The organism is Novosphingobium resinovorum (assembly GCF_036352595.1).
GTDB classification, from domain to species: domain Bacteria; phylum Pseudomonadota; class Alphaproteobacteria; order Sphingomonadales; family Sphingomonadaceae; genus Novosphingobium; species Novosphingobium resinovorum_B.
The window spans coordinates 1-90,044 of record NZ_JAZFAX010000022.1; the positions used below are offsets into that span (position 1 = coordinate 1).

Annotated in this window: 86 protein-coding genes; 34 read left to right on the forward strand and 52 right to left on the reverse strand. The window is 66.5% G+C overall.

Going from position 1 to position 90,044, the window contains the following annotated elements:
* Window positions 1-371 precede the first annotated feature (371 nt).
* Window positions 372-1,724: an aldehyde dehydrogenase family protein gene (locus V2S85_RS18485; RefSeq protein WP_330704376.1), complete on the forward strand. Its 1,353-nt coding sequence runs from the start codon at window positions 372-374 to the stop codon at window positions 1,722-1,724.
* An 8-nt stretch (window positions 1,725-1,732) separates the two neighbouring features.
* Window positions 1,733-1,858, forward strand: coding sequence for a hypothetical protein (locus tag V2S85_RS18490; RefSeq protein WP_330704316.1), 126 nt, complete (start codon window positions 1,733-1,735; stop codon window positions 1,856-1,858).
* 253 nt (window positions 1,859-2,111) lie between these two features.
* Here the strand turns inward: V2S85_RS18490 and V2S85_RS18495 are convergent, their stop codons facing one another.
* The 13 genes from V2S85_RS18495 to V2S85_RS18555 form a co-directional block, all read right to left on the reverse strand.
* Window positions 2,112-2,450 (reverse strand): UrcA family protein, encoded by a 339-nt coding sequence (locus V2S85_RS18495; RefSeq protein WP_330704317.1) that lies wholly within the window; start codon window positions 2,448-2,450, stop codon window positions 2,112-2,114.
* Between the two features lie 114 nt (window positions 2,451-2,564).
* Window positions 2,565-2,993: a hypothetical protein gene (locus V2S85_RS18500; RefSeq protein ID WP_330704318.1), complete on the reverse strand. Its 429-nt coding sequence runs from the start codon at window positions 2,991-2,993 to the stop codon at window positions 2,565-2,567.
* Window positions 2,994-3,253: 260 nt separating this feature from the next.
* Window positions 3,254-4,192 carry a LysR family transcriptional regulator gene (locus V2S85_RS18505; protein WP_330704319.1) on the reverse strand — a complete coding sequence of 313 codons (939 nt, stop codon included), beginning with the start codon at window positions 4,190-4,192 and terminating at the stop codon, window positions 3,254-3,256.
* A gap of 118 nt (window positions 4,193-4,310) precedes the next feature.
* Window positions 4,311-5,264 (reverse strand): YncE family protein, encoded by a 954-nt coding sequence (locus tag V2S85_RS18510; protein WP_330704320.1) that lies wholly within the window; start codon window positions 5,262-5,264, stop codon window positions 4,311-4,313.
* 195 nt (window positions 5,265-5,459) lie between these two features.
* Entirely contained in the window at window positions 5,460-7,220 is a 1,761-nt protein-coding gene (gene atzF / locus V2S85_RS18515; protein WP_330704321.1) for an allophanate hydrolase, read from the reverse strand.
* Window positions 7,217-10,825 (reverse strand): urea carboxylase, encoded by a 3,609-nt coding sequence (uca, locus tag V2S85_RS18520; RefSeq protein WP_330704322.1) that lies wholly within the window; start codon window positions 10,823-10,825, stop codon window positions 7,217-7,219. The genes atzF and uca overlap by 4 nt, the downstream gene beginning before the upstream one ends.
* Window positions 10,822-11,457: an urea amidolyase associated protein UAAP2 gene (locus V2S85_RS18525; RefSeq protein WP_211151585.1), complete on the reverse strand. Its 636-nt coding sequence runs from the start codon at window positions 11,455-11,457 to the stop codon at window positions 10,822-10,824. Before V2S85_RS18525 ends, uca begins: the two co-directional genes overlap by 4 nt.
* A 17-nt stretch (window positions 11,458-11,474) precedes the next feature.
* A complete protein-coding gene (locus tag V2S85_RS18530; RefSeq protein ID WP_330704323.1) occupies window positions 11,475-12,299 on the reverse strand; it encodes an urea amidolyase associated protein UAAP1 in 825 nt (274 codons plus the stop codon).
* Complete coding sequence (locus tag V2S85_RS18535; RefSeq protein WP_197524482.1) at window positions 12,296-12,775, reverse strand: CopG family ribbon-helix-helix protein; 480 nt, start codon at window positions 12,773-12,775, stop codon at window positions 12,296-12,298. Before V2S85_RS18535 ends, V2S85_RS18530 begins: the two co-directional genes overlap by 4 nt.
* A gap of 177 nt (window positions 12,776-12,952) precedes the next feature.
* Complete coding sequence (locus V2S85_RS18540) at window positions 12,953-13,717, reverse strand: ATP-binding cassette domain-containing protein (protein ID WP_330704324.1); 765 nt, start codon at window positions 13,715-13,717, stop codon at window positions 12,953-12,955.
* Entirely contained in the window at window positions 13,714-14,529 is an 816-nt protein-coding gene (locus tag V2S85_RS18545; protein ID WP_330704325.1) for an ABC transporter permease, read from the reverse strand. The genes V2S85_RS18540 and V2S85_RS18545 overlap by 4 nt, the downstream gene beginning before the upstream one ends.
* A gap of 75 nt (window positions 14,530-14,604) precedes the next feature.
* The gene (locus tag V2S85_RS18550; RefSeq protein WP_330704326.1) at window positions 14,605-15,693 is read right to left on the reverse strand and encodes a putative urea ABC transporter substrate-binding protein; all 1,089 of its coding nucleotides are present in this window, start codon (window positions 15,691-15,693) and stop codon (window positions 14,605-14,607) included.
* A gap of 126 nt (window positions 15,694-15,819) precedes the next feature.
* Entirely contained in the window at window positions 15,820-16,305 is a 486-nt protein-coding gene (locus V2S85_RS18555) for a CopG family ribbon-helix-helix protein (protein ID WP_419198217.1), read from the reverse strand.
* A gap of 225 nt (window positions 16,306-16,530) precedes the next feature.
* Here V2S85_RS18555 and V2S85_RS18560 point away from each other — a divergent pair, with 225 nt between their 5' ends.
* The 4 genes from V2S85_RS18560 to V2S85_RS18575 all read left to right on the forward strand — a co-directional run bounded on the left by V2S85_RS18560 (window position 16,531) and on the right by V2S85_RS18575 (window position 22,611).
* Entirely contained in the window at window positions 16,531-17,616 is a 1,086-nt protein-coding gene (locus V2S85_RS18560; protein ID WP_330704328.1) for an MBL fold metallo-hydrolase, read from the forward strand.
* Between the two features lie 17 nt (window positions 17,617-17,633).
* Window positions 17,634-18,647, forward strand: a complete 1,014-nt coding sequence (locus V2S85_RS18565; RefSeq protein ID WP_330704329.1) for an MBL fold metallo-hydrolase — start codon at window positions 17,634-17,636, stop codon at window positions 18,645-18,647.
* Between the two features lie 299 nt (window positions 18,648-18,946).
* Window positions 18,947-19,906, forward strand: a complete 960-nt coding sequence (locus tag V2S85_RS18570; protein WP_330704330.1) for a sterol desaturase family protein — start codon at window positions 18,947-18,949, stop codon at window positions 19,904-19,906.
* A gap of 221 nt (window positions 19,907-20,127) precedes the next feature.
* A complete protein-coding gene (locus V2S85_RS18575; RefSeq protein WP_330704331.1) occupies window positions 20,128-22,611 on the forward strand; it encodes a TonB-dependent receptor in 2,484 nt (827 codons plus the stop codon).
* A 60-nt stretch (window positions 22,612-22,671) separates the two neighbouring features.
* On the opposite strand, the gene V2S85_RS18580 is transcribed toward V2S85_RS18575, so the two are convergent.
* Complete coding sequence (locus V2S85_RS18580; RefSeq protein ID WP_330704332.1) at window positions 22,672-24,300, reverse strand: tetratricopeptide repeat-containing sulfotransferase family protein; 1,629 nt, start codon at window positions 24,298-24,300, stop codon at window positions 22,672-22,674.
* 178 nt (window positions 24,301-24,478) lie between these two features.
* On the opposite strand from V2S85_RS18580, the gene V2S85_RS18585 reads away from it, so the two are divergent.
* From V2S85_RS18585 to V2S85_RS18595, 3 genes are read left to right on the forward strand one after another with little or no spacing between them, the layout of a single operon-like run.
* On the forward strand, window positions 24,479-24,859 hold the full coding sequence (locus V2S85_RS18585) for a hypothetical protein (RefSeq protein WP_330704333.1): 381 nt from the start codon (window positions 24,479-24,481) through the stop codon (window positions 24,857-24,859).
* Window positions 24,856-27,678 carry a response regulator gene (locus V2S85_RS18590; protein WP_330704334.1) on the forward strand — a complete coding sequence of 941 codons (2,823 nt, stop codon included), beginning with the start codon at window positions 24,856-24,858 and terminating at the stop codon, window positions 27,676-27,678. The genes V2S85_RS18585 and V2S85_RS18590 overlap by 4 nt, the downstream gene beginning before the upstream one ends.
* Entirely contained in the window at window positions 27,675-28,616 is a 942-nt protein-coding gene (locus V2S85_RS18595; RefSeq protein WP_330704335.1) for a diguanylate cyclase, read from the forward strand. The genes V2S85_RS18590 and V2S85_RS18595 overlap by 4 nt, the downstream gene beginning before the upstream one ends.
* Before the next feature lie 11 nt (window positions 28,617-28,627).
* On the opposite strand, the gene V2S85_RS18600 is transcribed toward V2S85_RS18595, so the two are convergent.
* The 3 genes from V2S85_RS18600 to V2S85_RS18610 form a co-directional block, all read right to left on the reverse strand.
* A complete protein-coding gene (locus V2S85_RS18600) occupies window positions 28,628-31,522 on the reverse strand; it encodes a hypothetical protein (protein ID WP_330704336.1) in 2,895 nt (964 codons plus the stop codon).
* A gap of 338 nt (window positions 31,523-31,860) precedes the next feature.
* Window positions 31,861-34,290, reverse strand: a complete 2,430-nt coding sequence (locus V2S85_RS18605) for a PAS domain S-box protein (protein WP_330704337.1) — start codon at window positions 34,288-34,290, stop codon at window positions 31,861-31,863.
* A gap of 111 nt (window positions 34,291-34,401) precedes the next feature.
* A complete protein-coding gene (locus V2S85_RS18610) occupies window positions 34,402-35,304 on the reverse strand; it encodes a DMT family transporter (RefSeq protein WP_330704338.1) in 903 nt (300 codons plus the stop codon).
* A gap of 83 nt (window positions 35,305-35,387) precedes the next feature.
* On the opposite strand from V2S85_RS18610, the gene V2S85_RS18615 reads away from it, so the two are divergent.
* The gene (locus tag V2S85_RS18615) at window positions 35,388-35,870 is read left to right on the forward strand and encodes an Lrp/AsnC family transcriptional regulator (RefSeq protein WP_330704339.1); all 483 of its coding nucleotides are present in this window, start codon (window positions 35,388-35,390) and stop codon (window positions 35,868-35,870) included.
* Between the two features lie 631 nt (window positions 35,871-36,501).
* On the opposite strand, the gene V2S85_RS18620 is transcribed toward V2S85_RS18615, so the two are convergent.
* A complete protein-coding gene (locus V2S85_RS18620; protein ID WP_330704340.1) occupies window positions 36,502-37,842 on the reverse strand; it encodes an LLM class flavin-dependent oxidoreductase in 1,341 nt (446 codons plus the stop codon).
* Window positions 37,843-38,014: 172 nt separating this feature from the next.
* Here V2S85_RS18620 and V2S85_RS18625 point away from each other — a divergent pair, with 172 nt between their 5' ends.
* Together V2S85_RS18625 and V2S85_RS18630 are read left to right on the forward strand one after the other, a co-directional pair.
* Entirely contained in the window at window positions 38,015-38,869 is an 855-nt protein-coding gene (locus tag V2S85_RS18625; protein ID WP_330704341.1) for a phytanoyl-CoA dioxygenase family protein, read from the forward strand.
* A gap of 26 nt (window positions 38,870-38,895) precedes the next feature.
* Window positions 38,896-40,647, forward strand: a complete 1,752-nt coding sequence (locus tag V2S85_RS18630; protein ID WP_330704342.1) for a thiamine pyrophosphate-binding protein — start codon at window positions 38,896-38,898, stop codon at window positions 40,645-40,647.
* 68 nt (window positions 40,648-40,715) lie between these two features.
* On the opposite strand, the gene V2S85_RS18635 is transcribed toward V2S85_RS18630, so the two are convergent.
* Window positions 40,716-41,771 carry an alpha/beta hydrolase gene (locus V2S85_RS18635; protein ID WP_330704343.1) on the reverse strand — a complete coding sequence of 352 codons (1,056 nt, stop codon included), beginning with the start codon at window positions 41,769-41,771 and terminating at the stop codon, window positions 40,716-40,718.
* The gene (locus V2S85_RS18640; protein WP_330704344.1) at window positions 41,771-44,284 is read right to left on the reverse strand and encodes a TonB-dependent receptor; all 2,514 of its coding nucleotides are present in this window, start codon (window positions 44,282-44,284) and stop codon (window positions 41,771-41,773) included. The genes V2S85_RS18635 and V2S85_RS18640 overlap by 1 nt, the downstream gene beginning before the upstream one ends.
* A 240-nt stretch (window positions 44,285-44,524) precedes the next feature.
* On the opposite strand from V2S85_RS18640, the gene V2S85_RS18645 reads away from it, so the two are divergent.
* From V2S85_RS18645 to V2S85_RS18680, 8 genes are read left to right on the forward strand one after another with little or no spacing between them, the layout of a single operon-like run.
* Window positions 44,525-45,370 carry an alpha/beta hydrolase gene (locus tag V2S85_RS18645; protein WP_330704345.1) on the forward strand — a complete coding sequence of 282 codons (846 nt, stop codon included), beginning with the start codon at window positions 44,525-44,527 and terminating at the stop codon, window positions 45,368-45,370.
* Window positions 45,367-45,930, forward strand: coding sequence for a hypothetical protein (locus V2S85_RS18650; protein ID WP_330704346.1), 564 nt, complete (start codon window positions 45,367-45,369; stop codon window positions 45,928-45,930). The genes V2S85_RS18645 and V2S85_RS18650 overlap by 4 nt, the downstream gene beginning before the upstream one ends.
* A gap of 55 nt (window positions 45,931-45,985) precedes the next feature.
* On the forward strand, window positions 45,986-46,729 hold the full coding sequence (locus V2S85_RS18655; RefSeq protein WP_330704347.1) for an arylmalonate decarboxylase: 744 nt from the start codon (window positions 45,986-45,988) through the stop codon (window positions 46,727-46,729).
* Window position 46,730: 1 nt separating this feature from the next.
* A complete protein-coding gene (locus V2S85_RS18660) occupies window positions 46,731-47,924 on the forward strand; it encodes an NAD(P)/FAD-dependent oxidoreductase (RefSeq protein WP_330704348.1) in 1,194 nt (397 codons plus the stop codon).
* Window positions 47,921-48,769, forward strand: a complete 849-nt coding sequence (locus V2S85_RS18665) for a phytanoyl-CoA dioxygenase family protein (RefSeq protein ID WP_330704349.1) — start codon at window positions 47,921-47,923, stop codon at window positions 48,767-48,769. Before V2S85_RS18660 ends, V2S85_RS18665 begins: the two co-directional genes overlap by 4 nt.
* A 5-nt stretch (window positions 48,770-48,774) precedes the next feature.
* On the forward strand, window positions 48,775-49,443 hold the full coding sequence (locus V2S85_RS18670) for an LLM class flavin-dependent oxidoreductase (protein ID WP_330704350.1): 669 nt from the start codon (window positions 48,775-48,777) through the stop codon (window positions 49,441-49,443).
* Window positions 49,443-50,645 carry an LLM class flavin-dependent oxidoreductase gene (locus V2S85_RS18675; RefSeq protein WP_330704351.1) on the forward strand — a complete coding sequence of 401 codons (1,203 nt, stop codon included), beginning with the start codon at window positions 49,443-49,445 and terminating at the stop codon, window positions 50,643-50,645. The genes V2S85_RS18670 and V2S85_RS18675 overlap by 1 nt, the downstream gene beginning before the upstream one ends.
* A gap of 14 nt (window positions 50,646-50,659) precedes the next feature.
* Window positions 50,660-52,108: an aldehyde dehydrogenase family protein gene (locus V2S85_RS18680; protein WP_330704352.1), complete on the forward strand. Its 1,449-nt coding sequence runs from the start codon at window positions 50,660-50,662 to the stop codon at window positions 52,106-52,108.
* Window positions 52,109-52,280: 172 nt separating this feature from the next.
* Here the strand turns inward: V2S85_RS18680 and V2S85_RS18685 are convergent, their stop codons facing one another.
* The 3 genes from V2S85_RS18685 to V2S85_RS18695 form a co-directional block, all read right to left on the reverse strand.
* Window positions 52,281-53,111, reverse strand: coding sequence for an IclR family transcriptional regulator (locus V2S85_RS18685; protein ID WP_330704353.1), 831 nt, complete (start codon window positions 53,109-53,111; stop codon window positions 52,281-52,283).
* 250 nt (window positions 53,112-53,361) lie between these two features.
* Window positions 53,362-54,177: a CoA ester lyase gene (locus tag V2S85_RS18690; protein WP_330704354.1), complete on the reverse strand. Its 816-nt coding sequence runs from the start codon at window positions 54,175-54,177 to the stop codon at window positions 53,362-53,364.
* A complete protein-coding gene (locus tag V2S85_RS18695) occupies window positions 54,174-55,277 on the reverse strand; it encodes a CaiB/BaiF CoA-transferase family protein (protein WP_330704355.1) in 1,104 nt (367 codons plus the stop codon). The genes V2S85_RS18690 and V2S85_RS18695 overlap by 4 nt, the downstream gene beginning before the upstream one ends.
* Before the next feature lie 228 nt (window positions 55,278-55,505).
* Between V2S85_RS18695 and V2S85_RS18700 the strand changes: the two genes are divergently transcribed.
* Entirely contained in the window at window positions 55,506-56,174 is a 669-nt protein-coding gene (locus tag V2S85_RS18700; RefSeq protein ID WP_330704356.1) for a TetR/AcrR family transcriptional regulator, read from the forward strand.
* A gap of 45 nt (window positions 56,175-56,219) precedes the next feature.
* Here V2S85_RS18700 and V2S85_RS18705 read toward each other — a convergent pair whose 3' ends face one another.
* On the reverse strand, window positions 56,220-57,026 hold the full coding sequence (locus V2S85_RS18705) for an SDR family oxidoreductase (protein ID WP_330704357.1): 807 nt from the start codon (window positions 57,024-57,026) through the stop codon (window positions 56,220-56,222).
* Between the two features lie 242 nt (window positions 57,027-57,268).
* Here V2S85_RS18705 and V2S85_RS18710 point away from each other — a divergent pair, with 242 nt between their 5' ends.
* The 3 genes from V2S85_RS18710 to V2S85_RS18720 are packed head-to-tail and all read left to right on the forward strand — an operon-like array spanning window position 57,269 to window position 60,073.
* Complete coding sequence (locus V2S85_RS18710; protein ID WP_330704358.1) at window positions 57,269-57,796, forward strand: VOC family protein; 528 nt, start codon at window positions 57,269-57,271, stop codon at window positions 57,794-57,796.
* 16 nt (window positions 57,797-57,812) lie between these two features.
* Window positions 57,813-58,763 (forward strand): aldo/keto reductase, encoded by a 951-nt coding sequence (locus V2S85_RS18715; protein ID WP_330704359.1) that lies wholly within the window; start codon window positions 57,813-57,815, stop codon window positions 58,761-58,763.
* A complete protein-coding gene (locus tag V2S85_RS18720) occupies window positions 58,760-60,073 on the forward strand; it encodes an MFS transporter (RefSeq protein WP_330704360.1) in 1,314 nt (437 codons plus the stop codon). The genes V2S85_RS18715 and V2S85_RS18720 overlap by 4 nt, the downstream gene beginning before the upstream one ends.
* Here the strand turns inward: V2S85_RS18720 and V2S85_RS18725 are convergent.
* Both V2S85_RS18725 and V2S85_RS18730 read right to left on the reverse strand, forming a co-directional pair.
* Window positions 60,060-60,518 carry a VOC family protein gene (locus V2S85_RS18725; protein WP_330704361.1) on the reverse strand — a complete coding sequence of 153 codons (459 nt, stop codon included), beginning with the start codon at window positions 60,516-60,518 and terminating at the stop codon, window positions 60,060-60,062. The two genes, V2S85_RS18720 and V2S85_RS18725, sit on opposite strands and share 14 nt — an antisense overlap.
* A 114-nt stretch (window positions 60,519-60,632) precedes the next feature.
* Complete coding sequence (locus V2S85_RS18730) at window positions 60,633-63,086, reverse strand: TonB-dependent receptor (RefSeq protein ID WP_330704362.1); 2,454 nt, start codon at window positions 63,084-63,086, stop codon at window positions 60,633-60,635.
* A 489-nt stretch (window positions 63,087-63,575) separates the two neighbouring features.
* On the opposite strand from V2S85_RS18730, the gene V2S85_RS18735 reads away from it, so the two are divergent.
* From V2S85_RS18735 to V2S85_RS18760, 6 genes are all read left to right on the forward strand, one after another.
* The gene (locus tag V2S85_RS18735; protein ID WP_330704363.1) at window positions 63,576-64,964 is read left to right on the forward strand and encodes an FAD-dependent oxidoreductase; all 1,389 of its coding nucleotides are present in this window, start codon (window positions 63,576-63,578) and stop codon (window positions 64,962-64,964) included.
* An 11-nt stretch (window positions 64,965-64,975) separates the two neighbouring features.
* Entirely contained in the window at window positions 64,976-66,667 is a 1,692-nt protein-coding gene (locus tag V2S85_RS18740; RefSeq protein WP_330704364.1) for an FAD-dependent oxidoreductase, read from the forward strand.
* A complete protein-coding gene (locus V2S85_RS18745) occupies window positions 66,668-68,272 on the forward strand; it encodes a choline dehydrogenase (RefSeq protein ID WP_330704365.1) in 1,605 nt (534 codons plus the stop codon).
* A gap of 14 nt (window positions 68,273-68,286) precedes the next feature.
* The gene (locus V2S85_RS18750; protein ID WP_330704366.1) at window positions 68,287-68,841 is read left to right on the forward strand and encodes a nuclear transport factor 2 family protein; all 555 of its coding nucleotides are present in this window, start codon (window positions 68,287-68,289) and stop codon (window positions 68,839-68,841) included.
* 77 nt (window positions 68,842-68,918) lie between these two features.
* A complete protein-coding gene (gloB, locus tag V2S85_RS18755) occupies window positions 68,919-69,680 on the forward strand; it encodes a hydroxyacylglutathione hydrolase (protein ID WP_330704367.1) in 762 nt (253 codons plus the stop codon).
* Window positions 69,680-70,228: a nucleoside 2-deoxyribosyltransferase domain-containing protein gene (locus tag V2S85_RS18760; RefSeq protein ID WP_330704368.1), complete on the forward strand. Its 549-nt coding sequence runs from the start codon at window positions 69,680-69,682 to the stop codon at window positions 70,226-70,228. The genes gloB and V2S85_RS18760 overlap by 1 nt, the downstream gene beginning before the upstream one ends.
* Window positions 70,229-70,258: 30 nt before the next feature.
* Here V2S85_RS18760 and V2S85_RS18765 read toward each other — a convergent pair whose 3' ends face one another.
* The gene (locus V2S85_RS18765) at window positions 70,259-70,447 is read right to left on the reverse strand and encodes a hypothetical protein (protein WP_330704369.1); all 189 of its coding nucleotides are present in this window, start codon (window positions 70,445-70,447) and stop codon (window positions 70,259-70,261) included.
* Window positions 70,448-70,589: 142 nt separating this feature from the next.
* On the opposite strand from V2S85_RS18765, the gene V2S85_RS18770 reads away from it, so the two are divergent.
* Window positions 70,590-71,276, forward strand: a complete 687-nt coding sequence (locus V2S85_RS18770; protein ID WP_330704377.1) for a DUF2490 domain-containing protein — start codon at window positions 70,590-70,592, stop codon at window positions 71,274-71,276.
* A 51-nt stretch (window positions 71,277-71,327) separates the two neighbouring features.
* Here the strand turns inward: V2S85_RS18770 and V2S85_RS18775 are convergent, their stop codons facing one another.
* The 21 genes from V2S85_RS18775 to rpsJ all read right to left on the reverse strand — a co-directional run bounded on the left by V2S85_RS18775 (window position 71,328) and on the right by rpsJ (window position 82,280).
* Window positions 71,328-72,527 carry an ankyrin repeat domain-containing protein gene (locus tag V2S85_RS18775; RefSeq protein WP_330704370.1) on the reverse strand — a complete coding sequence of 400 codons (1,200 nt, stop codon included), beginning with the start codon at window positions 72,525-72,527 and terminating at the stop codon, window positions 71,328-71,330.
* Window positions 72,528-72,820: 293 nt separating this feature from the next.
* Window positions 72,821-72,997 carry a 50S ribosomal protein L30 gene (rpmD, locus tag V2S85_RS18780; RefSeq protein ID WP_008828220.1) on the reverse strand — a complete coding sequence of 59 codons (177 nt, stop codon included), beginning with the start codon at window positions 72,995-72,997 and terminating at the stop codon, window positions 72,821-72,823.
* 5 nt (window positions 72,998-73,002) lie between these two features.
* Window positions 73,003-73,737 (reverse strand): 30S ribosomal protein S5, encoded by a 735-nt coding sequence (rpsE, locus tag V2S85_RS18785; RefSeq protein WP_008828221.1) that lies wholly within the window; start codon window positions 73,735-73,737, stop codon window positions 73,003-73,005.
* Window positions 73,738-73,739: 2 nt separating this feature from the next.
* Complete coding sequence (gene rplR / locus V2S85_RS18790) at window positions 73,740-74,078, reverse strand: 50S ribosomal protein L18 (RefSeq protein ID WP_008828222.1); 339 nt, start codon at window positions 74,076-74,078, stop codon at window positions 73,740-73,742.
* The gene (gene rplF / locus V2S85_RS18795; protein WP_008828223.1) at window positions 74,078-74,611 is read right to left on the reverse strand and encodes a 50S ribosomal protein L6; all 534 of its coding nucleotides are present in this window, start codon (window positions 74,609-74,611) and stop codon (window positions 74,078-74,080) included. The genes rplR and rplF overlap by 1 nt, the downstream gene beginning before the upstream one ends.
* Window positions 74,611-75,006 carry a 30S ribosomal protein S8 gene (gene rpsH / locus V2S85_RS18800; RefSeq protein WP_008828224.1) on the reverse strand — a complete coding sequence of 132 codons (396 nt, stop codon included), beginning with the start codon at window positions 75,004-75,006 and terminating at the stop codon, window positions 74,611-74,613. The genes rplF and rpsH overlap by 1 nt, the downstream gene beginning before the upstream one ends.
* 12 nt (window positions 75,007-75,018) lie before the next feature.
* Window positions 75,019-75,324, reverse strand: a complete 306-nt coding sequence (gene rpsN / locus V2S85_RS18805) for a 30S ribosomal protein S14 (RefSeq protein ID WP_008828225.1) — start codon at window positions 75,322-75,324, stop codon at window positions 75,019-75,021.
* Between the two features lie 26 nt (window positions 75,325-75,350).
* Entirely contained in the window at window positions 75,351-75,932 is a 582-nt protein-coding gene (gene rplE / locus V2S85_RS18810) for a 50S ribosomal protein L5 (RefSeq protein WP_008828226.1), read from the reverse strand.
* Window positions 75,925-76,242 carry a 50S ribosomal protein L24 gene (rplX, locus tag V2S85_RS18815; protein WP_271184624.1) on the reverse strand — a complete coding sequence of 106 codons (318 nt, stop codon included), beginning with the start codon at window positions 76,240-76,242 and terminating at the stop codon, window positions 75,925-75,927. The genes rplE and rplX overlap by 8 nt, the downstream gene beginning before the upstream one ends.
* A complete protein-coding gene (gene rplN / locus V2S85_RS18820) occupies window positions 76,242-76,610 on the reverse strand; it encodes a 50S ribosomal protein L14 (protein ID WP_008828228.1) in 369 nt (122 codons plus the stop codon). The genes rplX and rplN overlap by 1 nt, the downstream gene beginning before the upstream one ends.
* A gap of 195 nt (window positions 76,611-76,805) precedes the next feature.
* Complete coding sequence (gene rpsQ, locus V2S85_RS18825; RefSeq protein ID WP_008828229.1) at window positions 76,806-77,075, reverse strand: 30S ribosomal protein S17; 270 nt, start codon at window positions 77,073-77,075, stop codon at window positions 76,806-76,808.
* An 11-nt stretch (window positions 77,076-77,086) separates the two neighbouring features.
* Window positions 77,087-77,290, reverse strand: coding sequence for a 50S ribosomal protein L29 (gene rpmC, locus V2S85_RS18830; RefSeq protein WP_008828230.1), 204 nt, complete (start codon window positions 77,288-77,290; stop codon window positions 77,087-77,089).
* On the reverse strand, window positions 77,290-77,724 hold the full coding sequence (gene rplP / locus V2S85_RS18835; RefSeq protein ID WP_008828231.1) for a 50S ribosomal protein L16: 435 nt from the start codon (window positions 77,722-77,724) through the stop codon (window positions 77,290-77,292). Before rplP ends, rpmC begins: the two co-directional genes overlap by 1 nt.
* A 21-nt stretch (window positions 77,725-77,745) precedes the next feature.
* The gene (gene rpsC / locus V2S85_RS18840; protein ID WP_008828232.1) at window positions 77,746-78,441 is read right to left on the reverse strand and encodes a 30S ribosomal protein S3; all 696 of its coding nucleotides are present in this window, start codon (window positions 78,439-78,441) and stop codon (window positions 77,746-77,748) included.
* A 3-nt stretch (window positions 78,442-78,444) separates the two neighbouring features.
* Window positions 78,445-78,822: a 50S ribosomal protein L22 gene (gene rplV / locus V2S85_RS18845; RefSeq protein ID WP_008828233.1), complete on the reverse strand. Its 378-nt coding sequence runs from the start codon at window positions 78,820-78,822 to the stop codon at window positions 78,445-78,447.
* On the reverse strand, window positions 78,819-79,100 hold the full coding sequence (gene rpsS, locus V2S85_RS18850; RefSeq protein WP_008828234.1) for a 30S ribosomal protein S19: 282 nt from the start codon (window positions 79,098-79,100) through the stop codon (window positions 78,819-78,821). The genes rplV and rpsS overlap by 4 nt, the downstream gene beginning before the upstream one ends.
* Window positions 79,101-79,106: 6 nt before the next feature.
* A complete protein-coding gene (gene rplB / locus V2S85_RS18855; RefSeq protein ID WP_008828235.1) occupies window positions 79,107-79,943 on the reverse strand; it encodes a 50S ribosomal protein L2 in 837 nt (278 codons plus the stop codon).
* A gap of 6 nt (window positions 79,944-79,949) precedes the next feature.
* Window positions 79,950-80,258 carry a 50S ribosomal protein L23 gene (locus V2S85_RS18860; protein WP_008828236.1) on the reverse strand — a complete coding sequence of 103 codons (309 nt, stop codon included), beginning with the start codon at window positions 80,256-80,258 and terminating at the stop codon, window positions 79,950-79,952.
* The gene (rplD, locus tag V2S85_RS18865) at window positions 80,251-80,877 is read right to left on the reverse strand and encodes a 50S ribosomal protein L4 (RefSeq protein WP_008828237.1); all 627 of its coding nucleotides are present in this window, start codon (window positions 80,875-80,877) and stop codon (window positions 80,251-80,253) included. Before rplD ends, V2S85_RS18860 begins: the two co-directional genes overlap by 8 nt.
* Window positions 80,878-80,879: 2 nt before the next feature.
* Window positions 80,880-81,635 carry a 50S ribosomal protein L3 gene (gene rplC / locus V2S85_RS18870; RefSeq protein ID WP_330704371.1) on the reverse strand — a complete coding sequence of 252 codons (756 nt, stop codon included), beginning with the start codon at window positions 81,633-81,635 and terminating at the stop codon, window positions 80,880-80,882.
* A 333-nt stretch (window positions 81,636-81,968) separates the two neighbouring features.
* The gene (gene rpsJ / locus V2S85_RS18875) at window positions 81,969-82,280 is read right to left on the reverse strand and encodes a 30S ribosomal protein S10 (protein ID WP_007011873.1); all 312 of its coding nucleotides are present in this window, start codon (window positions 82,278-82,280) and stop codon (window positions 81,969-81,971) included.
* Between the two features lie 213 nt (window positions 82,281-82,493).
* Here rpsJ and V2S85_RS18880 point away from each other — a divergent pair, with 213 nt between their 5' ends.
* Window positions 82,494-82,994: a hypothetical protein gene (locus V2S85_RS18880; RefSeq protein ID WP_330704372.1), complete on the forward strand. Its 501-nt coding sequence runs from the start codon at window positions 82,494-82,496 to the stop codon at window positions 82,992-82,994.
* A 195-nt stretch (window positions 82,995-83,189) separates the two neighbouring features.
* Here the strand turns inward: V2S85_RS18880 and tuf are convergent, their stop codons facing one another.
* From tuf to rpsL, 4 genes are all read right to left on the reverse strand, one after another.
* The gene (gene tuf, locus V2S85_RS18885) at window positions 83,190-84,380 is read right to left on the reverse strand and encodes an elongation factor Tu (RefSeq protein WP_008828240.1); all 1,191 of its coding nucleotides are present in this window, start codon (window positions 84,378-84,380) and stop codon (window positions 83,190-83,192) included.
* A 93-nt stretch (window positions 84,381-84,473) separates the two neighbouring features.
* A complete protein-coding gene (gene fusA, locus V2S85_RS18890) occupies window positions 84,474-86,558 on the reverse strand; it encodes an elongation factor G (protein WP_330704373.1) in 2,085 nt (694 codons plus the stop codon).
* A gap of 117 nt (window positions 86,559-86,675) precedes the next feature.
* Window positions 86,676-87,146, reverse strand: coding sequence for a 30S ribosomal protein S7 (gene rpsG, locus V2S85_RS18895; protein WP_008828242.1), 471 nt, complete (start codon window positions 87,144-87,146; stop codon window positions 86,676-86,678).
* A gap of 90 nt (window positions 87,147-87,236) precedes the next feature.
* Window positions 87,237-87,608 carry a 30S ribosomal protein S12 gene (gene rpsL / locus V2S85_RS18900; RefSeq protein ID WP_007011879.1) on the reverse strand — a complete coding sequence of 124 codons (372 nt, stop codon included), beginning with the start codon at window positions 87,606-87,608 and terminating at the stop codon, window positions 87,237-87,239.
* A gap of 575 nt (window positions 87,609-88,183) precedes the next feature.
* Between rpsL and V2S85_RS18905 the strand changes: the two genes are divergently transcribed.
* Together V2S85_RS18905 and V2S85_RS18910 are read left to right on the forward strand one after the other, a co-directional pair.
* Window positions 88,184-88,690 carry a HipA family kinase gene (locus V2S85_RS18905; RefSeq protein WP_330704374.1) on the forward strand — a complete coding sequence of 169 codons (507 nt, stop codon included), beginning with the start codon at window positions 88,184-88,186 and terminating at the stop codon, window positions 88,688-88,690.
* Between the two features lie 58 nt (window positions 88,691-88,748).
* Window positions 88,749-89,600: a DUF3037 domain-containing protein gene (locus V2S85_RS18910; RefSeq protein WP_330704375.1), complete on the forward strand. Its 852-nt coding sequence runs from the start codon at window positions 88,749-88,751 to the stop codon at window positions 89,598-89,600.
* Window positions 89,601-90,044: the final 444 nt, after the last annotated feature.

The following is a 90,044-nucleotide window of genomic DNA, read 5'->3' on the forward strand; positions in this document are numbered from 1 at the left end:
AAGCGTCCCTCGCTCTTGCGACCGGGGGAACTAGCTGTCCGTCTGTGTTGGCGACCGTAGCAGAAGCGTGCTCCGCTGCGGTGAAGCGGCCTCTAAGGGGGGCTTCTGATTCGGTCAACACCGTTTTTGAAAAAATCTCAAATCACCGCCCAAAAGGCTAACCCCGCCATCCCCTGCGATGAAATGCGGACTGGAGGCGGCCCGCGCGACCTTCTACGGTCGGGCTTCGCCCACACGCATGGCACCTGCATCACGGATTTCCGCCGAATCGTATCAACCCTGCACGATCATTCGGCCCTGCTCGGAAAGGAACCCCTTCCTTGAACTACAAGCTTCTGATCGACGGGAGCCTCGTCGATGGCGCCGCACGCATGGACGTCGTCAATCCCGCGTCCGGCGTGACCTTCGCCACCGCCCCGCGTGCCGATGCAGGCCAAGCGGAACAAGCCATCGCATCCGCCCGGCGAGCATTCCCGGACTGGGCCGCGCTCGGCTTTCCCGCCCGGCGCCGGTACATAAGGGATTTCGCCGATGCCATGCGCAGCCGCAGCGACGATCTCGCGCGCCTCTTGACCATGGAGCAAGGCAAGCCCCTGCATGAAGCGAGGCAGGAAGTCGCTGGCGCCATTGCCGCTATCGACCATTACGCCGATCTGGAACTCGTGCCCCGCGTGCTGCGCGAGACCACCAACGAACGAATCATCGAACAGCGCTATCCGCTGGGTGTCGTCGCTGCGATCACCCCTTGGAATTATCCGCTGCTGCTGCTGATGGTGAAGCTGGCCCCCGCACTCGTGACCGGCAACGCGGTGATCGCCAAGCCCGCACCGACCACCCCGCTCACGACGCTGCTGCTCGGGGAGATCGCCGCCGACATCCTCCCCGCCGGCGTATTCCAGACGCTGACCGATCGGAACGATCTGGGCGAACTGCTGAGCCGCCATCCCGGAGTCGCGCATGTCAGCTTCACCGGCTCGACCCCCACCGGCAAGAAAGTGCTGGGCAGCGCCGCCGGAACTCTCAAGCGCTTCACGCTCGAACTGGGGGGCAACGATGCGGCGCTCATTCTCGACGATGCCGACATCGTCAGCGTCGCACCGCGCATCTTCGCCGGTGCAACCGCGAATGCGGGCCAGATCTGCCTCGCGATCAAGCGGGTCTATGCGCCTCGCTCGATGATCGACACACTCTGTGCCGAACTTGCCAGGCTGGCAGGCGAAGCCGTGGTCGGCGACGGGATGGATACCGCCACGACCATCGGTCCGATCCAGAATCGGGAGCAGTTCGCGAAAGTCCAGGCGTTCATCGAAGAGGCCCGCAAGCACGGCTCGATCGTGGCTGGAGGCGAGGCGCTGCCTGGGCCCGGCTACTTCATCGCCCCGACCATCGTGCGCGGGCTCTCCGACAATGCCCGCCTCGTCCGCGAGGAGCAATTCGGCCCAGTGCTGCCCGTGCTGGCCTATGACGACCTCGACGAGGCGATCGCGCGCATCAACGACAGCGAATACGGGCTCGGCGGCTCGGTCTGGAGCGCCGACGTGGAACGGGGAATTGCCGTGGCATCGAGGATCGAGAGCGGCACGGTCTGGGTCAACAAGCATCTCGAACTGCCATTCGACGTGCCGTTCGGAGGCGCCAAGCAATCGGGCATCGGCCGACAGCAGGGGATCGAGGGCATGGAGGATTTCACCCAGCCCCGGATCATCAATGTCGCACTCGCGTGATGCCGGCCATGGCACAAGCGAGCGAGCCTTGGCCCGAATGCCTCGGCCATACCAGCTACTTGACCGCGCTGGCCGCGACGCGCAGCTACGAGAATCTGATCGCGGGAATTTCCCGCTGCTTCTGGGCCTATTAGGAGGTGGGCTGTGTCATCGCCCCCCCCGAGGCGCCAATCCCAGCCGCCTAGTTGTTTAGTCCCGTCATTCGGCGAGGCAGCTGGCCGACTCCGCGCACTGGTCGATGCAGCCGCAGCTGATGCGACGGCATCGACACGCGCCGCCATGGCCCGCGCGTTCAGCAACGCCACGCGCTATGAGTGGACGTTCTGGAACTCCGCCTGGGCGATCTGAGCGCCAGGGAAGCCCGGCTCGCAAGGCCGGGCATTCCGATCAGCGAGCGAGCGCCAGTTGCGGCCGGGCCTTGTCCGAAGCCATCGCCATGCGGCCTTCGATGCGCGTGCGGATATCCGCCATCACTTCTGCCCGGCATTCGCGCCCACGCTGTTCAAGAGCGAGATGCACGCCGGCCAGACGTTCGCCGCAAACTGCGCGCGCCGCCTGATCCATGCGGATGGCCATGCGCTGCTGACCATCAACGCTGGCAAGGTCCAAACCATCGAGACGCACGATGGCGCGATCCTGCGCAAAAGGATTTTCGGCAGCCGTAGCGGAACCTGCAACGGTGACGGCGAGAATCGTCGCACTAAAGGCCATGAGACCGAGTTTCATCATCTTCTCCTGGGACACATGTCGAGGATCGCTCTGGCGGCGACCGCTTCGTGCATAGCGTTGTGCGGAGACATTGACAATCGAACGATCCCGGCGCCAAACTGGGACTTCGGGCTATCTCACGCCGATTTCCAGCGATGCGAGATCGGTCACGTGACCCAGCAGCCCGATCGGAAGGCGGACACGCCGTGTCGCCTGCACATCGGAGCGCGAATCCAGTACCGTCACTTCGATCGTGCGCGCGACCGGCATCGACCATGCGCGTACGATCCCGAGCGGGAGCCGCACGCGCCAAGTTCGGCCGCCTGCGACGTCCACGTCATGACCATTGATGCGGACTGCCGATGCGGGATCGGCGCGGCGGCCCGATACGAGAAGGCAACTGTCCTGCCCGCAAGAGACCAGCCGGGTCGATGTTTCGGGAGCGGCCTCGACAGCGCAGGACAGGCACATCGAAAACGCGAGAACCATCACCGACAAGACGCTGCGCACCGCAACCTGCCCCTGACAATTTGCCAAGGCCCATCCCGAACGCCGCGTCATGGCCGCTGCCGCCGGGTAGTTTCACCCAAGGATCGCACGTTGCCGATGGCACCGGCCCGCGCTTCCATTCCCGCGAGGAGAAACCTCAGACCAGTCGCACCAGCCGCGGCCGCAACCCTGGCGGAGGGCCGATGCATCAGGAACTGGAGGCGCGAGTTCAAATTCATCTGCGATTTTCGCCTTGCTCGATGTCATCGAGACTGGGCGAGGTGGGATCATCGGGGCAGGCGGAAATTCGCGATGCAGGGCATAGACTGCAATTATGCCCTGTGCTGCGCGCGGATGCGCCGAAAGACCTCATCGATGAACAGTTGCGTGGCGGTATCGCGTGCCGGCTCGGCCCGAGCCAGCAGGTAGATTTCGTAGGATGGCTCGAGATCGGCGTACAGCAGGGGCCAGAGAACGCCACGTGCCACCTCGTCCCGCACCGCAGGCGTGGGCAGGAAGCCTATGCCGACCCCGCTGACGATAAGCCGCCGCGCCTCGTTGACGTCGTCGGCCAGGCCGGTCATCCGCGATCCCAGACCGTAGCGCCGACGCCAGTGCGTGATGGTCTCGATCTCGTCGTCGCCAGCGAGCACGAAACCCTCGCCCTTGAGTTCCCTTGGCTGGCCGATACGATAGCCGAACAGCGGATGGCTGCGGGCGCAGTAGAGTTGCTGCCGTTCGACGAACAGCGGTTCGTAGACCAGCCCGGCCCGCACGGCGCTGTCGTAGCCGATCCCCACCTCGACCTCGCCGTCCTCCAGCGCATCGAGAACCTGTCGCCACGGCGAGACGCGGATCTCGATGTGGATCTCGGGGTTGCGGCGGTGGAAGCTCGCGATCGCCTCGTCGAATTCGGCGGAAACGATGGCCGAGACGATCTGGATACGCACGGCGCCCTCGACCCGCTTCGCCGCCTGCGCAACCTGGTGCGGCATCAGCCGCGCCGATTCCAGCATGTCTTCGCATAGGGCCATCATCGCCTTGCCGGCAGCCGTCATCTCCACGCCGGTCGCCGAACGGTGCAACAGAACGGCACCGACATGCTCCTCAAGCCGCTTGAGCGCCGCACTGATGCTCGGCTGCTGCTTGTTGAGCTGCCTGGCGGCCGCGCCGATGCCCCCGGCCCGGACGATATCGACGAACGTGCGCAACAGGTTCCAATCGACGCGCCTGGCGAACTTCTTGTCGATCAACGGCTGTTGTTCGCTCATGCCTCGCATTCCTTCGGCGATCTCGGTCGGGCTCTGGTTTCACCCCATAGTTCTGATTGATGGAATATTACCGGAAGTGGAGATTTCCTATTATGACTTCGGCAGCTTGGCAACGCAGCTAATCGCCCGGCTGGCTGCGCAGCGTCGCCTTCGGCCACCATGTCAGCGTGTGCTCGTCATGCGCGGAGGTCCACAATCCCTTGCGGGTCCAGCGCAGCGCGCCGCTGCCGGCCGCCTTGCCCTTGCGCGCGGCGACCGTCATCGTTTTCGGGTCGATCACCGCGAAGACCTGGTCGTCGGTGGTGCGCAGCCAGACTTTGCCCGCGCCGGTATCGATGTCGCCCCACTTGAGGTTGTCGCCGACCTTGATGCGGCCTGCCAGCGCGTTGGTCGCGGGGTCGATCCGTGCGAGGGTTCCCTCGCCCTGCTCCTGCACCCAGACGCCGCCCTCGCCCGCCGCGAGGAAGCCGGGCTCCTTGCCGAGCGGGATCTTCGCGGTGACGGTGTTGGTGGCGGTGTCGATGCGCTGGAGCGACTGCTTCGTAGCGCTCACCGCCCAGACCGCGCCGAAGCCATAGGTCAGATACCACGTACCCGGATCGACCGGGACCGACGCGATGACGGCATTGGTCGCCGGATCGATGCGGGCGACGAGGCCCTTTTCATTGTCGCTGGCGACCCAGACCGAGCCGTCGCCCGCGACCACGTTGAGTTCGCCGCTCGAGGCGATGCCGGTGGGGATGGTGGCGACGATCTTCGCGGTCTTCACGTCGATGCGCTTGACCGCCTTCTCCTCACAGTCCGCCACCCACAGCGAGCCAGCCGTGATCGCCATCGCGCCGCAGGGGTGCGCCATCGCGACTTCGGCGAGCTTGCCGCCCTTACCGCCGGCGCGGGACCACTGCTCGACCCGGCCCTTGTTGGTGGCCCAGACGGTCTTGCCGTCCACGGCGAGGAAATCCGCGAAGCCGGGGACGTGGATGACCTCGGGCTCCCCTGAAGCCGCCTTCGCCTGCGCGAGGGCGGGAAACGCCGCCGTGGCAGCCAGAAGCATCAGACCGAACTTGCGCATGGATTTGCCCTCTCACTATGGAAATGTCGCATTGGCCTTGGACGACACCGCTATGGCCACGGCGGAAACATCAACCTCATCTCGTCATTGCGAGCGCAGCGAAGCAATCCAGGGCAGTTTCAAGCCGCCCTGGATTGCTTCGCTGCGCTCGCAATGACGATGTATGGGAGGCGTCACTTTGGCCTGCCCTCTCGCTCAGCCCTTGCTCGCGATGAATGCGCGCCAGCCGCCCAGATGCGTGATGTCCTCAGCGCCGGTCAGCGCGCGCGGTTCGGAGACGAAGCCCTTGACCGTGGTGCCGTCCGCCAGCGTCACATTGCCGATGGCGAGCGGCGCGGGGACATCGACGGTGAAGCTGCCGAACTCGGCGACGCCCAGTTCGTAGACCTCGACCTTGATCGCGGCGCCCGCTTCGTCATGCACCAGCGCGGGCTTGGGCGGCACGCTGTCGGCGATGGCGTAGAGCTTGTAGGTGGGCGCGGTCTCGAAGGCGCCGACGAACTCGGCATCGCGGCTGGTCAGCTGCCAGTGCAGCGGCATGTCTTTGAGATGGGCGCCGACAACGGCGAGCTTCACGGTTTGCATCTTTCCCTCCAGATCGAGTGGCGGCGGCGCGGGCAAGTCCGCGACGGCAAGGTAGGCGTCGGCCGCGTCCAGCAGGGCGCGGTCGGTGTCGGCCGGGCCGATCAGGGTGATCCCGAAGCCGGTGGCATTGGCGCGGATGCCGGCGGGAACGGCCAGCGCGGCCATGTCCAGCAGGTTCACGAAATTGGTGTAGAGCCCCAGGTTGCTGTTGAGCGCGATGGGCGCGGCCAGCATCTCGGAAACGCGGTAGGTGGTGCCGGTGGTGGGGAAGGCCATCATGTCGATGTCCGTCCACAGGAGGTCGGCGTGGCGCTTGAGGTCGGCCATGCGGTAGATGCCGTTGAACAGCTCGACCGCGCTCGTGGCCTTGCCGGGCTCGACCACTGCACGCACGGTGGGATCGACCGCGAGCGGGTTGGCGGCGAGGATGCCCTCCATGGCAGCGGTCCGCTCGGCCACCCATGGGCCGCCGTAGAGCAGCTGTGCGGCTTCGAGCAGCGGGGCAAGGTCGATCTCGACGAGTTCGCCCAGCGTCGCCAGCTTGGCGAGCGCCTTGTCGTAGAGGTATTCGGACTCGCCATCGCCGAAGAACACCCGCTGTTCGCGGCGCGGCACACCGATGCGCCTCACGGCGAGAGGCTGGTCCGCGAGCGGCTTGGAGTAGGGATCGGCCACATCGAAGGCGGCGACCACGCCGTCCACCAGCCGGGCATCGGCGGTGTCGTCGGTGAAGACGGTGATGCAGTCGATGGTGCGGCAGGCCGGGACGAGGCCGCGCGTGGACCAGCGGCCCTTGGTGGGCTTCATGCCGATCAGGTGGTTGAACGCGGCAGGCACGCGGCCCGATCCGGCGGTGTCGGTGCCCAGCGAAAAGGCCACCAGCCCCGCCGCCACCGCGACCGAGGAGCCGGAGCTGGACCCGCCGCTGACGTAGTTCAGGTTCGAGGCATTGCGCGGTATGCCGTAAGGGCTGCGCGATCCGTTGAGGCCGGTGGCGAACTGGTCGAGGTTGGTCTTGCCCACGCAGATCGCACCCGCCGCCAGCAGGCGTTCGATGACGCCCGCGTCGTCCTCGGGCTCGTAGGCGAAGGCGGGACAGGCCGCCGTCGTCTCGAACCCGGCGACGTCGATGTTGTCCTTTACCGCGAAGGGCACGCCTGCCAGCGGCAGATCCTCGCCCGCCGCGACGCGGGCGTCCACGGCGGCGGCGGCGTCCAGCAGTTCGCTGCGGGTGGCACGGCTGATCCAGATCTGGGGCTGGACGGCATTGTAGGTCTCGACGCGGGCGAAGGTGTCCTCGGCCACGGCGACGGCGGTTGTCTCACCGGCCCTGACGGCGGCGGCGATACGGGTGGCGCTCAAACGGGTCATGCATGTTTCCTCAGGGCGAGCATCGGGGCGCCGGGCTGCAGCGACTGGCCTTCGCGCATGTAGAGCGCCGAGACCGTGCCGCTGCCCGGGCTTTCCACCGCGCATTCCATCTTCATCGCTTCAAGGACCGCGATCTTGTCTCCCGCCGCGACGGTATCGCCCGGCTGCACCAGAAGGCGGGTGACGCTGCCGCCGTAAGGCGCCTCGACCAAGTCGGAGCCCTCGGGCAGTTCGATCGCCTCTTCGGCGGGCAGGTCCGCATCGGCGAGATCGGCGGCGTGGTCGAATTCGCCGAGGCGCTCCCACTCGGCGCGTTCCTCGTCGAAGGCGGCCTTGCGGCGCTGTTCGAACTCGGCGATCCCGGCGGCGTTCTCGGCCAGGTAAGCGCGGTAGTCGGCGAGGCGGAATTCGCTCGGCTCGATCCTGAGCGCGCGGCGACCGGCAGGGAATTCGCGGCGCCAGTCGGCCAGTTCCTCCGCGCTGACGGGATAAAAGCGGATCTGGTCGAAGAAGCGCAGCAGCCAGGGCTTGCCTTCGGTGAAGGCTTCCGTCTGGCGATAGGTGTTCCAGACCTGCACGGTGCGCCCGAACAGCTGGTAGCCGCCCGGCCCTTCCATGCCGTAGATGCACATGTAGGCGCCGCCGATGCCCACGACGTTGGGCGGCGTCCAGGTGCGCGCGGGGTTGTACTTGGTGGTGACGAGACGGTGGCGCGGGTCCACCGGCGTCGCCACGGGCGCGCCGAGGTAGACGTCGCCCAGCCCCATGACGAGGTAGTTCGCCTCGAAGATCAGGTTCTCCACCGCAGCCTGATCGGGCAGACCGTTGATGCGGCGGATGAACTCGATGTTGTCCGGGCACCAGGGCGCATCGTCGCGCACGGTGGCCATGTACTTCTCGATCGTCTCGACGATAGCCGGATCGCGCCAGCTGAGCGGCAGGTGGACCACGCGCGAGGGGATCGTGAAGTCCTCGAGGTCGCCAAGCCGCTCCTCGGCGGCGATCAGCATGGCGAGCGCCGCCTTCTGGTCCATCTCTGCGCCGTCAAAGTGCAGCTGGAGCGAGCGGATGCCGGGCACGATGTCGATGATGCCGGGCGCGGCGAGGCGTTCCAGCTCGGTCATCAGCGCGTGGACGCGGATGCGCAGCTCGATGTCGAGCACGATCGGGCCGTATTCCACGAGGATGTTGCGGTCGCCCTGCTGGCGATAGACCGTGCGGGGACGGCCCGGGCCCCCAGAATTCTCGGCCGGAATTTCCGCGAGGATCGGCGTGAGGGTCTCCACGCCGCGCGCCGGGGTGGTTTCCGGCACCGCGCCGGTCGCCACGAAGGTGCGCTGGGCAGCGTCGGCGGCTGCGGCGTCCTCGATGGCTACAGGGGCGAAGCGCAGCTTGTCGCCGGGAGCGAGCTGGCCGATCTTCCAGCGGTCCGCCGCGATCACCACGAAGGGGCACACGAACCCGCCGAGCGACGGCCCATCGAGGCCGAGGATGATCGGCATGTCACCGGTGAAGTCCACCGCGCCGATGGCGTAGGGGTTGTCGTGGATGTTGGAGGGGTGCAGGCCCGCCTCGCCGCCGTCGGTGCGCGCCCAGCGGGGCTTGGGGCCGATCAGGCGCACGCCGGTGCGGTTGGAGTTGTAGTGAATCTTCCACTCGGCATTGATGACCATTTCCACGTCTTCGGGCGTGAAGAAGTCCGGCGCGCCGTGCGGGCCGTAGAGGACGCGCAGGGTCCATTCGTTGCCGATTGCGGGCAACGTGACGGCGGGCAAGGCTGCCTCGGTCGGGTCGGAGCCGAGGTGGATCGTGTCGCCCGCCAGCAGACGGCGCGCGGCATGGCCGCCGAACTGGCCAAGCTCGAAAGTGGCGCGGCTGTCGAGGTAGGGCGCGATGTCGAGCCCGCCCGCGATCAGGATGTAGCCCCGGAAACCGCCGGAGGAGGCGCGGCCCATCGCCAGCGTCTGGCCCGCCGCAATGTCGATGGGAACGCCGCGCTCCACCGGCACGCCGTCCAGCGTCGCGCCGAAGTCGGCGCCGGTCAGGCAGATGCGCGCGTCGGAGACGAAGGCCAGCGTCGGGCCGGTGACGGTGGCTTCGAGGCCCACCGTGCCCTCCGGATTGCCGAGCAGCCGGTTGCCGAGGCGGAACGACTGGTCGTCCATCGGTCCGGAAGGCGGCACGCCCACGGCCCACAAGTGCTGGCGGCCGGGCCAGTCCTGCACGGTCGTCGCGGTGCCGCCGCTGACGACGCGGAACGCGCGCGGGGTGAAGACCACGCCGTCGAGCACTTTGGTCGAGACTTCGCCGCTGGTGAAGGCCGGGGTGCGCACCACGTCGCGCAGCCAGCGCACGTTGGTCTCGATGCCGTCCACGCGGGTCGCGTTGATCGCGCGCCGGGCGGCTTCCACCGCTTCCTCGCGCGAGGGCGCGTGGACGATCAGCTTGGCCAGCATCGGGTCGTACCACGCGCTGACGGTGCTGCCCGCCGAGCACCATGTCTCGACGCGGATGTCCTCGGGGAATTCCAGCGCGGTCAGCGTGCCCGAAGTCGGGCGGTAATCGAGCGAAGGGTCTTCCGCGTAGAGACGCATCTGCACCGAATGGCCCGTCATCGTCGGCGCGGGCGCATCGAGGAAGGCGAAATCGCCCGCCGCGCCGCGGATCATCCATTCGACGAGGTCGATGCCCATCACCATTTCGGTGACGCCATGCTCCACCTGCAGCCGGGTGTTCATTTCGAGGAAGAAGAACTCGGCGCGGTCGGCGTCGTAGAGGAACTCCACGGTGCCTGCAGAGCGGTACTTGGCAGCCTCGCCCAGACGCACGGCGGCGGCGTAGAGCGCGGTGCGCACCGCATCCGGCAGCAAGGGCGCGGGCGCTTCCTCGACGACCTTCTGGTTGCGGCGCTGGAGCGAGCAGTCGCGCTCGCCCAGAGCCATGACGCGGCCCTCGCCGTCACCGAACAGCTGCACCTCGATGTGGCGCGCGCGGCCGATGTAGCGTTCGAGGAAGACCCCGGCGTCGCCGAAGTTGCTCTGCCCCTGCCGCTTCACGGTGGCGAAACCGTCGCGCAGCTGCGCCTCGTCGGTACAGACGCGCATGCCGATGCCGCCGCCGCCCGCCGTCGCCTTGAGCATGACCGGGTAGCCGATCGCGGCGGCGGCGCTGACCGCCTCTTCCTCGTCGGTCAGCAGGTCGGTGCCGGGCGCCAGCGGCACGTCGTGCGCGGCGGCGAGCGCGCGGGCGCTGTGCTTGAGGCCGAAGGTGCGGATGTTGTCGGTGGTCGGGCCGACGAAGACGATGCCTTGCGCCGCGCAGGCCTCGGCGAACTCGACGTTCTCGGCCAGGAAGCCGTAGCCGGGGTGGATCGCCCCTGCCCCGGTCTTCTTCGCGGCGGCGATGATGGCGGGAATGTTGAGGTAGCTTTCCGAAGCCTTCGCCCCGCCGATGAACACGGCCTCGTCGGCTTCGGATACGTGGTTGGAGTTCTCGTCCGCCTCGGAATAGACCGCGACGGATTTCAGGCCCATGCCGCGCAGCGTGCGGATGATGCGGGTGGCGATCGCGCCCCGGTTCGCGATCAGGACGGTGTCGAAGCTCATGCGGTGACGATCATCCGGACTGGAGTGGGGTTGAAGCCGTTGCAGGGGTTGTTGACCTGCGGGCAGTTGGAGACGACGACGATCACGTCCATCTCCGCCCGCAGGTCCACGGTCAGGCCCGGCGCGGATATTCCGTCGACGATGCCCAGCGACCCGTCGGGTTCGACAGGAACGTTCATGAAGAAGTTGATGTTGGAGACGATGTCCCGCTTGCCGCGCCCTTCGAGAAGGTTGGCCTCCAGGAAGTTCTCGACGCAGGCGTGTTCGGACTTCGTGTGATGACCGTAGCGCAAGGTATTGGATTCGCACGAGCACGCACCGCCGATGGTGTCGTGGTAATCGACCGAGGTGGCGGCGATGGTCATCAGCGCATTGCCCTCGTTCGACAGCAGCTTCGTGCCTTCGCGCAGGAACAGGTTGCCCTGCGCCGCGACGGTGTCCTGCGCGGAATAGCGCTCGGCATCGTCGGCGGCGGAATAGAGCAGGAAGTCGACGGCCTGATTGCCTTCGAGGTCGACGATACGCAGTGTTTGCCCGGCCTTGACGTGATGCAGCCAGGGCGCGCGAGCGGGGACGACGACGTCGTGGAGAACGGTGCCGGTGAGGCCGGACATGTGAGGATCGGTGCTCATGATCGCGTGTCCCTTGTTCAGCGGCGGAAGTAGTCTTCGACGTTTTCGAAGGCGCGCAGGCCTTCGGGCGTTGCGAGGCGGATGGAGTCGTCCTCGCCCGTCACCGCGCCGCGCCATGCCGAGGCGCGCAGCGGCGTCACGGTGTATTCGGGGCGCGGATCGAGGACGTGGGGGACGTTGGCGATCACCACGATCACGTCCATCTCGGCACGCAGGATCACGGTGCGGCCGGGCTCGAACGGGCCTACCTCGGGCGTGATCGCGCCGTCCGCCTCGATCCGCGCGCCCTTGAACAGGGTGACGCAGGGATGGACATCACGGCGGCCGAGGCCGTGCTTGGCGGCGCCTAGCAGGAAGCGGTCGCGGCCGCTCGGGAAGGCACCGGAGTTGCGGCCCTCGCCGTACTTCGCAAGGTTCGTCGCGGGGTTGGAGGTGCCGCAGAAGGTATCGTGCGTGCCGGCGTCGTCAGCGACGATGCTCATCATCACGCGGCCCATGTCGGAGAGCAGCAGCTTGCCTTCGCCGAGATAGGCGTTCCACTGGACCTTCACCGTGTCCGCCACGTTGAGGCGCTCGGTCGGCATCTCGGCGTTGAACAGCAGGACCGAGGCGCAGGCGTCGCCCTTCCCGTCGATCAGCCGCAGCCGGCTCCCGCGCGTCAGCCGCCGCGTGGCGTAGCCGCCCGCCGCGATGGTTTCCTCCCATACGAGGTCGGCGGCATCGACGCCCTCGGGCAGATCGCCCGCCACGGGAGGCAGCACCGGCATGCTCTCGACCACGGTGCCGCCCTGGGCACGCGCATGGTCTCGGGCTGCGAGCGGATCGGCCAATGTTTCGGTCATGAATGCGCTCCGATATTCTTGAAGTCGTCTCCGCTCTGGTCGTAGAGCGGCGGCAGGAGGGCGGTGGTGGTGACCAGCTCAAGCTGCTGCACCCCGCGCACCCGGCGGATGGCGTCGCACAGTTCCTTCAGCCGCACGGCCGGACCCTGCACGAGAAGAACTTCGAGGGACTGGTCGTCCTCCAGCACGACATGCTGCGAGGAGATCACTTCCTTCAGGTAACTGGCCTGCGTCTGGGAGAGCTGGTGCCGCACGCGGCCCCGCTCACTGCGGTAGACGAGGGTGATGGTGCCCGCGAGCATCTCCTCGGGCCGCATCAGCGAACCGTGCTCGGCCAGAGCATGGCGGATCAGTTCGGCGATGAGCTGGGAGCGGGAAGGCAGGCCGCGTTCCGCCACCATCATGTCGAGCTGTCTGAAGAGGTCTGCCGGAAGGCTCATGCTGAGCCGAGCCAGGCTTGCGGAGTCTGTGCCCATGCCCATTCTCTTTTCAGTTATTACGATTTACGTCAATCGTAATATTTAAACTAATTGCATTCTTTCTTTTCCGCCATCCCCGCGAAGGTGGGGACCCATCTGATGACTGTGCAACAGGCACCTTCAGGAGATGGATTCCCGCCTTCGCGGGAATGACGGAAAAGGGGGTAGACGCGATCACCCGGCAGTCTCCTCTTCCGTCTCTTCCGTCTCTTCCGCCCGCTCGCGCATCGGCAGGTCGTAGACGACCGTGGCTCCAAAGCGGTGCGGCGCGTGCGGATCGTGGCGGCGCTTGTCGAGTGCAAGGACGCGCGTGCCCAGCGAGAATGCCTCGCGAATGTCGTGCGTCACCATCACGATCGTCAGCGAATACTTGCGCCACAGATTGCGGATGAGCGCGTGCATGTCGGCACGAATACCGGGGTCGAGCGCGCCGAACGGCTCATCGAGCAGCAGGATGCGCGGCCGCTTGACCAGCGCCTGCGCGATGGCAAGGCGCTGCTGCATGCCGCCCGACATCTGCGCGGGGTAGAGATCGAGACTGTGGCCGAGGCCCACCGCCGTCAGCATCTCTGTCGCCTCCTCGACGGCGGCGCGGCGGGCGCTGCCGAACAGGCGGCCGAGCACGGGGGCCTTCTCGCATTCGAGCCCGAGGATCGTGTTGCGCAGTGCGGTCAGGTGCGGGAACACCGAATAACGCTGGAACACGACGCCGCGATCCGGCCCGCATTCGGGTTTGAGCGGCGTGTCGTCGAGGGTGATGACGCCTCGGCTCGGCCCTTCCTGCCCCAATATCAGGCGCAGGAAACTGCTCTTGCCCGCGCCGGATGGGCCGACGATGGAAACGAAGGCGCCTTCCTCGATGTCGAGGTTCAGCTTTTCGATGATGATCCGGTCGCCGTACTCGACCCAGACGTCGCGGAAGCTCAGGAGCGTGCTCAATGGCTTTCTCCATGTGCCCAGGGAAACAGCCGGTGGCTGAGGAAAGTGAGCGCCATATCCATCGCGATCGCCAGCAGCGCGATCCACCCGACATAAGGCAGGATCACGTCCATCGAGAGGTAGCGGCGCACGAGGAAGATGCGGTAGCCGAGCCCCACGTCCGACGCGATCGCCTCGGCCGAGATCAGGAACACCCAGGCCGGGCCGAGCGCGAGGCGGATGGCGTGAAGCAGGCGCGGCATGGCTTGCGGCAGGGCGACGCGGATCATCACCTGCCAGCTGTTGGCGCCCAGCGTCAGCGCCTTGATCACCTGCTCTCTGGGAAGCGCGGAGACGTGGGCGGCGATGTCGCGGATCATGACCGGCGCGATGCCGATGACGATCAGCGCGACCTTGGAGGTTTCGCCGAGGCCCAGCGCGATGAACAGGATCGGCAGGAGCGCGATCGGCGGGATGACCGCGATGCCGGTGACCAGTGGCCCGAAAGTGGCGCGCACCGGCGGCAGCACGCCGAGCGCAAGGCCCACCACCAGCGCCATCAGCGTCGAGATACCAAGGCCGATGCCAAGGCGCTGCAGGCTCGCCATGGTATCCGCCCAGAACACCAGCTGGCCGGTGAGCTGGTCGGGCACGAAAAGCAGCGCCGACATGCTTTCGGCCATGGAGCCTGGCAGCGGCAGGATCTTGTCGGCCGGGTTCACCGCATGGCGGCTCGCGGCCATGACGATGTAGACCAGCAGGAGCAGCAGGATCGGCACCGCGCCGAGAAGCACCCGCCCCCCTCGCCCGACCTGACGATTCACCCAGCGCATTGTCGTGATCCCACCTGTGGAGTGTTGTGTTTATCCCGCCTCACCACCGCGACCCTCGCGCAGTGACGGACGGTTCTATAGCTTGCCGTCGGCGGCCATCTTCATGAAGCTGTCGTCGAAGCGCAGCGTCACGCGCTGCGCATCGCCCAGCGTCTTGCCGCCGGGGAAGGACATGCCCACCGCGCCGGCCGAACTGGCGCCCTTGAACAGCCCCTTGGAGAAACTGAAATCGCGCACGCGGGTCATCGTGGTGACGAGCGCGGGCGCGTCGGTCGCGGCGACGGCAGCCTTGGCGTCGGAATAGAGGAAGGTCGTGCTGAGCTGGCTGTCGAACGATTCCGGCGTAGCACCCGCCAGCTTGGCCATGGCCGCGCGGGCGGCCTTGCCCTCGGCGTCCTGGCGCGTCATCAGCGCGGTCGTCTCGTACCAGATCCCCACCAGCGCCTTGCCGAGATTGGGGTTGGCCTTGAGCGTTGCGGTGTCGACGCAGAGCAGGTCGAGAATCTCTCCCGGAATGTCGGCCGAGCTGAACACCAGCTTCGCGCCCGGCTGCGCCTTCATCGCATTGAGTTGCGGGTTCCACGCCACCGCGACCTTGACGTCGGGGCTGGCGAAGGCGCCGACGATGTCGGCATCGCCGGTGTTGACCGTCTTCACGTCCCTGAGCTGCATGCCGACCGAGTTCAGTCCGCGCGCCAGCAGGTAGTGCGACACCGAAAGCTCGACCAAGTTGACCGACTGGCCCTTGATCGCCTTGAGGTCGCCGCCCTTCATCAGGATGCCGTCGTTGCCGTTGGAATAGTCACCGACGATGATCGCGCTGGTGTCCTTGCCGCCCGCCGCCGGGATCGTCAGCGCATCCATGTTGGCGACGGTGACGCCGTCCAGCTTGCCCGCCGTGTACTGGTTGACCGACTCGACGTAGTCGTTGACCTGGACGATGTTGATCTTGAGCCCGTACTTGTCGGCCCACTTCTTCACGATGCCGGCCTGCTGGGCATAGGGCCAGGGCATCCAGCCCGCGTAGATCGACCATCCGATGTTGAATTCGGTACGCTTGGGCGCTTCGCTCGGCGCCTGCGAGCAGGCGGCGGTGAGAAGTACTGCCGGCATCGCGGTGGCCATCAACGCGGCCTTGGCAATGCTGCGGATCGATACGATCATGACTCGGTCCCCTTTCGCAGTGCAACATTGCTGCGATTCGGGTCCTTGTCCATCGAAAATTATTACGGTGCGCGATTTTTGTAATACTTGCGCACGGTGCTGCGCTTGTGCATCATGCGCGGGTGCTCAGGCCGCCACTTCGTCCTTCGGCTGCGGCTTGTGCGGGCTTTCGGCAACTTTGGCGGCAACCTTCGCGGCGACTTCATCCTGCTCGTGCAGCGGCGGCAGCAGCGCGGTGGTGGTGACCAGCTGCAGTTGATGAACGCCGCGAATGGCGCGCAGCGCGTCGCACAGTTCCTTCAGCCGCTCGGCCGGGCCCTGCACCAGCAGGACTTCCATCGACTGGTCGTCCTCGAGGAAGACGTGCTGCGAGGAAATCACTTCCTTGAGGTACTCCGCCTGGCTCTGCGCCAGCTGGTGGCGCACCCGCCCCTTATCGCCCCGGTAGACCAGCGTGATCGTGCCCGCGAGCATCTCTTCCGGCCGGGTCAGAGCCTCGTGCTCGGCAAGGGCGTGGCGGATCAGTTCGGCGATCAGTTGCGAGCGCGAGGGCAGCCCGCGCTCCTCCACCATGGCATCCAGCTGGCGGAACAGGTCTGCGGGAAGGCTCATGGAGAGCCGGGCAAGACTGGCGGGATCGGTGCTCAAGCGGCGCCCTTTCTGGAACGACAAGACCCCTCCCCTATACCAACCTTGCCGCCGATGACAGCAGCAGTTGGCAGTGGAGTGATACTCCCATCGCACGAAAATAATACCGTTGTCACGTTTCGTAATATCGATAAGCTGACCCGTATCGAGGCGGTTCCGACCCGGCCGCAGCCAGTGTGGGGGCATTTCTTGGCACAGAGTCCTACCCGTACCACGGGGTTTTCCGGCAGTTCGCAGGCCGCCACCGGGCGCGCCTATCCCAACGGCAACCCGGCGCTGGGCTACAATCCGCCCGGCGTGCGTAATACCGACAGCGCCGTGCCGCTCCATCGCACCAAGACGGTCATGCACGACTATGCCTGCGACGGCCCGGCGGCGGGCAGCCTGTCGTTCCGCTGGACTTACGGCTCCAACGTCGCGGCGAAGAACCGCGACCCGCGCGTGCAGGTGGTGCAGTACAACGAGGATACCTTCGTGCTGCGGCAGAACGTGTGCGTCCACTGGGAGGCGCCGTTCACGTACCTGCTGTTCGGCAACAAGGGCGCGCTGCTGATCGACACCGGCGCCACCGCCAACGCCGCGCACTATCCCCTGCGCGAGACCGTTGACGCGATCATCGCGCGCTGGGCGAAGGCGCGAGGGCGCACGAAAGTGCCTCTGACCATCGCGCTCACGTCCGCCGAGGATATCGCGCAGAACCAGGGCCTCGTGCAGTTCGCCGACCGGCCGGATACCACCATCGTTCCCAAGCCGCTCGCGCTGATGCAGAAGGCTTACGGCATCGCTAACTGGCCTTCGGGCACCGGCAGGATCGACCTCGGCGACCGCGTGATCACGGTCGTCCCGACCCCCGGCACGCACAAGGACGGGGTCAGCTTCCATGACCCCTACTGCGACCTGCTGTTCACCGGCGACCTGCTGTTTCCCGGCAAGATCAACATCGGCAACGACACCGATTTCGTCGCCTCGCTGGAAAGGCTCAAGGCTTTCGCCGCCGCCAATTCGGTGAAGTGGCTGCTGGGCGGGCACGTCGAGATGATGTTCGTGCCGGGCAAGTATTACGCCCGCTTCACCACCTACAAGCCTTACGAGCGGGTGCTGGAAATGACGCCCGACCTGATCGACGACGCGCTGCAGCACGCGCGCGAGATCAAGGGCAAGGACATGATGCTGATCCGCCCGGACTTCGCGCTGTTCAACGGCGTCAGTCCCGACCAGCGTACTTCGGTCTGGCCGGAAGGCGTGCCGAACATCAACCCGCCCCGCCCGTTCTGAGTTAAGGAAACCGCACCGTGGATCGCCGCTCTTTCCTGACCTACAACGCCGCCATCGCCGCCGTGCCGCTGACCGGTGCCGCGCTGACCAGGCTGTCCGACGCCGCCTCCGCCGCGACACGCCCGCCGCCGATCGACTTCAAGGCCAACCTGCCCGCGACCGGCACTTTCCCGGACAAGTGGATCTGCGGCTCGTCGTCCTGCATGGACAACACCGATCCGCCGGTGCAGGTCCACTGGTACAACCCCCACACCGCGATCCTGCGCCAGAACAAGGCCTATAGCTACGAGGCACCGTTCGCGCCGCTCTACTTCGGCAACGACCGGGTTCTGCTGCTCGACGAGGGTTTCGTGCAGCTGCGCAACGACTGGGACCTGCGCGGCGTCGTCGACCAGTGCATCTACGAGTGGTGCGCCCGCAACGGCCGCGATCCGGCCAGCCTCGAACTGCTGGTGGCGTTCAGCCATCTCCACGCCGACCACTACGCCGCGACCAACCAGTTCGCCGACCGGCCGAACACCCGCTACATGGGCCTCACGCACGAAGAGATGGTCGGCTTCTGGGGCATGACCAACTTCCCCGAGGAGCGCGTGACCCTCGACCTCGGCGGGCGCGAGATCCTGATCTGGGGCTCGCCGGGCCACGTCGTCTCCGAGTTCGCGTACTACGACAGCTACACGCAGATCCTCTATACCGGGGACATGTTCTATCGCGGTCGCTGCTACATCAGCTTCTGGGAACCGTGGTATGACAGCATGAAGCGCCTGATCCAGTTCTGCGACACGCACCCCGTCACGCACGTCATGGGTTGCCACGTCGAGATCAGCAAGGACGGCGAGGACTACGCCTACGGCATGACGTACCAGCCCGACGAGGCGCCGGTACAGATGACCGTGCAGCAGCTGCGCGAAGCCTGGGCCTATGCGCAGAAGATCACCGAGCCCGGCATCTACTTCACCGGCACCGTCTTCCTGTGCAACCAGACGCGCGGGACGACGACGATCGACAAGAATCCCTATCGCTACACCTGAGATAACGACCCGCAGCATGCGGCCCATGCCTGTTATCGAAAACCGCCGAATCGCTTCGGAACGGACCGCCGGGCCAGAGCGCCTCTCGCACCCGGCGCGTATTACCGAAAGCCCGCCACTATGGCGGTCTTGCACCATTCCCGGCGCCGGCCAAACAAAAGAAATCGCGGCAACATTAATACGCTTGACGAGAAACGTAATATCCATACCGTGTAGAAAGTCGCCAGGCAGAGCGACGGGGCTGGGAGGGAGAATCTGTAACGGCAAGCTGGTCAACCAGCTTGGATGGGGGGTTTTCGATGGAACAACTGCCAGTCTGCAACACGGTTCTATCGCCAGACGGGCGACCCCGCGCCGTTGCTTCGGATCATGGCGCGGCGAAGCAGAAGCTGTTCGATCTGCTGCCGCCCGCGTTCGTCGCCGCCGTCGTCGCATTCTGGGCTTTCGCGCCCAAGGCACTGGCCGAAAACGGATGGACGATCGTGGTGACGTCCGCGCTCATCACCCTGGCCGTGCTGGGGCTCGAGTTCGTCCACGAACGCCATGCCGGCTGGCGCATGAACCGGCGCGAATTCTTCACCGACCTGTTCTACGTGGTGCTGGGCTCCACGGTGATCTCCTGGGTCTCGACCGCCGTGGCCGAAGATCCGCTGGCCGCCGCCAAGAAATCGCTGGGGATCACGACGCAGTGGGCGATGCAGATGCCCTGGCTGCTGCAGGTGGTGCTGGTGATCGTCCTGATCGAGTTCGGCCAATACTGGATGCATCGCCTGATGCACAACGCGACGCCGTTCTGGCTGACGCACGCGCCCCATCATCACATCACCCAGCTCAACGCGGCCAAGGGCGCGGTCGGCAATCCGATCGAGCTGGTGCTCATCAGCCTGAGCGTGGTGGCCCTGTTCGACCTTTCGCTGACCGCCAAATTCTGCGCGTTCAACGTCCTGGGGGTGGTATCGACGTTCGCGCATGCCAACGTGCGGGCCAATCCGCCCCGCTTTTACGCGCTGTTCTTCACGACGATCCGCCATCACAGCCTGCATCATTCGACCGACTATGAGGCGACCCGCTGCAACTACGCCAATTCGCTGATCCTCATCGATCGCGTCTTCGGCACGTATCGCGAAGGCGAAGCGGCGGTCGTCGGGCAGGACGATCTCAGGAGACTTTCGATCTGGGAACAGTTCGTGTTCCCGTTCCAGCCGCTGATCGACCGGATCAGGGCGAAACGAGAGGCCACGGCGGCCGCAATCAACTGAACCGCCGCGGGTAAAGACCAAGGTTGCAATAGATCAAAGGTTGCAAGGGAGCGAACGCCTCGACGGGTTTTGAGACCGTCGGGAGCAGCACGCGCGTCGATGCGACATCCGCCAAGCGATGGTCGGCGCGTGAATGAGGGTCCTCAAATCGAAGCCTGCCGGGCCTGACCAGGAGCAGGCTGCGGGGGACGGGTCACGTCAATCGGAAACTGGGGAAGCACATGACATATCGCGCGAAAATCAAAGCCGGGCTGCTGTCCGCGACAATATTCACCAGCTCCGCGCTCGCCATGCCGGCGATCGCGCAGGAGGCCGCCGCCAGCCCCGTCGATGACGGTAATGCGGCCGCCGTCTATGACGGTAATGCCATCGTCGTCACCGGCACCCGCCGCGCCACCACGATCATGGACACCCCGATCAACATCGCGGCGATCGGCGCCGACGAAATCGCGCGCCAGCGCATCGACGACGTGCGCGACCTCGCCGACTTCACGCCGGGCCTGACGATCTCCGACACCGGCCCGCGCGGCACCGGTACGATCGTGATGCGCGGCCTCAACGCCTCGGACAGCGATTCGGGCGGCGCCACGTATGACGACGCCATGGGCATCTACCTGGGCGAAGTGCCGCTCTACTACGACTTCAAGCTGCTCGACATCCAGCGCGTCGAAACGCTGCTCGGCCCGCAGGGCACGCTCTACGGCCTCGGCACGCTGGCCGGCGCGATCCGCTACATCCCCAACCGCCCGAACACCGACGCCTTCGAGGGCGAGACTCACGGCCGCCTCTACACCAAGGCGCATTCGGACGACGTCGGCTATCAGCTCGACACCACGATCAACATCCCGATCGTGCGCGATCACATCGCGTTCCGTTCGACCACGGGGCTCTATTTCGACCCGGGCTTCATCGACTCGCCGCTGCTGCTGCAGGAGCCGGGCGTGTCGCTGCCCCAGCCGGGCGGCACCGACGGGGTCTCCGCCGCCGACTATGCCGCGAACCTGAAGCGCAAGGACGACCTCAACTTCGAGAAGACCTTCACCACGCGCAACCAGCTGCTGCTGCAGACCACCGAAGATCTCAAGGTGATCTTCACTTACGCGTTCCAGCGGACCAAGACCGACGGCGCGCAGGCCAACAGCTACGGCGTCATGGGCACCGGCAAGTACGAAAATGCCAGCCGCTACACCGAACCCTCGGACCGCCGCGCGCACCTCGCCTCGATGGAGATCAACGCCAACATCGCGGACATCGCCGACCTCGTCTCGACGACCGCCTATACCGACGTGCGCGTGAAGAGTCGGGGCGACAACACCGACCTGCTGCTCGACCTCGACTACAACTACGAAGCCTTCCCCGCCTTCTCGAGCTGGAACGAGACCGACAACCGCCGCAAGCAGTTCAACCAGGAAGTGCGCCTCGTCTCGCGCCACGGCGGCCCGTTCAACTGGGTGCTCGGCGGCTTCTACAACGAGCAGAAGTACCACAACGACTATGCCGAGCACACGCCGGGCCTGACCGCCTTCTACGGCAACGAGGACTGGTACGGGAACCCGCTCGTCAATCCCGACGACCTGGAATACGTCAGCTACACCAAGTCCAAGATCACCGAAAAGGCGATCTTCGGCGAAGGCACCTTCCGCGTGACCCCGGCCTGGCAGGTCACCGCCGGCGCCCGCTACTTCAAGTACACCTCCACCATCAAGGGCGCGCTGACGCTGCCGCTGGGCGGCGACGACCCCGATACGCCCGAATACGACAACCCGCTGAGCCCCTATGACCTCTCCCCCTCCGGCGGCAACGCCAAGCAGGACGGCTGGGTCTGGAAGCTCAACACCTCGTACAACTTCACCCCCGACCTGATGCTCTACGCGACCTACAGCAAGGGCTATCGCATCGGCGGCCCGAACCGCGTGGCCCCTTGCCCCGATCCGGTCCCGGCCGACCAGCAGAACGCCTGCGCCCTGCCGAACGAGCTGCAGTACGGCCCGGACAAGACGAAGAACATCGAAGTCGGCGTGCGCATGCAACTGTTCGACCGCAAGCTGTCGTTCAACTTCGACGTCTTCCACATCAACTGGGACGGCATCCAGGTGGATTCCGCCACGTACTACGGCGTCACCGGGATCACCGTGAACGGCGGTTCCGCCAAGTCGCAGGGCTTCGAGACTTCGTTCCAGTTCAAGCCGGTGCCGCGCCTCGCGATCCAGGGCACTTATTCGTACACCGACGCCAAGCTGACGGAGGACGTGGACGGCATCATCACCGTGCGCACCACCCCGAACAATTACAGCACCCGTCCCAAGTTCACCCAGCTCGACGCGCTCTCGGGCGATCGCCTGCCGGGCTCGGCGAAGAACTCGGGCAGCCTCGGCGCCACGTACACGATGCCGATGGCCAAGGGCGACCTCAGCTTCAACTGGACCGCCACCTATCGCGGCAACGTGGTGTCGCGCATCGGCTGGGATCGCGGCTACGGCGACAAGATCCCGGGCTACGTCATGCACCGCGCCAGCCTGTCCTACGACACCGACAGGTACAGCGTCAGCCTCTTCGCGAACAACATCTTCGACAACTTCGCGATCGTCTCGGTCGGTCAGGACCGCTCGCGCATCGGCGTCAACGACGGCGTCGCGGTGCGCTACTACCGCCAGACCGTGGCGAACCCGCGCACCATCGGCCTCGAGGCGCGCATCAAGTACTGATAACGGCGTATCCCCATGCGTCCGGGGCGCTCTTCCGCCAGGAGGAGCGCCCCACTTCGTTCAGGCCGTGATGCCCTGTGCCTCCAGCCATGCGCGGGCGGGCTCCAGGGCAGCGGCATGGGCGCGCCAGCGGTCGACGGCGTCGGCGTTGATCGGCCGGCGCACCTGCGCGGCGCTCGGCGTCGCGACGGCGGCGGCATTGGCATGGAACGAAAGGCAGGCCTCGTCCCAGGCAAGGCCGCAATGCGCCAGCAGTCGCCGCACCTGGCCCTCGAAATCGGCGACCAGCGCTTCGTAGGACAATTGCAGCACGCGGCCCGGAAAACGCTGCTCCCACAAGGCCATCAGCCGGTCGAACCGCGCATAATAGCGCGCGGTGTCCATCAGGTCGTAGGAATAGGCGTAATAGGCGGACTGGCTGGCGAACAGGTTCTTGTAGTTGCTCCAGACGGTGTCCATCGGGTTGCGGCGCAGGCACACGATGCGGGCATCGGGCAAGGCCCGCGCGATGTGCCCGGCATAAAGGAAGTTGGCGGGCAGCTTGTCGGTGAAACGGGCCTTGCCGGTCCGCCGGTGATGCGCCGCGCGCGCCAGATAGGCCGCGCCGATCGCGGCGGGGTCGAGGCGCCCGCTCGCCGCGATCGTATCGGGATCGATGACGGTGCGAGACGCCGTGCCCGCCAGTTGCTTGACCGCCAGCGGCATCGCCTGGAGTTCCCCGGTCGCCTCCACCTCGGGATGGGACGACAGGATCCGATCGACCAGCGTGGTGCCGGTCCGGGGCATGCCGACGACGAAGATGGGCGCCGCTCCGGAGCGGTCGCCGTCATCCGGGGCACCATCGGAAGCCGGCCCCATCCCGCCGGACGGCGCCTCGCCGGAAAGGGCTTCGCCGAAAAGGGCTTCGATCGCATCGAAGATCGCCGCGTCCTGCGCGAAGTCGTAGCCGATCGCATGCTTGTGCGCGGCATTGGCGGCCGAGAGATGGCGCAAGGCGCCCGCGGCGTCGCCGATGTCCTCCATCTCCTTGGCCAGCGCATAGCGGATGCGCAGCGCGTCCTCGGGCCCGCCCGCCCGCGGGAGGGCGGCTTCCAGGCGGGCGACGTGGTTGTCCTGCCCCGTCTGCCGGGACAGGATCGCGAGCGCATAGTGGACCCGCGCATCGCCGGGATCGCGTGCCAGGATCGCCTCGTAGTGCGCCCGCGCCTCGGCCACGCGCCCGGTAAAGCCGCTGGCGGCGGCCAGGTTGTAGCGATAGGCGAGGTTGCCGGGCTCCGCCGCCACCGCGCCCGCGAAAGGCGCGAGCGAGGCTTCGTGGTCCCCCAGCCGCGCCAGCACGCAACCGATCGTGTCGAGCGTCAACGCGTCGGCGGGAGACAACGCCCCGGACAGCGCCCCTGACAACGCCAGCGCCTCGCGCGCGGCACGGGCCGCATCGCCCTCGCGCCGCAGCAGGACGAGCAGCCGCGCCAGTTGCGCCAGATGCTCGGCCAGCGGTCCCCGCTCCACCGCCGCCTCTATCAGGGGAACGGCGCGGGCGACTTGGCCGGCCTCGGCCGCGACCATCCCCAGCAGGAAGAACCCCGCGGGCTGCCCCGGCGCCGCCTCGACCAGGGCCTTCGCCGCAGCCGCGGCGGCAGCCAGATCGCCCTGCCCGAGCGCCGTCCTGGCCTGTTCCTCAAGTGTCATGCAAAATCCCAGGAACCGCGCGAGGATGAAACAGGGGAAGCCTAGCCACTCCGGAGGAACCTGACAATCGAACCTGGCCGCGCCCTCCCGGCATCGACGGAACTTCACCGCTCTTAACCATTAAATAGGCATATTCGGGTAACGAATCCGCATGATCTGGACGGCGAACGCACATCGGATGGACACGCGGTCCGCAGGCGCCCCCAGGCGTCGTCCTCATCGCGAGCCCGCAGGCTCCCTGCGCGACTATCTTCCAGCCGCGGCGCTGCTGACCGTGGGACTGGCCGCGCTGGCCGTAAGCTGGTTCCTGTCCGGCCCGAACTCCGGACAGTACCTCGTGATCGCATCGCCCACGACATCGCTGACCGGCAGCATCGACCTCGTCCGCCGGGCGGGGGGCAGGCTGGCCGCGACGAGTACGCTGCCCAACATCGTCATCGCCGGATCCGACCGCGACGACTTCCCTGCGACGCTGCGCCTGGCGGGTGCGTGGCTCGCCGTTCCCGTGCCCCCCGTGGCCGGTTGCATCACCTCTTCTGCTCAGGAGCCCAACCCGTGATCGTCGAACTGGACAAGCTGCGCTACCAATCCGGCCGCCTACTTCTTGCCTTGTTCTGGCTGCACGTCCCGCTGTTCGTCGCGGTGGCGCTGCTCACCGGCGGCGCGCCGGCCATGGCCGCGCTGGCGGGAATCGTGGTCGCGGGAAGCTATCACCTGACCTGGATGCGCAGCGGCACCGCGCCGGCGACGCGCTATGTCTCGGCGGTCGCGCTCATGGCCGAGCCCGCCATCCTCCTCGTCCTCCTGCGCGGCCATGCCTGGCAGATGGACATGCACATGTACTTCTTCGCCATGCTGACGCTGACGATCGGCTGGTGCGACCGGCGCGCGGTGCTGGTCGCCGCCACCGCCGTCGCGCTGCATCACCTATTGCTGCTCTACCTGCTGCCCTCCGCCGTGTTCTCGGGGCAGGGGAACCTCGGCCGCGTGCTGCTCCATGCGGTGATCGTCGCCTTCCAGTCGCTGGTGCTGGTATGGCTGAGCGACCGCCTCGTCGAAAGCTTCGAACTGCGCGAACGCACCCGCGAGGCCGAGGCCGCCAGCCGCGCCAAGAGCATGTTCCTGGCCAACATGAGCCACGAGATCCGCACGCCGATGAACGCGATCCTGGGCTTCTGCCACCTGATCGCGCGCACCGATCTCGATCCCCGGCAGAAGGACTACGTCGGCAAGATCAGCCAGGCCGGCGCATCGCTGCTGCGGCTCATCAACGACATTCTCGATTTCTCCAAGAACGAGGCCGGCAAGCTCACCCTGGAAACCAGCCCGTTCGACTTGCGCAACGCCATCGCCAGCCAGCTGCAGCTGATGGCGACCGAAGCCCAGGCGAAGCGCGTGACGGTCACCTCCGAAATCGCCAGCGCCGTGCCGCACCGCCTCTGCGGCGACGAACTGCGGTTCAACCAGGTCGTGCTCAACCTCGTCAGCAATGCCGTCAAGTTCTCCGAGAACGGCAGCGTCACCGTCAGCCTCGACAGCGTCGCGGAGCAGGACGAGCAGGTCACCCTGGAACTGCGCGTGCGCGATACCGGCATCGGCATGACGCCCGAGCAGCAGGCCGCGCTGTTCCAGTCCTTCGCGCAGGCCGACAGTTCGACCACGCGCCGCTTCGGCGGCACCGGGCTCGGCCTCGCCATCTGCCGGCAGATCGTCGAGCAGATGGGCGGCACCATCCGGGTGGAAAGCGCGCCCGGCCAGGGCAGCACCTTCATCGCCCGCATGGTGATGTCGCACGAGGACGAAAATGCCGTAGCCGACATCGCCGCGCCCGAGCATGTACAGCGCCTGCGCGTGCTGGCGGCGGACGACAACGCCGCCTCGCGCCAGTTGCTCCACGATATCTTCGCCGAATGGCGCATCAGCCTCGACCTCGTCGCCTCGGGCGACGAGGCACTGAGCGCGATCCGGGGCGCGGACGAGGCCGACCGGGCCTATGATCTCGTGCTGCTCGACTGGAAGATGCCGGGCATGAACGGCATGGAGACGATCGAGGCGATGCAGGCCATGCCGCACAAGGCGCCGCTGCCGCGCACGCTCATCGTCACCGCCTACGGCGCCGACAGCCTGACGGTGAACGGCAACGCGCCGCCCTTCGCGGCGGTGCTGACCAAGCCGATCGCACCCCGCGCACTGCTCGACACGATCGTCGACATCTTCGCCCACGATGCCGCCGCCGGCCATGCCATGGAAGCGGAAGCCGCGCCCGCGCTGGCCGAACGGTTCCGCGGCGCGCGCGTGCTGCTGGTCGAGGACAACGAGATCAACCGCGAGATCGCGATCGAGCTGCTGGCACAGGCCGGGCTCGTCGTCGACTGCGCCGAGAACGGTCGCATCGGCTGCGAGCGCGTGGAGGCTGCAGGTGGTGCTTATGCCGCCGTGCTGATGGACGTGCAGATGCCCGAAATGGACGGCATCGCCGCCACCCGGCACATCCGCGAGACGTGGCCGGCGGACCGCCTGCCGATCATCGCGATGACTGCCCACGCGCATGAGGAAGAGCGCCAGCGCTGCCTTGCGGCGGGCATGAACGACCACATTTCCAAGCCGGTCGATCCGGCGGCGCTGATGCGTACGCTGGAGCGCTGGCTACGCCCGGCGGCCACGCCGCCGGTCGTGCCGGCGCCCGCCGCCTCGGTCGAAGTGCTACCCGTCAGGACGGCGGCCTCCCCGGCCATCCTGCCCGAGAGCCTGCCGCCGTTCGATCTCCCGGCCGCGCTGCGGCGCGTCAACGGCAAGGCCTCGCTGCTGCACAAGCTGATCGTCACGTTCGGAGAGACGTACGCGGCGGTGGCGCAGGACTTGCGGACGCAGTTGGCGGGGGGCTTCCTGCCCGATGCACGGCGCCTGGCGCACAGCCTCAAGGGCGTTGCCGGATCGCTGGAACTGGCGGAAATCCAGCGCTCCGCCGCCACTATCGAGAAGCTGATCGCCGAAGGCGAGACCGAGCAGGCGCTCGTCACCATCGCCGCTCTCGAAGTCCAGCTCGTCCCCGCCCTTGCCGCCGCCGCCAGCCTGACGCCCCGGCGCAGCGCCGAGGCGTCCTTCGCCGGACCGGGCCACGACAGCGACGCCGCCGTGGCCGCGCGCGAGGAACTGCGCGACCTGATCCGCCGCCGCAGCCTGGGCGCACGCGCCGGTTTCGGCCGTTTCGCCGCGGCGATCGGCCTGAGCGACGGGGCCCGCGCAGACCACCCAATCAACCGCGCGCTCGAGAAACTGGACTATGACACCGCACTGGCACTGATCGGCACCGAAGAGGTACCAAGCGACACCGAGGATGCACCCAGCGCGACCGACAAGGCAGGAGCAGCGGCATGAGCAGCGGCATCAACAGGGCAACCATCCTCATCGTCGATGACGAGGTCTCGAACATCGAGATCATGAACGCGGTGCTGGAGGACGACTACGAGATCTTTTTCTCCACCTCCGGCCAGCAGGCGCTCGACACGGCGCGCGCGACGCCGCCGGACCTCATCCTGCTGGACGTGCTGATGCCGGGGATCGACGGCTTCGAGGTCTGCCGCCAGTTGAAGGACGACCCGGTGCTGTGCGACATTCCCGTTATCTTCACCACCGGCCTGGGCGACACCGACCACGAGATGCGCGGGCTCACGCTCGGGGCGATCGACTACGTCACCAAGCCGATCCAGCCCGCCATCCTGCGCGCGCGGGTGGGCAACCACGTCGAACTCAAGCGCCTGCGCGACCAGTTGGCCAGCCTGGCGGTGACCGACGCGCTGACCGGCCTCAGCAACCGGCGCCAGATGGAGCGCGCGCTGGAGGCCGAGACCGCCCGCATGGCGCGCAACGGCGACTGGCTGACGGTCATCATGATCGACATCGATTTCTTCAAGCAGTTCAACGACACTTACGGCCACCCGGCGGGCGATCGCTGCATCATGATGGTGGGCTCGGCGCTGGCGCGGGCGGTGAAGCGCGCGTCCGACCTGCCCGCCCGCTACGGCGGCGAAGAATTCGCCTGCATCCTGCCCGGCGCCGACCCGGAAGGCGCGGCACTGGTCGCGCAGGAGATCAGCCTGCACGTCCAGTCGCTGAACATCCCGCACGAGCAATCGCAGATCAGCCCCTTCATCACCGTCAGCATCGGCGTCGCCAGCGCCCGCTGCCTGCCCGGCATGAAGCCCGAACTGTGGATCCGGGAGGCGGACCAGCAGCTCTACAAGAGCAAGCAGGAAGGCCGGAACCGCGTATCGGGAACCGAATTCTCAGGCGCGGGGAGCGATATCGACGCCTGAGAAATCAGGCGTCAGCACAAGGCCACGGTTTCCGGGGTGCCGTCGCGGCGGGACATGATCAGCGAAAAGGCCCGGGCGATCTCCAGCCTGGCAAGGTTGGCGACCGCCTCCAGGAACGCGATCGTGCGCGGGTGCACTTTCGAATCCGTCCAGAACAGCCGGGAATTGAGCCGCAGCCAGTCCTCGACCGCATCGGCGGCCTCGCGCTCGGCCTTGCGGTAATCCTTGGGAGACCATGTCCGGGGATCGTCGTCCCCGCGCACTTCCGGCGTCGAGAAGTAGATCGCCCGCAGCCCCTCGATCATGGTGCGCATCCCGCCCGTCAGCTCGACGGCATTCATGAACACATCGGCACCGCTGCGAAGCTGCGGCGCGCTACGCCCAGCGCCGACCAGCAGCGCCAGGCGGGTATGCCTGGCATCCATCAGGAAATCCTCGAGCGAACGGCCGGGCTGCTTCTGGCCGAGGAACTTGAGCGTCCCGTCGAGCGCGGAGCGGCTTGACGGATCGTGCTCGTACAACCTGTCGTATCCCTCGCGCACGATCGCCCGCAGCCTGCTTTCGCCCAGCACGGGTTCGCCCAGGCTCAGCAGCGATGCCAGGCTGGCCCGGTCGAGCGCCAGCTTGAGGATCAGCGAGGCGTTCAGCCTGGCGTCCTTGCCGGGGCTTCCCGCCCAGCGCGTGAACGTCTCGCGCGCCAGCACCAGCGCCGGCGGGGCGATCAGCCCGGCATCGGCCAGGCTGCCGACGAAGCGGTCCACTTCGTGCCGCTTCAGCCCATCGTCGATGTGGCCCATAGTCACCGCCAGCCCGATGGCCCGGTCCACTGCCGCCGGGGCATTGGTCAGCGCCCTGGCGGCGACCAGCGAGAAGCTGCTTACCAGCGTGATCTCCCGGTCGGCATCGAAGTGGCTGAAACGCCTTTCCAGGTTCGCCCTGGTATCGACCTGCACCGTGCCGGTGGCATCGACCGTGACGCTCGCCGCGGCGCCGAGGAGATCGCCGCCACTGATGCCGAAGCCCAGCAGCAGCAGGTCGATCCCGACCTTGCGGCTGCCCGACGCATAGCGCCGCAGGCTCGACCGGCTTTCGTCGAGATCGAAATCGGCGCTTCCCGCCCCGCTTTCGAACAGCTTTTGCAGCGCGGGAAAATCGCCGTGCGTCAGCGCCCGGAAGATACGCCGGGAAGCATCCGAGCGCGACAGGAAGGTGCCGGTGATCTCGACGGCGGCGCCGTCCTGCCGCTGCTCGGCGATCTGCACGGCGGCGGATATCTTCGCACGGGCGGCATCCTGCGTCGCGGCGAGCACCTTGCGGAACAGCGCGTCATACCGGTCGACCAGTTTCCTGACGCCTGCCAGCGCCGCGTCCGCATCGGCCACGGCCTGCCCGGAAATCGCCCCCAGCCGCTGCAGCGCCTTGCCGAGCGCCGCCTTGTCCGCCTTGAACAGCGCCTCCACTTCGTCCTTGAGGCCAGCGGCCGCCCGGTCGATCAGGGTGCCGGCGCTTTCCTTCAGCGTCTTGCGCAGTTCCGCCTGCGCGAATGCCGGCAAGGCACGTCCCAGATTGTCGAGCAGCGCATCCACGGCCGCATCGCCCTTGCCGGCCGACCAGCCCTGCGCGGCATCGAGCGCCCCGGTCAATTGCCCGGTGACCCAGGCGACCAGTTCCGACTCCTCCGGCGTACCGACGCCGACGACGCCCTGCAGGTCACGCACCAGCGCCTTGCGCAGGGCATCGTCCTTGACCAGCTTCTGCGCCTGCTTCTCGATCACCGCGCCGGCCTGCGCCTGCAGCCACGATCCCGGCGAAAGATAGGGCTTCACCCTGGCGAGGACCGCGTCCCATTCGCCCAGCGCATCGGCCAGCAGCGCGTGGACCCGTGCCGCCAGCGCGGCGAAGTCGATCGTCACCCCGGCCTGCAGCCCCAGCTCGGTCGTGCTGCCGCGCTGCCGCGATACCGTCGCCACGATCCGGGGCTGGACGTCCCCCGCCCGCCGGTCGGCCCGGAAGGTCAGGAAATACTTGCCGTCCAGCCTGAACCCGAGCGAGATCGTCGCGCCCAGCTGCGCCTCGGCGACGCGGCCGAGCGCGGCAAGGTCGGCGACCGACAGCGCGACCTCGACCGCCGCATTCCCGTTGAATTCGTAATGTATCCCGGCCAGGTCGCTGCCCGCGAAGCCGTTCCAGACAGAGTCGAAATCGAACGGATCGACCAGCTCGGGAAGCCGCTCGGCCAGCGCAGCGGCATAGATCCGGTCCTGGTCGGCGACCGCGAAGTAGTATTCGAGCGCGCAGTTCGCGCTCGCCCCGCCAGACACCCCGATGCTGCCGGCAGTGAACGGCAGGGAAACATCGCCCTTGGCCTGCAGGCTGCCTTCCGCCCGCAGCCGCAGCAGCGCACCCGGCATGGAGTCGCTGTAGGGCCAGGTATCGCCCGCCTCGATCGTCAGCGCCGCCGCGCCGCCGAGCGACAATGCGTAAGTGCCCTTGCTGCCGCTTCCGCCCACGGTGCCGTCACCGCCGACCTTCCCGGACAGGGGCCAGCTCAGCAGCCCCCGGTCGCGCGTACCGCCGGCCCGTTCATCGAAGGCCCCGATCGGCTGCAGCAACCGCGCCACCGCCTCGGGAATCCGGTCCAGTACGCTCTTGAGCCTGGCCGCCCCGTCCTGCAGCGCCTTCAGCACTTCCGACGCGCCAAGCCTGGCGAAGGCGGCCGTCACATCGGCGTCCGTCGTCCCCTCCGCGACCGCGCGCACCAGCGCCAGCGCCGATGCATAGCCGGTGACCTCGCGCGCCAGATCCCGCCATTTCCCGGCCAGGTCTCCGAGCGCCCGGACCAGCCTGGCCTCTTCCTCCAGCCCGATCGTATCCGCGATCCGCAACAGTTGCCCGGCTTCGCCCATTGTCGCCCGTTCCCCCGCCGGGAAGGATGGTCCGCGGTGGCTGGCACGGACGAACCATGCCGACCAGGATGGCCTCAGGACAAATACCCCGCAGCCGCCCTGGCAACAACGCAGAATAAACCACCCGGCACTGATGAAATCACCCATCGACACCGCGTTGATTCGCAGTCTCGATACCCGAACTGGACTATCGATTTGCGAGCGACGGACTGTCAATCAAGAATATATCCGCAATGCTTGCAGATTGACCGGCCAATATTGTCGAAGTCATGAATTAGAACGACAAGGGTTCCTGGCGATGAACGAAATTTCATCGCCTGCCCGACGGAGCGATACCGTCAGTCCTGCATCAGGTCGCGCACGCGCGCGGCCAGGGTCTCCACCACGAAAGGCTTGGTAAGAACCTTCATGCCGGGTTCGAGGTGGCCGTTGCCGATCACCGAATTCTCCGCATAGCCGGTGATGAACAGGACCCTGAGGTCCGGCCGGCTCTCCCGCGCGGCGTCGGCCATCTGGCGGCCGTTCATGCCGCCGGGCAGGCCGACGTCGCTGACGAGCAGGTCGATCCGCACGTCGGACTGCAGCACGCGCAGGCCAGAGGCACTGTCCGCCGCCTCGATGACGACGTAGCCCAGGTCTTCCAGCACGTCGGTGACCAGCATGCGCACACTCGGCTCGTCGTCGACCACCAGGATCGTCTCGCCCGCCTCGGCGGCGCCGCCGGAACCGCGCGGTTCGGGAGCGGTCTCGACGTCGGCCTCGCCGTAGTGGCGCGGCAGGTAGATGCACACCGTGGTGCCCTCGCCCACCTCCGAGTAGATCCGCACCTGCCCGCCCGACTGCTTCGCGAACCCGTAGATCATCGAGAGCCCGAGGCCGGTGCCCTGCCCGATCGGCTTGGTCGTGAAGAACGGGTCGAAGGCCTTGGCGATGACGTCGGGCGTCATGCCGACGCCGGTATCGGTCACGCACAGCGACAGGTATTGCCCCTCGGGAATGTCGTGGGTCCGCGCGCCGTTGCGGTCCAGCCACTTGTTCGCGGTCTCGACGGTGATGCGTCCGCCGTGCGGCATCGCGTCGCGCGCGTTGATGCACAAGTTGAGCAGGGCATTCTCGAGCTGGCTGTCGTCGACGAGCGTGAGCCACAGGCCGGCGGCACCGACGGTCTCGACGCGGATCTGCGGGCCGACGGTGCTCTGGATCAGCTCGGTCATGCCGCTGACCAGCGCGTTGACGTCGGTGGGACGGGGATCCAGCGTCTGCCGCCGGGAGAACGCCAGCAGCCGATGCGTGAGCGAGGCCGCGCGCCGGCTGGCGGCCTGCGCCGCGACCAGGTACTTGTCCACGTCCGGCAGCCGCCCCTGCCTGAGGCGCGTGCCGACCATCTCCAGCGCGCCGGAAATGCCCGCCAGCAGGTTGTTGAAATCGTGCGCCAGCCCGCCGGTCAACTGGCCGACCGCCTCCATCTTCTGCGCCTGGCGCAGCTGCGCCTCGGCGTTCATCAGTTCCGCCGTGCGTTCCGCCACCCGCTGTTCGAGCGTCTCGTTGAGCACTCGCAGCGCCGATGCCGTGCGGTCACGGTCCGCCTCTATCGCGCGGCGGGCCTCGATGTCGCGGAACATGACCGAGACCTGGCGCCGCTCGGGCGGTTCGACCCGCGTGGCCGAGACCTCGATATGACGGCCGGCGGCGGCGAAATAGCGCTCGAAGCGGATCGGCTCGCCGGTGCGCACGACGTTGCCGTAGATTTCGCTCCAGCCCTCGGCGTCCTCCGGCTCGAGATCGCGCAAGGTCCGTCCGACGATGCCGGCGATGCCGGACTGGCGTTCGTAGCCGCTGTTGGCTTCGACATGCACGTAGTCGCCGAAGGGCCCGTGCGGCCCGTCGATGAATTCGATGATGCAGAAGCCGTCCTCAAGGGCCTCGAACAAGGCGCGGTACCGCTGTTCGCTGCGCGCCAGCGCCTCCAGGGTATCGTGCTGGGCGGTGACGTCCCGAACGACACCGACGAACCGGGTCGTACCGTCATCGGCATGCTCGACGGTGCCGGTGCGCGACAGCCAGCGCACCTCGCCGGTCGCCGGATGACGGACACGGTACTCCACGTCGAGGGGCGGTTCGCCGCTACGGCGCGAGGCCAGCGAAGAGGGGACGCGGCGATCCTCGGGCAGAACCCGCGCCTCGAACTCGCTGACGGGGTAACGCGACTTGTAAGGCAACCCGTAGAGCCGGCAAAGCTCGGGCGTGGGGATCATGATGTCGGATGCGATATCGACCGTGAACAGGCCCACGCCGCCCGCCGCCTGGGCCTGGTGCAGCCGTGCCTCGGCAGTCTCCAGACGTTCGTGCGCGCGGTGCTCGGCGGTCTGGTCGCGCAGGATCTTGACATAGCCGACATGCTGGCCGGCCTCGTCACGCAGCGGCGACGTGCGGCCGCTCGCCCAGAAGAAATCCCCGCCACGCCGCAAGTGCCAGCGGTTGTCGAGGCCCCGGCCCTGCTGCACGGCGAGGCGCAGCTCGTCTTCCGGCACACCCGCCGCGCGCTCCTCGTCGGTGAAGATGATGCCGATCGGCTGGCCGACCACGTCCTCTGCGATCCAGCCCAGCAGTATCTCGGCACCCTTGCTCCAGTCGGTGATCGTGCCGTCGAGGTCGGTGACGATGATCGCGTGATCGTCCGCGCTGTCGACGATCGCACGGTGGCGCGCCTTCGCCGCATCGGCCGCGATGCTGGCGCGCCGCAATTCGCACTCGAAGTCTTCGCTCATCCACGCACGCTCTTGGCGACTCGATTCCCTAGGTCGCTACGGGCCATAAGCAGCAGCCTTTGCACTTCCCGCAGCGCAGGGAAAGCGTTCCGCCGAAGAATTCGTTCCAGCCTATTCCAGCCGCTCGGCCGGGCCGGGGCCGGGCGACAGCACGACCGAGCCCACCGATGCCGCCACCACCAGCGCGATCGCAAGCCACTGCAACCCCACCAGATGCTCGCCCAGCAGCGCCGCCCCGGCCACTGCGCCGACCGCCGGCTCCATGCTCATCAGGATGCCGAAGCGGTTGGCGGGGATCTGCTTGAGCGCGATCATCTCCAGCGAATAGGGAATGGCGCTGGACAGGACCGCGGTGACCAGCCCGATCGCGATCAGCGAGGGCGCCAGCAGGGCCGTGCCCGCCTCGTGGATGCCGACGGGCACGACGATGATCGCCGCCGTCGTCATGCCCAGCGCCACCGCCTGACCTCCGGGAAGGTGCGTGGTGCGCTTGCCGAACACGATGTAGAGCCCCCAGCACACGCCCGCCATCAGCGCGAAGCCGACGCCGACCGGGTCGAGCGCATGCGCGGTATCGCGGATCGGCAGCAGCAGGAGCAGCCCCGCCGCCGCCATCCCCACCATCGCGAAATGCGCCGGGCGGCGCGAGTGCAGCAGCGATACCGTCAGCGGCCCCAGGAACTCGATCGCGATCGCCAGGCCGAGCGGGATGGTCCGCAGCGCCAGGTAGAAGCTCAGGTTCATCAGCCCCAGCGCCGCGCCGTAACGCATCGTCGCCAGCACGTCCGCGCGCCCCGGCAGGCCGCGCCAGGGGCGGAACAGCGCAAGCAGGATCAGCGCCGAAAAGCCCACGCGATACGCAATCGCGCCCGAGGCGCCGACGTGCGGAAACAGCTGCTTGCCGAACGAGGTGCCCACGCAGAAGGCGGCGATCGATCCGGCCACCGCAAGATAGGGCAGCGCCTGCATCAGCGGCGCCGGAGCGGCGCGGGTGGAGGAGGAAACCGTGGTCATGCCCGCCTTATATCCACCCGCCTCTGGCGAAGCTTGGCGATTTTCGGCATTCAACGCCGGATTTCGCCGTTATTGGGAGAAGAATGATGGAAATCGTCGAACTCGACCAGTTCGACCGGCGAATCATCGCCGTGGTCCGGCGGCACAACCTGGAGCCGGCGCGCGCGATCGCGGCTCAGGTCGGGCTCTCGGAAAGCGCCGTGCTGCGGCGGCTGCGGCGGCTACGCGCGGCGGGCGTGATCGTCGCCGACGTGTCGCTGATCGACACCACGCGCCTGGCCCCGGCGATCACCATCCACGTCCTCGTCGAACTCGTCCGGTCGGGCCTGCGCATGGAGCAGGCCTTCGCCGCCCGGCTGGAGCAGCGCCCGGAAGTGATCGGCGCCTGGAACGTGACCGGTCGCACCGACTTCCTGCTGATGGTCACGGTGCCCTCGATCGAGGCCTACCAGCGCTTCTCCGACGAAGTCCTCGCATCGGACGAGAACGTCAGGGATTTCGAGACGCTGGTGACGCTGCGCGAGATCGTCCGGCTCGACCCGCTGCGCGCCGGCGAGCCGCTGTAAGGGCGGCCGGGTGCCTCGACGTTCGCTTGCCTTCAACCTGCCCCCTCCACCCGCTTGGGCCGAGCGGGGTTGGGTTGAAACGCGGCAGACAGGATCGCGTCAGGTTACCGCCCCATTGCGGGCATTGGTGCAACAACCTAGAATTCTGGAACATGAGCAATTATCGTTTTGTACCTCGCTGCAAACGCGATCTGATCGGATCAACTGGATTGGGCATGCTCAGTCTCTTATTTCTTGGCGTGTGCCTTGCCATCGCCGGGGCTAATCGTCTTGCTGACACCTCGGCTACCGACCTTGCTTCATCTGCATCGGAGACTGCCACGATTACCTTTATCGGAGTCGGGGGTAGCAAGTACCGACCCGGCCTATTTGGGGTCGTACATGCGCAGAACGCCGCTGGATTGGTCGGCTCGAAATCGGTACAGCCTAATGAGATTGCCGGGTGCAAAGTGGGTGACAGGATAAAGGCGCGGCAGTCTGGGGTCACCTTGATCTTGGCCCCCGCGCCATGCCGGTGAACTTGATAAGGCCGCTGAAACGGAGCCCGGCTTCCCTCCCCGTTCCACCCATGACGGCCATCTTGCGCAGTTCTCAATTGCCGAAGCGCCTGTCGAACATGTGCTGACGCTGCTCACCCCAGCGCCGGATCGCGCCGCGCGGGACGTGGCAAGCCGAGGCGGTCGCGCAGGGTCTCGCCTTCGTATTCGCTGCGGAACAGGCCCCGGCGCTGCAGTTCGGGCACCACCATCGTCGCGAAATCGCGCAGCGAGCCCGGCAGCATGGGCGAGGAGATCGCGAAACCGTCCGCCGCCCCGGCGTGGAAGGCCTCCTCGATGAGGTCGGCGACGTCCTCGACCGAGCCGATCGCCCGCCAGTGCCCGAAGCCCGCCGCATAGCGCAAGTACAGCTCGCGCAGCGACAGCCCCTCCTCGCGCGCTTCGGCAAGGAGGTTGGCCTGGAACGTGGTCATGCCGTCGCTCGGCGGAATCTCGGGCACCGCGCCGTTGATGTCGTAGCCCGAGAGATCGACCTTGCCGCCCAGCACCGCCGTCAGGATCTGGATGCCCACCGCCGGATCGACCAGGTTCTGCAGCGCGTCGAACTTCGCCTGCGCCTCGGCCCGCGTCTCGCCGACGAAGGGCACGAGGCCGGGCAGCACCCGCACCGTATCGGGATCGCGCCCGGCCGCCGCGACGGCCTCCTTCACCTTGACGTAGAACGCCCGCGCGGTCGGGATCGAGCGCTGCTGGGTGAACACGCAGTCCGCCGATCGCGCCGCCAGGGCGATCCCCGCCGGGGACGAGCCCGCCTGGAAGATCACCGGATGCCCCTGCACCGGCCGCAGCGCATTGAGCGGCCCGCGCACCGAGAAGTGCGCGCCCTTGTGGTTCAGTGCCGACAGTCCCTCCGGACGGAAATAGCGGCCGCCCGCCTTGTCCGCGATCAGCGCGCCGTCGTCCCAGCTGTCCCACAGCCCCCGCACCACGTCGACGAACTCCTCGCCCCGCGCGTAGCGGGCATCGTGGTCGGCCTGCAGGTCGCGGTTGAAGTTGCGCGCCTCGGCCGGGTTGGCCGAAGTGACCAGGTTCCACCCCGCGCGCCCGCCGCTGATGTGATCGAGCGAGGCGAACATCCGCGCGACGTGGAACGGCTCGCAGTAGGTCGTCGACATCGTCGCGACGAGGCCGATCCGCCGGGTCACCATCGCCATCGCCGAAAGCGCGGTGATCGGCTCCAGCATCGCGATCGAGTTGGAGGTGCGGCTCAGTTCCTCGTTGCTCGCCTGCTTGAGCGCGTAGTTGTCGGCCAGGAACACGAGGTCGAACTTCGCCGCCTCGGCGATCTGCGCCTCCTCCACATAGCGGGCGATGTCGAAGGCGCCGTCGGCCGGGCAGTCCGGGTGGCGCCAGCCGGCGATGTGGCTGCCGGTCGCCGAGAGGATCGCGGCAAGGCTCAGGCTGCGGGCGGACATGGATCAAGGCTCCTCGGGTGCGTCTTTGCCTGCCTTCTCGCGCCGGACGGTGCCGCTGCGCAGGGGGCGGCGCGGTCATGCTCGCTTGACGAATAGGGCGTCCGGGGGGAATTCCGGAACGCGGCGGTTTGCGGTCTTTCAGGCGGGACACAGCCTGCCAGGGGAGTCGGCGATGATTGACTACACCACGCGCGGTCCCGTCCGCGTCGTCGAAACCGATTGGTCCGCGCTCGATCTCGCGCGGCAGGACGAGCACCTTGCCGTCGAGGGCTACGTCGTCGTGCCCGGCCTGATCTCACCGGTGGAGATCGACACCGTGCGCGCCGAACTGGCCGACCTGCCGATGAACGTGGCGCCCTATTCCGAGCACCAGAAGTTCGCCAAGGAACCGCCGCAGTGGCACAGCCCGGCCTTCGCCGGGATGATCGGCAACCCGCGCCTCACTCCGCTGCTGGAAAAGGCGCTGGGCAAGGACGTGGTGTTCATGCTGGGCCACTACATCACCAGCGGCCCCGGCGTGCCGGGGCTGGCGCTGCATTCGGACTACCAGCCATACGGTTCCGAGGCGAAGGGCTGGGAGGAAAGCAGCCCGGCGACGCTGCGCGTGCTGATCTATCTGGACGACCTGACGCTGGACAAGGCGCCGTTCACCATCGTCCCGCGCTCGCACCTCGCGATCCACGAGGTCGCCAACCCTTATGTGCGCTACAACCATCATGCCGACATGAAGACGATCACGCTGAAGGCAGGCGATGCGATCGTGTTCAACGTCAAGGCCTTCCACGGCACCCACCCGCACCTTGGCGACGAGGGACGCGGCATGCTGGAATTCGCCTATCGCCCGCTGTGGGCGCGCTGCGCCGGGCCGGTGAAGGAATGGACCGACGAGCAGCTTGCCAAGGCGCCCGACAGCGCCCGGCGCTTCCTCGCCCCGCGCAATGCCGGGCGGGCCGAAGACATGCTCGGCCAGACCCTCGACGCGCGCGAGGGCGATTTCTCCGGGCTGATGCCCAGCACCGCCGCCTGATTTCGAGAACGGAAAAGATGAACGACATGACGAACTCCCCCGCCGCGAGCCCCGCCGCGACCATGACCGGCGGACAGGCGATGATCGAGGTCTTCCGCCAGCAGGGCCTGCGCACCGTGTTCTGCCTTGCCGGCGCCGCCCACGCGCCGCTGCTGCGCGATCTGGAGCAGACCGACTTCCACATCGTTCCCAGCCGTCACGAGAACGCGACGGTCGCGGGTGCGGATGGCTTTGCCCGGGTCACCGGGCTGCCCGGCGTCGCCATGATCGCCGGCCACCAGGGGCTGCCCAACGCACTTGGCGGCATCCGCACCGCGCAGCTCGCCTGCTCGCCGGTGGTGCTGCTCGCCTCGGTCAACGAGGGCAGCAGCGAATCGATGTCGGAAGAGACCAACGACGGGCTCGACATGGTGAAGCCCTTCGTAAAGTGGGCGCGCACCGTCACCGACGTCAACCGGCTGGAGGAATTCCTCAACGCCGCGTTCCATCAGGCGACTTCGGGCCGCCCCGGCGTCGCCGTGCTCGGCATCCCGACGCATATCCAGGGCCAGCCGCTCAAGGACGGCGCCGCCGTGCGCAGCCGCAAGCTGCGGCCGATCCCGCCCCAGCCCGCCGCCGAAGGCATCGCCGCGCTCGCCGAGGCGATCGGCAAGGCCGAACGGCCGCTGGTGCTGGCCGGCGCCGGTGCCGCGCTGTCGGGCGCGGGAGAGGCGCTGCGCACGCTCTCGCACGAATTCGGCCTGCCGGTGTTCGGCCATGCGCTGGGACGCGGGCTGGTGGCCGAGGACATGGACCACGGCTATCCCTGGGCGCTGTCGCAGGTGGCCGCCAAGCATGCCGACCTCGTCATCGCGGTGGGCATCCGCCTGCAGCAGCGCATCGGCTTCGGCATGGCCCCGCGCTTCGCCGAAAGCGCCGTCTTCGCGCAGATCGACATCGACGGCGGCGAGATCGGCCGCACCCGCACGGTCGAAATTCCGATCCAGGGCGATGCCCGCCTCGGCGTGGAGATGCTGGTCGAGGCGCTGCGCGCCGGCGGGCGCCAGCCGTTCGCGCGCGCGTGGGTCGGCAAGGCACTGGCCGAACGCCTCGCCCGCCTCGACGAACTGGGCCGCGATCCTGGCGCGCCGGTCCATCCCCTTGCGATCGCGCGCACGCTGATGGACCAGTTGCCGCCCGAGACGATCTTCGTGGCCGACGGGGCCGACGTCTACAACTGGATGTCCTCGCTGATGCGCATGCGTTCGGAGCGGTGCTACATCGACCACTATCCGCTCGGCTCGATGGGCATCGGCACCCCGCTCGCGGTCGGTGCCGCCGCGGGTGCGCGGCAGCAGGCCGAGGATACCGGCACGCCGCCGCGCCCGGTGGTGCTGGTGACCGGCGACGGTTCCTTCGGCTTCTACCCGTCGGAGTTCAACGCCGCCGTCGTCGACGGCCTGCCGCTGACGTGCGTGATCTCCAACGACGGCAACTGGGGGACCGAGCGCAATGCCCTGCTCACCCGGCTCGGGACCACGGTGAACTGCGTGCTGGGGCAGCTCGACTATCATATCGTGGCGCAGGGGTTCGGGGCGGACGGGGTGAAGGTGGAGAGCCTGGCCCAACTCGCCCCCGCCATCGCCGGCGCGCTGGCGAGCGGCAAGGCCACCGTCGTCAACGTCATCACCGCCACCGACGCCGGCGAGGCGCGCAAGCAGGATCCCCGGCTGCAGATGGTGACGTTCGAGGATCTCAAGTCGAGCCTCGATGCGCATCATGTGATGGACTTGCGCTGATGCCCGGCACCGTCCCGGCGCATGCCGGGACGGTCACTTCCAATCGGTTGGCCCATCAGGCCGTCAGTTCAGGGGGCCAGCCGCGTCGCGAAGAAATGCGCGATCACGTCATAGGCATCGCGCGATTCCGGCAGGTCCGGATCGGTGAAGAACGCATGCCACAGCCCGTCCCAGACGTGCAGGTCGGCATCGACGCCGGCCTTCACGAGGTCGCGGTGCGCGGTGATCGTGTTGCTGAGCGCGAAGTCGCGGGTGCTGGTGATGAGCAGCGTCGGCGGGAACCGCCTGAGCAGGTCGGACGAGCGCGCCGGGATCACCAGCGGATCGGCGTCCGACTGCCCTTCGAGATAGCCGTTGCCCGACTGGGTCATCGGCTTGACCACCGTGGGCAGCGGATAGCCGTTCAGCATCGAGCCGGTGTACTGGCTGTCGCCGCCGGTCCCTTCGATCGAGCCGCAGAACGTGCCGATCGCGCCGGGCATCGGCAGCCCCGCATGGTCGATCCACGCCACCGCCTCGCCGGTCAGGACACCTCCGGCGGAGCAGCCGTAGATGCCGATGCCCCTGGCCGGATAGGTCTTGAGCAACGCGCGGTACACCGCCGTCACGTCCTCGCTGCCGGCGGGAAACTTGTGCTCAGGCGCCATGCGGTAGTTGACGGTGACGACGGTGAAGCCGCCGGTCGCCGCGATGGGTACGGATTCGACCAGCGCCCCGCTCGGCCAGCCGAACAGGAACGAGCCGCCATGGACGTTGACGAGCACCCGCCGCCGGTTCGCCGCCGCCACCCCGCCCCGGGGCGTGACCACCTGGACCTCGACCCCGCCCATCGTCTCGCGGCGCACGTCGACACGGTAGCGCGCGGCCATCTTCGCCAGCGTCGCCCGGTCGCGCGCCTCGTAATAGGCGCGCACCGTGTCGATCGGGTCGCGCGCCTGATCGACGCCATGCTCGGACTGGCGCGCCACGAAGGCCGCGCGGGCCTCGGGCGAGGCATGGCTGGAGAACGGGATCGTCCCGCCCTCCGACCGTACGCTGCCGTCCTGCGCCGACGCCGAAGCCGACGCGGCGACCAGCCCGAAGGCCAGCGCCGCGCCGATCTTGCCGAAATGGCGCCGTGCCATCAGAAGTTGTAGCTGAAGCGCACGCCCGCGCGGCGCGGCTCGGGCATGTAGGCGACCATGTTGAGCGGCCCGAAGCTGCCCGCCGCCACGTCCAGCAGCGACATCGCCGACTGGATGGTGCGGTTGTCGAACACGTTGTCGACGTAGAACGTCACGTTGTAGGTGTCCGAGGTGATGCCCGCCTTGACGTCCACCAGCGCGTAGGAATGCAGCTTCCAGGCGTTGTACGGGTCCGACCAGCGCTTGCCGCGATAGGTCGTGGTCGCCTCGACGAAGGCCTTCGCGGTGTCGCTGACCTCCATCGAGTAGTTGGCGGTGATGTTGCCGCTGTGCTTCGAGGCGCCCTCGATGCCGTTGCCCGACAAGTCGATCTGGCAGACCTGGGTGGAGCCCACCGTCATGATCGTGCAGGTGCCGGTGCGCGCCGGATCGAAGGTGGACGTCGTGTTGTAGACGAAGTCCTTGTACTGCGCGTCGAGGTAGGTGTAGCCGCCCGAGATCGTCAGCCCGTGGACCGGCTCGATCCCGAATTCCGCCTCGAGCCCGTCGATGGTCGCCTTGCCCGCATTGGTAGTGACGCTGAGCGCACCCTGCGAACTGATCGAGGTGTCCACCGGCACCAGCGTGGACGCCTGCTTGTTGGAATAGTCCATGTGGAACCCGGCGAGGTTCAGGTAGCCCCGGCCGTTGAGGAACGTGAACTTCGCGCCCACTTCGTAGTTCGACACGCGCTCCGGCTTGTAGGTGCCGAGGTCGATGTCCACCGTCCCCGCCTGCGAGATGCCGCCCGGCTTCACACCGCGCCCGGCCGATGCGTAGAACATCATGTCGCGGCTGGGCTTCCAGCTGAGGATGCCGCGCGGCGCGAAGTAGGTGGTGGAGGCGGACGCCGTCCCGCGCGAGCCGCCGAACACGATCGGCAACGTGCCTTGCGTGAAGTCGCCGCTGCCGATCGCGACGCTGCGACCGAACAGGTAGTCGTAGCTCTCCTTGGCGTAGCGGCCCTCGACGCTGGCGGTCAGGGTCGGCAGGATGTCGTATTCGACGAGGCCATAGCCGGAGATGTGCTCCGACGTGCGGCCCACCGTATCGGCGATCGGCGAACTGCCGCCCTGCTGCGCAAGGTTCAGCCAGGCCGATGCATTGATGCCCAGGCCATAGCTGACGATGCGGCGGTCAAGCTGCTCCACCTTCTCCCACCAGTAGAGACCGCCCACGGCCCAGCGCAGCGGCCCGCCGTCCATGCTGGAGAGGCGCACTTCCTGGTTGATCTGGGCGGTCTTGGTGCTGATGTCGAACTGCCAGAAGCCGTTGTGGCCGTCCGACGAATATTCGCCGAGGCCGCCCGGCGCCGGATAGCTCACTTGCGTCAGGGCGCGGCCGAAGTAGTCGACGTCGGCCTTGGTGGTGCCGGTCGACCGGGTATAGCCGGTCCACGTCGACAGGTCCGCGAAGCCGAGGTCGTATTCGCCGTGGATCGAGGCGAACAGGTTCTTGGTGCGCGCGCCGGGATAATCGGACTTGCCGGTCGGATCGCTGGGATCGGCGCTGAAGGCGATCGGCACGTCCTCGTTCTCGACGTAGCCCTTGCGATAGCCGTAGACCGAGGCCGGGATCGTCGAGGTGCCGATCTTCTGGCCGACCACGTCCGCTGGTGTCGCCAGTTGGGTCGAGAGGCCGTTGGCGAGGCCGTAGTACTTGGCCGCGCGCTGTTCCTCGTGGTCGTTGCTGTACGTCAGGCGGGCGATCACCTTGCCGGCATCGTTGGGCTGCCACTTGACCGCGACCGAGCCGCCCCAGGCCTCGTAGCCACCGAGCTTGTTGCCGGTCACCGAGTTGCGATAATAGCCGCCATCGCGCGTGTAGACGCCGTTGACGCGCATCGCCAGCGTCTCGTTGATCGGCAGGTTGAGCGCCGCCTTCGCCTCGGCGCGGCCATAGAGGCCGAGTTCGCCGCCGGCCGAGCCGCCGAACTCGTCACCCGGCTCCTTGGGCACGTAGTTGATCGCGCCGCCGAAGGCCGAACGGCCGTAAAGCGCGGACTGCGGGCCCTTGACCACCTCGATGCGCTCGAAGTCGAACAGGCGCAGGTCCATCAGGTTGCCGCCGCCCGACGTCGCCAGGGACTCTGTGGTATAGTCGATGCCGTCGATCAGGATGGCGACCGCCGGACGGCCCGAGTTGCCCGGCAGGCCACGGATCGAGATGCGGTTGTCCTGCGGCGAGAAGCCCTTGTCGAACTGAAGGCTGGGCTGCTGCTTGATGATGCCCTGGACACTGTTGATGCCCTGGCGCTCGATCTTCTCGGCCGAGATCGCGCTGATCGCGATCGGCACGTCCTGCAGCGATTCCTGCCGCTTGCGCGCGGTGACCATGATGACCCCGCCGGCATCGACGGCGGCGCTGTCATCGGCCGGCGCCGCGGCGGTCTCGGCGGCGGCCTGCGACGCCATAAGCATCGCGGCCAGCGCGACGGTGGACTGAAGTACGAGTGAAATCCCTGACTTGCGCATGGCGCTTACCCCTCTGTATTCGCCTGAACCTGCTTCTGCCTCCTGCGGCCGGTGTTCCGCGCGGTTGTCCCGTGCGGCCCCTGCTCGTCTTGTGGTCGAGACTGTCACTTGCGGGCGAAACGACTACTCGGGATCGATTCCTGTTCGCTTGCCGATCAAACGGCGGCGGCAGCGCTTCGCGCGCCCCTGCGTGGCCGGTAACGCCGCTCCAGCCCGCAGCGCCACAGGAAAAGATCCGTCATGGAAGAGCCAACGATCACGACCCTGCGACGCCGGCGTGCAAGCGCTGCGTCCCGCCTCGCCACCGTCGATCGCACCGATGTGCACTGGATCGACGAAGGACGCCAGATGCGCCTGCCACCGATCTTGATGCTCAGCGCGCAATGGTTGGGGGCCGAGCATTTCGCCGCCTTCGCCGCGCCGCTGGCGCATCATACCCGCGTGGTACGGCTCGACCTGCCGGGGCACGGGCTGAGCGGACCGTTCGGGCCGGACGGCGCCCATTCCGCCCAGGGCTACGCGCGGCTGGTGCGGGCGTTCCTAGCCCATGCCGGGCTGGCGGGCTGCGTGGTGCTCGGCCAGTCGCACAGCGGCATTCCGGCGGCGCTGCTGGCGGCCGATCCCGCGGCAGGGCTGCGCGGCCTCGTCCTCGCCACCAGCAGCGGCATGCCGCGCGACCGGGCCGCCGCGGCGAAGCCGGTGCCGACGACGCAGCCCGAAGGCGCGCCGGGCTGGTACGAGGAGCGCCTGCGCCCGCTGCTGCACCGTGCCGATCCCGCGCTGTTCGCGCCGGGCGCCCACGCCTATGGCGAACTGCCCGGCCGCGCCGGGGAAGCGGCCGAGCGCCTGCGCCTGTTCGATCCCGCGCTGTTCGCGCGCACCCTGCCGCAGGTCGCGGTGCCGACGCGGGTGCTGTGGTCCGATGGCTCGACCTACCTGCCCGCCGCCATGGCCGAGGCCTGCGCCGCCCTGCTGCCGGGCTGCCGGGGTTGCACCGTCATCCCCGATACCGGCCACCTGCTGCTTGCCGATGCCCCGCAAGAGGCGGCAGACCTGACCCTCGCTTTCCTGGAGACCCTGGCGTGACCCGCTTCCCCCCGATCCCCGACGCCGCCCTGAACGAAGACCAGCGCCGGATGAGCGCGAAGGCCTCGCACACCGGCCCCTACCCCGCGTTCCTGCGCGCGCCGCTGTTGTGGGAAGCGCTGCAGCATGTGCGCATCCACCTCGCGCAGCATTCGCTGCTGGATGCGCCCTTGCGCGAGGTGGCGATGCTGGCGACGGCGCGGCACTGGCGCTGCACCTCCGCCTTCGCCAGCCATCGCGGCCTCGCGCTGAAGGCCGGGCTGGACGAGGCGACCATCGCCGCGCTCGCCGGCGAAGCGCAAGCCGAAGACCTTGACGGCCGCCGCGCCGCCGCCCTCGCCGTCACCCGCGCCCTGCTGCGCGAAGGCGGCATCGACGATTCGCTCCATGCCGATGCGCTCGCCGCACTGGGAGAGCAGGCGCTGGTCGAACTGGTCGGCCTGATCGGCTTCTTCACCACCATCTGCCTGACCATCAACCTTGCCGGCGTATCGGCCGAGGCCCCCTTCGCGGGGGCGCCGGGTACCTATTCGGCTAGCGGGCATAATCCAATCGACTGAGGCAGTGCCCCCGCCGCCCGGCCATTACCAGAGGCCATCCGCTACGGGGGAAAGCATGGTAGATTGTCTTGGCTGGCGGGGCATCGTCGGCATCGTGATGCCGTCGACGAACACTTCGGTCCAGCCCGAGTGCGAGGCCCTGAGGCCGCGCGGCGTAACCAACCAGATCGCGCGGATCTCGATCCCCGAACGCAAGATCACGTCCGAGGACGCCTTCGCCGAGCATGTCGAGGCGATGCGTTCCGGGATCGGTCCGGCTGTGGATCAGGTGATGACCTGCGCGCCGAACCATCTCATCATGGGCGTGGCGCTCGAAGCCTTCTGGGGCGGCGTCGCCAAGGCCGAGGAGCTGCGCCTCTCGCTGGAGGAACGCGCTGGAGTGGGCGTGTCGATGGGCTCGGAAAGCCTGCTCGCCGCGCTCGCCTGCTTCAAGGTGAAGCGTATCGCGGTGCTCACCCCGCATCAGCCGCGCGGCGACAAGGTGGTGTCCGACTACCTCGAGGAAGCGGGGCACACCGTAGTGCGGCTCAAGGGCCTCAAGTGCCCGACCCCGCGCATGATCGCCCACACCACCGAAGCCGAAGTGCGCGAAGCCTATCGCGAACTCGACGGCGACGACGTCGACGCGATCGTCCAGGTCGGCACCAACCTCGCCGGCATGGCCGTCTCCGCCGAGGCCGAACGTTGGCTCGGCAAGCCGGTCCTCTCGATGAATGCCCTCACCTACTGGAACGCGCTGCGCCGGATGGGGATCGAGGACAAGTTCCACGGCTACGGCCGCCTGCTCGAAGAGTTCTGACATGACCCGCCCTACCGTCATCATCGCGGGCGCCGGCCCGTCGGGCATGTGCGCCGCCCTGTTCCTCGTCGAGCGCCACGGCATTCCCGTGCTCGTCATCGAACGCTCCACCGGCGACGCCACCGACCCCCGCGCCGCCACCTTCCACCCACCGACGCTGGAGATGCTGGCGCCCTCGGGCGTCACCCAGATGCTCATGGACGAAGGCATCGTCGCCGCAAAATGGCAGCGCCGCGACCGCAAGGAAGGTCTCGTCGCCGAATTCGACCTTGGCGTGCTGGAGAACGACACCACTTTCCCGTTCCGCCTGCAGTGCGAACAGCACAAGCTGGTCAACATCATCCGCCGCAAGCTGGCGGGCAATCCGCTGTTCGAATTGCGTCAGGGCGAGGAGATCACCGCACTGGACCAGGACGAGAGCGGCGTCACCGTCACCACCGACAAGGGCAGCTACACGGCCCAGTGGCTCGTCGGCGCCGACGGCGGCCGGTCGATCGTGCGCAAGTCGCGCGACTTCGCCTTCGAGGGGTTCACTTACGCCGAACGCTTCCTCGTCATCACCACCGACTTCGATTTCGAGGCCGAGGGCTACGCCTTCTCCAACTACGTCTCGGACCCGAAGGAATGGTGCGCGGTGTTCAAGGTGCCCGCCGAAGGCCCGCCCGGCCTGTGGCGCACCGTGTTCCCGACGAAGCCGGAGGAGGACGAGGCCGAACTGACCGATTTCGCCAACTGCCGCGCCCGCATGGAAGCCTTCATCGGCGCGGGCCGCGACTTCGACGTCGTCCACACCAACCTCTACACGGTGAACCAGCGCGTCGCCTCGTCCTTCCGCGACGGGCGCATCCTGCTGGCGGGCGATGCGGCGCATCTCAACAATCCGCTCGGAGGCATGGGCATGAACTTCGGCATCCACGACGCCGAGAACCTCGCCCGTTCGCTGGCCGAGTGGCACGAGACGGGCGAGGACGCCCCGCTCGACCGCTACGACCGCCAGCGCCGCTTCGCCGCGCAGGCGGTGCTGCAGTCGATGACGATCGCCAACAAGGAATCGCTCGAACAAAGCGACGCCGAGGCCGCCGCCGCCGAGCGCGCGAATTTCCGCCGCCTTGCCGGCGATCCGGTTGCGGCGCGCGCCTATCTGCTCAAGACTGCGATGATCGAAGGCTTCAACAAGGCGAACTCCATCCCATGACCACGCTCGACGCGCCCTCGCCCTTGCGTGACGCCTGCCTCGCCATGACCGGGCCGGAGCGCATCCGGCAACTGGAGACCGAAGGCTTCGTGGTCATCGGCGGGGCGCTGTCGCCCGAAGAGATCGCCGCGCTCAAGGCCGAGTACGAGACGCTGCCGATGCGGCCCTCGTTCTTCACCGACAAGCCCGCCTTCGCGCAAGTTCCGCCGCATACGCACGGTCCGGAGACGGCCAGGCTGATCGGCAACCCCAGGGTGCTGCCCTTCGCCCGCGAACTGATGGGCGACGATCTGGTATTCATGCACAGCTTCTACATCCTCAGCCATCCGGGCGCGCCGGAGTTGGAATACCACACCGACTTCCAGCCCTTCGGCTCGACTTATTCGCAGTGGCTGGAAAGCTGTCCGCTGCGGCTGCGCGTGCTCTATTACCTCGACGATACCGGCACCGACCGCTCGGCGCTCAAGATCATCCCGCGCTCGCACATCTGCTGGCATTCGGACGCGCAGCCCTATCGCCGCTACAAGGACCACCCTGATGCGGTGACCCTGCCGCTGAAGGCCGGGGACGCCTTCGTCTTCGCGACGCGGCTGTTCCACGGCGTCGGCCCGAACACCACCGAGCAGACGCGCGGAATGATCGAGATCGACTACCGCCCCGCCTGGGCGCGGCCTTACGGCCCGGTGCCCAACTGGACGCCCGAGCAACTGAAGCATGTACCCGAAGAACTGATGCCGATGGTCGCGGACCGCAACCGCACCGATTTCGCGTGGGAATTCGACACCAAGCGCCAGGCCGTCGATATCGCCGCGCCGGGCCTATCGCCCGCGCGCTGGGAGAATTGAAAGCCATGAATTCGCCTGCCCGCACCGTGGTCGTTCCCGCCGACTTGCGCAGTGCCACGCTCCAGCGCTGGATCGAGACGATCGAGCAGTTCGACGGCGCCGGCTGGCCGCTGGTCCTCGTCGGCAACTGCGACCGCGCCGACCCGCTCGACGGCCTCGCCATGGCCGCGTTCTGCGCCGCGCGCACCAATCGCATCGGCCTGTGCGCGGTCGTCGAGGCCGACACCGTCGAGCCCTTCACGCTGGCACGCGGCCTCGCCACGCTCGACTTCATGAGCAAGGGCCGCGCCGCGTGGCGGATCGCGCCGGGATCGAACCCCGAACGCAGCCTCGAACTGATCGAGACGGTGCGCAAGCTGCTGACCAGCTGGGATGCCGACGCGCTCGTCGCCGATGTCGAGGGCGGTGTCCTTTCCAACCCCGACCGGGTGCGCGCGATCGCCCACGAAGGCGCGTGGTTCCAGGTCGAAGGCCCGCTCAACGTGCCCCGCCCGCCGCAGGGCAGCGTGCCCCTGGTCGCCTTTGCCGACGAGGGCGCCATCGCCAGGGCGGCCGACCTGATCCTCCACGAAGGCACCTGCTGGGAAGTCGGGCTGGAGCAACTGCCGCCGCCGCCCCTGCCCGCCGCCGCCGCGCTCGAAGCGCCATTCCCAGTCGGGCTGGGGCAGGACTGATGAGTCAGCGCAACATTGCCCTCGGCCTGTTCCTGATGGGGCACGGCCACAATGTCGGTTCCTGGCGCTCGTCCGAAACGCCCGGCGCCGACCTGACTTTGCTCGATTATTACCGCGACCTCGCGCTCACCGCCGAGCGCGGCAAGCTCGACATGATCTTCTTTGCCGAAATCCTCTATTCCTACGAGTTGAACGGCCGCCACGAAGGCGCGCTGGCGTTCCCGACGCTCGACCCCTTCGTGCTGATCCCCGCGCTGGCGGCGGTAACCGAGAAGATCGGCTTCGTCGGCACCTACTCGACCACTTACACCGACCCGCGCGCCACCGCGCTGAAACTCGCCACCATCGACCGGCTGAGCGGCGGGCGCGGGGGCTGGAACATCGTCACCACCGGCGCCGACCGCGCGGCGGCGAACTTCTCCACCCGCGAGCACCCCGGCAAGGAGGAGCGCTACGAACGCGCCACCGGCTATGTCGGGCAAGTGCGCGAGTTCTGGCAATCGCTTCCCGAACTGCCGCAGGGCGAGCCGGTGCGCGTGCAGGCGGGCATGTCGCCTGCGGGCAAGGACTTCGCCGCACGCATCGCCGAGGTCATGTTCACCATCGCCTCCGACCGCGACAAGGCGGTCGCCTTTCGCAACGAACTGCGCGGCATGCTCGCCGCCGTCGGCCGCGATCCGGCGGGCGTGCGGATCATGCCCGGCATCGCCCCGATCCTCGGCGGCACCGAGGCGGAGGCGAAGGCCAACGAGGCGCGCTATCTCGAACTGCTCCACCCGCGCATCCAGCTGGCGATGCTGGGCGACCAGTTCGGCATGGACTTCTCCGGCTATGCGATGGACAAGCCGCTGCCGATGGACGACATCCGCCAGGCGCCGCGCGTGCTGAGCGGCATGCGCGATCCCGAGCGGCTGATCGGTACCGACGGCGAAGTCCCGACGCTCGGTGAGTACCTGCGCCGACAGGCCCGCGTGCGCGCGCACCATTCGTTCGTCGGCACGCCCGAACAGCTTGCCGACATGATCGACGACTGGTCCGCCATGGGTGCCTGCGACGGGTTCAACCTGATGTTCCCGGTCCAGTCCGAGGGCCTCGCCGCCTTCGTCGACGAAGTCTCGCCGATCCTGCGCCAGCGGGGCCTCGTGCGGGAGGACTACGAAGATACCACGCTGCGCGGCCACCTCGGCCTCGCGCGGCCCTGACAAGGAAGACTGCAATGCGTTACGGTGATCGCCCCCAGATCATTGGCCAGATGCTCATCGGCGGCGAGCTGACTTACGGCTCGGGCGAGTGGATCACCTGCACCGATCCCTCCACCGAGGAAGTCATCGGCCGCGCCCCCGCGGGCACCGCCGAGGATGTCGCACGCGCGGTGGAAGCGGCGCGTCAGGCGCAGAAGACATGGGGCCAGACCTCGATCTGGGAGCGCCGCGACATGCTGCGCGCCCTCGCCGCCGCCGTGCGCGCGCGGGCCGGGGAAGTCGTCGCGATCGAGGCTGCCGACAGCGGCAACACCATCCGCAACCTCGGCAACGACATGTTCAAGTCGGCCAACCAGTTCGAATACTTCGCGGGGCTGATTTCCGAGATCAAGGGCGATACCTTCGCCGCGCTCTCGCCGAACATGCACATGACGCTGCGGGTGCCCTACGGCGTCGTCGGGCGGATCGTGCCGTTCAACCACCCCTTCATGTTCGCCACCGCCAGCTGCGCCGCCCCTCTGGCCGCGGGCAACTGCGTGGTGCTCAAGACGCCCGAGACCAGCCCGCTCTCGGCCGCGATCTTCGCCGAGATTTGCGCCGAAGTGCTGCCGGCGGGCGTCGTCAACATCGTCTCGGGCTATGGCCTGCCGGTGGGCGACGCCATCGCGCGGCATCCCGACGTGCGGCGCATCGGCTTCACCGGCTCGGTCGCCACCGGCCTCGCGATCCAGCGCGCCGCCGCCGAAGCGACGGTCAAGCACGTCACTCTCGAACTCGGCGGCAAGAACCCCTTGGTGGTGTTCCCCGACGCCGATGCCGACAAGGCCGCCGACGCCGCCATCGCCGGCATGAACTTCGCCTGGGCCGGGCAGAGCTGCGGCTCGACCGCGCGGGTGCTGGTGCATGAAAGCCTGAAGGACAAGGTCACCGCCCGCCTTGCCGAGCGCATGGCCGCGATCCGCGTCGGCGATGCCAGCGATCCGGCCTCGGACATGGGCCCGCTCAATTCCGCCCCGCACCGCGACCGCGTGCGGGCGATGATCGAGGCGGGCAAGGGCGAGGCGCGCGTGGCCTTCGGCGGCGGTGTGCCCGAGGGCCTCGACAAGGGCTGGTTCGTCGAGCCGACCCTCTTCGCCGACGTGCCGGACGGCGCCACGATCGCGCGCGAGGAAGTGTTCGGCCCGGTCATGACCGTGCAGGGCTGGACCGACGAGGCGGCGATGATCGAGACCGCCAACGCCACTCCCTACGGGCTCACCGCCAGCGTCTGGACGCAGGACATCTCCGCCGCGCTGCGCACCGCCCGCGCGATCGAGAGCGGGGTGACGCACATCAACGGATCGCGCATGCACTACGTCGGCGCGCCGTTCGGCGGTGTGAAGAACTCCGGCATCGGCGGCGAGGAATGCCTGGACGAGCTGCTGAGCTATACCGAAGTACGCTCGCTCCACATCACGATCTGAAAGACCGGGACCGCTGGCAGCAAAAGGTCGTTGCCAGCGGCGGAGCGCCCAGTGGTCAGCGCGCGCCTATACCATCTTTCGTCATTGCGAGCGAAGCGAAGCAACCCAGGGCGGCGTAGTGCCGCCCTGGGTTGCTTCGCTTCGCTCGCAATGACGATTCAAGGTTAAATGATCACACCCCTGCGCGCAGTTCCATCGCCGCGCGCGCCGCCACCGGCGCCGCCTCATGTTGCCCGGCCAGCTTCGCGGTGATCGCCTGCGCCGCCTTCTTGAGATCGGGCACATAGCGCTCCACCGCCGTCTCCTGCTTCATCGAGACCGAGAAGAACACCAGCGTCAGCGCCGCGCAGACTTCGCCCTCGCTGAAGATCGGCACCGCGATCGACGAAGTCCGCCCCGGCGTGTTGGTGAACTGGTTGTAGCCGCGCAGCACATAGCCCTGCTCGCGCACTTGCGCCGCGAAGCCCGGTTCACGCAGGCGCATCAGCGTGTGCTGGTCGGGCGCGAGGTCGAAGTTCTCCGAAGCGTCGAGCCAGCTGGCCCGCTGCTCCTCGTCGCTGAACGCCAGCATGACGTGGCCCGAGGCGCACTCCACCAGCGGGAAGCTGGCGCCGGGCTGGTAATTGGTCAGCGCCATCGGCGAGAGCGCATGGGTACAGTCGCGCACGAGGATGTGCTGCCCCACCCGCGTGGTCAGCGACACCGGCCAGAAGTGCCTGGCAGTGAGCCCCTCAAGCTCCTGCCGCGCGAGGCCGACGAGATCGGAATGATCCTGATAACCATGCGACAGCGCATTCACCATCGCGGTCGGGCGGTAGTACTTGCGGGTCGGTTCCCGCTCCAGCATGCCTTCCTCCTGCAATGTATGCACGATACGGCAGGCGGTGGGATAAGGGATGCCGACCGCATTGGCGATCTGCATCATCGACATCGCGCCCTGCTGGTTGACCGCGCGCAGCACGGCCAGGGCGCGGCCGATAGAACGAATGTGTGCTCCTTCCACTTCGAATGCTCCCCGATTGGCTTTCTGATCCCGATCAATGACGCGATGGTTTCATCACAACGTCACAATCCTGAGCCGTGAAACAGGCTTGTTCGCCTGCCGATCAACCGTGGTCAGGATGCGTGCGGGACAACCGCGTTGCAAGTCAGGATTTCGCAATCGCAACATAAGCTTGCCCGCAGGTTTCCGCGCCTCGATGCCAATTTTGCAACCTCACGAAGACGCGTCCGGCACGGCACGCCGCAATGCGTCACACCGAACGCGACTCGCCGAGCGATGCCCCGGACGCCCGCCGCAGAAGCGCGCGGGCACGCATGCGGACGGGTTCGTCGACCATCGCCCCGTCCACCGCGACCGCCCCGCCTCCGCTTTCCAGCACGCGGCGCGCCCATGCGATCTCGCGTGGCTCGGGCGCCATGCCCTCCAGGACCGGCGGCACTTGCGCGGGATGGATCGCGAGCTTCCCGCCGAACCCCAGCGCGCGCGCATAAGCAGCATCCTCGCGAGCAAGCGCCGCATCGCGCACATCCAGCGTGACCCCGTCGAGCGGCGCACCGATCCCGCCGAGACGCGAGGCGAGCACGACCTCGCCGCGCGCCGCCAGCAAAGCTTCGCGCGTGTGCGCACAGCCGAGGTCGGCAACGTAGTCCACCGTCCCCAGCGCCAGAACCGCTGCGCGCCCATGCATGGCGATGTCGCGCACCGAGGCGATACCCCGGACGGTCTCGACCAGTGCGATCACCGGCAGTTGCCGGGCCAGGGCGGCGACCTCGCCGACATCCTCCGCCTTGGGCAGCATGATCGCGGCAGGGCGAAGCCGCATCACCGCAGCCATGTCCTCGGCGTGCCAGGGCGTGTCGAGCGCATTGACCCGCACGATCACCGGCAGGCTGGTGAAAGCGGTGTCCAACGCCGCGCGCGCCGCCGCCTTGCGCTCCGGCGGGACCGCATCCTCGAGGTCGAGGATCACCGCATCCGCGCCGCTCGCGGCGGCCTTGGCGAAACGCTCGGGCCGGTCGGCGGGAACGAACAGCGGTGCCACCGGGATCGCGAAGCCACCGCTCATGCCGGTACTTCGCCCAGCGCTGGGACCGCGCCGTAATGCCGCTCGCCACCCATCAGCACCGGCGCGGGCGCGGGGTAGGACACCGGACCGGCGGGCGTCGCCACCTCGATCCGGCGCAGCAGCGGATGCGCGGAGAGCGCCGCCATGTCGCTGACCCCCGCGAACGCGGCGTCGGCGCGCTCCAGCCGCACGCGAGCCTCGGCTTCGTCCAGCGCGGCGAAGGCCGCGGCCACCAGCGCATCAGTCTCTGCCCGGTTGGCGACACGTGCGAGGTTGGTGGCAAAGCGTGGATCCGCCGCCAGCGCCGCATCGCCGAGGAACTCGGCTGCGAACTTCGTCCATTCGCGGTCGCTCTGGATCGATACCAGCAGCGGCGTCCCCTCACGCGTGGCAAAGACCCCGTAAGGCGCGATCGAAGGGTGAGCGAGGCCGAGCCGTCGGGGCGGCCTGCCGCCTTCGTGATGGAGCAGCGGCACCGTCAGCCAGTCGGCCATCACATCGAACATGGCGATGCGGATATCGGCGCCGCGCCCGTCGATACCGCGCCCGATGAGCGCCTCCAGGATCGCCGCGTGCGCGGTCGCCCCGGTGGCGATGTCGACGACCGAAATGCCTACCCGCGCCGGCTCGTCCGGCCCGCCGGTGATCGAGGCGAGCCCCGATTCGGCCTGTACCAGCAAGTCATAGGCCTTGCGGCCAGCCATCGGTCCGGTTTCGCCATAGCCGCTGATCGAACAGGCAATCAGGCGCGGGTTGGCGCGGCACAATTCGGCCGGGTCGAAGCCCAGTCGTGCCAGCGCCCCGGGCTTGAGGTTCTGGACCAGCACGTCCGCCCCCTCGATCAGCCCGGCTAGTTCGACCTTGCCGGCCGCCGTCGCCATGTCGATCACGCGGGACTGCTTGCCCCGGTTGAGCCAGACGAAATAACTGCTACCCCCCTTCGCGACATCGTCATAGCCGCGCGCGAAGTCGCCTTCGGGGCGTTCGACCTTGATGACCGTAGCGCCCGCATCGGCAAGACGCGAGGTGCAGAACGGCGCCGCCACCGCCTGCTCGATGGCGACGACGACGAGCCCCGCAAGCGGCAGCCCCATGCTCATGCGCCGGCTCGCGGGGCGGGAAAGGACGATGGGTAGCGGGTCTTCATGGGCATGCCTGGCTCCTCGGACAAGGACCGGGACGTTGACGCCATGGGTACGTGCCGTGAACACCGCCCGGCCGTCTTGACCGCGATGCGAGCAGCGCCGCGATGCGGTTTCCTGTTGCCCCCATTCTCCCGAGCATGCAGGAGGATAGCCCGCACCACCCGTCCCCCAAGGGAGCCCAGTTTGGCCGTCAGCCCCGCCCGCAAGCGCACCGAGCGCGCGCCCGCCCGCACCTCGACCCGCAAGTCTCCGGCGGAAGGCGGTCCCACCCGCCAATCCCTGAAGAGCGCGCAGACCCGGGGACGGTTGATCGAGGCGACCATCCAGTGCCTCGTCAAGGTCGGCTATGCGGGCACCACGACGCCGCTGGTGGCGACCGAGGCCGGCCTCTCGCGCGGGGCGATGCTCCATCACTTCGAGAACAGCGCCACGCTCATCCGGTCCACCATCGTCGAACTGCACGAAAGGCGCCTGCGCGCCTTCCGCCGCTCCTCGGAGACGACCGAGCACGAACCGGCGACGATGGTGAACGCGTACTGGAAGCAGGTGCAGAAGCCTGCCTTCGTCGCCTTCCACGAACTCGCGATGGCGGCCCGGACCGACGCGGAACTCGCGCAGATCATGCGCCCGCTGCAGGTCGAATACCGCGAGCGCTTCAATGCCGAGGCGATCGCCCTGTTCCCCGAGTGGCAGTCCGCGCCCGAACAGTTCGCGCAGGCGATGGCGCTGTCGCAGACGCTGATCGAGGGCATGGCCACCAACCTGATGACCGGCGCGCTCGACGAGGCGATGGTGCCCACGCTGCTCAAGCTGCTGGAAGACAAGATCCGCGCGATGCGCCCTGCCGGCTAGGTCAACTTGGTCAAACCTCGATGGCGACATTCATGAGTTCACGCCCTAGATCCCGCGCTTGCCTTCCGCGTCGAAGTAGCTTGCCGCGCGCGCATAGTAATCCGAGGCGAGGCGGCATTCGACCAGGCCCGCGTCCACCGCGATGACCTGCCCGGTCACGTTGATCGCATCGTCGCTGGCGAGATAGGCGAAGGCGGCGGCCACTTCGTCCCCCTCGACCACGCGGCGCAGCGGGTTGCGCGCCTCGGCGGACTTGCGCATCGCGGCGGCATCGCCGTAGGCCAGTTCGGTCATGCGGGTCGGCACGTTGCCGGGGGCGATCGCATTCACGCGGATGCCGTCCGCCGCCAGTTCCGAAGCGACCGAGCGGGTCAGCCCAACAACCGCATGCTTGGCGGCGGTATAGGCATGCGGCCCCAGCGGCGCGATCCCGGCGGCGCTGGAAGTGGAAAGGATCGCACCCGCTCCGTGCGGTCGCATCACCCGAGCGGCGTGCTTCATTCCGTAGAACACGCTGTCCAGCAGCACCGCCAGCGTATCGCGCCAGCTCTGCGCGGCGATCTCTTCCACCCGGCCCACGGCGCCGAGCTGGCCCGCGTTGTTGACCATGCAGTCCAGCCGGCCGTGGAGCGCCACCGCACGGTCCACCAGCGCCGCGACATCGCCCTCGCAAGTAACGTCGCAAGGCAGGAATGCGGCGTCCAGTTCCTGCGCCAGCGCCTGTCCGGCCTCCTCGCGAATATCACCCAGCACCAGCCGCGCACCTTCGCGGGCGAAGCGGCGCGCGGTCGCCTCGCCAAGGCCGCCGGAAGCGCCCGTGATGACCGTCACCCTGCCTTCGAGGCGCCGCATTTCCGTCTCCAATTTAGATTCATTTGTGAATGTTTTATATGTCATGAAACGAAAGATGCAATGCCCACCAACCGAGTCATGGTGAGCAACCATGCGCCATTACCATCCTAAATTCTAATGATATTCGCGCACATCGCACCTCCGGCAGGCAAGCTTCAATCAGTCATATTTACAGTCTTGACTGATTGTTTTTATCATCCGACAACATGCCATCGGTCGCGCACGACGGCGGTGAGAGGTTCATGAGCAGGCTTTACGGCAAGGCCATCCAGGCAGGCTATCTCGTCCCGGCGCTGGAACCGGCGATGAGGTTCTGGACGCGGCATCTCGGCATCGGCCCGTTCTTCGTCATGCCTGCCCCGCAGTTCGCCTGGCTGCGCAATCACGGCCGCGACGCCGAGCGCACCGACATCATCTCGCAGGTCGCGCTGGCGCAGAGCGGCGAGGTCCAGATCGAACTGATCGTGCCGGGAGAAGCCCCCTCCACCTACCGCGATTTCCTGAGCGCGGGCGGGCGCGGGCTGCACCACCTCGGCATGGCGAGCGAGGATTTCGAGGCCCAGCGCGAAGCCGCGCTGGCCGCCGGCCTGACCATCGCCACCGAGGGCGCCTCGCAGCGCACCCGCTTCGCCTACCTCCAGCCGCCGCCCGAAGCACCCGGCCCGATCGTCGAACTGATCGACATGGTGCCGGTGATGCAGGACATCTTCGCCCGGGTCCGCGCTGCCTCGCAAGGGTGGGATGGCCGCGATCCCGTCCGCCACTTCTGAACCCGGAGCCTCGACGATGACGCCACGCCCGCTCGGCCGCACCGGCCTTTCCGCCACCCCGCTGATGCTGGGGGGCAATGTCTTCGGCTGGACCGCCGACCGCAAGGAGAGCTTCGCGATCCTCGACGCCTTCGTCGATGCGGGCGGATCGCTGGTCGATACCGCCGACGTCTACTCCGCCTGGGTGCCGGGCAATGCGGGCGGCGAATCCGAGACGCTGATCGGCGACTGGCTGCGCAACGGCGGACGGCGCGACGCGCTGCTGATCGCCACCAAGGTCGGCCTGCTCGACGGCGCCGGCGGCACGGGCCTTTCGGCATCGCGCATCGCCGGCGCCGTGGAGGAATCGCTGCGCCGCCTCGGCACTGACGCGATCGACATCTACTTTGCCCACCGCGACGATCCGGCGACCCCGCTGGAAGAGACGCTGGAAGCCTTCGACAGGCTGGTCACCACCGGCAAGGTGCGCGTGCTGGGCGCCTCCAACTACGCGCCCGACCGGCTGGAGACGGCGCTGGCGGCCAGCGACGCTCACGGCTGGGCGCGCTTCTCGGTGATCGAACCGCGCTACAATCTGCTGGATCGCGATACGTACGAAGGCCCGCTCCAGGCCCTCGCCCTGCGTGAGGGGCTCGCGGTCGTGCCGTTCTACGCGCTCGCCAACGGACTGCTTACGGGCAAGTACCGCAGGATCGAGGACATCGCCGGCCACCCTCGCGAGCAATACCTGCGCCCGCTGTTCGAGCGCCCCGAAGTGCCGCGCCTGATCGCCGCGATGGAGCAAGTCGCGCAAGGCTCCGGCGGCTCGATGGTGAGCGTCGCCATCGCCTGGATGCTGGCCCAGGCCGGCGTCAGCGCGCCGATCGCCAGCGTCTCGCGCGTGTCCCAGCTGGGCGAGCTGCTGGCCGGGACCAGCCTGGCGCTCGGCGCCGACCAGCTGGCCCTGCTCGACGGCGCCATGGCGTGAACCTGCGCCGGTCCCCGTGGTTCGCGCTGGTCGCGCTGACCACCACATTCAGCGTCGGCTTCATCGACCGGCAGGTGCTCAACCTGCTGGTGCAGCCGATCAAGGCCGACTTCCATCTCTCCGACCTGGAGATCAGCGTGCTGCAGGGCGCGGCGTTCTCGATCGCCTACCTGCTGATGAGCCCGGTGTTCGGGCGCTGGGTCGATACTTCGGGGCGACGGCGCATCCTGCTGGGCTGCATCGCGGTATGGAGCCTGTTCACCGCCGCCTGCGGGCTGGCCCGCAGCTTCGGCGCGCTGTTCGCCGCCCGCTCGGGCGTGGGCGCGGCAGAGGCGGGACTGACGCCGTCCTCATGGTCGCTGCTCAGCGACCTGTTCGAGGAACGGCGGCTCGCCCGTGCGCTCAGCATCTACAACATGGGGCCCTACATCGGCAGCGGCATGGCCATGCTGCTGGGCGGGCTGGTGATGGACTGGGCGGGTGCCACCGACTTTCGCGGCGTGCCGCTGCTGGGCGCGATGGCGCCGTGGCAGGTCACTTTCGTCCTCGTCAGCATGCTGGGGCTGGTATGCATCGCGCTTGTCGCGGTGATGAAGGAGCCGCCGCGCGGACTCTCGGACAATACCCCGGCAGAGGCGCCCGAGCCGCTGGCACTGGGTGCGACGCTGGCGGTGCTGTGGCGCAATCGCGGGTTCTACGGCTGGTTCTACCTCGGCATGGCGCTGGCGATCATCCCGATCTACGCCTTTCCCGCCTGGCTGCCGACGGTGACGATCCGCCAGTACGGTGCGACGATCGGGCAGGTCGGCATGGCTTACGGCATCCTTTCGCTGGTGGGCGGATCGTTGGGGGTGCTGGCGGGACCGACTTTCGGCAACTGGCTGAGGCGCGCTGGATACCACGACGCCAACATGCGGCTGGGCGTAATCTCTGCCATGGCGGTGTTCGCCTGCTGCGTGGCGCTGCTGCTGCGCGGCGGCTACGCCATGGTGCTGGCGATCGGCGGCGTGATCGCGTTCTGCTACTCGATCCCCACCGCCATGGCGGCGACCGCGCTGCAGGTGGTCACACCCAATCGCATGCGGGGGCTGGCGACATCGCTCTACATCGTGCTAGTGACGCTGATGGGTCTGGGCATCGCCCCCGTCAGCGTCGCGTTCCTGACCGACAAGGTGTTCCGCGACGAGATGCGCGTCGGGGATTCGCTCGGCATCGTCTGCGCCGTCGCCGCGCTGCTGAGCTGCGGCTGCCTGTGGCTGAGCCTCAAGGCCTACCGCCGCCTGATCGTTCAGCCGATCACGCTTCGCTGAACCACGCCGTCAGCATCGGCTCCAGTTCGCGGCCCACCAGTTCGAAGACCGGCCCGCCGTCCGTGACATAGACCATGTTGCCGAAGCGCTCCTGCGGCGATCCCTTGGCCGCGAGCACCCTCCAGCCGAGCGTCGCGAGCCGCTCCACCTCGTTGCCGACATCGTCCACCCATATGCCGGTATGCGTGGCAGTGCGCATCGCCGCGGGATCGTAGAAGCTGCCTTTCGGGCCCTGGATCAGTTCCAGGCGGTGCGGCCCGCGCCGCGAATAGACCGTGTCGATCGCCACCTCGCGCCAGCCCTCGCCCGCGATCCACAGCGGCAGCGGGCGATAGCAGTGGACCGGTGCCCACTCGACGCCGAAGCTGCGAGCATAGAAATCCTGTGCCGCCGCCATATCGGCCACGGCAATGCCGGTGTGGAAGATCGCCGCCGGGTCGATCATGCGCTGCCCTTTACGAAAGAAGGCCGGCGCGCGCCTTGGAGGGGACGTGCACCGGCCAGAGGAGGATGGGTGTCCTGCAAGTCCGGGAGGACGACCGGACAATTCGCTGCGCGATCAGTAGTGGTAGGTGACCTGCACTTGCACCGTGCGAGGCATGTTGGCGTAGCCACGCTGGTCGCCAAGGCGCCCCGCCGCCGTGCCGGTGCCCGAACCCGTGGCCGGCGAATCCAGCGCGCCGGAGATCACGAACTGGTTGGTCAGGTTCTTGCCGATGACCGCCAGATCCCAGCCCGCCTTCGAACTCAGCGTGATCGAGCCATCGAGGTTGACGTACCGCGGCTGCGTCGCGATCGGGTTGGCGAAGGGCGAGGCGTTGTAGCTGCTCGAATAGCGCGCATCGGCCGACAGCGACAGCGACAGGTCGGGGCTCAGGTCCGCCTCGTAGCTGCCGCCCAGCGCCGCCGTCCACCTAGGCGCGTTGGCCGTGGGCTTGCCGCTGAGATCCTGCACGTAGAGGCCGCCGTAAGGGCTGGTCGCGGTGGTGCTGCAGCCCTGGTCCGGGGTCTGCCCGGTGACGCAGGGCGCGATGAAGTCTACGTAACGCGCCTTGTTGTAGTTGAGCGCGCCGCGCAGCGTCAGCCCCGGCACCGCGTGCGGCGCCCACTCGGTGGAGATCTCGACGCCCTTGGTGCGCGCCGAGCCGGCATTGGTAGTGATATAGCGGAAGGTCTGCGCCTCGAAGAAGTCCACCTGCAGGTTTGTGTATTCATACGAGTAGAGCGCCACGTCGAAGCGCAGCTGGTTGTTGAACAGCGTGGTCTTCACGCCGCCCTCGAAGCCCTTGGCCTTTTCCGGTTCGAAGTCGAGGTCGGCCGGCACCGAAGAGGTGGTGTACGAACTCTCGTTGGAGAACCCACCCGATTTGTACCCGGTCTTGAACCCCGCGTAGATGTTGACGTTGGGCACCGGCTTGTAGGAAGCGGTCACTTCCGGGCTCCAGTTGGTGAACGTCTGGTCCTTGTAGATCGGATCGTTCTCGCGGTAGATCTGCCCGGTGCGGATGTAGGGATGAACGAAGAAGCTGTCCTTGGTCTCATGCGTATAGCGCATGCCCGCGGCCAGCTCTATCTCGGGGATCACCTTCCACACGACCTGCCCGAACGGGGAGACCGTCTCGCCCTTGGTCCAGGATTCCTTGCCGAAGGCGACATATTCCATGCCTTCCGGCGCGGAACTGTCACGCACGTTTCCGGAATAGACGTACTGCGACGCGTCGAGGCGGGTCTTCTGGTAAAGCACGCCGAACATCAGGTTGAGCGGGCTGTCGAAAGTGGTCTGCGCACGCAGTTCCTCGGAGAAGGCCTCCCACTTTTCGCGCGATCCGACGTAGATCTGCGTCGTGCGCTGCTGGTAGTCGCTGTCGGTCAGCCAGCGGTTGTTCTGGTACTGGTAGTTCGTGGCAGAGGTCAGCGTGACGTTGTCCAGCTCGTACTGCAGGTTGTTGGTCGCCTGGAACGAGCGGTACTTGGTATATAGCTCACCGTCGTCGCGGGCAAAGGGGAAGTCCTGCGCGATCTCGGCAGGCATCTGGTTATGGTAGTATTTCCAGTCGCGCTTGCACTTCACGTCGGGCTGGAGCGTGCTGTAGCCGCTGGCGCAGGAGAACACGATGTTGTTCGAGGCGCCGTCGTTGGTGGTATTGTAGCTGGCCGAAGCCTTCAGGGTGTTGGTCAGCCGGTCGGTCGGTTCCCATTTCAGGGTGACGCGGCCGACGTATTCCTCTTCCTTGGGCGACTTGCGGTCGGCCGGGTCGGCGGTGAAGGTCTGGGTCGGCCCGCCGGAAATGTCGGTGACACCGAACGTGACAGGCGTTGCGTAGTTCCTCGAATAGCCGCCGTACATCTTGGAGGCGCGCAGGGCGACGCGGATGCCCAAGGTATCGGTCAGCGGCGCGGAGACCATCTGCTCGATATAGGGACGCTGCGCGCGAATCTCGTAGCCGACGCGAGTGGAGGCCTCGAAGCTGGAGCCGGGGTCGGCGGTGGTGATCGAGATTACGCCGGCGGTCGCGTTCTTGCCGAAGAAAAGCGCCTGCGGGCCTTTCAGCACTTCGATCCGGGCGAGGTCGAAGAAGCCTTCGTTAAGGATGCGGCCGTTGCCGTAGTAGATGCCGTCTACGATGATCGCGGTGGAGGACTCGATACCCAGCGCGCTTGCCGGAGTGCCGATGCCGCGCAGAGATATCTGCGCGCCCGATCCGGTGGTGGCGCGGCCGACCGTGAGGTTGGGCGTCGTAGCGGCGATTCGCTCGATGTTGGAGATGTCCTGCCGCTGGATCTGCGCGGGCGAGTAGGCGGTCACCGCGACGGGGATGTCCTGCAGCGATTCGCTGCGCTTGCGTGCGGTGACGACGATCTCTTCGAGACCGCCGGCAGCGGCCTGCGGTGCCGCCTGGCGTGCGGGCGCCGCATCCTGCGCGAAGGCCGGGCCGGCCAGCCCGAGCGTGGAGGACGACGCCAGAAGCCCGGCAAGCAGGCAGGCACGACGAAAATCAGGTAGATCCTTCATTCTCTTCTCCCCGGCCATCCCGCGCACTGCGAAGGATGACTTATTTTAGAAAATCGAAGGCATGACCGCCGCCCCGGCAAGTGCGGAAGCGCGCGGTGGAGCCAGTCTTCATCCCATTCCCCGGACCGTCCGACGATTCGTCGCCATGGTGGTCCAACTTGTTTTGTGCTGCGCTTTATGTGCAAGAGCGCGCTCCATGACAATAAAAAAGTCGATCATGATTGCTTTTTTATGATGCGGGACACCACACAACCCCGCCAAACCTGCGGGTTTCAGCGGAACCGGCATCGCAAAGTGCGGCAACTCCGCAACAATTGAGCTAGACTTACTACTGAGTGGGCGGCATGTTCCGGGTCATCGGCCCAGCGCACCGCCGCCCTGCGGAACGGACGCTGCGGCTCAATGACAACCATGTATGGAGAGGCGCCCGATGCCGGTTCTGGCTGAAAGCACTTGCGTTGTATCCCCCGCCGCCGGGACCGCACGGCGATGAGCGAAGCTCTCGACTACGACGTCATCGTCATCGGCACCGGCGCCGCCGGCCTCAGTGCCGCGGCGCTCGCGGCCGAGGGCGGCGCCCGCGTGCTGATGATCGAGGCGGGCGAGCGCACGGGAGGATCGAGCGCACTGTCGGGCGGGGTGTTCTACGCCGCCGGAACCTCGCTCCAGCGCGAGGCCGGAATCGTCGACGACACCGCCGAGGCGATGTTCCACTATTACATGACGCTCAACCAGTACAAGCTGGAACCCGCGCTGGTCCGCACCCTGTGCGAGCGGTCGACCGAGGCGTTCGAGTGGCTGCGCGCGATCGGCGTCGGCTTCACGGTCGGGAATCTCTATGCCTCGGGCGTGGACAAAGTGCGGCGGGGGCATCGCGCCACCGGCGACGGGGCTGGCATCGTCGAGGCGCTGGAAGGCGCCCTCTCCGGGCACGACGTCGATACCGTGCTGGGCACCCGCGTCGAACGGCTGCTGGTCGAGGACGGCCGTGTCTGCGGCATCGTGGCGGACGGCGCCCCGGTGCGGAGCGCCGCCACGGTGATCGCCACCGGGGGCTTCGGCGCCAACCCCGAACTTCTGGCCCGGCTCTATCCCGATGCCGCGCGCCACGGCGATCTGCACTGGTACATCGGCGCCCCCACCTGCCGGGGTGACGGACTCGCCCTTGCGGCGCAAGTCGAAGGGCAGCTGAGCAAGGCGAACCGCGGGCTTCTGCTCATCACCCCCGGCTTCGTGAAAGACCTTGAAAGCTATCTTCCCGGCTGGCTGATGATGGTGAACCGCGACGGCCGCCGGTTCATCGACGAGACCATCGAGTATTCGGTCCTCGCCGCCGTGCTCGACGAGCAACCCGGACAGGACTGCTTCGCGATCTTCGACGAGACCGCGCGGCTTGCCTCGAAGACCACCAGGTATCGCCCCGCCCCCAACTGGACGGCGGAGCGCCTGCTCGATCACGTCGAGGCGGGAACGCTGGCCAGCGCCCCGACGCTGGAGGAACTGGCGCGGAAGCTGGAACTGCCCGCCGCGCGCCTGGCGACCACGGTGGAACGCTACAACGCGCTGGTCCGGCTTGGCCACGACGAGGACTACTTCAAGCCCTCCGCGATGCTGCAGCCGGTGGCGCAAGGGCCGTACTACGCCGCGCATATCCGCCCCGGCATCATCTGCTGGACCGGCACCGGCATCCGTATCGACACCGAAGCCCGCGTGCTGGGCGCCGACGATCGCCCGGTGCCGGGCCTTTACGCCGCCGGGGAGACGACCGGCGGCATGTTCGGACAATGCTACGCGGCGGGCGGCGCCTCGATCGGCAACGCGGTCGTCTTCGGCCGCATCGCCGGCGCCAACGCCGCGAAAGAGAAGGTGAGCGCATGAAGAGCACGGACATGACAGTGGATGTCCTCATCGCCGGCACCGGCGCGGCGGGTCTCACCGCCGCCGTCACTGCGCGGCGCGCCGGGCTGGACGTGCTGGTGGTGGAAAAGGAAGCCGTCTTCGGCGGCACCACCGCGACCTCTGGCGGCGTGCTGTGGGTGCCCGGCAACCACCACTCCCCCGCCATGCAGCGCGCCACCGGCCAGAGCGACGACATCGAGAATGCCCGCGCCTATCTGGTCGAGGAAACCGGCAACTACATCGAGCCCGACCGGGTCGAAGCCTACCTCGACACTGCGCCGCGCATGGTGCGCTTTCTGGAAGAAAACAGCCATGTCCGGTTCTACGGCATGGACTATCCCGACTATCATTCGGAAAGCGACCATAGCTCCATCGTCCGCTCGATCGGCACCGTCGATTACGAGGCGCGCGAACTCGGGCCGCACCTGAAGAACCTCAAGCAGCAGTTGCCGCAGACACTGTTCCTCGGTTTCGCCGTGGGTTCGGGCGTGGAGATGATCCAGTTCATGAAGGCGGGCCGCTCGGTCAAGGCGCTGGGCTTCGTCGCGAAGAAACTGGCGAGGCACTTCGCCGACGTGCTGCGCTATGGCGAGGGACAGCAGGTGGTGCGCGGGCGGGCGCTGGTGGCGCGGCTGGCGCGTACGCTGTTCGACCTCGACGTGCCGATCTGGCTCGCCTCCCCCGTGGCCGGGCTGACCCGCGAGGACGGGCGCGTTACCGGGGCCGCGATCGACACGCCGCAAGGCCGGGTGCGAATCACCGCGCGCCGGGGCGTCGTGCTCGCCTGCGGGGGCTACCCCAACGACCCGGAACGCCGCGCCGCCACGTTCCCGGCGCCCGCGAACAACCGCGAGCAGCGCAACCCGACCAACCCCGGCAATACCGGCGACGGCATCCGTCTGGCCGAGAGCGTTGGTGGAGTCTTCAACGGCAACGTCGCCCATGCCGCGCCGTGGATGCCTGTCTCGGTTCTGCCGGGATCAAAGGACTTCACTGGCGTCTGGCCGCACCTGATCGACCGGCAGAAACCCGGCTTCATCGCCGTGCGCCCTGACGGCCGCCGCTTCGGCGACGAGTCCAGCGCCTATCACGACCTCGTCCCCCAGATGACCCGCGCCAGCGAGGGCGACGCCAGCGCGTGGTGCTGGCTGATCGGTGACGCGGCGGCGGTGAAGAAATGGGGCATCGGCATGGTCCGCCCCTTCCCCATTCCCCACGGCGAGCACGTGCGCAGCGGCTACCTTAAGCGCGCGGCGACGCTGGAGGAACTCGCCGCCCTGTGCAGCATCGACGCGGCCGCGCTGGAACGCACCGTAGCGACCTTCAACGCCAATGCCGAAGCCGGGGTCGATCCCGAGTTCGGGCGCGGCGGGCGGGTCTACGATGTCTATCAGGGCGATCCGGAGCACCGACCCAACACCTGCCTCGGCCCGCTGACCAAGAGCCCGTTCTATGCCATCCGCATGGAGGCCGGGATCATCGGCACCTTCGCAGGGCTCAAGACCGACCGCCACGCCCGCGTCCTCGACGGCGAAGGTGCGCCCGTGCAGGGCCTCTACGCGGTGGGCAACGACCAAGCCAACGTCTTCGCCGGAGCCTATCCGGGCGCGGGGGCGACGATCGGCCCTGCCATGACCTTCGCCTATATCGCGGGCAGACACCTTGCGGGGCAGGCGGCGTAAATGGAGGAGTTCGACTTCATCGTCAGCGGCGCGGGCTCGGCGGGCTGCGTCGTCGCGGCGCGGCTCAGCGAGAACGGGCGTTACTCGGTGCTGCTGCTGGAGGCCGGGCCGGAGGACAAGGCGTTCTGGATCAGGCCGCCGATGGGTTACCCGATGCTGTTCGCCGATCCTAAGGTCAACTGGATGTTCGAGAGCGAGCCCGAGGCCGAACTCGGCGGCCGCCGCATGTACCAGCCTCGCGGCAAAGTGCTGGGCGGGACCAGTTCGATCAACGGCATGCTCTACATCCGCGGCAACGCGCGCGACTACGACGACTGGCGCCAGCGCGGCTGCGAGGGTTGGAGCTTCGCCGACGTCCTGCCCTATTTCCGCAAGGCCGAGGACCAGCAGCGCGGCCCCAACGCCTATCACGGCGTCGGCGGACCGCTGACGGTGTCCGACCAGCCCGGCCGCTCCGAGATCGCCGTCGCCATCGTCGAGGCGGCGCAGGAGGCGGGCATTCCCTACAACCCGGACTTCAACGGCGCGGAGCAGGAAGGCACCGGCTTCTTCCAGACGACCACCCGCAACAACCGGCGCTGGAATACCTCGCAGGCGTACCTCACCCCGGCGCGGGGGCGGGCCAACCTGAAGATCGAGACCGGCGCCCATGCTACCCGGGTGCTCGTCGAAGGGGGCCGCGCCACCGGGATCGAGTACCGCACCAAAGCGGGCCTGGTCACCGCCAGGGCGCGGCGGGAAGTGGTGGTCTGCGGCGGCGCCTTCGGGTCGCCGCAGCTTCTGCAGCTTTCCGGCATCGGCCCCGCCGCGCACTTGCGCGAAAGCGGCATCGCACCGGTGCTCGACCTTCCGGGCGTCGGCGCCAACCTGATGGACCACTTCTACATCTCGCTGATGTTCCGCTGCACCCGGCCGATCACCATCAACGAACTGGCCAACAGCCCGCTGCGCAAGCTGAAGGCGGGGATCGACTACATCCTGTTCAACAAGGGGCCGCTCGCCAGCAACGGCATCTATGCGGGCATCTTCACCCGCACCGACGCGCGGCAGGACCGGCCCAACCTGCAGGTCAACACCAACATCTGGACCGTGCAGAGCCGCACGGCGGCGGGCATGAAGGCCCACCCCTTCCCCGGCTTCACGATGAGCCCGGTCCACCTCAACCCGCGCGCCAGCGGCACGGTGCGGCTGCGCGGGCCGGACCCGCTGGCCGACCCGGTGATCCGCCAGAACTTCCTGACCGACCGCGTGGACGTGGACGCGATGATCGCGGCGGTTAAGGTGGTGCGCGGCGTGGCTGCCCAGCCCGCGCTCGCGCCCTACAATGCGGGCGAGATCTCGCCCGGCGCCGATGCCCGCAGCGACGCGGAGATCGAGGCTTACGTGCGCGCCGCCGCCATCGCCAACCTGCACCCGGTCGGTTCGTGCCGGATGGGTGTCAGCGCCGACGCGGTGGTCGATCCGCGCCTGCGCGTCCACGGCATCGCCGGGCTTCGCGTCGCCGACGCCTCGATCATGCCGAGCCTGCCGTCCGGCAACACCAACGCCCCCTCGATCATGATCGGCGAGAAGTGCGCCGACATGATCCTGGAAGACGCCCGATAAAAGAGGAGAGAGACATGCCGACACTGGAACAGCGCATCGCCCGGCTGGAAGCGGAATCGCAGATCCGCCAGCTCGTCGCCCGCTACTGCTTCACCATCGACGACCGCGACATCGACGGCATCCGCGCCCTCTTCGCGCCCGATGCAGTGCTGAAATCGGCGGACGGGGTGATGAACGCCACCGGCGTCGATGCGATCATGACGCAGTACGACGGCCGCTTCGACGTGCTCGGGCCGGGGCACCACTTCATGCACGACGTCCAGATCGACTTCGTCGGCGACGGTTCGCAGGAGGCGACCGGCCGCGTGATCGGCCATGCCGAACTGTGGCGCGGCGGCAGGATGATGGTCACCGCCATCCGCTACGACGACACGTATCGCAACACCGACGCGGGCTGGAAGTTCGCCGAGCGGACCATCGGCTTCCTCTACTACGTGCCGATCGAGGAGTATCCCGGCATCCTCTCCACGCCCTTGCGCAACCACGCCTATCCCGAGCCCATGCCTGCCGATTTCCCTGAACGGCTGCCGACCTGGATCGCCTACGAAAAAGCGCGTGGGCGGGGCTGACCCCCGCCCCTCGCCGGCACCGCGCCCTTTTCTCCGCCGGCCCGAGCGCCTACATGGTCCGGGCAAGGAGAGGTCGCATGCTAGAAGTCCACCAGTTCCCCTGCCTGTCCGACAACTACGGCTACCTGCTGCACGATCCGGAGAGCCAGGAGACCGTCTGCATCGACACCCCTGACGCCGACGAGTATCTGCGGCAGGCAGGCCGCAAGGGCTGGCAGATCACGCAGATCTGGAACACCCACTGGCACCGCGATCACGCCGGCGGCAACGCTGCGATCAAGGCCGTGACGGGTTGCCGCATCACCGCTCCAGCCGGCGACGCGGACAAGATCGAGGGGATCGACCGCACCGTCGGCCAGGGCGACGTCGTCACCATCGGCCACCGGCAGGCCTTCGTGATCGACGTGGGCGGACATACCGAGGGCCATGTCGCCTACCACCTGCCCGGCTCGTGCATCGCGTTCGTCGGCGACTCGCTGTTCGCGCTTGGCTGCGGACGCATGTTCGAAGGGCATCCGGAGCAGTTCTGGGCCTCGCTCAAGCGGCTCAAGGCGCTGCCGGGCGAGACGATGATCTACTGCGCGCACGAATATACCACGTCCAACGCCCGCTTCGCCCTCCACGCCGACCCCGACAACGCGGACCTCCAGGCCTATGCCGAGGAGATCGCCCGTCGCCGCGAAAAGGGCTTGCCCACCGTGCCCGCCAAGCTGGAGCGCGAACTGCGGACCAACCCCTTCCTGCGCGCCGACGACCCGCAGTTGCAGCGCCGCTGGGAACACCCCGGCGATGCCGTCGCAACCTTCGCGGCGCTTCGCAGCGCCAAGGATACATTCTGATGCCGCATCGTGCCTTCACGGCCGGTTTCGCGATGATGGGCGCGGCACTGGCGGCCGCCACCCCGGCGGCGGCGGGCGTCATCGTGTCCCCCGCTCCCCTTCCCGCGGCGCATGACCGGCCGCGCGTATTCCTGGGGGGCAGCATCGAGATGGGCTCCGCGCGCGACTGGCAGGCCGACCTCGCGGCCGCCCTGGCAGACGAACCCGCAACCCTGCTGAACCCGCGCCGCGCCGACTGGAATCCGGCCTGGAAGCCGGTTGCCGAGGAACCGCACTTCCGTCAGCAGGTGGAATGGGAACTGGCGGCGCTCGACAGCGCCGACGTGATCGTGATGTACCTTGCGCCCGGCACGCAGAGCCCCATCAGCCTGCTCGAACTCGGCCTACACGGGCGCAGCGGCAAGGTGGTGGTGCTGTGCCCCGACGGCTTCTGGCGCAAGGGCAATGTCGATATCACCGCCGAACGCTACGGCATCACCCGAGTCGCGAACTTCGATGAACTCGTCGCCGAAGTGCGCGCTCGCCTCAGGCGCTGGAAGCCCGCCTGAGGCAAACCCGCAGGCGGGCCCGGCCCTCCGTCAGGTCTCCGGGAACGAGAGCGTATGGTTCAGGCGCTCCATGACCTCCTCGAGCGGCTCGACCACGGTGACCGACCGGCCTTCCCCGAAGCGGATGCGAGTGCCTTCGGAAACCTGCGAAATGAACGTGACCTGCGAGGCGTTGACGGCGGTGGCGGTACGGTCTGCCCCGGTTAACTTCACGAACATGGATCACCTCTCCTGCTTGTTATGGATGGGTAGAGTAAGGCCGGATCGCGCCGCGCGATAGAGGGGTTCGCATCCGCCCCGGCGACACAAGACCTGACGCAGCGGCAACGATCCGGACATGACCGAGCCATATCGCCGCCCGATGCCATCACGCCTCGCCTTCATCGCCGCGCCGCTCGCGCTTCTCGCCGCTCCCGCCGCACGCGCCGAGACCACGCAGGACGAACACGCCTGGATCAACCTGACCGCGATGGGTCCGATCGCGGGCGACGTGGTCTACTTCGCCGAACTGCAACCGCGCATGGGCGACGGCGTCTCGCGGCTCGACCAGTTGCTGCTGCGCGGCGCGGTCGGGGTGAAGCTGTCCCCTTCGGTAACGCTTTACCAGGGCTATGCGCATGTCGTCTCACCGGTGGACGGCGGCCGGGACATCAACGAGGAGCGTAGCTTCCAGCAACTCAACCTCGCGCTCGGCAAGCCGCTGGGAGGCGAACTATCCTCCCGCACGCGTCTGGAGCAGCGCTGGCGCTCCGACGGGCGCGATGTCGGCTGGCGCCTGCGCGAGATGATTCGCTACGAGCATCCGCTGAAAGCGGGCAGCGATGCGGTCAACGCGCTGGTCTACGCGGAAGGATTCGTGGCACTCAACGGCACCGACTGGGGGGCTAAAGGCGGCCTGGACCAGGTGCGCAGCTTCGTGGGCGCCGAAGTCGGCCTGCCCGGCGCCTCGACGCTGGAACTGGGCTACCTCAACCAGACCATCGACCAGACGCGCGGCCGCACGCGGATGAACCACGTCGCCTCGATCACCCTGTTCTACCGGCACTGAGGCCCGCACCGGGCGCGAACCTATGCTCCGCGCCTGCTTCCGGACGGCGCCTCAGTTCGCGCCGCCGAAGCCCACCAGCAGCTTGGCGCTTTCCGGCACGCGTGTGCCGAAGGCGTCGCGCGCGGGTGCCCAGCGGACGATTTCCACCGCGAGACCGCACAGTTCCTTGTCGAACGCCGGGGCGCCGGAGGCCGGGTCCATCGTGCATTCGGTGGTGTTGCCCTGCTCGTCGACCTGGAAGTTGAGGTCGTGCCGGCCGAACGGCTGGCGGCGCAGGACCGCGTCGTAGCGTTCCTTCAACTCGGTGAGGGCATGGTTGAACTCGACCAGGCTGGCGTCGTCCCACCGCGGCTTCTGACGCAGGCTGGCGAACTGTTCATCGGTCACCAGCGGGCGCATCGCGCGGATGACCCCGTACCAGCGCATGACGCGCGCGATCTGCAGCGGGGACTGGCGGTCGATGGTGGTCTGGCAGGTGCCCCCGATCGGGTTCGCCTTCGCGCGCAGCAACGCCTGCGCGGCGGGCCAGCGATGATACGCGACCGCCCAGGCAAGCGGCGTCAGGCCGAACAGGTCCGGCTTGTCGATCGTCTTGGGATCGCGCTCCAGCAGGATGCCGATGTCGCGGATCGATCCACGCCGCGCCGCTGCGCCCAGCCCATGCTCCATGCGGGCGACGCCGAGTTCCGCGAAACCATAAGGCTGCTCGATTCCGGCATCGGGATTTTCCGGCAGCACCGGCTGCGGCCCGGCCCTGTCAACGGCCCGGCAGACATCGGCATAAGGATAGCGCGGGTCGGCCAGCATCGCCGCATTGTAGCGCCGCCCGAAGCCGGTGACGGTATCGTCCGGCACCTGCGGCCCGGCGGCGACCTTGCCCTCCGGCACGAACGCGACGGCGCGCACCGTCCACGGCGACAACCCGCCGAGCATGCGGCATTGCACGCCATAGGCCTCGGTCGAAATGCCCGAGGCCGTGGTGCCCGCGATCAGGCGGAAGTCCCCGATGTCGAGCGCCTTGTGCGCCTCCGCGACGGCATTGGCGCGCCCGTCCTTCAGCCGGCGCCGCAGCGTGATGTCGCTCAGGCGCAGCTTGCTGAGAAACGCGGTATCCGCCCGCAAGTCACCGCACTGCGTGACCGCAGCGCCCTCGACGCCGAGATTGCCCTTGGGCTCACCCTGGGAACAGGACGCCGCCGCGAATGCCCCCATGCACAGGATAGTGCTCGTCAGAAGCCGCTTGCCGATCAAGACCTGTCCCCGAATGGATTCCGTGACGCCACGCGGCGCCGGTGAAGCTGGCGCGAATAGCATAGCCGCGCGCGGTTGGAAGAGCATTACTTGCGGGAAGGCCCGCCATGCCCCGGGGGCTTCGACAAGCTCAGCCTGAGCGGGATTGGGAGGTTTGCACTCAGCCCCGCTCACCCTGAGCCTGTCGAAGGGTCACCCTGACCTTGTCGAAGGGGCAGCCACCACCCATGCAAAAAGGCCCCGGTGTTTCCACCGAGGCCCTTCTGTCTCGTTCAACGTGAACCTGTGAAGGTTCAGTCGACGATCTTCACCATGTGCGGCAGCTTGGCGATGGCACCACGCACTTCGGCGGTGTCTTCGCGCTCCACGATACGGTGCATCTTGCCGAGGCCGAGACCGATGAGGATCTTCTTCTGGCTCTCGGGGCGACGGATCGGCGAACCGATCTGCTGGATCTTGATCTTCGCCATGATGCTTACTCCACGATGGCTTCGGCAGCGGCCTCGGCCTCTACCTCGGTAGCACCACCGCGACCAAGCAGGTCGGCGATCTTCTTGCCACGACGCTGGGCCACCGACTTCGGCGAAGTCTGCGTGGTCAGCGCGTCGAAGGTGGCGCGGATCATGTTGTACGGGTTCGAGGTGCCCACCGACTTGGTGACGACGTCAGCGACGCCCAGGCTCTCGAACACGGCGCGCATCGGACCACCGGCGATGATGCCCGTACCGGCCGGAGCCGTACGCACGTTCACCTTGCCGGCGCCGAAGTGGCCCTTGCCGTCGTGATGGAGGGTACGACCCTCCTTCAGAGCGACGCGGATCATCTTCTTCTTGGCCGAGGCAGTCGCCTTGGTGATCGCCTCGGGAACTTCGCGGGCCTTCGAGTGACCGAAGCCCACGCGGCCCTTGCCGTCACCGACGACGACGAGCGCGGCGAAGCCGAAGCGCTTACCGCCCTTGACGGTCTTGGAGACGCGGTTGATGTGAACGAGCTTTTCGATCAGCTCTTCACCCTGCTCCTCGTCGGCGTTGCGGTTGCCGCGACGGTCGTCACGACGGCCGCCACGGCCACCGCGCTCACCACCGCGATCGTTGCCGCCACGGCCACGGCCGCCACGACCACGGCCGCCTTCGCGGTTACCCTCGAACGGCGCGCCGCCCTGGGGTGCTTCAGCCGAAACCGGCTGCGTGTTGTTGTTTTCGTCAGCCATGATCAGAACTCCAGCCCGCCTTCACGGGCGGCTTCGGCAAGCGCCTTGACGCGGCCGTGATACAGGAAGCCACCGCGGTCGAACACGACCGAGGTAACACCCGCCTTCTTGGCGGCCTCGGCGAGTTCCTTGCCAACGCGGGTCGCGGCGTCGAGGTCGGTGCCCTTGGCGCCCAGCGTGTTGGCTGCAGCGACGGTGTGGCCCTGCGCATCGTCGATGATCTGCGCATAGATGTGACGGCCGGTGCGGTGCACCGACAGACGGGGACGACCACCCGAACGGGCCTTGAGCGCGGTGCGAACGCGGCGCGCGCGGCGATCGAAGAGAGACAGCTTTGCCATTACTTCTTCTTCCCTTCCTTGCGGAAGATGTACTCACCGCGGTAGGCGATACCCTTGCCCTTGTAGGGCTCAGGCTTGCGCCAGCGGCGAATTTCGGCCGCAAGCTGGCCGACCTTCTGCTTGTCGATGCCCGAGATTTCGACCGTGGTGTTATCCGGGGTCTTGACCTCGATGCCTTCCGGCACGGCGATGTCGACGTCGTGCGAGTAGCCGAGCTGCAGCTTCAGGGTCTTGCCCTGCGAAGCGGCACGGTAGCCGACGCCCTTGATGTCGAGGATCTTGGTGAAGCCGTTGGTGACGCCTTCGATCAGGTTCGACACGAGGGTGCGCTGAAGGCCCCAGTGGCTGCGCGACTGCTTCGACTGGCCGATGGGCTGCACGGCGATCGCACCGTCGTCCACCGAGTAGGTGACGAGGTCCGACAGACCCAGGGTCAGGGTGCCCTTGGGGCCCTTTACCGAGAGAACACCGTTGTCGATGTTGGCGGTGACGCCGTTGGGAACGGCCACCGGCTTCTTACCGATGCGGCTCATTAGAACACCTCCGCCAGCACTTCGCCGCCGACGTTCTGTGCACGTGCTTCGGCATCCGAGAGCACGCCGCGAGGCGTCGAGACGATGGTGATGCCGAGACCGTTGCGAACGACCGGGAGTTCCTTGGAACCCGAGTAGACGCGGCGGCCGGGCTTGGAGACACGAGCGATGTGCTTGATGGCGGCTTCGCCTTCGAAGTACTTCAGCTCGATGCGCAGCTGCGGGTGGGCGCCGGTGGCGTCGTCGGAGAAGCCACGGATGTAGCCTTCACGCTGGAGAACTTCCAGGACGCGCGCACGCAGCTTCGAGGCCGGCGATAGGACGGAGTCCTTCTTCGCCTGCTGGCCGTTGCGGATGCGGGTGAGCATATCACCCAGGGGATCGGTCAATGCCATTGCTTCTAACCCTTACCAGCTCGACTTGGTCACGCCGGGGATCATGCCCTTGTTGGCAAGATCACGCAGCTCGACGCGGCACAGGCCGAACTTGCGGTAATAACCGCGCGGACGGCCGGTCGTGGCGCAACGGTTGCGAACCCGGGTGGGGTTTGCGTTGCGCGGGATCTCGGCCAGCTTCAGGCGAGCAATGAGACGCTCGGTTTCATCGAGCGACTGATCGTCAGCGACCGCCTTGAGGCGCTCGTACTTGCCTGCATACTTCTTGACGAGCTTCTTGCGACGCTCATTCTTGTTCACGGAACTCAGTTTCGCCATGGACTTAAGCTCTCTTCCTCAGCGGCTCACGCCGCCTCCTGCTGTTCCGACTCTTCAGCCGGGAACGGGAAACCGAACAGACGCAGCAGCTCGCGCGCTTCGTCGTCGGTCTTCGCGGTGGTGGTCACGATGATGTCCATGCCACGAACCTTGTCGATCTTGTCGTAGCTGATCTCCGGGAAGATGATCTGCTCCTTCAGGCCCATGGCGTAGTTGCCACGGCCGTCGAACGACTTGGGGTTCAGGCCACGGAAGTCGCGGATGCGGGGCATCGCGATCGTGACGAGACGATCCAGGAACTCGTACATGCGCTCGCGGCGGAGCGTCACCTTGCAGCCGATCGGCATGCCTTCGCGCAGCTTGAACTGTGCGATCGACTTGCGGGCCTTGGTGATGACGGGCTTCTGACCGGCGATGAGTTCCATCTCGGCAGCGGCAGTCTGGACCTTCTTCTTGTCCTGGCTGGCTTCACCGACGCCCATGTTGAGCGTGATCTTCTCGATCTTCGGGATTTCCATCACGTTCTTGTAACCGAACTTCTCGGTCATCGCCTTCGCGATTTCAGCGTCGAACTTCGTGCGCAGACGCGGAGTGTACTGCTCAGCCATCGATCGTCTCCCCGGACTTCACGGCCACGCGGACCTTGACGCCGTCCTTGATTTCGAAGCGAACGCGGGTCGGCTTGCCGTCCTTGTCCGCAACGGCGATCTTGCTGATCGCCATCGGAGCGGGAACGCGGTCGATGCCGCCCTGCGGGTTCTGCTGGGTCGGCTTGCGGTGCTTGGTAGCGACGTTCACGCCTTCAACCACGACCTTGCCGTCCTTCGGGATAACCTGAAGCACGGTGCCGGTGCGGCCCTTGTCCTTGCCGGACAGGACGACGACGGAGTCACCCTTCTTGATCTTAGCGGCGGCCATTACAGCACCTCCGGCGCGAGCGAGATGATCTTCATGAAGCCGCGGCCGCGCAGTTCGCGCACCACGGGGCCGAAGATACGGGTGCCGATCGGCTCCTCGTTCTTGTTGATCAGCACGGCAGCATTGCTGTCGAAGCGGATCACGCTGCCGTCCGTGCGGCGCACGTCCTTGCGGGTGCGCACGATCACAGCACGGTGAACGTCGCCCTTCTTGACGCGAGCGCGGGGCTGCGCCTCCTTGATCGACACCACGATGATGTCGCCGACGCCGGCGAAACGACGCTTGGAGCCACCCAGTACCTTGATGCACTGGACGCGCTTCGCGCCGCTGTTGTCCGCCACGTCGAGATTGGATTGCATCTGGATCATCGATCCGAGTCCTTCTCATCTGGCTTGCCGGAACCAGTCCGGCAGTTCCTAAAAAGACAGGCCCCCGAAGAGGCCCGAGTCGCCCTGCGCGGGCGAAGGCGGCCCTTTGCCGCATTCACCCGCGAAGGTCAACACTTGTGTCAGGTAAGGCCAAAGCCGGGACTTTGCAGCCCCGGCTTCGATCTCAGCGGAGGATCAAACCTCGGCTTCGAGTGCCGTACCCTTGCTCGCCTGAAGACGGTCAAGAACCTTCCAGGTCTTGGTCTTCGAGTAAGGCGCCGTCTCCTCGATCCGGACTTTCTCGCCGGTCTTGAAGGCGTTGTCCTCGTCGTGGGCGTGGTACTTCTTCGAGCGGCGGATGATCTTCCCGTAGAGGGGGTGCTTCACCTTGCGCTCGACGAGCACGGTCACGGTCTTGTCCGTCTTGTCGGAGACGATAGTCCCGCTAAGAATACGCTTGGGCATCGTGTTTCTCCTTACGCCTTCGCCGCGGCGGAACGCTCAGCCTGGAGCGTCTTGATGCGGGCGATGTCGCGACGGACTTCCTTGATGCGTGCCGGGGCTTCGAGCTGGCTCGTAGCAGCCTGGAAACGCAGGTTGAACTGCTCGCGCTTGAGATCGACGAGGTCAGCGGTCAGCTGGTCGTCGGTCTTGGCGCGAAGATCTTCGGTCTTGGCCATTATTCGCCTCCCAGGTGCGAGGTGTCACCGAGGCGGGCGACGACCTTGGTCTTGATCGGCAGCTTCATCGCGGCGCGGCTGAAAGCCTCTGCGGCGAGCTGGCCGGCAACACCGTCCACTTCGAACAGGATACGGCCGGGCTTGACGCGGGCCGCCCAGTATTCGACCGAACCCTTGCCCTTACCCTGACGGACTTCGGCAGGCTTCTTCGAAACCGGCACGTCCGGGAAGACGCGGATCCAGAGACGACCCTGGCGCTTGAGGTGACGCGTGATCGCGCGACGGGCCGCTTCGATCTGGCGGGCGGTGATCCGCTCGGGCTCCATGGCCTTGAGGCCGTAGGAACCGAAGTTCAGGTCGGTGCCACCCTTGGCGTCGCCCTTGATCCGGCCCTTGAAGGCCTTGCGGAACTTGGTCTTTTTCGGTTGCAGCATGGTGCTAACTCTATCCTAGACTCAGCGGGCCGGACGGACGCCGGAGGTCTGAGCCTCCATCATCAGTCGATCCTGCGCCATCGGGTCGTGACCAAGGATCTCGCCCTTGAAGACCCACACCTTGATGCCGATGATACCGTAGGCGGTCAGCGCCTCGGCAGCGGCATAGTCGATGTTCGCACGCAGCGTGTGAAGCGGAACGCGACCTTCGCGGTACTGCTCCAGACGGGCGATTTCAGCGCCGCCGAGACGGCCACCGCACATGATCTTGATGCCTTCGGCACCCAGACGCATGGCGGACTGCATCGCGCGCTTCATCGCACGGCGGAACGCCACGCGGCGGATCAGCTGGTCGGCGATACCCTGGGCGATCAGCTTGGCGTCGACTTCCGGCTTGCGGATTTCGACGATGTTCAGCTTCACTTCGCTCGAGGTCATCGCGGCCAGCTGCTTGCGCAGCTTCTCGATGTCCGCGCCCTTCTTGCCGATGATGACACCGGGACGGGCAGCGAAGATCGAGATGCGGCACAGCTTGGCCGGACGCTCGATCACCACCTTCGAGATCGCAGCCTGCGGCAGGGTCTCGATGATGAACTTGCGGATCTTGAGGTCTTCCTCAAGCAGCTTGCCGTAGTCCCGGCCTTCGGCGAACCAACGGCTGTCCCAGGTACGGTTGATCTGCAGGCGCAGACCGATCGGATTGCTCTTATGACCCATGGATCAGGCCTCCTCGACTTCGCGAACGACGATCCGCAGGCGCGAAAACGGCTTCAGGATGCGCGTGGACTTGCCGCGACCACGAGCGTGGAAACGCTTCATGGTCACCGACTTGCCGACCGACGCCTCGGCGACGACGAGAGCGTCGACGTCGAGGTTGTGGTTGTTTTCCGCGTTGGCGATCGCCGAGGCGAGAACCTTGCGGGCGTCGACAGCCATGGCCTTCTTGGAGAAGGCCAGGACGTTCATCGCGTCTTCCGCGCGCATGCCGCGGATCAGGGCGGCGACAAGGTTGAGCTTCTGGGCCGAACCACGAATGTTCGTGTTGACCGCAAGAGCTTCCTTGTCACCTACGCGGCGGGGTGCTGCTTGCTTGCTCACTTGCGCTTGCCCTTCTTGTCGGCGGCGTGGCCGGGGAACGAGCGGGTGGGAGCGAACTCACCCAGCTTGTGACCGACCATGTCCTCGTTGACCGCAACGGGAATGAACTTGTGCCCGTTGTACACCTGGAAGGTGAGACCAACGAACTGCGGGAGAATGGTGGAGCGACGCGACCAGGTCTTGATCGGACCAGCGCGGCTGCCGGCATCCTGCGCGACTTCGGCCTTCTTGAGAAGGTAGAGGTCGACGAAGGGGCCTTTCCAGACGGAACGTGCCATCGTGACTTACCTCTTCTTCTTGGCGTGACGCGAACGGATGATGAGCTTGTCCGTCTGCTTGTTGTTGCGGGTGCGGGCACCCTTGGTCGGCTTGCCCCAGGGCGTAACCGGGTGACGACCACCCGAGGTACGGCCTTCACCACCACCGTGCGGGTGGTCGACCGGGTTCTTGGCGACGCCGCGGGTAAGCGGACGACGGCCCAGCCAGCGACCGCGACCGGCCTTGGCGAGGGTCTGGTTCGAGTTGTCGGGGTTCGAGACCGCGCCAACCGTGCCCATGCAATCGCCGCGCAGGTAGCGCTGCTCGCCCGAGTTCAGGCGGACGATGACCATGCCGCGGTCACGACCGACGACCTGGACATAGGTCCCTGCCGAACGTGCGATCTGGCCGCCCTTCTCGGGCTTCATCTCGACGTTGTGGCAGATCGTGCCGACCGGCATCTGCGACAGAAGCATGGCGTTGCCCGGCTTCACGTCGGTCTTCTCGCCAGCGACGATGACGTCACCGACTGCCAGACGCTGCGGCGCGATGATGTAGGTCAGTTCGCCGTCCGTGTACTTCACCAGCGCGATGAACGCGGTGCGGTTGGGATCGTATTCGATCCGCTCCACGGTGGCTTCCATGTCCCACTTGCGACGCTTGAAGTCGATGAAGCGGTACTTCTGCTTGTGACCGCCAGCGATGCCGCGCGAGGTCACGTGACCCTTGTTGTTGCGGCCGCCGGTCTTGCTCTTGCCTTCGGTCAGCGCCTTGAGGGGCTTGCCCTTCCAGAGCGACGACTTGTCGACGAGGACCAGGCCGCGGCGTGCGGGGCTGGTCGGGTTGTAATGCTTAAGTGCCATCGGAAATTAACCCCGCGCGCCTTCGGTGATGTCAATCGACTGGCCTTCGGCCAGCGTGACGATCGCCTTCTTCACGTCGCTGCGACGGTAAGCCTTACCGCGCCAGCGCTTGGTCTTGCCCTTGACGACGAGCGTGTTCACGCCGGTCACCTTGACATCGAAGATTGCCTCGACGGCAGCCTTGATCTCGGGCTTGGTCGCCTTGTCGGCCACCTTGAAGACGACTGCGTTCTGCTCGGAAAGCAGGGTCGACTTCTCGGTGATGTGCGGGGCGACGATCACGTCATAGTGACGAATGTCGACGGACTTAGCCATTGAAACGCGCCTCCAGCTTCTCGACAGCGGCGCGCGTCAGCACCAGCGTATCATGCTTCAGGATGTCGTAGACGTTCGCGCCGACAGCCGGGAGAACGTTCACGCCGACGATGTTGCGGGCCGCCAGGGCGAAGCCCTCGTTGACCTGATCGCCGTCCATGACGAGAACCTTCTTGCCGAAGTTCGCCTTGGCGAGCTGACCGGCCAGAGCCTTGGTCTTGGCGTCGGCGACGTCGAGCGAGTCGACGATCACGAGGCCGTTCTGAGCCTTGGCCGAGAGGGCCATCTTCAGACCGAGCGCACGGATCTTCTTGTTGAGCGAGATGTTGAACTCGCGGCGACGGGCACCGTGAGCCTTACCACCGCCGATGAACACCGGAGCAGCGCGGTCGCCGTGACGAGCGGTACCACCACCCTTCTGGTTGCCGAACTTCTTGCCGGTGCGCGCGACTTCCGAACGCTCGCGGGTCGCGCGGGCGATGCCGCGACGGTTCTCGAGCTGCCAGGTGACGACGCGGTGCAGGATGTCCGCGCGCGGCTCGAGGCCGAACACGTCGTCCGAAAGCTCGATGTCGCCGTTGGCGGTCGAACCGTCGATGTTGAGGACCTGAACCTTCATGATTAGCCCTCCTGGCCTTCGGTCGCTTCGGGCGCCGCGGTTTCAGCAGGCGTGTCGGCAGCGGCCGTGTCGTTGGTGTTGCCAACCGACTTGATGCCGGCGGGGTACGGAGCCTCGCCGTGACGGTCGACCTTGACGGCGTCCGCAACGGTCAGCCACGAGTTCTTCGCGCCCGGGACCGAGCCCTTGACGAAGATCAGGCCGCGCTCATCGTCCACGCGGACGATTTCGAGGTTCTGCTGGGTGCGCTGACGGTCACCCATGTGGCCGGCCATCTTCTTGTTCTTGAACACCTTGCCCGGATCCTGACGGTTACCCGTCGAACCGTGCGCACGGTGCGAGATCGACACACCGTGGGTGGCGCGCATACCGCCGAAGCCCCAGCGCTTCATAGCGCCCTGGAAGCCCTTACCCTGGGTGTGGCCGCCCACGTCAACGAGCTGGCCCGGGACGAAGTGCGAAGCCGCAATCGTCGCGCCAACCTCGAGGAGGGCGTCGTCGGCGACGCGGAATTCCGCGACGCGCATCTTGAGGGGAACCTGAGCCTTGGCGAAGTGTTCGCGCTGCGGCTTGGCAACGTTCTTCTGCTTCGCTTCGCCGGCACCGAGCTGAACGGCGACGTAGCCGTCACGTTCTTCGGTACGGACTGAGACGACCTGGCAATCCTCCAGCGCCAGGACGGTGACGGGCACGTGGCGACCGTCCTCCTGGAACAGGCGGGTCATCCCGACTTTCTTTGCGATCACGCCGGTACGCATGACCTTACTCCTTACAGAGGCGTACGCAGGACCATCCCCCGCACGCATGTCCAACCCTGTGTGTGATACGAACCCCGTCCGGGTCAGGTGCTCCCTGCAAGTCCCGAGGGACCGGTGGAAGCGAGACGGGGGACGCATTCCCGAACGAAACCCGAAGGCGTCGCCGGAGGTATCCCTTGTGTCCCTTTGGGCTTTTCCCTCAGGGCGCTGTCTCTGCGGGTTTCTCCCCGCAAAGCCGGCTAGCGAAGCCGACAAGATAGTCCTCGATCTAGTTAGGGTCCGATCGGAAAGGACCATCGGGGCGACCTTTTCAGATCACCCCGTTAAACCGGCTCAGGCCAGCTTGATCTCGACGTTCACGCCGGCCGCGAGGTCCAGCTTCATCAGAGCATCGACGGTAGCGGCGTTCGGCTGCACGATATCAAGCAGGCGCTTGTAGGTGCGGACTTCGAACTGCTCACGCGACTTCTTGTCGATGTGCGGACCACGGTTGACCGTGAACTTCTCGATCTTGGTCGGCAGCGGAATGGGGCCACGAATCAGAGCGCCGGTGCGGCGGGCCGTGTCAGCGATTTCGCCAGTAGCCTGGTCGAGCACGCGATGGTCAAACGCCTTCAGGCGGATACGGATGTTCTGAGCTTCCATTACCTACTACCGATGAGAAAGAGCCATAGGACTTGAAGTCCCGTCAAATTCGAACCGCGCCCCTACACGCCAAGGGCGAGTCGGGCAAGCCCTGATTTTACGCGGATCGGCAGGTTTTCGGCGGTGCGCGGCGCAGTTCGTCGCATCGCCCCTTCCCTGCGCACGATCCACACCTTAGGTTGGCATCGCGACGCCTAACAGAAGCCGCTGCCAATGCCCTCCACTACCACGACAATTTCCAGCGTGCTTGCCGCGCTTACGCTCGCTTGCCTTGGTTCCGCGCCCGCTGCCGCCGCAGGCTCTGCCTACGGCCCCACCGGAAGCGAAATTCCCATCGATCTCGACGACACCGACGTTCTCACGGCCCACGTCGGCATACCCGATCCAAGGGGCGGCCCGATAGACGATGCCTGCCGCGACGCAGCCCGCGCCAGCAATGGCGGCAACGACGGCACGATCGTCGTCTGCTCCCACGGCGGCGACGGCTCCAGCGAGCGGGTTCCCGCATCGAAATCCGTCGACGAGAGCACGCGCACAGGGGCGCTGCATCCGCCGGACCTGTGGAACCTCCCGGGCTGCCTTGGCCCGTGCATCACCATACCGTTCGGCAAAGTGCCGGAGCCCGTCTATTACATCGACCTGAAGTCCATTCCCGAAGCGCCCAAGGGGTCGGATGCGTGGAAGATCGCACAGGGCGAACTGCGGCAGCCCTGAGCCGCACCGTCGGAGCGCCCTCCCCTTTCGTCATTGCGAGCGTAGCGAAGCATTCCAGGGCAGTGCTGCACCGCCCTGGAATGCTTCGCTACGCTCGCAATGACGAGACGAAGCATCCCATAAACGCGAAAAGCCCGGCGTCTCTTTCGAGACGCCGGGCCAATCACTTTCAGCCGTTGTTGGCCGATCGACGAATTACTTCGTGATCGAGGCAACGACGCCCGAGCCGACGGTGCGGCCGCCTTCGCGGATTGCGAAGCGCAGACCTTCGTCCATGGCGATCGGAGCGATCAGCTTGACCGACAGCGAGACGTTGTCGCCCGGCATGACCATCTCGGTGCCCTCGGGGAGGATCACTTCGCCGGTCACGTCGGTGGTGCGGAAGTAGAACTGCGGACGGTAGTTCGCGAAGAACGGGGTGTGACGGCCGCCTTCGTCCTTCGACAGAACGTAGACTTCTGCCGAGAACTCGGTGTGCGGGGTCACGGTGCCCGGCTTGGCCAGAACCTGGCCGCGCTCGACGTCTTCACGCTTCAGACCGCGAACCAGTGCACCGATGTTGTCGCCGGCTTCACCCTGGTCGAGCAGCTTGCGGAACATTTCGACGCCGGTGACGGTGGTCTTCTGGGTGTTGCGGATGCCGACGACTTCGACTTCCTCACCAACCTTGACGATGCCGGTCTCGACGCGGCCGGTCACAACCGTACCACGGCCCGAGATCGAGAACACGTCTTCGACGGGCATCAGGAAGGGCTTGTCGGTCGGGCGGGGCGGCTGCGGGATGAAGTCGTCGACGGCCTTCATCAGTTCAAGGATCGATTCCTTGCCGATGTTGTCGTCGCGGCCTTCGAGAGCGGCCAGAGCCGAACCCTTGACGACGGGGATGTTGTCGCCGTCGAAGTCGTACGACGAGAGCAGTTCGCGAACTTCGAGTTCGACCAGCTCAAGCAGTTCTTCGTCGTCGACCTGGTCGACCTTGTTCATGTACACGACCAGCTGCGGCACGCCGACCTGGCGGGCGAGCAGGATGTGCTCGCGGGTCTGCGGCATCGGGCCGTCAGCAGCGTTCACGACGAGGATCGCGCCGTCCATCTGGGCAGCACCGGTGATCATGTTCTTGACGTAGTCAGCGTGACCCGGGCAGTCGACGTGCGCGTAGTGGCGGGCGTCGGTCTCGTACTCGACGTGGGCGGTCGAGATGGTGATGCCGCGCTCGCGCTCTTCGGGAGCCTTGTCAATGTTCGCGAAGTCAACGGCGGTGCCGCCAAACGCTTCAGCCATCACCTTGGTGATCGCGGCGGTCAGTGTGGTCTTACCGTGGTCGACGTGACCGATGGTGCCGATGTTGCAGTGCGGCTTGTTCCGCTCAAATTTAGCCTTGGCCATCTTTCAAACCTTCTTTCGTCTTGATGTCGAATCTGCGGGGTATCGGAGCGGAGCCCGCGGACGCAGGCGCCGCCCCTAGAACCATTCCTGCCCTCAGGCAAGCTTCTCCTTGACTTCGGCCGCGACGTTCGCCGGGACTTCGTCATAGTGGGAGAAGATCATCGAGTAGTTCGCGCGGCCCTGGGTGAAGGAGCGCAGCGAGTTCACGTAGCCGAACATGTTCGCGAGCGGCGTGTTCGCCTCCACGACCTGTGCGTTACCACGGCTGTCGGTGCCCTGGATCTGGCCACGACGCGAGTTGAGGTCGCCGATGACGTCGCCCATGAACTCTTCCGGGGTCACGACCTCGACTTTCATGATCGGCTCGAGCAGCTTAATGCCGGCCTTCTGGGCGACTTCACGCATGGCACCGCGGCCGGCGATTTCGAACGCCAGGGCGCTCGAGTCGACGTCGTGGTACGAACCGTCGTAGAGGACGATTTCGAAGTCGATGATCGGGAAGCCGACCAGCGAGCCCGAGGCAGCGGTTTCGCGCATGCCCTTTTCGATCGCGGGGATATATTCCTTCGGAATGTTACCGCCCTTGATCTCGTCCTTGAAGGTGATGCCCGCACCGCGCTCACCCGGCGTGACCTTGACCTTCACGCGGCCGAACTGACCCGTACCACCCGACTGCTTCTTGTGGGTATAGTCCACGTCCACAGCCTTGCCGAGGTATTCGCGGTAAGCCACCTGCGGCGCACCGACGTTGGCTTCGACCTTGAACTCGCGGCGCATGCGGTCGACGATGATGTCGAGGTGAAGTTCACCCATGCCCTTGATGATGGTCTGGCCCGACTCGTGGTCGGTCGAGACGCGGAACGAGGGATCCTCGGCCGAGAGACGGTTGAGCGCGATGCCCATCTTCTCCTGGTCGGCCTTGGTCTTGGGTTCCACCGACAGTTCGATGACCGGCTCGGGGAATTCCATGCGTTCGAGAACGATCGGCGCGCGTTCGGCGCAGAGCGTGTCGCCCGTGGTGGTTTCCTTCATGCCGGCAAGAGCAACGATGTCGCCCGCGAAGGCCTCGTCGATGTCCTTACGCTCGTTGGCGTGCATCTCGAGGATGCGGCCGACCTTTTCCTTCTTCTGCTTCACCGAGTTCAGGTACGTGCCCTTCGAGAGCGTACCCGAATAGATGCGAGCGAAGGTGAGCGAGCCCACGAACGGGTCGTTCATGACCTTGAACGCGAGAGCCGAGAACGGCGCGTCGTCGGCCGGCGGGCGGCTGTCAGGCTCGTCGCTGTCGACCTTGACGCCCTGGACGTCTTCGATGTCGAGCGGCGAAGGCAGGTAATCGACGACGGCGTCGAGCAGGGGCTGAACGCCCTTGTTCTTGAACGCCGAACCGCAGACGACCGGCACGAACGCATGGCCCAGCGTACCCTTGCGGATCAGCTTCTTGAGCGTCGCGACGTCGGGCTCGTTGCCTTCGAGGTACGCTTCCATCGCCTCGTCGTCCTGCTCGACGGCGAGTTCGATGAGCTTCATGCGGTACTCGGCGGCTTCGTCAGCCAGCTCTGCCGGAATCTCTTCGTAGAAGAATTCGGCACCAAGCGACTCGTCCTTCCAGACGATCGCGCGGTTGTGCACCAAGTCAACGAGACCCTTGAGGTCGGCTTCGAGGCCGATCGGAATGTAGAGCACAGCCGGCGTCGCGCCGAGGCGGTCGATGATCGACTGCACGCAGTACTTGAAGTTCGCGCCGGTGCGGTCGAGCTTATTGATGAAGCACATGCGGGGGACGCCGTATTTGTCGGCCTGGCGCCATACGGTTTCCGACTGCGGCTCCACGCCGGCAACGCCGTCGAAGCATGCCACCGCACCGTCGAGCACGCGCAAGCTACGTTCGACTTCGATGGTGAAGTCGACGTGGCCCGGGGTGTCGATGATGTTGATGCGGTATTCCTGGCCCTCTGCGGTCCAGAAGCAGGTGGTGGCAGCCGAGGTGATCGTGATGCCGCGTTCCTGCTCCTGCTCCATCCAGTCCATGGTCGCAGCGCCGTCGTGGACTTCGCCGATCTTGTAGGACTTGCCGGTGTAGTAGAGGATGCGCTCGGTCGTCGTGGTCTTGCCAGCGTCGATGTGCGCCATGATACCGATGTTACGGTACATATTCAGCGAATGGCTGCGTGCCATGGGAGAATCCTTAGCGAGGGTTTCGGGAGCGAGAGCGGCCTTCAGATAGACCCTCGCCCCCTGAAATAAAAGTGTGACGCCCGAATGACCAACTCATCCGGGCGCACACTCAGCACATTACCAGCGGTAGTGCGAGAAGGCGCGGTTCGCGTCCGCCATGCGGTGCGTGTCTTCGCGCTTCTTGACCGCGTTGCCGCGGTTGTTCGAGGCGTCCAGCAGCTCGCCCGAGAGGCGTGCCGACATGGTGGTCTCGGGACGGTTGCGCGCGGCGGTGATCAGCCAGCGGATGGCGAGAGCCTGCGCACGCTCGGGACGAACCTCGACGGGGACCTGGTAGGTCGCACCGCCGACGCGGCGCGAACGCACTTCGATCTGCGGCGCGACGTTGTTGAGGGCGTCGTGGAACAGCTGGATCGGGTCCGACTTGGCGCGGGTTTCCATGGTTTCCATGGCACCGTAGACGATCGCTTCGGCGACCGACTTCTTGCCGTCGTACATGAGGTTGTTCATGAACTTGGACAGGATGAGATCCCCGAACTTGGGATCAGGCAGGATTTCCCGCTTCTCGGGACGACGACGACGTGACATCGTTGATATTCCTTGTTCTTTCGGGCGGGAGCGTGAGCATCACCGGCCGGTAAATTCGATACCGTGCAACCCTTTCAGGCTGCGACCAGCTTACTTCGGACGCTTGGCGCCGTACTTCGAGCGGCTCTGCTTGCGATCCTTGACGCCCTGGGTGTCGAGCACGCCGCGCAGGATGTGGTAGCGAACGCCGGGAAGATCGCGGACGCGGCCGCCGCGGATGAGCACGACCGAGTGCTCCTGCAGGTTGTGGCCTTCACCCGGGATGTACGAGATGACTTCGCGGCTGTTGGTCAGACGCACCTTGGCGACCTTGCGAAGTGCCGAGTTCGGCTTCTTCGGGGTGGTCGTGTAGACGCGGGTGCAGACGCCGCGCTTCTGCGGGTTCTGCTCCATCGCAGGAACCTTGGACTTGGCCTTCTGCGGTTCGCGGCCCTTGCGGACCAGCTGGTTGATAGTGGGCATCTATACTCTTCTTTCAAATGGGAGTGCGATGGATCGACACCGAAACCATCGGTATCGACCCGTCGCACCCCGGTGGTCACCGGGCCGGGAGGGCCACAACTGCGATGACGGGAGAAGAGTAGACGATCACGCGATGCAGGAAGGAAACCGCGAGGCCGTCATCCCAGCGCCAAGAAAACTTGGAGGACTGGGACCGCCATCGGTTTGCCCTGCTCCCTCGTTCAAACGAGGAAGGCCGCACCCGTGAGCCGAAAAACACTCCACCCGGCCGCCGATGAGCGCTGCCGGATTACTTTGCCGCCCGCCCGAGGGATGCGCCCTCACCCGATTCGGATGAAGGAAGCGATCCGTGTCTCCCCGCTTGGCCGAGGCCCGAAAGCCACGAAAAAACTGCGAGAAACGCGCCGGAACGGCAATGTTCAGCTCTGTATATCCACCGCGAGCATGCCCGCGAGGGATGCGCGCCTTTAGGGGATCGGGGGGATGGGGTCAAGGGAGCCTTAAACTGCTACACCTTTGACCTTGCCCGCACCAAACACTACGAAGGCAGCGTTCTTATCAGCGGGACGGACCAATTGCACTTTCAAGAGATCGTCGAGATTGTCCGCCCCACAGATAGCGGCGTCACCCAACCTTACCAATGCCGCCTCGCTGACGACAATCTGTATGCAGTAAAAGGGAGGGGAGCCACTGCCCGCGGCTTAATGGCGGAGATCGCTTGCGCCACTTTGGGACGCGCAATCGGGCTCCCCATACCCGATTTCTGCATAGGTGTTATGGATGAGAAATTGCTGGAAGCCAGCGGAGACTCATATGTTTCAAGCTCCCTTGGCGCCGGAGAATGCTTCGCTTCATTATGGATCGAGCCCACGGATGTGTTTAGCCTTTCCATGAAAAGGCATGTCGACATTAAAGAATTAGCGAAGCTGTTTGTTTTTGATCACTGGATCAATAATGGCGATAGAACATTAACCCCGATGGGCGGAAACGTGAGGACCGGATGGTGGCTGCATATCGCTCCCTACCAGCCATGCTATCCGATATGCCTGAAACTTGGCTGGAAAACGCGCCAGCTGCATTAGATCAATTTTATGCGTGCCTCGAACGGGCATCGTCTAACGATTTTTGGAATGAACTCGGATGACCGAGATTTACCGTTATGCCATCATCCGCTTTCGACCATTCGCCGAGACTGGTGAATTCGCGAATATAGGCATTCTAGCCACAAACCTGGTAAGCGGAGTTACTAGCTATAGGCTAGCTCCGAAGCGCTTCTCTCGGATAAAGCATTTTTTCGACTCTGCAGGCTACACTGCCTACAGGGCAGCAGTAACTTATCTAAGAAGCGAGTTGGAACGGATAAATCGCGAACTCCCTCTAATGAATATTAGCGTGAGGCATGATATTTTTTCGGAAATTTCTCGCAACAGAGAATCTAGCATAACATTTAGCGACGTTAGAGTCATTAAGAACTCTAGTCATATTGAAATTCTATTAGACTATTTGTATGATCGATACATAGGTCGAAATTTTGCAGGAAATGAAACCGCAGAATCTATTCTAACAAAAACGCTGAGGACTGATCTTCATCGACACGGTATATGGCACCTTAAGAGCCTTAGAATTGAAGATGACGTTGTGCCAGTAACTTTCCCCCTGGGACATCGAGACGATTCAATTCACGCAATTAAGCCGTTAGCTTTCTCTCAAAAATCGCCCCTCAGCATATTTGATTACGGATCTTCGTGGAAAAACAGGCTCGAATATCTGTTATCTAAAAACAAAATAAGACCACATAATATTTTGCTCGCAATTCAACCGCCTGCGACTCAAGATTCGTCGCATTTGGAGGCATTTCATCTAGCAGAAGATGAGTTGCGACATTTACCATTGGAAATTGTACGGACGCCGCTGGGCGCCCCTATGAACCCGGGGATTATAGATTTTGCCCGGCGCGTGCCTAACAGCGATAGAACAAAATTCTTCCACTAAGGTTTTAATAACCGAGATCTAGAGTTGGAGTTTTCAAAAACCATTTTCCTACACACCCCGGCCCGCGATACATAGGTCAGCCATGAGGGGCATCCACTCCAACACCCCATGGAGTTCCACGCCTTATGACGGACCGATCCTCCACGCCCCCGGCACATCCCGAGCGCCGGCGCGGCGACAAATCCTTTGCGTCTGCGCGCAGGCGCGTGAAATCTTCTGACGATACCGCGCCCGGCGATGAGGCCGGGCGATCTCGCGCCCCCTCCAAAACCATCGGCCCCTCCACCACCGACTGCGTCGGCGGTCCCCCTCCCCGAGACAAGCTGGAGACCCGCAAAAACCGGTAGCGTTTGGACGGCTATAATGATTCATTGAGGGCGCGCGATCACGGAGGCCAGCTATGGATCCCAAGTCCCTGTTCAGTTTGAGCGATCACCTTGAGGC

Bases quoted from the DNA above. Each gene is read 5' to 3' on its own strand.
- V2S85_RS18600 (WP_330704336.1), bottom strand. From the start codon at position 31,522: ATGGGCGAAGCCGGGCAACTGTTGCGGATCGCGGATACGATCGGGCTG.
- V2S85_RS18530 (WP_330704323.1), bottom strand. From the start codon at position 12,299: ATGACCGAAACATTGGCCGATCCGCTCGCAGCCCGAGACCATGCGCGT.
- rpsH (WP_008828224.1), bottom strand. From the start codon at position 75,006: ATGGCATTGACCGATCCCCTGGGTGATATGCTCACCCGCATCCGCAAC.
- V2S85_RS18655 (WP_330704347.1), top strand. From the start codon at position 45,986: ATGGTAGATTGTCTTGGCTGGCGGGGCATCGTCGGCATCGTGATGCCG.
- rpsN (WP_008828225.1), bottom strand. From the start codon at position 75,324: ATGGCGAAACTGAGTTCCGTGAACAAGAATGAGCGTCGCAAGAAGCTC.
- V2S85_RS18765 (WP_330704369.1), bottom strand. From the start codon at position 70,447: ATGTTCGTGAAGTTAACCGGGGCAGACCGTACCGCCACCGCCGTCAAC.
- V2S85_RS18585 (WP_330704333.1), top strand. From the start codon at position 24,479: ATGGACACGCGGTCCGCAGGCGCCCCCAGGCGTCGTCCTCATCGCGAG.
- V2S85_RS18880 (WP_330704372.1), top strand. From the start codon at position 82,494: ATGCCCTCCACTACCACGACAATTTCCAGCGTGCTTGCCGCGCTTACG.
- rpmD (WP_008828220.1), bottom strand. From the start codon at position 72,997: ATGGCGAAGATCAAGATCCAGCAGATCGGTTCGCCGATCCGTCGCCCC.
- atzF (WP_330704321.1), bottom strand. From the start codon at position 7,220: ATGACCCGTTTGAGCGCCACCCGTATCGCCGCCGCCGTCAGGGCCGGT.
- V2S85_RS18495 (WP_330704317.1), bottom strand. From the start codon at position 2,450: ATGAAACTCGGTCTCATGGCCTTTAGTGCGACGATTCTCGCCGTCACC.
- V2S85_RS18710 (WP_330704358.1), top strand. From the start codon at position 57,269: ATGAGCAGGCTTTACGGCAAGGCCATCCAGGCAGGCTATCTCGTCCCG.
- rplF (WP_008828223.1), bottom strand. From the start codon at position 74,611: ATGAGCCGCATCGGTAAGAAGCCGGTGGCCGTTCCCAACGGCGTCACC.
- V2S85_RS18760 (WP_330704368.1), top strand. From the start codon at position 69,680: ATGCCGCATCGTGCCTTCACGGCCGGTTTCGCGATGATGGGCGCGGCA.
- V2S85_RS18630 (WP_330704342.1), top strand. From the start codon at position 38,896: ATGACGAACTCCCCCGCCGCGAGCCCCGCCGCGACCATGACCGGCGGA.
- V2S85_RS18635 (WP_330704343.1), bottom strand. From the start codon at position 41,771: ATGGCACGGCGCCATTTCGGCAAGATCGGCGCGGCGCTGGCCTTCGGG.
- V2S85_RS18740 (WP_330704364.1), top strand. From the start codon at position 64,976: ATGACAGTGGATGTCCTCATCGCCGGCACCGGCGCGGCGGGTCTCACC.
- V2S85_RS18675 (WP_330704351.1), top strand. From the start codon at position 49,443: ATGAGTCAGCGCAACATTGCCCTCGGCCTGTTCCTGATGGGGCACGGC.
- V2S85_RS18620 (WP_330704340.1), bottom strand. From the start codon at position 37,842: ATGTCCGCCCGCAGCCTGAGCCTTGCCGCGATCCTCTCGGCGACCGGC.
- V2S85_RS18625 (WP_330704341.1), top strand. From the start codon at position 38,015: ATGATTGACTACACCACGCGCGGTCCCGTCCGCGTCGTCGAAACCGAT.
- gloB (WP_330704367.1), top strand. From the start codon at position 68,919: ATGCTAGAAGTCCACCAGTTCCCCTGCCTGTCCGACAACTACGGCTAC.
- V2S85_RS18690 (WP_330704354.1), bottom strand. From the start codon at position 54,177: ATGAGCGGTGGCTTCGCGATCCCGGTGGCACCGCTGTTCGTTCCCGCC.
- V2S85_RS18745 (WP_330704365.1), top strand. From the start codon at position 66,668: ATGGAGGAGTTCGACTTCATCGTCAGCGGCGCGGGCTCGGCGGGCTGC.
- V2S85_RS18490 (WP_330704316.1), top strand. From the start codon at position 1,733: ATGGCACAAGCGAGCGAGCCTTGGCCCGAATGCCTCGGCCATACCAGC.
- V2S85_RS18525 (WP_211151585.1), bottom strand. From the start codon at position 11,457: ATGAGCACCGATCCTCACATGTCCGGCCTCACCGGCACCGTTCTCCAC.
- V2S85_RS18750 (WP_330704366.1), top strand. From the start codon at position 68,287: ATGCCGACACTGGAACAGCGCATCGCCCGGCTGGAAGCGGAATCGCAG.
- V2S85_RS18640 (WP_330704344.1), bottom strand. From the start codon at position 44,284: ATGCGCAAGTCAGGGATTTCACTCGTACTTCAGTCCACCGTCGCGCTG.
- V2S85_RS18505 (WP_330704319.1), bottom strand. From the start codon at position 4,192: ATGAGCGAACAACAGCCGTTGATCGACAAGAAGTTCGCCAGGCGCGTC.
- rpsL (WP_007011879.1), bottom strand. From the start codon at position 87,608: ATGCCCACTATCAACCAGCTGGTCCGCAAGGGCCGCGAACCGCAGAAG.
- V2S85_RS18910 (WP_330704375.1), top strand. From the start codon at position 88,749: ATGACCGAGATTTACCGTTATGCCATCATCCGCTTTCGACCATTCGCC.
- rplN (WP_008828228.1), bottom strand. From the start codon at position 76,610: ATGATCCAGATGCAATCCAATCTCGACGTGGCGGACAACAGCGGCGCG.
- V2S85_RS18670 (WP_330704350.1), top strand. From the start codon at position 48,775: ATGAATTCGCCTGCCCGCACCGTGGTCGTTCCCGCCGACTTGCGCAGT.
- V2S85_RS18665 (WP_330704349.1), top strand. From the start codon at position 47,921: ATGACCACGCTCGACGCGCCCTCGCCCTTGCGTGACGCCTGCCTCGCC.
- V2S85_RS18575 (WP_330704331.1), top strand. From the start codon at position 20,128: ATGACATATCGCGCGAAAATCAAAGCCGGGCTGCTGTCCGCGACAATA.
- V2S85_RS18680 (WP_330704352.1), top strand. From the start codon at position 50,660: ATGCGTTACGGTGATCGCCCCCAGATCATTGGCCAGATGCTCATCGGC.
- V2S85_RS18735 (WP_330704363.1), top strand. From the start codon at position 63,576: ATGAGCGAAGCTCTCGACTACGACGTCATCGTCATCGGCACCGGCGCC.
- rpsS (WP_008828234.1), bottom strand. From the start codon at position 79,100: ATGGCACGTTCCGTCTGGAAAGGCCCCTTCGTCGACCTCTACCTTCTC.
- V2S85_RS18660 (WP_330704348.1), top strand. From the start codon at position 46,731: ATGACCCGCCCTACCGTCATCATCGCGGGCGCCGGCCCGTCGGGCATG.
- fusA (WP_330704373.1), bottom strand. From the start codon at position 86,558: ATGGCACGCAGCCATTCGCTGAATATGTACCGTAACATCGGTATCATG.
- rpsQ (WP_008828229.1), bottom strand. From the start codon at position 77,075: ATGCCCAAGCGTATTCTTAGCGGGACTATCGTCTCCGACAAGACGGAC.
- V2S85_RS18610 (WP_330704338.1), bottom strand. From the start codon at position 35,304: ATGACCACGGTTTCCTCCTCCACCCGCGCCGCTCCGGCGCCGCTGATG.
- V2S85_RS18705 (WP_330704357.1), bottom strand. From the start codon at position 57,026: ATGCGGCGCCTCGAAGGCAGGGTGACGGTCATCACGGGCGCTTCCGGC.
- V2S85_RS18730 (WP_330704362.1), bottom strand. From the start codon at position 63,086: ATGAAGGATCTACCTGATTTTCGTCGTGCCTGCCTGCTTGCCGGGCTT.
- V2S85_RS18555 (WP_419198217.1), bottom strand. From the start codon at position 16,305: ATGAGCCTTCCCGCAGACCTGTTCCGCCAGCTGGATGCCATGGTGGAG.
- V2S85_RS18580 (WP_330704332.1), bottom strand. From the start codon at position 24,300: ATGACACTTGAGGAACAGGCCAGGACGGCGCTCGGGCAGGGCGATCTG.
- rplC (WP_330704371.1), bottom strand. From the start codon at position 81,635: ATGCGTACCGGCGTGATCGCAAAGAAAGTCGGGATGACCCGCCTGTTC.
- V2S85_RS18545 (WP_330704325.1), bottom strand. From the start codon at position 14,529: ATGCGCTGGGTGAATCGTCAGGTCGGGCGAGGGGGGCGGGTGCTTCTC.
- V2S85_RS18645 (WP_330704345.1), top strand. From the start codon at position 44,525: ATGGAAGAGCCAACGATCACGACCCTGCGACGCCGGCGTGCAAGCGCT.
- rplB (WP_008828235.1), bottom strand. From the start codon at position 79,943: ATGGCACTTAAGCATTACAACCCGACCAGCCCCGCACGCCGCGGCCTG.
- rplD (WP_008828237.1), bottom strand. From the start codon at position 80,877: ATGAAGGTTCAGGTCCTCAACATCGACGGTTCGACCGCCAACGGCGAC.
- V2S85_RS18570 (WP_330704330.1), top strand. From the start codon at position 18,947: ATGGAACAACTGCCAGTCTGCAACACGGTTCTATCGCCAGACGGGCGA.
- V2S85_RS18595 (WP_330704335.1), top strand. From the start codon at position 27,675: ATGAGCAGCGGCATCAACAGGGCAACCATCCTCATCGTCGATGACGAG.
- uca (WP_330704322.1), bottom strand. From the start codon at position 10,825: ATGAGCTTCGACACCGTCCTGATCGCGAACCGGGGCGCGATCGCCACC.
- rplE (WP_008828226.1), bottom strand. From the start codon at position 75,932: ATGGCTGAGCAGTACACTCCGCGTCTGCGCACGAAGTTCGACGCTGAA.
- V2S85_RS18510 (WP_330704320.1), bottom strand. From the start codon at position 5,264: ATGCGCAAGTTCGGTCTGATGCTTCTGGCTGCCACGGCGGCGTTTCCC.
- rpsC (WP_008828232.1), bottom strand. From the start codon at position 78,441: ATGGGTCATAAGAGCAATCCGATCGGTCTGCGCCTGCAGATCAACCGT.
- rplR (WP_008828222.1), bottom strand. From the start codon at position 74,078: ATGGCAAAGCTGTCTCTCTTCGATCGCCGCGCGCGCCGCGTTCGCACC.
- rpsG (WP_008828242.1), bottom strand. From the start codon at position 87,146: ATGTCACGTCGTCGTCGTCCCGAGAAGCGGGAAATCCTGCCTGATCCC.
- V2S85_RS18605 (WP_330704337.1), bottom strand. From the start codon at position 34,290: ATGAGCGAAGACTTCGAGTGCGAATTGCGGCGCGCCAGCATCGCGGCC.
- V2S85_RS18485 (WP_330704376.1), top strand. From the start codon at position 372: ATGGACGTCGTCAATCCCGCGTCCGGCGTGACCTTCGCCACCGCCCCG.
- V2S85_RS18615 (WP_330704339.1), top strand. From the start codon at position 35,388: ATGATGGAAATCGTCGAACTCGACCAGTTCGACCGGCGAATCATCGCC.
- rplP (WP_008828231.1), bottom strand. From the start codon at position 77,724: ATGCTGCAACCGAAAAAGACCAAGTTCCGCAAGGCCTTCAAGGGCCGG.
- V2S85_RS18725 (WP_330704361.1), bottom strand. From the start codon at position 60,518: ATGATCGACCCGGCGGCGATCTTCCACACCGGCATTGCCGTGGCCGAT.
- V2S85_RS18715 (WP_330704359.1), top strand. From the start codon at position 57,813: ATGACGCCACGCCCGCTCGGCCGCACCGGCCTTTCCGCCACCCCGCTG.
- V2S85_RS18695 (WP_330704355.1), bottom strand. From the start codon at position 55,277: ATGAGCATGGGGCTGCCGCTTGCGGGGCTCGTCGTCGTCGCCATCGAG.
- V2S85_RS18550 (WP_330704326.1), bottom strand. From the start codon at position 15,693: ATGATCGTATCGATCCGCAGCATTGCCAAGGCCGCGTTGATGGCCACC.
- rpsJ (WP_007011873.1), bottom strand. From the start codon at position 82,280: ATGGAAGCTCAGAACATCCGTATCCGCCTGAAGGCGTTTGACCATCGC.
- V2S85_RS18860 (WP_008828236.1), bottom strand. From the start codon at position 80,258: ATGGCTAAGTCCGTCGACATTCGTCACTATGACGTGATCGTCGCCCCG.
- V2S85_RS18770 (WP_330704377.1), top strand. From the start codon at position 70,590: ATGCCATCACGCCTCGCCTTCATCGCCGCGCCGCTCGCGCTTCTCGCC.
- V2S85_RS18500 (WP_330704318.1), bottom strand. From the start codon at position 2,993: ATGACGCGGCGTTCGGGATGGGCCTTGGCAAATTGTCAGGGGCAGGTT.
- tuf (WP_008828240.1), bottom strand. From the start codon at position 84,380: ATGGCCAAGGCTAAATTTGAGCGGAACAAGCCGCACTGCAACATCGGC.
- rpsE (WP_008828221.1), bottom strand. From the start codon at position 73,737: ATGGCTGACGAAAACAACAACACGCAGCCGGTTTCGGCTGAAGCACCC.
- rplX (WP_271184624.1), bottom strand. From the start codon at position 76,242: ATGGCCGCCGCTAAGATCAAGAAGGGTGACTCCGTCGTCGTCCTGTCC.
- V2S85_RS18535 (WP_197524482.1), bottom strand. From the start codon at position 12,775: ATGGGCACAGACTCCGCAAGCCTGGCTCGGCTCAGCATGAGCCTTCCG.
- rpmC (WP_008828230.1), bottom strand. From the start codon at position 77,290: ATGGCCAAGACCGAAGATCTTCGCGCCAAGACCGACGACCAGCTGACC.